The sequence below is a fragment of the Streptomyces sp. ISL-11 genome, from assembly GCF_018614525.1.
GTDB lineage: Bacteria > Actinomycetota > Actinomycetes > Streptomycetales > Streptomycetaceae > Streptomyces.
This window is the reverse complement of record NZ_JAGGOL010000013.1, coordinates 1-85,299: the sequence shown is the minus strand read 5'-3', so window position 1 is coordinate 85,299 and position 85,299 is coordinate 1. Positions and strand designations below refer to the sequence as shown.

At 69.6% G+C, this 85,299-nt stretch carries 87 protein-coding genes, 4 tRNA genes and 1 pseudogene; 74 read left to right on the top strand and 18 right to left on the bottom strand.

What is annotated here, in order from left to right; all coding sequences use genetic code 11:
* From J7E86_RS03185 to htpX, 9 genes and pseudogenes are all read left to right on the top strand, one after another.
* Nucleotides 1-1,192: pseudogene (locus J7E86_RS03185) on the top strand (NADH-quinone oxidoreductase subunit C); the annotation flags it as partial.
* The gene (locus J7E86_RS03180) at nucleotides 1,189-2,154 is read left to right on the top strand and encodes a complex I subunit 1 family protein (RefSeq protein WP_215079509.1); all 966 of its coding nucleotides are present in this window, start codon (nucleotides 1,189-1,191) and stop codon (nucleotides 2,152-2,154) included. The pseudogene J7E86_RS03185 and the gene J7E86_RS03180, both read left to right, overlap by 4 nt.
* Entirely contained in the window at nucleotides 2,154-2,783 is a 630-nt protein-coding gene (locus J7E86_RS03175; RefSeq protein ID WP_251018579.1) for an NADH-quinone oxidoreductase subunit I, read from the top strand. Before J7E86_RS03180 ends, J7E86_RS03175 begins: the two co-directional genes overlap by 1 nt.
* Nucleotides 2,780-3,337 (top strand): NADH-quinone oxidoreductase subunit J, encoded by a 558-nt coding sequence (locus tag J7E86_RS03170; protein WP_215079507.1) that lies wholly within the window; start codon nucleotides 2,780-2,782, stop codon nucleotides 3,335-3,337. Before J7E86_RS03175 ends, J7E86_RS03170 begins: the two co-directional genes overlap by 4 nt.
* Entirely contained in the window at nucleotides 3,337-3,696 is a 360-nt protein-coding gene (gene nuoK / locus J7E86_RS03165) for an NADH-quinone oxidoreductase subunit NuoK (protein ID WP_215079505.1), read from the top strand. The genes J7E86_RS03170 and nuoK overlap by 1 nt, the downstream gene beginning before the upstream one ends.
* A complete protein-coding gene (locus J7E86_RS03160) occupies nucleotides 3,693-5,696 on the top strand; it encodes an NADH-quinone oxidoreductase subunit L (RefSeq protein ID WP_215079503.1) in 2,004 nt (667 codons plus the stop codon). The genes nuoK and J7E86_RS03160 overlap by 4 nt, the downstream gene beginning before the upstream one ends.
* A 17-nt stretch (nucleotides 5,697-5,713) precedes the next feature.
* Nucleotides 5,714-7,282: a NuoM family protein gene (locus J7E86_RS03155; protein WP_215079515.1), complete on the top strand. Its 1,569-nt coding sequence runs from the start codon at nucleotides 5,714-5,716 to the stop codon at nucleotides 7,280-7,282.
* The gene (locus J7E86_RS03150; RefSeq protein WP_215079501.1) at nucleotides 7,282-8,790 is read left to right on the top strand and encodes an NADH-quinone oxidoreductase subunit N; all 1,509 of its coding nucleotides are present in this window, start codon (nucleotides 7,282-7,284) and stop codon (nucleotides 8,788-8,790) included. Before J7E86_RS03155 ends, J7E86_RS03150 begins: the two co-directional genes overlap by 1 nt.
* Nucleotides 8,791-8,951: 161 nt before the next feature.
* Complete coding sequence (htpX, locus tag J7E86_RS03145) at nucleotides 8,952-9,815, top strand: zinc metalloprotease HtpX (RefSeq protein ID WP_215079499.1); 864 nt, start codon at nucleotides 8,952-8,954, stop codon at nucleotides 9,813-9,815.
* Nucleotides 9,816-9,827: 12 nt separating this feature from the next.
* Here htpX and J7E86_RS03140 read toward each other — a convergent pair whose 3' ends face one another.
* The gene (locus J7E86_RS03140; protein ID WP_215079497.1) at nucleotides 9,828-10,256 is read right to left on the bottom strand and encodes an ester cyclase; all 429 of its coding nucleotides are present in this window, start codon (nucleotides 10,254-10,256) and stop codon (nucleotides 9,828-9,830) included.
* A 195-nt stretch (nucleotides 10,257-10,451) separates the two neighbouring features.
* On the opposite strand from J7E86_RS03140, the gene J7E86_RS03135 reads away from it, so the two are divergent.
* Entirely contained in the window at nucleotides 10,452-10,844 is a 393-nt protein-coding gene (locus J7E86_RS03135) for a YccF domain-containing protein (protein ID WP_215079495.1), read from the top strand.
* 152 nt (nucleotides 10,845-10,996) lie between these two features.
* On the opposite strand, the gene J7E86_RS03130 is transcribed toward J7E86_RS03135, so the two are convergent.
* Entirely contained in the window at nucleotides 10,997-11,485 is a 489-nt protein-coding gene (locus J7E86_RS03130) for a YajQ family cyclic di-GMP-binding protein (RefSeq protein WP_215079493.1), read from the bottom strand.
* Nucleotides 11,486-11,671: 186 nt separating this feature from the next.
* On the opposite strand from J7E86_RS03130, the gene J7E86_RS03125 reads away from it, so the two are divergent.
* Nucleotides 11,672-11,753, top strand: a tRNA-Tyr gene (locus tag J7E86_RS03125).
* 126 nt (nucleotides 11,754-11,879) lie between these two features.
* On the opposite strand, the gene J7E86_RS03120 is transcribed toward J7E86_RS03125, so the two are convergent.
* Both J7E86_RS03120 and J7E86_RS03115 read right to left on the bottom strand, forming a co-directional pair.
* Entirely contained in the window at nucleotides 11,880-12,542 is a 663-nt protein-coding gene (locus J7E86_RS03120; protein WP_215079492.1) for an NAD(P)H-binding protein, read from the bottom strand.
* Between the two features lie 42 nt (nucleotides 12,543-12,584).
* Nucleotides 12,585-13,871: an amidohydrolase family protein gene (locus J7E86_RS03115; protein WP_215079490.1), complete on the bottom strand. Its 1,287-nt coding sequence runs from the start codon at nucleotides 13,869-13,871 to the stop codon at nucleotides 12,585-12,587.
* A gap of 194 nt (nucleotides 13,872-14,065) precedes the next feature.
* Here J7E86_RS03115 and J7E86_RS03110 point away from each other — a divergent pair.
* The 6 genes from J7E86_RS03110 to J7E86_RS03085 all read left to right on the top strand — a co-directional run bounded on the left by J7E86_RS03110 (nucleotide 14,066) and on the right by J7E86_RS03085 (nucleotide 16,722).
* Nucleotides 14,066-14,138, top strand: a tRNA-Thr gene (locus tag J7E86_RS03110).
* Nucleotides 14,139-14,187: 49 nt separating this feature from the next.
* Nucleotides 14,188-14,260, top strand: a tRNA-Met gene (locus tag J7E86_RS03105).
* Between the two features lie 86 nt (nucleotides 14,261-14,346).
* Nucleotides 14,347-14,511: a 50S ribosomal protein L33 gene (gene rpmG / locus J7E86_RS03100; RefSeq protein ID WP_030986111.1), complete on the top strand. Its 165-nt coding sequence runs from the start codon at nucleotides 14,347-14,349 to the stop codon at nucleotides 14,509-14,511.
* Between the two features lie 106 nt (nucleotides 14,512-14,617).
* Nucleotides 14,618-15,070 carry a MaoC family dehydratase N-terminal domain-containing protein gene (locus J7E86_RS03095; RefSeq protein WP_215079488.1) on the top strand — a complete coding sequence of 151 codons (453 nt, stop codon included), beginning with the start codon at nucleotides 14,618-14,620 and terminating at the stop codon, nucleotides 15,068-15,070.
* Nucleotides 15,070-15,501 (top strand): MaoC family dehydratase, encoded by a 432-nt coding sequence (locus tag J7E86_RS03090; RefSeq protein ID WP_215079487.1) that lies wholly within the window; start codon nucleotides 15,070-15,072, stop codon nucleotides 15,499-15,501. The genes J7E86_RS03095 and J7E86_RS03090 overlap by 1 nt, the downstream gene beginning before the upstream one ends.
* A 159-nt stretch (nucleotides 15,502-15,660) precedes the next feature.
* Nucleotides 15,661-16,722: a UDP-N-acetylmuramate dehydrogenase gene (locus tag J7E86_RS03085; protein ID WP_308312446.1), complete on the top strand. Its 1,062-nt coding sequence runs from the start codon at nucleotides 15,661-15,663 to the stop codon at nucleotides 16,720-16,722.
* A gap of 87 nt (nucleotides 16,723-16,809) precedes the next feature.
* On the opposite strand, the gene J7E86_RS03080 is transcribed toward J7E86_RS03085, so the two are convergent.
* Nucleotides 16,810-17,865 (bottom strand): adenosine deaminase, encoded by a 1,056-nt coding sequence (locus J7E86_RS03080; RefSeq protein WP_215079483.1) that lies wholly within the window; start codon nucleotides 17,863-17,865, stop codon nucleotides 16,810-16,812.
* Nucleotides 17,866-18,002: 137 nt separating this feature from the next.
* Nucleotides 18,003-19,250 (bottom strand): pyridoxal phosphate-dependent aminotransferase, encoded by a 1,248-nt coding sequence (locus tag J7E86_RS03075; RefSeq protein ID WP_215079481.1) that lies wholly within the window; start codon nucleotides 19,248-19,250, stop codon nucleotides 18,003-18,005.
* 218 nt (nucleotides 19,251-19,468) lie between these two features.
* On the opposite strand from J7E86_RS03075, the gene J7E86_RS03070 reads away from it, so the two are divergent.
* The 13 genes from J7E86_RS03070 to tuf all read left to right on the top strand — a co-directional run bounded on the left by J7E86_RS03070 (nucleotide 19,469) and on the right by tuf (nucleotide 36,774).
* A tRNA-Trp gene (locus J7E86_RS03070) sits at nucleotides 19,469-19,541 on the top strand.
* A gap of 109 nt (nucleotides 19,542-19,650) precedes the next feature.
* A complete protein-coding gene (gene secE / locus J7E86_RS03065; RefSeq protein WP_215079479.1) occupies nucleotides 19,651-19,941 on the top strand; it encodes a preprotein translocase subunit SecE in 291 nt (96 codons plus the stop codon).
* Nucleotides 19,942-20,021: 80 nt separating this feature from the next.
* Nucleotides 20,022-20,921 (top strand): transcription termination/antitermination protein NusG, encoded by a 900-nt coding sequence (nusG, locus tag J7E86_RS03060; protein WP_215079473.1) that lies wholly within the window; start codon nucleotides 20,022-20,024, stop codon nucleotides 20,919-20,921.
* 162 nt (nucleotides 20,922-21,083) lie between these two features.
* Entirely contained in the window at nucleotides 21,084-21,518 is a 435-nt protein-coding gene (gene rplK, locus J7E86_RS03055) for a 50S ribosomal protein L11 (protein ID WP_215079471.1), read from the top strand.
* Between the two features lie 72 nt (nucleotides 21,519-21,590).
* Nucleotides 21,591-22,307: a 50S ribosomal protein L1 gene (gene rplA, locus J7E86_RS03050; RefSeq protein WP_215079469.1), complete on the top strand. Its 717-nt coding sequence runs from the start codon at nucleotides 21,591-21,593 to the stop codon at nucleotides 22,305-22,307.
* Nucleotides 22,308-22,878: 571 nt separating this feature from the next.
* Entirely contained in the window at nucleotides 22,879-23,439 is a 561-nt protein-coding gene (gene rplJ, locus J7E86_RS03045; protein ID WP_215079467.1) for a 50S ribosomal protein L10, read from the top strand.
* 108 nt (nucleotides 23,440-23,547) lie between these two features.
* The gene (rplL, locus tag J7E86_RS03040; RefSeq protein ID WP_215079465.1) at nucleotides 23,548-23,931 is read left to right on the top strand and encodes a 50S ribosomal protein L7/L12; all 384 of its coding nucleotides are present in this window, start codon (nucleotides 23,548-23,550) and stop codon (nucleotides 23,929-23,931) included.
* Nucleotides 23,932-24,471: 540 nt separating this feature from the next.
* Nucleotides 24,472-27,954: a DNA-directed RNA polymerase subunit beta gene (gene rpoB / locus J7E86_RS03035; protein WP_215079463.1), complete on the top strand. Its 3,483-nt coding sequence runs from the start codon at nucleotides 24,472-24,474 to the stop codon at nucleotides 27,952-27,954.
* Nucleotides 27,955-28,048: 94 nt separating this feature from the next.
* Nucleotides 28,049-31,948, top strand: coding sequence for a DNA-directed RNA polymerase subunit beta' (locus J7E86_RS03030; RefSeq protein ID WP_215079461.1), 3,900 nt, complete (start codon nucleotides 28,049-28,051; stop codon nucleotides 31,946-31,948).
* A gap of 449 nt (nucleotides 31,949-32,397) precedes the next feature.
* Nucleotides 32,398-32,769 carry a 30S ribosomal protein S12 gene (rpsL, locus tag J7E86_RS03025; protein ID WP_215079459.1) on the top strand — a complete coding sequence of 124 codons (372 nt, stop codon included), beginning with the start codon at nucleotides 32,398-32,400 and terminating at the stop codon, nucleotides 32,767-32,769.
* A gap of 2 nt (nucleotides 32,770-32,771) precedes the next feature.
* Entirely contained in the window at nucleotides 32,772-33,242 is a 471-nt protein-coding gene (gene rpsG, locus J7E86_RS03020) for a 30S ribosomal protein S7 (protein WP_030368420.1), read from the top strand.
* 38 nt (nucleotides 33,243-33,280) lie between these two features.
* A complete protein-coding gene (gene fusA, locus J7E86_RS03015; protein WP_215079458.1) occupies nucleotides 33,281-35,404 on the top strand; it encodes an elongation factor G in 2,124 nt (707 codons plus the stop codon).
* 176 nt (nucleotides 35,405-35,580) lie between these two features.
* Nucleotides 35,581-36,774 carry an elongation factor Tu gene (gene tuf / locus J7E86_RS03010; protein ID WP_215079456.1) on the top strand — a complete coding sequence of 398 codons (1,194 nt, stop codon included), beginning with the start codon at nucleotides 35,581-35,583 and terminating at the stop codon, nucleotides 36,772-36,774.
* Nucleotides 36,775-36,902: 128 nt separating this feature from the next.
* Here tuf and J7E86_RS03005 read toward each other — a convergent pair whose 3' ends face one another.
* Nucleotides 36,903-39,032, bottom strand: coding sequence for a PIG-L family deacetylase (locus J7E86_RS03005; RefSeq protein WP_308312445.1), 2,130 nt, complete (start codon nucleotides 39,030-39,032; stop codon nucleotides 36,903-36,905).
* A 649-nt stretch (nucleotides 39,033-39,681) separates the two neighbouring features.
* Between J7E86_RS03005 and rpsJ the strand changes: the two genes are divergently transcribed.
* The 31 genes from rpsJ to truA all read left to right on the top strand — a co-directional run bounded on the left by rpsJ (nucleotide 39,682) and on the right by truA (nucleotide 57,134).
* A complete protein-coding gene (gene rpsJ / locus J7E86_RS03000) occupies nucleotides 39,682-39,990 on the top strand; it encodes a 30S ribosomal protein S10 (RefSeq protein ID WP_003948644.1) in 309 nt (102 codons plus the stop codon).
* A gap of 13 nt (nucleotides 39,991-40,003) precedes the next feature.
* Entirely contained in the window at nucleotides 40,004-40,648 is a 645-nt protein-coding gene (gene rplC, locus J7E86_RS02995) for a 50S ribosomal protein L3 (RefSeq protein ID WP_215079454.1), read from the top strand.
* Between the two features lie 7 nt (nucleotides 40,649-40,655).
* A complete protein-coding gene (gene rplD / locus J7E86_RS02990; RefSeq protein ID WP_215079452.1) occupies nucleotides 40,656-41,306 on the top strand; it encodes a 50S ribosomal protein L4 in 651 nt (216 codons plus the stop codon).
* On the top strand, nucleotides 41,306-41,629 hold the full coding sequence (rplW, locus tag J7E86_RS02985; protein ID WP_215079450.1) for a 50S ribosomal protein L23: 324 nt from the start codon (nucleotides 41,306-41,308) through the stop codon (nucleotides 41,627-41,629). The genes rplD and rplW overlap by 1 nt, the downstream gene beginning before the upstream one ends.
* Nucleotides 41,630-41,668: 39 nt before the next feature.
* Nucleotides 41,669-42,505, top strand: a complete 837-nt coding sequence (rplB, locus tag J7E86_RS02980; protein ID WP_215079448.1) for a 50S ribosomal protein L2 — start codon at nucleotides 41,669-41,671, stop codon at nucleotides 42,503-42,505.
* 12 nt (nucleotides 42,506-42,517) lie between these two features.
* Nucleotides 42,518-42,799: a 30S ribosomal protein S19 gene (gene rpsS / locus J7E86_RS02975; protein WP_215079446.1), complete on the top strand. Its 282-nt coding sequence runs from the start codon at nucleotides 42,518-42,520 to the stop codon at nucleotides 42,797-42,799.
* 42 nt (nucleotides 42,800-42,841) lie between these two features.
* Nucleotides 42,842-43,189, top strand: coding sequence for a 50S ribosomal protein L22 (rplV, locus tag J7E86_RS02970; RefSeq protein ID WP_052859704.1), 348 nt, complete (start codon nucleotides 42,842-42,844; stop codon nucleotides 43,187-43,189).
* Nucleotides 43,189-44,016 carry a 30S ribosomal protein S3 gene (gene rpsC, locus J7E86_RS02965; RefSeq protein WP_215079444.1) on the top strand — a complete coding sequence of 276 codons (828 nt, stop codon included), beginning with the start codon at nucleotides 43,189-43,191 and terminating at the stop codon, nucleotides 44,014-44,016. Before rplV ends, rpsC begins: the two co-directional genes overlap by 1 nt.
* 5 nt (nucleotides 44,017-44,021) lie before the next feature.
* Nucleotides 44,022-44,441: a 50S ribosomal protein L16 gene (rplP, locus tag J7E86_RS02960; protein WP_215079442.1), complete on the top strand. Its 420-nt coding sequence runs from the start codon at nucleotides 44,022-44,024 to the stop codon at nucleotides 44,439-44,441.
* On the top strand, nucleotides 44,441-44,665 hold the full coding sequence (rpmC, locus tag J7E86_RS02955; RefSeq protein WP_030368408.1) for a 50S ribosomal protein L29: 225 nt from the start codon (nucleotides 44,441-44,443) through the stop codon (nucleotides 44,663-44,665). The genes rplP and rpmC overlap by 1 nt, the downstream gene beginning before the upstream one ends.
* Nucleotides 44,665-44,946, top strand: coding sequence for a 30S ribosomal protein S17 (gene rpsQ / locus J7E86_RS02950; RefSeq protein WP_087927566.1), 282 nt, complete (start codon nucleotides 44,665-44,667; stop codon nucleotides 44,944-44,946). The genes rpmC and rpsQ overlap by 1 nt, the downstream gene beginning before the upstream one ends.
* 131 nt (nucleotides 44,947-45,077) lie before the next feature.
* Entirely contained in the window at nucleotides 45,078-45,446 is a 369-nt protein-coding gene (rplN, locus tag J7E86_RS02945; RefSeq protein ID WP_176163508.1) for a 50S ribosomal protein L14, read from the top strand.
* 3 nt (nucleotides 45,447-45,449) lie between these two features.
* A complete protein-coding gene (gene rplX, locus J7E86_RS02940) occupies nucleotides 45,450-45,773 on the top strand; it encodes a 50S ribosomal protein L24 (RefSeq protein WP_095580667.1) in 324 nt (107 codons plus the stop codon).
* On the top strand, nucleotides 45,773-46,333 hold the full coding sequence (rplE, locus tag J7E86_RS02935) for a 50S ribosomal protein L5 (protein WP_215079440.1): 561 nt from the start codon (nucleotides 45,773-45,775) through the stop codon (nucleotides 46,331-46,333). The genes rplX and rplE overlap by 1 nt, the downstream gene beginning before the upstream one ends.
* A 5-nt stretch (nucleotides 46,334-46,338) precedes the next feature.
* Complete coding sequence (locus J7E86_RS02930) at nucleotides 46,339-46,524, top strand: type Z 30S ribosomal protein S14 (RefSeq protein ID WP_030368403.1); 186 nt, start codon at nucleotides 46,339-46,341, stop codon at nucleotides 46,522-46,524.
* A gap of 256 nt (nucleotides 46,525-46,780) precedes the next feature.
* Complete coding sequence (gene rpsH / locus J7E86_RS02925; protein ID WP_087927570.1) at nucleotides 46,781-47,179, top strand: 30S ribosomal protein S8; 399 nt, start codon at nucleotides 46,781-46,783, stop codon at nucleotides 47,177-47,179.
* A gap of 21 nt (nucleotides 47,180-47,200) precedes the next feature.
* A complete protein-coding gene (gene rplF / locus J7E86_RS02920) occupies nucleotides 47,201-47,740 on the top strand; it encodes a 50S ribosomal protein L6 (RefSeq protein WP_215079438.1) in 540 nt (179 codons plus the stop codon).
* Nucleotides 47,741-47,743: 3 nt separating this feature from the next.
* Nucleotides 47,744-48,127: a 50S ribosomal protein L18 gene (gene rplR, locus J7E86_RS02915; protein WP_215079436.1), complete on the top strand. Its 384-nt coding sequence runs from the start codon at nucleotides 47,744-47,746 to the stop codon at nucleotides 48,125-48,127.
* Between the two features lie 46 nt (nucleotides 48,128-48,173).
* Nucleotides 48,174-48,776 carry a 30S ribosomal protein S5 gene (gene rpsE / locus J7E86_RS02910; RefSeq protein ID WP_116212431.1) on the top strand — a complete coding sequence of 201 codons (603 nt, stop codon included), beginning with the start codon at nucleotides 48,174-48,176 and terminating at the stop codon, nucleotides 48,774-48,776.
* Nucleotides 48,776-48,958, top strand: coding sequence for a 50S ribosomal protein L30 (gene rpmD / locus J7E86_RS02905; protein WP_215079434.1), 183 nt, complete (start codon nucleotides 48,776-48,778; stop codon nucleotides 48,956-48,958). The genes rpsE and rpmD overlap by 1 nt, the downstream gene beginning before the upstream one ends.
* A 1-nt stretch (nucleotide 48,959) precedes the next feature.
* Entirely contained in the window at nucleotides 48,960-49,415 is a 456-nt protein-coding gene (rplO, locus tag J7E86_RS02900) for a 50S ribosomal protein L15 (protein WP_215079432.1), read from the top strand.
* Between the two features lie 202 nt (nucleotides 49,416-49,617).
* The gene (gene secY / locus J7E86_RS02895) at nucleotides 49,618-50,931 is read left to right on the top strand and encodes a preprotein translocase subunit SecY (protein ID WP_215079430.1); all 1,314 of its coding nucleotides are present in this window, start codon (nucleotides 49,618-49,620) and stop codon (nucleotides 50,929-50,931) included.
* Nucleotides 50,931-51,587: an adenylate kinase gene (locus J7E86_RS02890; protein WP_215079428.1), complete on the top strand. Its 657-nt coding sequence runs from the start codon at nucleotides 50,931-50,933 to the stop codon at nucleotides 51,585-51,587. The genes secY and J7E86_RS02890 overlap by 1 nt, the downstream gene beginning before the upstream one ends.
* Nucleotides 51,588-51,763: 176 nt before the next feature.
* On the top strand, nucleotides 51,764-52,600 hold the full coding sequence (map, locus tag J7E86_RS02885; RefSeq protein ID WP_215079426.1) for a type I methionyl aminopeptidase: 837 nt from the start codon (nucleotides 51,764-51,766) through the stop codon (nucleotides 52,598-52,600).
* Between the two features lie 340 nt (nucleotides 52,601-52,940).
* A complete protein-coding gene (infA, locus tag J7E86_RS02880) occupies nucleotides 52,941-53,162 on the top strand; it encodes a translation initiation factor IF-1 (RefSeq protein WP_003956442.1) in 222 nt (73 codons plus the stop codon).
* Nucleotides 53,163-53,222: 60 nt separating this feature from the next.
* A complete protein-coding gene (gene rpmJ, locus J7E86_RS02875) occupies nucleotides 53,223-53,336 on the top strand; it encodes a 50S ribosomal protein L36 (RefSeq protein ID WP_003956441.1) in 114 nt (37 codons plus the stop codon).
* A 204-nt stretch (nucleotides 53,337-53,540) separates the two neighbouring features.
* On the top strand, nucleotides 53,541-53,921 hold the full coding sequence (gene rpsM, locus J7E86_RS02870) for a 30S ribosomal protein S13 (protein WP_215079424.1): 381 nt from the start codon (nucleotides 53,541-53,543) through the stop codon (nucleotides 53,919-53,921).
* 68 nt (nucleotides 53,922-53,989) lie between these two features.
* Nucleotides 53,990-54,394 carry a 30S ribosomal protein S11 gene (rpsK, locus tag J7E86_RS02865; protein ID WP_003956432.1) on the top strand — a complete coding sequence of 135 codons (405 nt, stop codon included), beginning with the start codon at nucleotides 53,990-53,992 and terminating at the stop codon, nucleotides 54,392-54,394.
* 144 nt (nucleotides 54,395-54,538) lie between these two features.
* Nucleotides 54,539-55,561 carry a DNA-directed RNA polymerase subunit alpha gene (locus tag J7E86_RS02860; RefSeq protein ID WP_004946635.1) on the top strand — a complete coding sequence of 341 codons (1,023 nt, stop codon included), beginning with the start codon at nucleotides 54,539-54,541 and terminating at the stop codon, nucleotides 55,559-55,561.
* A gap of 169 nt (nucleotides 55,562-55,730) precedes the next feature.
* Nucleotides 55,731-56,195, top strand: coding sequence for a 50S ribosomal protein L17 (gene rplQ, locus J7E86_RS02855; RefSeq protein WP_215079422.1), 465 nt, complete (start codon nucleotides 55,731-55,733; stop codon nucleotides 56,193-56,195).
* Between the two features lie 84 nt (nucleotides 56,196-56,279).
* Complete coding sequence (gene truA / locus J7E86_RS02850; protein ID WP_215079420.1) at nucleotides 56,280-57,134, top strand: tRNA pseudouridine(38-40) synthase TruA; 855 nt, start codon at nucleotides 56,280-56,282, stop codon at nucleotides 57,132-57,134.
* A gap of 100 nt (nucleotides 57,135-57,234) precedes the next feature.
* On the opposite strand, the gene J7E86_RS02845 is transcribed toward truA, so the two are convergent.
* Nucleotides 57,235-59,346, bottom strand: coding sequence for a glycosyltransferase family 4 protein (locus J7E86_RS02845; RefSeq protein WP_215079418.1), 2,112 nt, complete (start codon nucleotides 59,344-59,346; stop codon nucleotides 57,235-57,237).
* 225 nt (nucleotides 59,347-59,571) lie between these two features.
* On the opposite strand from J7E86_RS02845, the gene J7E86_RS02840 reads away from it, so the two are divergent.
* Nucleotides 59,572-60,366 carry a hypothetical protein gene (locus J7E86_RS02840; protein ID WP_215079416.1) on the top strand — a complete coding sequence of 265 codons (795 nt, stop codon included), beginning with the start codon at nucleotides 59,572-59,574 and terminating at the stop codon, nucleotides 60,364-60,366.
* A gap of 236 nt (nucleotides 60,367-60,602) precedes the next feature.
* Here J7E86_RS02840 and J7E86_RS02835 read toward each other — a convergent pair whose 3' ends face one another.
* Nucleotides 60,603-61,544, bottom strand: a complete 942-nt coding sequence (locus tag J7E86_RS02835) for a hypothetical protein (RefSeq protein ID WP_374223758.1) — start codon at nucleotides 61,542-61,544, stop codon at nucleotides 60,603-60,605.
* A gap of 56 nt (nucleotides 61,545-61,600) precedes the next feature.
* Here J7E86_RS02835 and J7E86_RS02830 point away from each other — a divergent pair, with 56 nt between their 5' ends.
* The 4 genes from J7E86_RS02830 (at nucleotide 61,601) to glmM (ending at nucleotide 66,608) form a co-directional block, all read left to right on the top strand.
* Nucleotides 61,601-63,247: an ABC-F family ATP-binding cassette domain-containing protein gene (locus J7E86_RS02830; protein ID WP_215079414.1), complete on the top strand. Its 1,647-nt coding sequence runs from the start codon at nucleotides 61,601-61,603 to the stop codon at nucleotides 63,245-63,247.
* Between the two features lie 807 nt (nucleotides 63,248-64,054).
* A complete protein-coding gene (gene rplM, locus J7E86_RS02825) occupies nucleotides 64,055-64,501 on the top strand; it encodes a 50S ribosomal protein L13 (RefSeq protein ID WP_215079412.1) in 447 nt (148 codons plus the stop codon).
* A 44-nt stretch (nucleotides 64,502-64,545) separates the two neighbouring features.
* Nucleotides 64,546-65,061, top strand: a complete 516-nt coding sequence (rpsI, locus tag J7E86_RS02820; RefSeq protein ID WP_215079410.1) for a 30S ribosomal protein S9 — start codon at nucleotides 64,546-64,548, stop codon at nucleotides 65,059-65,061.
* Between the two features lie 188 nt (nucleotides 65,062-65,249).
* Entirely contained in the window at nucleotides 65,250-66,608 is a 1,359-nt protein-coding gene (gene glmM, locus J7E86_RS02815) for a phosphoglucosamine mutase (RefSeq protein WP_215079408.1), read from the top strand.
* Here the strand turns inward: glmM and J7E86_RS02810 are convergent.
* Entirely contained in the window at nucleotides 66,605-67,585 is a 981-nt protein-coding gene (locus tag J7E86_RS02810) for a DUF389 domain-containing protein (protein WP_215079406.1), read from the bottom strand. The two genes, glmM and J7E86_RS02810, sit on opposite strands and share 4 nt — an antisense overlap.
* Nucleotides 67,586-67,612: 27 nt before the next feature.
* Nucleotides 67,613-68,608 (bottom strand): type I pantothenate kinase, encoded by a 996-nt coding sequence (gene coaA, locus J7E86_RS02805; RefSeq protein ID WP_215079404.1) that lies wholly within the window; start codon nucleotides 68,606-68,608, stop codon nucleotides 67,613-67,615.
* A gap of 204 nt (nucleotides 68,609-68,812) precedes the next feature.
* Here coaA and J7E86_RS02800 point away from each other — a divergent pair, with 204 nt between their 5' ends.
* From J7E86_RS02800 to J7E86_RS02790, 3 genes are all read left to right on the top strand, one after another.
* Complete coding sequence (locus J7E86_RS02800; RefSeq protein WP_215079520.1) at nucleotides 68,813-69,133, top strand: hypothetical protein; 321 nt, start codon at nucleotides 68,813-68,815, stop codon at nucleotides 69,131-69,133.
* 86 nt (nucleotides 69,134-69,219) lie between these two features.
* Nucleotides 69,220-71,067, top strand: a complete 1,848-nt coding sequence (gene glmS, locus J7E86_RS02795) for a glutamine--fructose-6-phosphate transaminase (isomerizing) (protein WP_215079403.1) — start codon at nucleotides 69,220-69,222, stop codon at nucleotides 71,065-71,067.
* A complete protein-coding gene (locus tag J7E86_RS02790; protein ID WP_215079401.1) occupies nucleotides 71,064-71,432 on the top strand; it encodes a holo-ACP synthase in 369 nt (122 codons plus the stop codon). The genes glmS and J7E86_RS02790 overlap by 4 nt, the downstream gene beginning before the upstream one ends.
* Before the next feature lie 249 nt (nucleotides 71,433-71,681).
* Here the strand turns inward: J7E86_RS02790 and J7E86_RS02785 are convergent, their stop codons facing one another.
* From J7E86_RS02785 to J7E86_RS02775, 3 genes are read right to left on the bottom strand one after another with little or no spacing between them, the layout of a single operon-like run.
* A complete protein-coding gene (locus J7E86_RS02785; RefSeq protein WP_215079399.1) occupies nucleotides 71,682-72,551 on the bottom strand; it encodes an ABC transporter ATP-binding protein in 870 nt (289 codons plus the stop codon).
* 1 nt (nucleotide 72,552) lies between these two features.
* On the bottom strand, nucleotides 72,553-73,413 hold the full coding sequence (locus J7E86_RS02780) for an ABC transporter ATP-binding protein (RefSeq protein ID WP_215079397.1): 861 nt from the start codon (nucleotides 73,411-73,413) through the stop codon (nucleotides 72,553-72,555).
* Nucleotides 73,410-74,462 (bottom strand): ABC transporter permease, encoded by a 1,053-nt coding sequence (locus J7E86_RS02775; protein ID WP_215079395.1) that lies wholly within the window; start codon nucleotides 74,460-74,462, stop codon nucleotides 73,410-73,412. The genes J7E86_RS02780 and J7E86_RS02775 overlap by 4 nt, the downstream gene beginning before the upstream one ends.
* A 151-nt stretch (nucleotides 74,463-74,613) precedes the next feature.
* On the opposite strand from J7E86_RS02775, the gene J7E86_RS31750 reads away from it, so the two are divergent.
* The 3 genes from J7E86_RS31750 to J7E86_RS02760 all read left to right on the top strand — a co-directional run bounded on the left by J7E86_RS31750 (nucleotide 74,614) and on the right by J7E86_RS02760 (nucleotide 77,546).
* A complete protein-coding gene (locus tag J7E86_RS31750) occupies nucleotides 74,614-75,249 on the top strand; it encodes a TetR family transcriptional regulator (protein WP_215079393.1) in 636 nt (211 codons plus the stop codon).
* A gap of 260 nt (nucleotides 75,250-75,509) precedes the next feature.
* Nucleotides 75,510-76,694: a helix-turn-helix domain-containing protein gene (locus J7E86_RS02765; RefSeq protein ID WP_215079391.1), complete on the top strand. Its 1,185-nt coding sequence runs from the start codon at nucleotides 75,510-75,512 to the stop codon at nucleotides 76,692-76,694.
* A gap of 315 nt (nucleotides 76,695-77,009) precedes the next feature.
* Nucleotides 77,010-77,546 (top strand): ATP-binding protein, encoded by a 537-nt coding sequence (locus tag J7E86_RS02760; protein WP_215079389.1) that lies wholly within the window; start codon nucleotides 77,010-77,012, stop codon nucleotides 77,544-77,546.
* Between the two features lie 40 nt (nucleotides 77,547-77,586).
* On the opposite strand, the gene J7E86_RS02755 is transcribed toward J7E86_RS02760, so the two are convergent.
* Nucleotides 77,587-77,883, bottom strand: coding sequence for a hypothetical protein (locus J7E86_RS02755; RefSeq protein WP_215079387.1), 297 nt, complete (start codon nucleotides 77,881-77,883; stop codon nucleotides 77,587-77,589).
* Between the two features lie 129 nt (nucleotides 77,884-78,012).
* Entirely contained in the window at nucleotides 78,013-79,407 is a 1,395-nt protein-coding gene (locus tag J7E86_RS02750; RefSeq protein WP_215079385.1) for a condensation domain-containing protein, read from the bottom strand.
* A gap of 251 nt (nucleotides 79,408-79,658) precedes the next feature.
* Here J7E86_RS02750 and J7E86_RS02745 point away from each other — a divergent pair, with 251 nt between their 5' ends.
* Together J7E86_RS02745 and J7E86_RS02740 are read left to right on the top strand one after the other, a co-directional pair.
* Nucleotides 79,659-82,937 (top strand): serine protease, encoded by a 3,279-nt coding sequence (locus tag J7E86_RS02745; protein ID WP_215079383.1) that lies wholly within the window; start codon nucleotides 79,659-79,661, stop codon nucleotides 82,935-82,937.
* A 71-nt stretch (nucleotides 82,938-83,008) separates the two neighbouring features.
* The gene (locus J7E86_RS02740; RefSeq protein WP_215079382.1) at nucleotides 83,009-83,866 is read left to right on the top strand and encodes a hypothetical protein; all 858 of its coding nucleotides are present in this window, start codon (nucleotides 83,009-83,011) and stop codon (nucleotides 83,864-83,866) included.
* A gap of 3 nt (nucleotides 83,867-83,869) precedes the next feature.
* Here the strand turns inward: J7E86_RS02740 and J7E86_RS02735 are convergent, their stop codons facing one another.
* A complete protein-coding gene (locus J7E86_RS02735) occupies nucleotides 83,870-84,013 on the bottom strand; it encodes a hypothetical protein (protein ID WP_215079380.1) in 144 nt (47 codons plus the stop codon).
* Between the two features lie 86 nt (nucleotides 84,014-84,099).
* Nucleotides 84,100-85,299: NAD(P)H-hydrate dehydratase (locus tag J7E86_RS02730; protein ID WP_215079378.1), on the bottom strand; the 1,200-nt coding region annotated here is incomplete at its 5' end.

The window sequence follows — 85,299 nt, the reverse complement described above, 5'->3', positions numbered from 1 at the left end:
CGTCCTGGCGGCACGCGTGGCCAAGGCGTGGCCGGGCGCGAAGGAACCGGGCGAATCGGAACACGGCGGCCCGAAACGCCGCCAGATGCTGCCCCCCGGCGTCCCCGACCCCAACGAATGGGGCCCCCTCAAGGGCCAGCTCCCCCCGGCCCCCACCCGCCCCGCCCGAGCGGCCCGCACGGCCCCGGGCGAGCGCCCGGCCCGCCGCGCCCGCAGCGTGAGCGAGGGCTCGGCGAGCCAGGCGCCGACGGCTGCCGAGGGCGCGCCCGAGCAGGGCGCGGTCGCCCCGGGGCGGCGTACGCGCAGCGTGACGGAGGGTTCGGCGAGCCAGGCGCCTGCCGAGGGAGCCACCGAACAGGGCGCGCCCGCCCCGGGTCGGCGTACCCGCAGTGCGTCCGAGGGTTCGGCGAGTCAGGGGATGCCGGCTTCGGAGGGCGCGCCCGAGCAGGGTGCGGTCGCCCCGGCCCGGCGTAGCCGTAGCGCGTCCGACGGCTCGGCGAGCCAGCAGGCCGCCGACCGGCCGACGCGCCCGAGCCCGGCCCCGCGCTCCGCCGACGCCCCATGGCACCACGCCCGCCCGGCCTTCGACGACCAGCCGACCACCGAGCCCGAGCCTCTGCCCGAAGCGGTCGAGCGGGGCACGGACTCGGACCGTACGGCAGACGCCGCGGGTGCCCGGCCCGGCGAGGGGGAGGCCGCGCCCACCCCGACCGCCCCGGCCGACGAGGCCAAGCCGTCAGCCCCTGTCGACCGGGCAGCCGACGCGGCACCCGAGCCGGCGATCCCGACCGTTCCGGACGGCGGTCGGCCCGGTACGCCGGCTGCCGCCGCCCCCGGCACGCCATCCGAACCACGGCCGAAGGCCACGGACGAGACGTCCCAGCAGGTGGCCTCGCCGACCCCGGCCGACGAGGCCACCGCGCCCGAGCCGCCCGCCCCGGGCGTCGGAACCGGCGAGGCCGGCGCCCCTGCCGGCCCACAGTCCGGCACCCCCGGCGGGATGTCCCGGCCGGCCGCCGCGGACGCCTCCGGCGATCAGGCGTCCCCGGCCGACGAGACCACCCCGCCCCCGCCGCCCGCCCCGGGCACCAGCACCGACGAGGCCCCGGCCGACAAGCCCCCGGCCGGCAAGGCCGACCCCCGGCCCGAGGCCGAAGACCACGACACCCCCGCCGGAGGCGACCCCGCATGAGCGACACTCTCGACGTCGTCCTGCGCCTCCTCGCCGTGTTCGTCGCCTTCCTCGTGCTGCCGCTGGTCGTCGGGCAGACCGAGCACAAGGTCATGGCGCACATGCAGGGCCGGCTCGGGCCCATGTACGCCGGTGGGTTCCACGGGTGGGCCCAGCTCGTCGCGGACGGGGTCAAGTTCGCGCAGAAGGAGGACGTCGTCCCCGCGGGTGCGGACCGGCGGATCTTCCAGCTCGCTCCCGCCGTCGCCCTCCTGCCCTACCTGCTCGTGCTCGTGGCCATCCCGGTCGGGCCCGGCAACGCCGTCGGGCAGGTCGTCGACGCCGGCATCTTCTTCGTCCTCGCCGTCATGGGCGTCGGCGTCCTCGGCTCGCTGATGGCCGGCTGGGCGTCGGCCAACAAGTTCTCGCTGCTCGGCGGCCTGCGGACCGCCGCCCAGCTGATGGCGTACGAGCTGCCGATGCTGCTCGCCGCGGCCTCGGTCGCCATGGCCGCGGGCACCGTCTCGCTGCCCGGCATCGTGGACGCGTTCCACTGGTGGTGGGTGCCCTGGCAGATCGTCGGCGGCCTCGTCTTCTTCACCGCCGGCCTCGCCGAACTGCAACGCCCGCCGTTCGACATGCCCGTCGCCGACTCCGAGATCATCTTCGGCGCGTACACCGAGTACACCGGCCTCCGCTTCGCCCTCTTCCTGCTCTCGGAGTACGCCGGCATCGTCGTGCTCTGCGGCCTCACCACCGTCCTCTTCCTCGGCGGCTGGCACGGGCCCTTCGGCGCCGACGGCCTCGGCTGGCTGTGGACCCTGCTCAAGGCGGCCCTGCTCGCCTTCGTGGTCATCTGGCTGCGCGTGACCTACCCGCGGTTGCGCGAGGACCAGCTGCAGAAGCTGGCCTGGACCGTTCTCATTCCGCTCGCCCTCGCGCAGATCGCGCTCACCGGCGTCGTCAAGGTGGTGATCCAATAATGTCCTTCCCCGGTTCCGGCCTGGCCAAGGGGCTCGCCGTCACCCTCCGGACGATGACGAAGCGGACGGTGACCGCCCAGTACCCGGACGTACAGCCCGAACTGCCGCCCCGCACCCGCGGTGTCATCGGCCTGTTCGAGGAGAACTGCACCGTCTGCATGCTGTGCGCCCGCGAGTGCCCGGACTGGTGCATCTACATCGACTCCCACAAGGAGACCGTGCCCCCGGCCGCCCCCGGCGGCCGCGAGCGCAGCCGCAACGTCCTCGACCGCTTCGCGATCGACTTCTCGCTGTGCATGTACTGCGGCATCTGCATCGAGGTGTGCCCCTTCGACGCGCTCTTCTGGTCCCCGGAATTCGAGTACGCCGAGACCGACATCCACGACCTCACCCACGAGCGCGACAAGCTCCGCGACTGGATGTGGACCGTGCCGGAGCCGCCCGCCCTCGACCCCGCGGCCGAGGAGCCGAAGGAGATCGCCGCCGCCCGCAAGACGGCCGAGAAGCTGGCCGCCCAGCAGGCAGCCGAGCAGGCCGCCGCCGAGCAGGCTGTACAGAACGGGCAGGCCGAACAGAACGAGCAGGCCGGACCAGGCGAGCAGGCCGGACAGAAGGAGGACGAGGCATGACCGGCACAGCGGCCCTCGCCGCCCAGACGCACGGCTTCCTCTCCACCTCCGGCGTCGAGATCGCCTTCCTCCTCGTCGGCCTCGCCACCCTCGGCGCGGCCCTCGTCACCGTCACCACCAAGCAGCTCGTGCACGCCGCCCTCTGGCTGGTCGTGACCCTCGGCGGGCTCGCCGTGGAGTACCTCCTGCTCACGGCCGAGTTCATCGCCTGGGTCCAGGTGCTGATCTACGTCGGCTCCGTCGTCGTCCTCCTCCTGTTCGGGCTGATGCTCACCAAGGCCCCCATCGGCCGCTCCCCGGACGCCGACTCGGGCAACCGGTGGGCCGCCCTCGCGGTCGCCGTCGCCGCCGCCGGCGCACTCGTCTGGGTGGTCGTCGACGCCTTCCGTACGACGTGGATCGACCTCGGCGGCGCGCCGCAGGGCTCCACCGAGGTCTCCGGAGAGATCCTCTTCCGGCACTGGGTGCTGCCCTTCGAAGCCCTGTCCGTCCTGCTGCTCGCCGCGCTCGTCGGCGCGATCGTCCTGTCCCGCAGGAAGAACGAGGAGCGCTGATGCATCTCGTCTACCCCGCCGTACTCGCCGCCCTGCTCTTCGCCACCGGCCTCTACGGCGTCCTCGCCCGGCGCAACGCCATCCTCGTCCTGATGTCCGTCGAGCTGATGCTCAACGCCGTCAACCTCAACCTCGTCGCCTTCGACGTATGGCTGCGCGACGCGCTCCACGCCGGCCAGGCACTCACCCTCTTCATCATCGCCATCGCCGCCGCCGAGATCGGCATCGGCCTGGCGATCGTGCTGCTCGTGTACCGCAACCGCGGCACGGCCGACATCGACCGGCTCCGCGACCTCAGCGAGGACGAGCACCCCTCCCGACGCGCTGACCGCGAGGAAACGGCGGAGGCCGCCGCGTGACGACCACGACCACCGCCGTACTCGTCCCCCTGCTGCCCTTCCTCGGTGCCGTCGCCGGCCTGCTGCTCGGCCGCCGCGCGCCCGGGTTCGTCCGGCCGCTCGCCGTGCTGCCGACCGTCGCCGCGGCCGTGCTCGCCGTCGTCGTCGCCTGCCGGCAGGGCGGCGGCACCGGCGCCGGGGAGGCCATCGACGCGGCCACCCGCCTCACCCCGACCGGCTCCGTGCCGATCGACCTGGCCCTGCACCTCGACGGCTTCGCCGTCCTCGTCGCCGTCCTGGTCGGCGTCGTCGCGTCCTGCGTCCAGCTGTACTCGACCGCCTACCTGCGCGACGACCCCCGCTACCCCTCCTACGCGGCCCTCGTCTCCCTCTTCACCTCCGCGATGCTGCTCGTCGTCTACTCCGGCGACCTCATGGTGCTGCTCGTCGGCTGGGAGATCATGGGCATCTGCTCGTACTTCCTGGTCGGCCACTACTGGGAGACCGAGGCCGCCCGCGCCGCCTCGCTCAAGGCGTTCCTGGTCACCAAGCTCGGCGACGTCCCCTTCCTGATCGGCATCCTCGCGCTGGCCGCCGACGCCGGGACGTTCCGGATCAACGGCATCCTCACCGCCGTGACCTCCGGCGACATCGCCCACCCCACGCTGATCGCGCTGCTGCTGCTGGCCGGCGTCGCGGGCAAGTCCGCGCAGTTCCCGCTGCACACCTGGCTGCCCGACGCGATGGCCGGCCCCACGCCCGTCTCCGCGCTCATCCACGCCGCGACGATGGTCGCGGCCGGCGTCTACTTCATCGCCCGGCTCCTCCCCCTCTTCGCCGCGTCCACGGCGGCGCTGGTCGTCCTGGCCGTGATGGCCGCCGTCACGATGGTGGGCTCCGCGCTCGCCGCGCTCGCGCAGGACGACATCAAGCGCGTCCTCGCCTACTCCACCGTCGGGCAGCTCGGCTACATGACCGGCGCCCTCGCCGTCGGCGACCGCGACGCGGCCGTCTTCCACCTCATCACCCACGGCGCGTTCAAGGCCCTCCTCTTCCTCGGGGCGGGCGTGATCATCCACGCCGCCGGTACGAACTCGCTGGCCGCGATGGCCAGGACGGGCGGGCTCGCCAAGCGCATCCCCGACGCCTACTGGACGATGACCGTCGCCCTCCTCGCGCTCGCCGCGATCCCGCCGTTCAGCGGCTTCTTCTCCAAGGAGGCCGTCCTCGGCGCCGCCGAGCACGCGGCCGGCGGCCACGCGGCCGGCATCCCGGGCGCGGCCGGCTGGACCGTCCTCGTCGCAGGGCTCCTCACCGCCCTGCTCACCGCCGGCTACGCCACCCGCCTGTGGCTGCTCGCCTTCCACGGCAAGGGCGCCGAGGCCCCCTCCCACGGCCGGGAACCGGCCGCCATGAACGCCGTTCTCTGGGTTCTCGCGATCCCCGCCCTGGGGCTCGGCCTCGCCGCGTGGAAGCTCCCCGACTGGTTCGACGGGCGCTCCCTCACCCCGACCCTCACCACCTCCGTCCTCGGCACCGGCGCCGCCCTCGTCGGCGCGCTCCTCACCTACGCGGCCTGGCGCCGCACCGCCGCGCTCGCCGCCCGTACGCCCATGGGCGCCGTCGCGGCCGACCCCGACGCGTCCCCGGCGGTCTCCGAGGAGGAAGCCATCGCCAGCCACGAGGCCGTCTACGGACACATCGCCTCCGCCCCCGACCCGGCCGACCCCGGCCGCCTCCTCCTCGGCCCCCTGCACCGTCACGCGGCGGCCGGCTTCCACCTCGACGCCGTCTACCACGTCCTGTTCGTCCGGCCCGTACGCGCCGCCGCCCGGCTCGCGCACTTCCTCGACCGCGAGGTCGTCGACACCTACGTCCGCGGCGCCGCGACCGCGCCCGGCCTGCTCGGCACGGCCGTCCGCCGCGCCCAGACCGGCAACGTGCAGACCTACCTCGGCGCCCTCCTCGCCGGCTCCGTCGTCCTGGCCGTCGCCGCCGTGCTCGTAGCCACCGGAGCCTGACCGTGAATCACACCGCCATGCAGCTCCTCCTCGCGGGCATCGTCGTCCTCCCCCTCGTCGGCGCCGTCGCCGCCCTGCTCCCGGCCCCGCCCGGACTCAAGGGCAGCGGCCCCGACCAGGCCGTGCTCCGCCACGGCGTCACCGTCACCGGCCTGGTCCTGGCCCTGTCCGTCGCCCTCGCCGCCGGCTTCGACCACGACCGCCCGGCGCGGATGCAGGCGACCACCGACATCAGCTGGATCCCCGCCCTCGGCATCCGGATCCACCTCGGCGTGGACGGCGTCTCCCTCCCCCTCCTCGTCCTGACCGCGCTGCTGACCTTCCTCTGCGCGCTCTACAGCTACAAGAAAATGCCGGCGGGCCCGTCTCCCAAGGCATTCGTCGCGCTGATCCTCGTCCTGGAGTCCGGCACCCTCGCGAGCTTCGCCGTCCTCGACCTCGTGCTGTTCTTCCTGGCCTTCGAGATGGTGCTCATCCCGATGTACTTCCTCATCGCCCGCTGGGGCGGTGACGGCCGCGAGCGCGCGGCCTGGCGGTTCATCCTCTACACCCTGCTCGGCTCCGTCGTGATGCTGCTCGGCCTCCTCCTCATCGGCATCAAGGGCGGCACCTTCGACATGGTGGCACTGGCCACTGACAACGGCTCGAAGCTCAGCCACACCACCCAGCTCATCGCGGTCCTGGCCATCGGCGTCGGACTGGCCGTCAAGGCCCCGATGTGGCCCCTGCACAGCTGGCTCCCCGACGCCCACACGGCTGCCCCGACCGTCGGCTCGGTGCTCCTCGCGGGCGTCCTGCTGAAGATGGGCACGTACGGTTTCGTGCGCATCGTCCTGCCCATCGCCCCCGACGGCGCCCACACCTTCGCGCCCTACCTCGCCGCGTTCGCGGTCGTCGGCATCATCTACGGCTCCCTGGTCTGCCTCTCGCTCGCCCGCACCGGCGGCAAGGGCGACCTCAAACGCCTGATCGCCTACTCCTCCGTGGGCCACATGGGCTTCGTCCTCCTCGGCATCGCCACGATGACCCCCACCGGCCTCAACGGCGCGCTGTTCGCCAACATCGCCCACGGCCTCATCACCGGCCTGCTGTTCTTCCTGGTCGGCGCGGTCAAGGACCGCTACGGCACCAGCGACCTCGACACCCTCTCCGGCGCCACCGGCGCCGCCCTCTACGGCCGGGCGCCCCGCCTCGGCGGCCTCCTCGCCTTCGGCGCGGTCGCCTCCCTCGGGCTGCCCGGACTCGCCGGGTTCTGGGGCGAGATGCTCGCGATGTTCGGCTCGTTCCGTCCCGCCGACGGCCTCAGCCGCCCCGCCTTCCTCACCTTCATGGCCCTGGCCGGCTTCGGCACGCTGCTCACCGCCGCGTACATGCTCGTCGTCGTACGCCGCGTCTGCATGGGCGGCGACGGCGGGGAGGAAGGTGCCAGGCCCGCGCACGGACCCGCCCTCGCCGACGTCCAGACGTACGAGTTCGCCGCCTGGACCCCGCTCGTCGCCCTCACCGTCCTCGCCGGACTCTGGCCCGCGGCCCTCCTCGGCCTCACCGACCCGGCCGTTCAGCAGCTCCTCCGAGGAGGCAACTGATGGGCTCCCTGGTCCAGTCCGTCGACTGGCTCGCCATCGCCCCGCCCACCGTCACCGCCGTGGTGGCGCTCGTCGTCCTGGTCGCCGACCTGTTCCTGCCCGAGGAGCGCAAGCCCCTCCTCGGCGGGATCGCGATCGGCGGACTGCTGCTGGCCGGCCTGTCCCTGCTGCCGCTCCTCGACGGCGACCGCTCCACCTTCTGCCTGACGTCGGGCACGCGCGCGTGCAGCTACACCGCCGACCACTTCACGCTCGTCATCCAGTTCCTGGTGCTGGGCGGCGCCCTGCTGACGGCCCTTCTGTCCATCAGTGACCTCACGGACTTCAAACTTCCCGCCGGGGAGTACTGGTTCCTGCTGCTGTCCTCCGCCGCCGGCGCCGCCCTGCTGCCCGCCTCCCGGGACCTCGCCACGCTCGTCGTCGCCCTCGAAGTGGCCTCCCTGCCCGCCTTCGCCCTGGTCGGCCTGCGGCGCGGCGACCGCCGCTCCTCCGAGGCCGCCCTGAAGTTCTTCCTGTCGTCGGTCACCGCGACCGCCGTCATGCTGCTGGGCGTCAGCTTCGTCTACGCGGCCACCGGCACCCTCCACCTCACCCAGGTCGCCGAGGCCCTCACCCACGTCGACCCGCGCCTGGACACCCTCGCGCAGGCGGGCGTGGCCCTCACCCTCGTCGGCTTCGCCTTCAAGACCGCCGCGGTGCCCTTCCACTTCTGGGTCCCCGACACCTACGTGGGCGCGCCGCTGCCCATCGCGGCCTACCTCTCCGTCGTCGGCAAGGCCGTCGGCTTCACCGGCCTGATCCTGGTGACCGTCGTCGGCTTCCCGTCCTACGCCGACGTGTGGGGCCCGGCCCTCGCCGTGCTCGCCGCCCTCACCATGACCGTCGGCAACGTCGGCGCGCTGCGCCAGCGCCCGGAGCGCGCGCACAGCGCCGTACGCCTGCTCGCCTGGTCCTCGGTCGGCCAGGCCGGCTATCTGCTGGTCCCCCTCGCGGCCGCCGGCTACGCCGACGACCCGGCGCACGCCGTCGGCTCCACCATCGCGTACGCCCTGATGTACGCGGCCGTGAACCTCGGCGCCTTCGCCGTCGCCGGGCTCGTCGCCCGGACCAGCCCCGAGCACCGCGTCAGCGACTACCGCGGCCTGTACGCCCGCCGCCCGCTCGCCGCGCTCGCGCTCGGCTTCTTCCTGCTCTGCCTGGCCGGCCTGCCGCCGGGCGTCATCGGCCTGTTCGCCAAGGTCACCGTCTTCACGGCGGCCGTCGACGCGGGGCTGGGCTGGCTGGCGGTGGTCATGGCCGTCAACGTCGTGATCGCCCTGTACTACTACCTCCAGTGGACGGCCGTCCTCTTCCGCCCCGCGGAGGGGGAGACGCCGGAGCCGGCCGGGCGGCACGCGCGCGTGCCCGCGCCGCTGGCCACCGCCGTGGCACTCGCCGCGGTCGCCGGCATCGCCCTGTCGGGCGCCCCGCAGCTCGTCCTGCGCTTCGCCTCGGGCGCGCTGCTGTAGGCGCGGTCACCCGTACGGCCGGTCCGCCCCCACGTGCACAAGGGAACCAGCGGCCTTCACCTGGCGTTGGCCAGTACAGAAGGTTCCACTGGAGCGTGGAAGCGCCGTCATGGCGCCATCAGCAAAAGGGTTCCCCTGCCGCACCGCTTGGAGGGCGTACCGTGCACCGCCGGCACAACGGGCTCAGGACCGCCGTCCTCCTGGGAGGGCTGTCCGCGCTCATCATCGTCATCGGCAGCCTCTTCGGGCGTACGGGCCTGATCGTCGCCGTCCTGGTGGCCCTGGGCACCAACGCCTACGCCTACTGGAACAGCGACAAGCTCGCTCTGCGGGCGATGCGCGCCAGGCCCGTCAGCGAGTTCGAGGCGCCGGAGCTCTACCGCATGGTGCGCGAGCTCTCCACGTCCGCCCGGCGGCCGATGCCCCGGCTGTACATCTCCCCGACCGAGGCGCCCAACGCCTTCGCCACGGGCCGCAATCCCCGCAACGCCGCCGTCTGCTGCACCGACGGCATCCTGCGCCTCCTCGACGAGCGCGAGCTGCGCGGCGTCATCGGCCACGAGCTCAGCCACGTCTACAACCGCGACATCCTCATCTCCTCGGTCGCGGGCGCGCTCGCCTCGGTAGTGATGTTCCTGGTGAACTTCGCCTGGCTGATCCCCATCGGCAGGTCGGACGACGACGAGGGCCCCGGTCTCATCGGCATGATCATGATCATGCTGCTGGGCCCGATCGCCGCCTCGCTCATCCAGCTGGCCGTCAGCCGCTCCCGGGAGTACGAGGCCGACGCCTCCGGCGCCCGCCTCACCGGCGACCCCCTCGCCCTGGCCTCGGCCCTGCGCAAGCTGGAGGCGGGCACCCAGCGGCTCCCGCTGCCCCCTGAGCCCCGCCTGGAGACCGCGAGCCACATGATGATCGCGAACCCGTTCCGCGCGGGCGAGGGCATGTCCAAGCTGTTCTCGACCCACCCGCCCATGGCCGAGCGCATCAGCCGCCTGGAGCGGATGGTGGGCCACGGCTCCTAGCCTGCGGGCCGGCTAGGCGACCTCGGGCGACGGCATGACCCCGAGCTGCTGGAGCAGCCGGAGAAGATCCTTGTCGGACCACTTCTCCACGAGCTTGCCGTTCTCGATCCGGTGGATCACCGTCGCCGTCATCTCGACCGCGTTCCCCGTCGCGGGAATGCCCGGCAGGTCCTTCTCGTGGACGCCCCGGCACAGCAGCCGGGTCACCACCTTGTCGCCCTCGGCGATCTGGTCCTGGATCTCGTGCGTACCTGGAGTCGCCTCCCAGAAGATACGGAACGCCTCCTTCAGCCCTTCCAGGCCGGGCTCCATCCCCGGAAACGGCGGCGGCGAGTGGTCGAGGTAGTCGGGCGAGACGAGCTCGTCCAGGATGGCCAGGTTGCCGGCGTCGATCTGCTCGTAGTAGCGCCGGACGAGATTCTTGTTCTCCTGAGTGGACACGGGCCTGCCTCCGCACTCGATGCGACGATGCCGACAACCTCATCAATCACACAAGAGACCAGATCGTGCCGTCCCGACACCCCGGACGCGCCGATCCGCGCCACCCGCACAGCCCCCGCGTGGCCGGCGCAACCGTCCCGGGGTGCGGAAACGTCCTTCTCGCCGGTAGATGTTCCCCGTGGGAGGCTGGCTCGTATGAAGCTCATTCTGAATGTCGTCTGGCTGGTCCTGTGCGGCTTCTGGATGGCGATCGGCTACGTCGTAGCCGGGTTGATCTGTTGCGTTCTGATCGTCACCATCCCGTTTGGCATCGCCAGCTTCCGCATAGCCAGCTACGCCCTGTGGCCCTTCGGCCGCACGACCGTCGAACGGCGCGACGCCGGCGCGGGCTCCCTGCTCGGCAACATCATCTGGATCGTCTTCGCGGGCTGGTGGCTGGCGCTCGGCCACATCGTCACCGGCATCGCCCTGTGCGTGTCGATCATCGGTATCCCGCTCGGCATCGCCAACTTCAAGCTGATCCCGATTTCGCTGATGCCGCTGGGCCGCGAGATCGTCCCCACGGACCGCCCCTTCGCGACCCGCTGACGGCGGCGCGCCGCTCACCCCACCGGCCTGCGCAACTGACGCCCCGCACACCGCCCATGAGACGCGAAGAGGGCGCTCCACCGGGCAACTCCCCGGTGGAACGCCCTCGCTGTGGCCGGACCGCCCGCACGGAGTGGCGGTCGGCGGCAGTGCTAGCGGTAGTTGACGAACTGGATCGCGAAGTCCAGGTCCTTGCCCTTGAGGAGGGCCTGGACCTCCTGGAGGTCGTCGCGGCTCTTGGAGCTGACGCGCAGCTCGTCACCCTGGACCAGCGCCTTGACGCCCTTGGGGCCCTCGTCGCGAATGATCTTGGCGATCTTCTTCGCGTTCTCCTGCGAGATCCCCTCCTCGATCGAGGCGACGATCTTGCACTCCTTGCCGGACGCCTGCGGCTCGCCGGCGTCCAGGGCCTTCAGCGAGATACCGCGCTTGACCAGCTTGGTCTCGAAGATGTCCAGAACGGCCTTCACGCGCTCCTCGGCGTTGGCACGCATCTCGATCTTCTCGCCGGACCACGCGATCGAGGCGCCGACACCCTTGAAGTCATAGCGCTGCGTAATTTCCTTGGCGGCCTGGTTGAGGGCGTTGGCGACCTCCTGCCGCTCGACCTTCGAGACGATGTCGAAACTGGAGTCGGCCATATTGAGTTGGCTCCTCGTACGTAGATCCATCAGGGCTGAGGTCACAAGACCACTGCGCCAGCCTAGCCACCCGGGGGCCGGGTGCGGGGCGATGAATCGAGTGGCGGACCACCCCTGGTCATCGGGTATGGTTTACGTCGTTGCCACGGAGCACCACCGCAAGGCGGTACCGGGGCGGCAACCCTTGGCGGTGTGCCCGAGTGGCCAAAGGGAGCAGACTGTAAATCTGCCGGCTCAGCCTACCCAGGTTCGAACCCTGGCGCCGCCACATCTGAAGGGCCTCTCCATTACGGAGAGGCCCTTCTGTGTTGTCCGGCCACCCTCGAAAGGCGCCGGCCGCGGTCGAAACCGTGTGATCCGCCGCACTCCCCAGGGCGCGCCGCGGCGCCGGCTCTCAGCCCTTCGCCACGGCCCTGACCGCCTCCTTCACGGGCGTGTCCCCGCCGATCAGCTCCAGGGTGAGCCCCGCCGTGCCCGGCTCGGCCAGGAGCGCCGCCAGGGCCGCCGCGACGTCGTCACGGCTGACCGCGCCGCGGCCCGTCGACTCCGCCAGCGTCACCGTGCCCGTGCCGGGCTCGTCGGTCAGCCGCCCGGGGCGCAGGATCGTCCAGTCCAGGCCGGCCCTGGCCCGTACGTCGTCGTCCGCGGCGCCCTTCGCGCGCAGGTAGGCGGCGAAGACCGGATCGGTGCCCTCCGGGGACTCGCGGTCGGCGCCCATGGACGACACCACGACGAAACGCCGCACCCCGGCCGCCTCCGCCGCGTCGGCGAAGAGGGCTGCCGCGCCCCGGTCCACGCTGTCCTTGCGGTCGATGTCGCTGCCCGGGCCCGCGCCGGCTGCGAACACGGCCGCGTCGGCGGACTCCAGATGCCGGACGATGTCCCCGACGGCCGCCGACTCCAGGTCGCAGACGACCGGTTCGGCACCGGCGGCCAGCAGGTCACCCGCCTGAGCCGGCCTGCGGATGATGCCTGCCACTTCGTCACCGCGCGCGGCGAGCAACCGCTCCAGCCGCAGCGCGATCTGACCATGTCCACCTGCGATGACAATGCGCATGATCCGACCGTACGCCGTGCGGTCGGATCCCACAGCGGGGGCTCAGGACGGCGACTCGCCGCCGCGCGACGACTGGCGGGGCAGCGCCGGTGAGGTCGCCGTCGACGTGTCGCAGTACTCCCGCACCGCGCTCGTCCGTGCCACCACCCGCCCCTGGTGCACCACCAGACGGCTGTACGCGAGCGAGAGCACCCCCTCGATCCGCTCGCCCCGCACGGCCAGCAGCTCGGCCGGGAACCCCGCCTCCACCCGCACCCGCTCCAGCCCCATCGCCTCCCGCGCCCGCCCGCTCACCGCCTCGTACGCCTCCGCCGGGCGCAGCTCACCGCGCGAGGCCAGCAGGAAGGCCGCCTCCAGCGGATCACCGCGGCCCACCGGATTGGCGGCGTCCCGCAGCGCGCCGCTGCCGGCCGTCACCCGCACCCCGGCCGCGCGCAGCAGCCGCACCGGCGCGCAGTGCGAGACACGCGCTCCGCGCTGTTCGAGCGCACCGCAGTCGCCCTGCGGCAGGCACACCACCGTCACCCCCGCGGCCGCGAGCTGCTCGGCGGCCCGTGCGGCCGCTTCGTACGGCAGCCGGGACAGGCCGCCGCAGGGGCCGAGCGTCACCCCCGGGCGCAGCCCCCCGGCCATGGCGGCGAGCCGGGCGAGCCGGGCCGGGTCGTCACCGTCCGTGTGCAGGTCGACGGCGCAGCCGTGCTCGGCGGCGAGGCCGAGGACCGTCTCGGTGTAGCCGGTCGGATCGGGGTCGAGATCGGGGCAGCCGCCCACGGCGGCGCCCATCTTCACGGCGTCGCGCAGCATCGCCAGCCCGTCGGCCCCGGCGATACCGGTCAGCAGCCGGGGCACGGCGACGGCGGTCAGGTCGGTGAGGCCGCGCAGCGCTCGCCGGGCCTGGAACACGGCTTCCAGCGAGCGCAGGCCCTGGACGTCGCCGATCCGCACGTGGCTGCGCAGCGCGGTGGCGCCGTGGCTGAGCTGGAGCAGCGCGGCCTCGGTCGCGCGGCGCTGGACGTCCTCGACGGCGTACGGGACGGGGCCGTCGGCGTCGGCGGTGAGGGCGGTGTCGCCGTGGGCGTGGGGTTCGGCGGGGGCGGGCAGCAGCAGATAGCCGCTGAGGTCGACGCGCGGACCGGGCACGAGGCTGCCGGCCGTGCCGACCGCCTCGATGCGCCCGCCGCTGAGCCGTACGTCCACGGTGCGGCCGTCGGCGAGCCGGGCCCCGCACAGCACCAGGGCACTGTCGCCGGGCAGTGCGCCGGGCGGCACGGCGGGCGGGGTGGCGTCGCCTCCGGGGTCTCTCGGGGGCTGCGGCTGGCTGTCGGGCATCGCGCTCCTCCGGGGGCCGGGGCGTGCATGATCACGCAGCGTCTTCCGAGCGTAGGGCGCGTTCGGATCCGCTTCGAGCAAGCGACGAATAGTCGTACTGGTGTGGTGCGGAAGGGCCGGGAAGAGACCCCGGGGGTGGCGGCCGGATACGGATTTCACCTTCGGCGGCCAACCGTGTAATGTCTTCCTCGCTCGCCCCAATAGCTCAGTCGGCAGAGCGTCTCCATGGTAAGGAGAAGGTCTACGGTTCGATTCCGTATTGGGGCTCTGGTGTGTGAGGTTCCTCGCCTTCGGGCGAGGATCTCTCTCGCATCAAAGCGGTGTAGCTCAGTCGGTAGAGCAAGCGGCTCATAATCGCTGTGTCACCGGTTCAAGTCCGGTCACCGCTACACGTAGTAGCCGATTGTGGGGTCGGTCCTCCCGGTCGGCTACTCTTGTCTGCGTTCATCCGTCCATTCCGTCAAGGAGCACTCCAGTGGCTGCCACCGACGTCCGCCCGAAGATCACGCTGGCCTGCGTGGAGTGCAAGGAGCGGAACTACATCACCAAGAAGAACCGGCGTAACGACCCGGACCGACTTGAGATGAAGAAGCACTGCCCCCGCTGCAAGTCGCACACCGCGCACCGCGAGACGCGATAGCACTCAGGCTCGTTCGTGAGGCCGTCCCCTTTTCGGGGGGCGGCCTCACGGCGTATCCCCACCTGTTCTTCTTGTTCTCATCAGTCCCCTCAGGAGGTGCCGAGCCATGGCGCTCGACCAGTCCTTCGTAGGACGGACCTATCCGGCCACCGACCCGTACGAGGTCGGCCGGGAGAAGATCCGCGAATTCGCCGAGGCCATCGGCGACACCCATCCGGTGTACACCGACCCGGCGGCCGCCAAGGCCCTCGGACACCCGGATGTGATCGCCCCGCCGACTTTTGTGTTCGCTATCACTTTCCGGGCGGCCGGTCAGGTCGTCCAGGACCCGCAGTTGGGGCTGGACTACAGCCGGGTGGTGCACGGCGACCAGAAGTTCGCCTACACCCGCCCCGTCCGTGCGGGCGACCGGCTGTCGGTCACTTCCACGATCGAGTCGGTCAAGTCCATGGCGGGCAATGACGTGATCTCGGTCCGCGGCGACGTCCACGACGAGAACGGCGAGCACGTCGTGACCGCGCACACGATGCTGGTGGCCCGCGCGGCCGAGGAGGCGTGATGGCTGCCCGTATTTCCTACGACGACGTCGAGGTCGGCCAGGAGCTGCCGACGCGGTCCTTCCCCGTCACGCGCGCGGACCTCGTGCGGTACGCGGGTGCCTCGGGCGACTTCAACCCGATCCACTGGAACGAGAAGTTCGCCAAGGAGGTCGGGCTGCCGGACGTCATCGCGCACGGCATGTTCACCATGGCCGAGGCGGCCCGCGTGGTGACGGACTGGGTCGGCGACCCGGGCGCGGTGGTCGAGTACGGCGTCCGCTTCACGAAGCCGGTCATCGTCCCGAACGACGACGAGGGCGCGGTCATCGAGGTCGGCGGCAAGATCGGCGCGAAGGACGACGAGGCCCGCACGGTCCGCGTCGACCTGCTGGTCAAGAGCGCGGGCCAGAAGGTCCTGGGCATGTCCCGCGCGGTGGTCCGGCTCGCCTGAACGGTGTGACGAGCACCGCACGGTGCCATGAGTAAGGGGCGCTGCCAATGGGCGACGCCCCTTACTCATGGACAGTGCGCCCCAGCCGTGGCGCTCCTCACCCGCGGCGGAGGCCCCGGCGCCCGGCTCCCGGCCCGGCGGCAGCGCCCCCGTACGCTTGTGCCCGTGCAGGAACTCCACGACGCCCCCCTCGCCCCCCTGACCACCTTCCGCCTCGGCGGTCCGGCGACCCGCCTGGTCACGGCCACCACCGACGACGAGGTGGTCACGGCCGTCCGCGACGCCGACGCGACCGGCACCCCGCTGCTGATCATCGGCGGCGGCAGCAACCTCGTCATCGCCGACAAGGGCTTCGACGGAACCGCCCTGCGCATCGCCACCAGCGGCTTCGACCTCGACGGCACCCGCCTGGAGCTCGCCGCCGGTGAGAACTGGTCCGAGGCCGTCGCCCGCACCGTCGAGGCCGGCCTCGCCGGCGTCGAGTGCCTCGCCGGCATCCCCGGCTCCGCCGGTGCCACGCCGATCCAGAACGTCGGCGCGTACGGCCAGGAGGTCTCCTCCACCATCACGGAGGTCGTCGCCTACGACCGCCGGGCCGACGAGGTCGTCACCCTCCCCAACGCCGACTGCGCCTTCTCCTACCGGCACAGCCGCTTCAAGGAGGACCCCACGCGCTACGTCGTCCTCCGGGTCCGCTTCCGGCTGGAGGACGCGGGCGGGCTCTCCGCGCCGCTGAAGTACCCCGAGACGGCCCGCACCCTCGGCGTCGGCCCCGGGGAGCGGGTACCGGCCGCCACGGCCCGCGAGACCGTGCTCAAGCTGCGCGCCGGCAAGGGCATGGTGCTCGACGCCGAGGACCACGACACCTGGTCCGCCGGATCCTTCTTCACCAACCCGATCATCACCGAGGCCGAGCACGCGGCGTTCCTCGCCCGCGCGGCCGAGCGGCTCGGCCCGGAGGTCGCCCCGCCGGCGTTCCCGGCGGGGGAGGGGCTGGTCAAGCTGTCGGCGGCGTGGCTGATCGACAAGGGTGGCTTCACGAAGGGGTACGGGGCGGGGCCGGCCCGGATCTCCACGAAGCACACGCTGGCGCTGACGAATCGTGGTGCGGCGACGACGGAGGACCTGCTGGCGCTCGCCAGGGAGGTACGGGACGGTGTTCGCGAGGCGTTCGGGGTGACGCTGGTGAACGAGCCGGTGACGGTCGGGGTCAGCCTCTAGGCGTGGCCGGGCGGTTCCTTTTCCCCGGCCCGCCCCTTCCCGAACCGGGGCTCCGCCCCGGGCCCCGGTGTCCTCAAACTCCCCCAGCTAACGCTGGGAGGTGCCCCCAGACGGGCTGGATGGGGTGCCGCCCAGCCACCCCTCGATCCCCGTCAGCAGCTTCTCGCGGATGTCCGTCGGCGCCGCCGATCCCCGTACCGACTGCCTCGCCAGCTCCGCCAGCTCCGTGTCCGTGAAGCCGTGGTGCTCGCGGGCCAGCTCGTACTGGGCCGCGAGCCGGGAGCCGAACAGCAGGGGGTCGTCCGCGCCCAGCGCCATCGGCACGCCGGCCTCGTACAGGGTGCGCAGCGGGACGTCCCCCGGCTTCTCGTAGACGCCCAGGGCCACGTTCGACGACGGGCAGACCTCGCACGTCACCCCGCGCTCGGCGAGCTTGCGCAGCAGGCGGGGGTCCTCGGCGGCGCGCACGCCGTGCCCCACACGGCCGGCGTGCAGGTCGTCGAGGCAGTCACGGACGCTGCTGGGGCCCGCCAGCTCGCCGCCGTGCGGCGCGGCCAGCAGGCCGCCCTCGCGGGCGATCTCGAAGGCGCGGTCGAAGTCCCGGGCCAGGCCGCGCCGCTCGTCGTTGGAGAGGCCGAAGCCGACCACGCCCCGGTCGGCGTAGCGCACCGCGAGCCGGGCCAGGGTGCGCGCGTCGAGCGGGTGCTTCATGCGGTTGGCGGCGACGAGCACCCGCATCCCCAGCCCGGTCTCCCGCGACGCGCTCTCCACCGCGTCCAGGATGATCTCCAGCGCGGGGATCAGCCCGCCGAGCCGGGGCGCGTACGAGGTGGGGTCGACCTGGATCTCCAGCCACCCGGAACCGTCCCGGACGTCCTCCTCGGCGGCCTCGCGCACCAGCCGCTGGATGTCCTCCGGAGAGCGCAGGCACGAGCGCGCGATGTCGTACAGCCGCTGGAAGCGGAACCAGCCGCGCTCGTCCGTGGCGCGCAGCCGCGGGGGTTCGCCGCCGCTGAGGGCCTCGGGGAGGTGCACCCCGTACTTGTCGGCCAGCTCGATCAGGGTCGAGGGCCGCATCGAACCGGTGAAGTGCAGGTGCAGATGGGCCTTGGGCAGCAGTCGGACGTTGCGAACACTCTCCATCCCAGGATCTTGCCGTACGGGCATCACAACCGGAAGGGACTTTCCCCGAACGGCACCCGGCGGGCACCGCACCGAAAACGCGTACGGGCCCCCGGCAGCAGCCGGAGGCCCGTATGTGCGCAGCACAGCGGCAGGCGTTACGCCTTCGCCTCCGCCAGCAGCTTCTGGATCCGGGAGACGCCCTCGACGAGGTCCTCGTCGCCCAGCGCGTAGGACAGCCGCAGGTAGCCCGGCGTGCCGAACGCCTCACCGGGGACGACCGCGACCTCGACCTCTTCGAGGATGAGCGCGGCGAGCTCCACGGAGGTGGCGGGCCGCTTGCCGCGGATCTCCTTGCCGAGCAGCGCCTTCACGGACGGGTAGGCGTAGAACGCGCCCTCCGGCTCCGGGCAGAGGACGCCGTCGATCTCGTTCAGCATCCGCACGATGGTCTGCCGGCGCCGGTCGAAGGCCACCCGCATCTCCGCGACGGCCTCCAGGTCACCGGAGACGGCGGCCAGCGCGGCCCGCTGTGCGACGTTGGACACGTTGGACGTGGCGTGCGACTGGAGGTTGGTCGCGGCCTTGATCACGTCCTGGGGGGCGATGACCCAGCCCACGCGCCAGCCCGTCATCGCGTACGTCTTGGCGACACCGTTGACCACGATGCACTTGTCGCGCAGCTCCGGCACGACCACCGGCAGGGAGGAGAACTCCGCGTCGCCGTAGACCAGGTGCTCGTAGATCTCGTCGGTCAGCACCCACAGGCCGTGCTCGGCGGCCCAGCGGCCGATCTCCTCGACCTGGGCGCGGGTGTAGACGGCGCCGGTGGGGTTCGAGGGGGAGACGAACAGCAGGACCTTGGTGCGCTCGGTACGGGCGGCCTCCAGCTGCTCGACCGAGACCCGGTAGCCGGTGGTCTCGTCGGCGACGACCTCCACCGGGACGCCGCCCGCGAGGCGGATCGACTCGGGGTAGGTGGTCCAGTACGGCGCCGGGACGATGACCTCGTCGGTCGGGTCGAGGATCGCGGCGAACGCCTCGTAGATGGCCTGCTTGCCGCCGTTGGTGACCAGCACCTGGGAGGCCTCGACCTGGTAGCCGGAGTCGCGCAGCGTCTTCGCGGCGATGGCGGCCTTCAGCTCGGGCAGTCCGCCGGCCGGCGTGTAGCGGTGGTTCTTCGGGTCGCGGCACGCCTCCACCGCGGCGTCGACGATGTAGCCGGGGGTGGGGAAGTCGGGCTCGCCGGCACCGAAGCCGATCACCGGGCGGCCGGCGGCCTTGAGCGCCTTGGCCTTGGCGTCCACGGCGAGCGTCGCCGACTCGGAGATCGACCCGATGCGGGCGGAGACCCGGCGCTCGGTGGGGGACTGAACAGGGGGCTGGGAGGGAGTCGCAGCGGTCATAGAGGCATCGTCGCAGACGTGCGTCGAAGGGGGGACACGAGTTCAGCGGCGGTCCGGTCACGGGTGGGCCGGAGGCGGCGTCACGGCGCCCCCGGGCGGAGCTGTTCGACGACAGGCGCCGAAACACGTACACTCATCCGTCGTTGGCCCCTTACAGGCGATCCGGTCAGGCGCACACCGTGCGTACGGCCGGATGCGGTACGTTGAGGGAACCACAAAGGGTCGTAGCTCAATTGGTAGAGCACTGGTCTCCAAAACCAGCGGTTGGGGGTTCAAGTCCCTTCGGCCCTGCTACACGCATCGTCACCAGGGTGCGTGCATGCGTACGTACTGAAATGCACCGCCGTGCGGCTCAACCGGGCGCGGCACGGCTCACGACCCGGATTCAGGTGAGGACGTAGTGACGGAAGCCCTTGGCTCCACCGCGACGCCTGAGAGCGGTCGTCCCGAGGACGAGGTGGCCGCCAGGAAGGGCCGCCGTGGCGGGAAGCGCGGGAAGAAGGGCCCCTTCGGCCGCCTCGCGCTCTTCTACCGCCAGATCGTCGCCGAACTCCGTAAGGTTGTCTGGCCCAGTCGAGGCCAGCTGTCGACATACACCACCGTGGTGATCGTCTTTGTCGTCATCGTCATTGGCCTGGTCACCGTGATTGACTATGGGTTCTCCAACGCCGTCAAGTACGTCTTCGGCTGAACCCGCGCGTAGGGCGGCTGCTTTTCGGAGAGCCGCCCCTTCGCACGTTCCACCCCTTGAAGCCAGGAAGAAGCAGCCACGTGTCTGACCCGAACCTGAACGACGCCGCAGAGCCTGTCGCGGCCGCAGAGGCCGACGTGGACGCGGCTGTCTCGGCCGAGGTCGAGGGCGACGACACCGCGCAGGAGATCGTCGAGAACGCCGACGGCGCCGACGAGCTCGACGCCGAGGAGTCCGCCGCGGGCGAGCCGGCCGAGGAGGCCGCCGTCCACATCGAGGGCGACGCCGAGTCCGAGGCCGCCGCCGCGGTCGAGGCCGACGAGGAGTCCGCCGACGAGGAGCCCGCCGAGGAGCAGGCCCCGGTCGACCCGGTCGCCGCGCTCCGCGACGAGCTGCGCGGCCTGCCCGGCGAGTGGTACGTCATCCACACCTACGCGGGTTACGAGAACCGCGTGAAGACCAACCTCGAACAGCGCGCCGTCTCGCTGAACGTCGAGGACTTCATCTTCCAGGCCGAGGTGCCGCAGGAAGAGGTCGCGCAGATCAAGAACGGCGAGCGCAAGACCGTCCGCCAGAACAAGCTCCCCGGCTACGTGCTGGTGCGCATGGACCTGACGAACGAGTCCTGGGGCGTCGTCCGCAACACCCCGGGCGTCACCGGCTTCGTGGGCAACGCCTACGACCCGTACCCGCTGACCCTGGACGAGATCGTCAAGATGCTCGCCCCGGAGGCCGAGGAGAAGGCCGCCCGCGAGGCCGCCGAGGCCGAGGGCAAGCCGGCTCCGTCCCGCAAGATCGAGGTCCAGGTGCTGGACTTCGAGGTGGGCGACTCGGTCACCGTCACGGACGGCCCGTTCGCGACGCTGCAGGCCACGATCAACGAGATCAACGCCGACTCGAAGAAGGTCAAGGGCCTCGTCGAGATCTTCGGCCGCGAGACCCCGGTCGAGCTCAGCTTCGACCAGATCCAGAAGAACTAGTCTCTTCCGGACAACACGCCTCCGAACAGGTCAGACAGGCTGCTCGCAGCCGGTCTGACCTGCTCGGTTTTTGGCCGCAGCATGTTACCCGTTATCGTGGTGCGGTATGCCTGCGCGCACTGTGCGCAGGCAAAAAACTCTCACTAGGACCCGGAGAGAGCAATGCCTCCCAAGAAGAAGAAGATCACGGGGCTCATCAAGCTCCAGATCAACGCCGGTGCCGCGAACCCGGCCCCGCCGGTCGGCCCCGCGCTGGGCCAGCACGGCGTCAACATCATGGAGTTCTGCAAGGCCTACAACGCCGCGACCGAGTCGCAGCGTGGCATGGTCGTGCCGGTGGAGATCACGGTCTACGAAGACCGTTCCTTCACCTTCATCACCAAGACCCCGCCGGCCGCGAAGCTGATCCTCAAGGCCGCGGGCGTGGCCAAGGGCTCCGGCGAGCCGCACACCAAGAAGGTCGGGAAGATCACCCGCGACCAGGTGCGCGACATCGCCACGACGAAGATGCCCGACCTGAACGCCAACGACCTGGACGCCGCCGAGAAGATCATCTCCGGCACCGCGCGTTCCATGGGCATCACCGTCGAAGGCTGATCAGCCCCCTTGTACCACCCGTGGAAGGACCAGCGCTGGTCCGCACCACGACTCCAAAACTGAGGAGAAGCAGTGAAGCGCAGCAAGACTCTCCGCGCTGCGGACGCCAAGGTCGAGGCGGAGCGCCTGTACGCCCCCCTCGAGGCCGTCCGTCTCGCGAAGGACACCTCCGCCACCAAGTTCGACGCGACCGTCGAGGTTGCCATGCGTCTGGGTGTCGACCCGCGCAAGGCCGACCAGATGGTCCGTGGCACCGTGAACCTCCCGCACGGCACCGGTAAGACCGCCCGGGTCCTGGTCTTCGCGACCGGTGACCGTGCTGCGGCCGCGGAAGCCGCCGGCGCCGACATCGTCGGCTCCGACGAACTGATCGACGAGGTTGCGAAGGGCCGTCTGGACTTCGACGCCGTCGTCGCCACCCCGGACCTCATGGGCAAGGTCGGCCGCCTCGGCCGCGTGCTCGGTCCGCGTGGTCTGATGCCGAACCCGAAGACCGGTACGGTCACCCCGGACGTGGCGAAGGCTGTCACGGACATCAAGGGCGGCAAGATCGAGTTCCGCGTCGACAAGCACTCGAACCTGCACTTCATCATCGGCAAGGTCTCGTTCGACGAGGCCAAGCTGGTCGAGAACTACGCCGCGGCGCTGGACGAGATCACGCGTCTGAAGCCGTCCGCCGCGAAGGGTCGCTACATCAAGAAGGCGACCATGACCACGACGATGGGCCCCAGCATCCCGCTGGACTCCAACCGCACCCGCAACCTCCTGGTGGAGGACGAGACCGTCTGATCTCCCTGATCGGCGTCTCGTAGCGAGCGATCGTTACGGGCCGGGCCCCGCATCCTCCCGAGGGTGCGGGGCCCGGCCTTTCGCGTATCCGGGGCCCTCCACGGCCCCTCACGCGGCGGACGGCGCCCCGCGGGCGGGAATGGCCCCGGACGGGCCTGCCGCGGCCGCTCAGCGGCACATACGACCCCCAGTGCCCCCTGGCGCCCCACGCGCCCCTGTGGCTCCCGCGGGCCTCCGAGCCCCGCGACCGTACGAACCCCCGCGTCCCCCGAGCCCCGCAACCCCTCCGACCAGGGCCGCGGAGGCGATTTGCGTATCGGCGCACCCTTCCCGTACCTTGATGCCGAAGCCAAAGACCGCTGGTCGTTGCTGTGCCTTCGCAAGAAGGTGTGGTGGCCGAAGGATCCGCTAGCTGCGGGCGACCTGCGCAGGTGATTTGTGGTTGAACTCCCGTGAGGACTTCTGGTCCGAGCGGTGGAGTACACGCCCCGAGCGCCCGCGCCGGGGCGTTTCGTTTTGCCCAGGTCCCTTCACGTAGCGGTCCGAATCACCCGGAAGGAGGCCGAGGCTCATGGCGAGGCCCGACAAGTCTGCCGCGGTTGCCGAGCTGACGGACAAGTTCCGCAGCTCGAACGCCGCCGTGCTGACCGAGTACCGCGGTATCACCGTGGCACAGCTCAGGGAGCTGCGCCGTTCTCTCGGTGAGAACGCCCAGTACGCCGTGGTGAAGAACACGCTGACCAAGATTGCGGCCAACGAGGCCGGGATCACCACGCTGGACGACCACTTCACTGGTCCGACGGCTGTTGCCTTCATCACCGGTGACCCGGTGGAGTCGGCGAAGGGTCTGCGCGACTTCGCCAAGGAGAACCCGAACCTGATCATCAAGGGCGGTGTCCTTGATGGCAAGGCGCTGTCCGCCGATGAGATCAAGAAGCTTGCGGACCTCGAGTCCCGCGAGGTTCTGCTCGCCAAGCTGGCGGGCGCCATGAAGGGCAAGCAGTCCCAGACTGCCGCGCTCTTCCAGGCGCTCCCGTCGAAGTTCGTCCGCACCGCGGAGGCGCTTCGCAGCAAGGTCGAGCAGGGCGGTGCCGGTACGCCGGCTCCCGTCGAGGCCGAGGCCGCCGAGTAATCACGCGCAAGCGTGTGACCTCGCGTCCGTCACGGTCGCAGCGGGCCCGTAGTACGCCCGCCGAAATGTACATCCGGCACCTGCCGAATTAGTGGAAGGACCGCCATCATGGCGAAGCTCACCCAGGACGAGCTGCTTGCTCAGTTCGAGGACATGACCCTCATCGACCTCGCCGCGTTCGTGAAGGCGTTCGAGGAGAAGTTCGACGTCACCGCTGCCGCTCCGGTCGCCGTTGCCGCCGCCGGTGGCGCCGCTGCCGCCGACGAGGCCGTCGAGGAGCAGGACGAGTTCGACGTCATCCTCACCGCCGCGGGCGACAAGAAGATCCAGGTCATCAAGGTCGTGCGCGAGCTGACCTCCCTGGGTCTGAAGGAGGCCAAGGACCTCGTCGACGGCACTCCGAAGCCCGTCCTCGAGAAGGTCGCGAAGGACGCCGCGGAGAAGGCCGCCGAGGCCCTCAAGGGCGCCGGCGCCTCCGTCGAGGTCAAGTGACCTTCGGAGTCTGCTGACTCTCTGTAGTACGTTCCAAGGGCGATCACCCATGCGGGTGGTCGCCCTTGGGCGTTCCCGTGACGGCTGGTTGCCCTGGGGTCAGGGACGAGTATGGTGATCATCGTTGCCTGTCGGGACGACAGTCGCATGGGCGCCACGGGAGGCGTCCGGAGGCCGAGGGGCCTTGACGAACGGCACGCCGCGCGCAATTCTCAGGACGCGTCGCCACATCGATCCTCGGGCCGAGGCATGGATCGAAGGCGAAGAGGGAAGCCTTGCTCCAGGCAATGAGGAACAACAGGATCCCGGAGGGAGAGATTGGTATCGCACCGGTCTCCGGACATCCGCTCTGGACATCAGTGGGCCAAGTGGCTACACTGACCCTTTGCGCTGCCTGTTAGCTGCTCCCTGCCCGTCACCAGGGGCATGCCCACTGTCGAGCACTGCTGATGGAAACCCGCTGACCTGGGATTTCTCTCGTATGCACGGAGTGGGGCCGGTACGCGCGTAGTGAGTCCGAGCCCTCGGAAGGACCCCCTCTTGGCCGCCTCGCGCAACGCCTCGACTGCCAATACGAACAACGGCGCCAGCACCGCCCCGCTGCGCATCTCTTTTGCGAAGATCAAGGAGCCCCTCGAGGTTCCGAACCTCCTTGCGCTGCAGACCGAGAGCTTCGACTGGCTGCTCGGAAACGCCGCCTGGAAGGCTCGCGTCGAGGCTGCGCTGGACAGTGGTCAGGACGTCCCCACGAAGTCCGGTCTGGAGGAGATCTTCGAAGAGATCTCCCCGATCGAGGACTTCTCCGGGTCGATGTCGCTGACCTTCCGCGACCACCGTTTCGAGCCGCCGAAGAACTCCATCGACGAGTGCAAGGAGCGCGACTTCACGTACGCGGCCCCGCTCTTCGTCACGGCTGAGTTCACCAACAACGAGACCGGCGAGATCAAGTCTCAGACGGTCTTCATGGGCGACTTCCCGCTCATGACCAACAAGGGCACCTTCTGCATCAACGGCACCGAGCGTGTCGTCGTCTCGCAGCTGGTCCGCTCGCCCGGTGTCTACTTCGACTCCAACATCGACAAGACGTCCGACAAGGACATCTTCACGGCCAAGATCATCCCGTCCCGGGGTGCCTGGCTGGAGATGGAGGTCGACAAGCGCGACATGGTCGGTGTCCGCATCGACCGCAAGCGCAAGCAGTCCGTGACCGTCCTGCTCAAGGCTCTCGGTTGGACGACCGAGCAGATCCTCGAGGAGTTCGGCGAGTACGAGTCCATGCGCGCCACCCTGGAGAAGGACCACACCCAGGGCCAGGACGACGCGCTGCTCGACATCTACCGCAAGCTGCGTCCGGGCGAGCCGCCGACCCGCGAGGCCGCGCAGACGCTGCTCGAGAACCTCTACTTCAACCCCAAGCGCTACGACCTCGCCAAGGTCGGCCGCTACAAGGTGAACAAGAAGCTCGGCGCGGAGGCCCCCCTCGACGCCGGTGTGCTGACCGTGGACGACGTCATCGCGACGATCAAGTACCTGGTCAAGCTGCACGCCGGTGAGCAGGAGACGGTCGGCGAGAACGGCACGTCGATCGTCGTCGAGACCGACGACATCGACCACTTCGGCAACCGTCGCCTGCGCAACGTCGGCGAGCTCATCCAGAACCAGGTCCGCACGGGTCTGGCTCGTATGGAGCGCGTCGTCCGCGAGCGGATGACCACCCAGGACGTCGAGGCGATCACGCCGCAGACCCTGATCAACATCCGGCCGGTCGTCGCCTCCATCAAGGAGTTCTTCGGCACCAGCCAGCTGTCCCAGTTCATGGACCAGACCAACCCGCTGTCGGGTCTGACCCACAAGCGTCGTCTCTCGGCGCTGGGCCCGGGTGGTCTCTCCCGTGAGCGGGCCGGCTTCGAGGTCCGTGACGTTCACCCGTCGCACTACGGCCGCATGTGCCCGATCGAGACGCCCGAAGGCCCGAACATCGGTCTGATCGGCTCGCTCGCCTCCTACGGCCGCGTCAACGCGTTCGGCTTCGTCGAGACCCCGTACCGCAAGGTCGTGGGCGGCGTCGTCACCGACGACGTCGACTACCTGACTGCCGACGAGGAAGACCGCTTCGTCATCGCGCAGGCGAACGCCCCCCTCACCGAGGACATGCGTTACGCCGAGTCCCGCGTGCTGGTCCGCCGCCGTGGCGGCGAGATCGACTACATCGCCGGCGACGACGTCGACTACATGGACGTCTCCCCGCGCCAGATGGTGTCGGTCGCGACCGCGATGATCCCCTTCCTCGAGCACGACGACGCCAACCGCGCGCTCATGGGATCGAACATGATGCGCCAGGCCGTTCCGCTGATCAAGGCGGAGGCCCCGCTGGTCGGCACCGGCATGGAGTACCGCTGCGCGGTCGACGCCGGCGACGTCATCAAGGCCGAGAAGGACGGTGTGGTCCAGGAGGTCTCCGCGGACTACGTCACGGTCGCCAACGACGACGGCACGTACAACACGTACCGCGTCGCGAAGTTCTCCCGCTCGAACCAGGGCACGTCCTTCAACCAGAAGGTCGTCGTGGACGAGGGCTCCCGCGTGAGCACCGGCCAGGTGCTCGCCGACGGCCCGTCCACGGACGAGGGCGAGATGGCGCTGGGCAAGAACCTGCTCGTGGCGTTCATGCCGTGGGAGGGTCACAACTACGAGGACGCGATCATCCTGTCGCAGCGCCTCGTGCAGGACGACGTCCTCTCCTCGATCCACATCGAGGAGCACGAGGTCGACGCCCGTGACACCAAGCTCGGCCCGGAGGAGATCACCCGGGACATCCCGAACGTCTCCGAGGAGGTCCTCGCCGACCTCGACGAGCGCGGCATCATCCGCATCGGTGCCGAGGTCGTCGCCGGCGACATCCTGGTCGGCAAGGTCACGCCCAAGGGTGAGACCGAGCTGACCCCGGAGGAGCGCCTGCTCCGCGCGATCTTCGGCGAGAAGGCCCGTGAGGTCCGTGACACCTCGCTGAAGGTGCCGCACGGTGAGATCGGCAAGGTCATCGGCGTCCGCGTCTTCGACCGCGAAGAGGGCGACGAGCTGCCGCCGGGCGTGAACCAGCTGGTCCGCGTCTACGTCGCGCAGAAGCGCAAGATCACCGACGGTGACAAGCTCGCCGGCCGTCACGGCAACAAGGGTGTCATCTCCAAGATCCTTCCGGTCGAGGACATGCCGTTCCTCGAGGACGGCACCCCGGTCGACATCATCCTCAACCCGCTCGGCGTCCCGTCCCGAATGAACCCGGGACAGGTCCTCGAGATCCACCTCGGCTGGCTCGCCAGCCGCGGCTGGAAGGTCGAGGGCGACGAGGACTGGATGAAGCGTCTGAAGGCGATCGGCGCCGACGAGGTCGCCGCCGGCACCAACGTCGCGACCCCGGTCTTCGACGGCGCCCGCGAGGACGAGATCGCCGGTCTCTTCGAGTCGACGATCCCCAACCGCGACGGTGACCGGCTGGTCCTGCCCTCGGGCAAGGCCCGGATGTTCGACGGCCGCTCCGGCGAGCCGTTCCCGGACCCGATCTCGGTCGGGTACATGTACATCCTCAAGCTGCACCACCTGGTCGACGACAAGCTGCACGCGCGTTCGACCGGCCCGTACTCGATGATCACCCAGCAGCCGCTGGGTGGTAAGGCTCAGTTCGGTGGCCAGCGCTTCGGTGAGATGGAGGTGTGGGCGCTGGAGGCATACGGCGCCGCGTACGCCCTCCAGGAGCTGCTGACCATCAAGTCCGACGACGTGACCGGCCGCGTGAAGGTCTACGAGGCGATCGTCAAGGGCGAGAACATCCCCGAGCCCGGCATTCCCGAGTCCTTCAAGGTGCTCATCAAGGAAATGCAGTCCCTGTGCCTCAACGTGGAGGTGCTGTCCTCGGACGGCATGTCCATCGAGATGCGCGACACGGACGAGGACGTCTTCCGCGCTGCGGAAGAGCTCGGTATCGACCTGTCCCGGCGCGAGCCGAGCAGCGTCGAAGAGGTCTGACGGGTCTGGCCGGGGCTCTCTAGCAGAGCCCCGGCCTCCCCGGGACCCCCAGACCATGATGAAGACACGACCCTGAAAGAGGGATTGACGAACAGTGCTCGACGTCAACTTCTTCGACGAGCTGCGGATCGGCCTGGCGACCGCGGACGACATCCGAACCTGGTCCCACGGCGAGGTCAAGAAGCCGGAGACCATCAACTACCGCACCCTGAAGCCCGAAAAGGACGGACTCTTCTGCGAGAAGATCTTCGGTCCGACCCGGGACTGGGAGTGCTACTGCGGCAAGTACAAGCGTGTCCGCTTCAAGGGCATCATCTGTGAGCGCTGTGGCGTCGAGGTCACGCGCGCCAAGGTGCGCCGTGAGCGGATGGGCCACATCGAGCTTGCCGCTCCCGTCACCCACATCTGGTACTTCAAGGGCGTTCCGTCGCGGCTGGGCTACCTGCTCGACCTCGCCCCGAAGGACCTCGAGAAGGTCATCTACTTCGCCGCCTACATGATCACGTGGGTGGACGAGGAGCGCCGCACGCGCGACCTGCCCTCGCTGGAGGCGCACGTCTCCGTCGAGCGTCAGCAGATCGAGCAGCGCCGCGACGCCGACCTGGAGGCCCGCGCCAAGAAGCTCGAGGCCGACCTGGCCGAGCTGGAGGCCGAGGGTGCCAAGGCCGACGTGCGCCGCAAGGTGCGCGAGGGCGCCGAGCGTGAGATGAAGCAGCTGCGCGACCGTGCGCAGCGCGAGATCGACCGTCTCGACGAGGTGTGGAGCCGCTTCAAGAACCTCAAGGTCCAGGACCTCGAGGGCGACGAGCTGCTCTACCGCGAGCTGCGCGACCGCTTCGGCACCTACTTCATGGGTGCGATGGGCGCCGCCGCGCTGCAGAAGCGCCTGGAGTCCTTCGACCTCGACGAGGAGGCCGAGCGCCTCCGCGAGATCATCCGGACCGGCAAGGGCCAGAAGAAGACCCGTGCGCTCAAGCGCCTCAAGGTCGTCTCCGCCTTCCTGCAGACCCGCAACAGCCCCAGCGGCATGGTGCTGGACTGCATCCCCGTGATCCCGCCGGACCTGCGTCCGATGGTGCAGCTGGACGGTGGCCGCTTCGCGACCTCCGACCTGAACGACCTGTACCGCCGTGTGATCAACCGCAACAACCGCCTCAAGCGTCTCCTTGACCTCGGTGCCCCCGAGATCATCGTGAACAACGAGAAGCGGATGCTGCAGGAGGCCGTCGACGCGCTGTTCGACAACGGCCGCCGCGGTCGCCCGGTCACCGGTCCCGGTAACCGCCCGCTGAAGTCCCTGAGCGACATGCTCAAGGGCAAGCAGGGTCGATTCCGTCAGAACCTTCTCGGTAAGCGCGTGGACTACTCCGCGCGTTCCGTGATCGTCGTCGGCCCGCAGCTGAAGCTGCACCAGTGCGGTCTGCCCAAGGCCATGGCGCTGGAGCTCTTCAAGCCGTTCGTGATGAAGCGCCTGGTCGACCTGAACCACGCGCAGAACATCAAGTCGGCCAAGCGCATGGTCGAGCGCGGCCGCACCGTCGTGTACGACGTCCTCGAAGAGGTCATCGCCGAGCACCCGGTGCTGCTGAACCGTGCGCCCACGCTGCACCGCCTCGGCATCCAGGCCTTTGAGCCGCAGCTGGTCGAGGGCAAGGCCATCCAGATCCACCCGCTCGTCTGCACCGCGTTCAACGCGGACTTCGACGGTGACCAGATGGCCGTCCACCTGCCGCTCTCCGCGGAGGCGCAGGCCGAGGCCCGCATCCTGATGCTGTCCTCGAACAACATCCTGAAGCCGGCCGACGGTCGTCCCGTCACCATGCCGACCCAGGACATGGTGCTGGGTCTGTTCTTCCTCACCACGGACGAGGCCGAGCGCAAGGTCATCGGCGAGGGCCGGTCCTTCGGCTCCACCGCCGAGGCGATCATGGCGTTCGACGCCCGGGAGCTCTCGCTCCAGGCGAAGGTCGACATCCGCTTCCCGATCGGCACCGTCCCGCCGCGTGGCTGGACCCCGCCGGTCGCCGAAGAGGGCGAGCCGGAGTGGCAGCAGGGTGACACCTTCCGCCTGCGGACGACCCTGGGCCGCGCGCTCTTCAACGAGCTGCTGCCCGAGGACTACCCGTTCGTCGACTACTCGGTCGGCAAGAAGCAGCTCTCCGAGATCGTCAACGACCTCGCCGAGCGCTACCCCAAGGTCATCGTGGCGGCGACGCTCGACAACCTGAAGGCGGCGGGCTTCCACTGGGCGACCCGTTCCGGCGTCACCGTGTCGGTCTCCGACATCGTCGTTCCCGAGGCGAAGAAGGAGATCGTCAAGGGTTACGAGGCGCAGGACGAGAAGGTCCAGAAGCAGTACGAGCGCGGTCTGATCACCAAGGACGAGCGCACGCAGGAGCTCATCGCGATCTGGACCAAGGCGACCAACGAGGTTGCCGAGGCGATGAACGCGAACTTCCCGAAGACGAACCCCATCTTCATGATGGTTGACTCGGGTGCCCGAGGAAACATGATGCAGATGCGTCAGATCGCCGGTATGCGTGGTCTGGTGTCGAACGCGAAGAACGAGACCATCCCGCGACCCATCAAGGCGTCGTTCCGTGAGGGTCTGTCCGTGCTGGAGTACTTCATCTCCACCCACGGTGCCCGTAAGGGTCTCGCGGACACCGCCCTGCGTACCGCCGACTCGGGTTACCTCACCCGTCGTCTGGTGGACGTCTCGCAGGACGTCATCATCCGCGAGGAGGACTGCGGCACCGAGCGCGGCCTCAAGCTGCAGATCGCGGCCAAGGGTGCCGACGGCGTGCTGCGCAAGGCCGACGACGTCGAGACCAGCGTCTACGCCCGCATGCTGGCCGAGGACGTCGTCGTCGACGGCAAGGTCATCGCGCCGGCCAACGTCGACCTCGGTGACGTGCTCATCGACCAGCTCGTCGCCCACGGCGTCGAGACGGTCAAGACCCGCTCGGTCCTCACCTGCGAGTCCGCGGTCGGCACCTGCGCCTTCTGCTACGGCCGCTCGCTGGCGACCGGCAAGCTGGTGGACATCGGTGAGGCGGTCGGCATCATCGCCGCCCAGTCCATCGGTGAGCCCGGTACCCAGCTGACGATGCGTACCTTCCACACCGGTGGTGTGGCCGGTGACGACATCACCCAGGGTCTGCCCCGTGTCGTCGAGCTCTTCGAGGCTCGTACGCCCAAGGGTGTCGCCCCGATCTCGGAGGCGGCCGGCCGCATCCGCATCGAGGAGACCGAGAAGACCAAGAAGCTCGTCGTCACCCCGGACGACGGCAGCGAGGAGACGGCGTTCCCGATCTCCAAGCGCGCCCGTCTCCTGGTCGGCGAGGGCGAGCACGTCGAGGTGGGCCAGAAGCTCACCGTGGGTGCCACCAACCCGCACGACGTGCTGCGCATTCTGGGCCAGCGTGCCGTCCAGGTCCACCTGGTCGGCGAAGTCCAGAAGGTCTACAACTCCCAGGGTGTGTCGATCCACGACAAGCACATCGAGATCATCATCCGGCAGATGCTGCGCCGCGTGACGATCATCGAGTCCGGCGACGCGGAGCTGCTGCCGGGCGAGCTCGTGGAGCGCACGCGCTTCGAGTCGGAGAACCGTCGTGTGGTCACCGAGGGCGGTCACCCCGCCTCCGGCCGTCCGCAGCTGATGGGTATCACCAAGGCATCGCTGGCCACCGAGTCGTGGCTGTCGGCGGCGTCCTTCCAGGAGACGACCAGGGTCCTGACCGACGCGGCGATCAACGCCAAGTCGGACTCCCTGATCGGCCTCAAGGAGAACGTCATCATCGGTAAGCTCATCCCGGCCGGTACGGGTCTGTCCCGCTACCGCAACATCCGGGTGGAGCCCACCGAGGAGGCCAAGGCCGCGATGTACTCGGCCGTCGGCTACGACGACATCGACTACTCGCCGTTCGGCACCGGCTCCGGCCAGGCCGTCCCGCTGGAGGACTACGACTACGGTCCGTACAACCAGTAAGGCGCATGTCGCAACCGCAGGGCGGTCACCCTTTCAGGGGGTGGCCGCCCTGCGGCGTGTCGTCCCTCTCACTCGTTCGGCCGGTAGGGTGATCGTCATCCCCGCCGTCGGGCCGAACGTCCGTGGTGGGCCTGGGAAACCGGCGCCCAGCTGCGACATATGTCGCGCATCGGGGTGTCCTCCGCGTGTGCATTTGTTTTGACCGCAGCCCATGCGCTAGGTACGCTCTGACCTTGTGCCTGGGGTGTCCCTGGGCTCTCGTGCGTGCCTTTAGACCGTACGAGGAGCCCGGAACGTCAGCGGTTGCCGCGGACGGTTCAGGACACCGGAATCTGCATCGTCCCGCCTCTCGGCGGGGGTCTGCAGCCTTCGACACACCCGACCGCGTGGGTCGGTGTTTGCTCCCAGGTTAGTTTTATCGTGATCGGCACACAGAAACCGGAGAAACGGTGCCTACGATCCAGCAGCTGGTCCGGAAGGGCCGGCAGGACAAGGTCGAGAAGAACAAGACGCCCGCGCTCGAGGGTTCGCCCCAGCGTCGTGGCGTCTGCACGCGTGTTTTCACGACCACCCCGAAGAAGCCGAACTCGGCGCTCCGTAAGGTCGCGCGTGTGCGTCTGACCTCCGGCATCGAGGTCACCGCTTACATTCCGGGTGAGGGCCACAACCTGCAGGAGCACTCCATCGTGCTCGTGCGCGGTGGCCGTGTGAAGGACCTGCCGGGCGTTCGCTACAAGGTCATCCGTGGCTCGCTCGACACCCAGGGCGTCAAGAACCGCAAGCAGGCTCGCAGCCGCTACGGCGCCAAGAAGGAGAAGTAAGAATGCCTCGTAAGGGCCCCGCCCCGAAGCGCCCGGTCATCATCGACCCGGTCTACGGTTCTCCTCTTGTCACGTCGCTGATCAACAAGATCCTGCTGCACGGCAAGCGCTCCACCGCCGAGCGCATCGTCTACGGCGCCATGGAAGGCCTGCGCGAGAAGACCGGCAACGACCCGGTCATCACGCTCAAGCGCGCCCTCGAGAACGTCAAGCCGGCGCTCGAGGTCAAGTCCCGCCGTGTCGGTGGCGCCACCTACCAGGTGCCGGTCGAGGTCCGTCCGGGCCGCGCCTCCACCCTCGCGCTCCGCTGGGTCGTCGGCTACTCCCGCGCCCGTCGCGAGAAGACGATGACCGAGCGCCTCATGAACGAGCTCCTGGACGCCTCCAACGGCCTGGGTGCTGCGGTCAAGAAGCGTGAGGACACGCACAAGATGGCCGAGTCCAACAAGGCCTTCGCGCACTACCGCTGGTAGTCGCTACCCACATCGAGACCGAGAGAAGACTGAGCCATATGGCCACCACTTCGCTTGACCTGGCCAAGGTCCGCAACATCGGGATCATGGCCCACATCGACGCGGGCAAGACGACCACCACCGAGCGGATCCTGTTCTACACCGGTGTCTCGTACAAGATCGGTGAAGTCCACGACGGCGCTGCCACGATGGACTGGATGGAGCAGGAGCAGGAGCGCGGCATCACGATCACGTCTGCCGCGACGACCTGCCACTGGCCGCTGAACGACGTCGACCACACCATCAACATCATCGACACCCCGGGCCACGTCGACTTCACCGTCGAGGTGGAGCGTTCGCTGCGCGTCCTCGACGGTGCCGTGACGGTGTTCGACGGCGTCGCCGGTGTGGAGCCGCAGTCCGAGACGGTGTGGCGTCAGGCCGACCGTTACGGCGTGCCGCGCATCTGCTTCGTCAACAAGCTCGACCGCACCGGTGCCGAGTTCCACCGTTGCGTCGACATGATCATCGACCGCCTCGGTGCGGTTCCGCTGGTCATGCAGCTGCCGATCGGTACCGAGGCCGACTTCAAGGGCGTGGTCGACCTCGTCCAGATGAAGGCGCTGGTCTGGTCCGCCGAGGCCGCCAAGGGCGAGATGTACGACGTCGTCGACATCCCGGACACCCACGTCGAGGCTGCCGAGGAATGGCGCGGCAAGCTCCTCGAGGGCGTTGCCGAGCACGACGACGCGATGATGGAGCTGTTCCTGGAGGGCCAGGAGCCCACCGAGGAGCAGCTGATGGCGGCCATCCGCCGCATCACGCTGGCCTCCAAGGGCAGCGCCGACTCCGTCACCGTCACCCCGGTGTTCTGTGGTACCGCGTTCAAGAACAAGGGCGTCCAGCCCCTGCTCGACGCCGTGGTCCGCTACCTGCCGTCGCCGCTGGACATCGAGGCCGTCGAGGGCCACGCGGTGGACAACGCCGACGAGGTCGTGAAGCGCAAGCCGTCCGACGACGAGCCGTTCGCCGGCCTTGCCTTCAAGATCATGAGCGACCCGCACCTGGGCAAGCTCACCTTCGTCCGGGTTTACTCGGGCCGCATGGAGACCGGCACCGCGGTGCAGAACTCCGTGAAGGGCAAGAAGGAGCGCATCGGCAAGATCTACCGGATGCACGCGAACAAGCGTGAGGAGATCGAGTCGGTGGGTGCCGGTGACATCGTCGCCGTCATGGGTCTGAAGCAGACCACCACCGGTGAGACCCTCTGCGACTCCGCGAAGCCGGTCATCCTCGAGTCCATGGACTTCCCGGCCCCGGTGATCCAGGTCGCCATCGAGCCGAAGTCCAAGGGCGACCAGGAGAAGCTGGGTGTCGCCATCCAGCGTCTCGCCGAGGAGGACCCGTCCTTCCAGGTCCACACGGACGAGGAGACGGGCCAGACCATCATCGCGGGTATGGGCGAGCTGCACCTCGACGTGCTGGTCGACCGTATGCGCCGTGAGTTCCGCGTCGAGGCGAACGTCGGCAAGCCGCAGGTCGCGTACCGCGAGACGATCCGCAAGGCCGTCGAGCGTATCGACTACACGCACAAGAAGCAGACTGGTGGTTCCGGCCAGTTCGCCAAGGTGCAGATGGCCATCGAGCCTCTCGAGGGCGATGGCTACGAGTTCGAGAACAAGGTCACCGGTGGCCGTATCCCGCGGGAGTACATCCCGTCCGTGGACGCGGGTTGCCAGGAGGCCATGGAGTTCGGCGTGCTGGCCGGCTACCCGCTGACCGGTGTCAAGGTGACGCTGCTCGACGGCGCCTACCACGACGTCGACTCGTCCGAGCTCGCCTTCAAGATCGCCGGTTCCATGGCGTTCAAGGACGGTGCCCGCAAGGCGTCCCCGGCTCTGCTCGAGCCGATGATGTCCGTCGAGGTCACCACTCCCGAGGACTACATGGGCGATGTGATCGGTGACATCAACTCCCGCCGTGGCCAGATCGAGGCCATGGAGGACCGTCACGGCGCCAAGCTCGTCAAGGGCCTGGTTCCGCTGTCGGAGATGTTCGGCTACGTCGGAGACCTCCGCAGCAAGACCTCGGGTCGCGCAAGCTACTCGATGCAGTTCCACTCCTACGCCGAGGTTCCCCGGAACGTCGCCGAGGAGATCATCGCGAAGGCCAAGGGCGAGTAGTACGCAGGCTCCGTCTCCACAGACGAAGCTCAGGCTTTAGGCTTTTACACCGACTGTCGGGGCATACCGTGGCAATCCGTGAGGATTGTGGCGGATGCCCCGGCGGACGGCACCCCAGCAAAGATCACCTGGCGCCGATGAGTAAGGCGTACAGAACCACTCCGTAGGAGGACCCAGTGGCGAAGGCGAAGTTCGAGCGGACTAAGCCGCACGTCAACATCGGCACCATCGGTCACGTCGACCACGGTAAGACCACTCTTACCGCGGCGATCACCAAGGTGCTGCACGACGCGTACCCGGACCTGAACCCCTTCACGCCGTTCGACGAGATCGACAAGGCGCCGGAAGAGCGTCAGCGCGGTATCACGATCTCGATCGCTCACGTTGAGTACCAGACCGAGTCGCGTCACTACGCCCACGTCGACTGCCCGGGTCACGCGGACTACATCAAGAACATGATCACCGGTGCCGCCCAGATGGACGGCGCGATCCTCGTGGTCGCCGCGACCGACGGTCCGATGCCGCAGACCAAGGAGCACGTGCTCCTGGCCCGCCAGTCCGGCGTTCCGTACATCGTTGTCGCCCTGAACAAGGCCGACATGGTGGACGACGAGGAGATCCTGGAGCTCGTCGAGCTCGAGGTCCGTGAGCTCCTCTCCGAGTACGAGTTCGACGGCGACAACTGCCCCGTCGTCCAGGTCTCGGCTCTCAAGGCGCTCGAGGGCGACAAGGAGTGGGGCGAGAAGCTCCTCGGCCTCATGAAGGCCGTGGACGAGAACATCCCGCAGCCCGAGCGTGACGTCGACAAGCCGTTCCTGATGCCGATCGAGGACGTCTTCACGATCACCGGTCGTGGCACCGTCGTCACCGGTCGTATCGAGCGCGGTGTCCTGAAGGTCAACGAGACCGTCGACATCATCGGCATCAAGACCGAGAAGACCACCACCACGGTCACCGGTATCGAGATGTTCCGCAAGCTGCTCGACGAGGGCCAGGCGGGCGAGAACGTCGGTCTGCTCCTCCGTGGCATCAAGCGCGAGGACGTCGAGCGCGGCCAGTGCATCATCAAGCCGGGTACGGTCACGCCGCACACCGAGTTCGAGGCCACGGCGTACATCCTGTCGAAGGACGAGGGTGGCCGTCACACCCCGTTCTTCAACAACTACCGTCCGCAGTTCTACTTCCGTACGACTGACGTGACCGGTGTCGTGACCCTCAAGGAGGGCACGGAGATGGTCATGCCCGGCGACAACGCCGAGATGACCGTCAACCTGATCCAGCCTGTCGCGATGGAGGAGGGCCTGCGCTTCACCATCCGTGAGGGCGGCCGCACCGTCGGCGCCGGCCAGGTCACCAAGATCAACGCGTAAGTTTCTTACTCGAAGGTCTGAAAGGGCCCGCACATCCTCGGATGTGCGGGCCCTTTCGCTTGCCCTGGAAGGCGCCCGGCGGGTTTCGCCCCGAAGGGTGAACCGCGCACGGGCGGGATGCCGGGTGATCAGGCGTGCGGGAGCTCCGGGCGCCAGATCCACGGCGTGGCGTCGGGGCTCATGCCGACCACGCACACCTGGTGGCCCGCGTCCATGGCGAGCCCGGAGGTGCCCACGGGCACGAGCGGGCCCGACAGGCGCAGCGGTTCGGCGTCGGGGGCCTGTGCGTCCGTGAGCTGCATCTCGCCGTTCACGGCCCGGCCCAGCACCATCACGGTGTCAGGCTCGCCGCGCACGGGCCGGGTGAGGGCGGCCAGCGGCCCGTAGCCGGCGAAATCCGTCAGCTCGGTGGTGCGTACGTCCTCCGAGCCCGGTGTGAAGCCGTACACGACCGGGTTGACGGCCGCGGGCGCACGGTAGACGACCGCCACCGCGCCGTCGGGTCCGAGGGCCGCACCGGGGAGCCCGCCGGGCTGTGGGAGGCCCTTGAGGGGCTGGTGGCGGACCGGCTTGCCGGGCTCGTCCTGCGTCCAGTGGTGGACGGTGTCGCGACCCTCGCCGAAGACGTGGACCCGCTTGTCGTGGTCGAGCAGGACGGTCAGGCCGTCCTGGATCTCCTGACCGCGCAGGCTCTGCCACTTCCCCCACGTGCCGTCGCTCTCGCGCACGCGGCTGGAGACGCCCTTGCCGGCGTTGCGTACGAAGAGGTGGACCCGTCCGTCCGGGGTGGCGACGGCGGCGGGCATGCCCACGCGGCGGCCGCGGTCGGGCCGGTGCTCGGGGTTGCCGAGGCCCTGCCAGTCCTTGAAGGGGCCGCCGGGGGAGGACTCCTCCAGGACCATGATCTCGCGGGTGTCGGGGCGCCCCAGGCCGGCCAGCGCGGAGAACCGCAGGGCGAACAGCAGCCGGCGCCCGGCGGAGTCCCGCACGGCGGTCAGCGCGGGGGCCAGGGGGCCGCCGCCGAGGTTCTGCGGCTCGCCCCAACGGCCGCTGCCGGGGGAGGACTCCACCCAGCGCACGGCCTGGGTACCGAGGACACCGAACGCCTCCAGGCGGCCGGCCTTGTCGGTGCCGGGGGCCATGGTGGCGCCCTTGTAGCGGTAGTGGGTGGAGCGGATCCAGCCCTTGCGGTTCTTCATCGGGCGGTCGCCGCCCTGGCCGTAGTCACCGCAGCCCGCGGGGTTGCCGCAGTCCCAGGAGGGATCGCCGCCGTACGCCTCGACCAGGCGGTGCTTCTGCTCCACGACCTCCGGCGGCAGATTGTGCGGCCAGCGCTGGTTGTAGTAGCCGCGGAAGGACGTGGTCACGAAGCGCGGTGGGTGCCCGTCGCGCTTGGACCTGTCGGCCACCCACTGGGACATCGCCTTCCAGGTGAAGAGGGCGGTCGGGGTGTGGTCGCGGTGGTCGGAGCAGGCCCCGTAGTCGTTGTCCTTGGGGTGGGTGGCGTCGTGGACCTGGTAGTCCGGGTCCGGGTCCATGGTGTGGATCACGGTCGGCTTGAAGCGGTCCATGATGCCGGCGAGCGTGTCCACGAGCGTGTCGTGGTGGTACGTGCTGCTGGTCGTGCACGGGGAGCCGGTGGCCACGAGGCTCTGCATCTCGCCCTCGGGACGCTCCCAGAGCAGCGGCAGGCGCATCTCGTCCGCGGAGAGCATGGCGATGTTGAGGAAGATCAGCTGAGCCCTGCGGTTGCCGTCGGCGAGCTCGTTGGTCTCCGCCTTGATGCCGCCCCCGAGGTCCAGGACGGACTTCTTCCAGGGGGTGAACCGGTCCAGGCCGAGCATCTCCGCGTACGCCTGGCGCAGGCCCTGGTGGCGGGCGGAGGAGTAGGCGGCCTTGTCGGGCTTGCCCTTGGGGGGCATGCCCTCGATCCAGTTCTGCCCGACGGCCTCGCCGGCCGTGACGTAGACCGAGACGACGGGGACCCCGGCGCGCACGATGTGCTCGGCGTCGGGGTTCATGAAGTACAGGTCGTCGTCGGGGTGCGCCATGACCTGCAGGAGCAGGGAGTCCTTGGCGGCGTTGTCGAACGGCTGCGTGGCGTGCGGGTCCACCGCTCTCAGGTGGCTGGGGGAGGGCCCGGGCTTCTTCGGCCTGCTGCCGCCGCCGCTGCAGCCCGCCGCCGCGGCCAGCGAGGTGGCGGCGATGCCGGCGAGCGCGGTCCGGCGGGATATCACCATGCGCTGTGTGATGTTCAACTACATGACTCCGTCCCGTTGTGCAGCACACAGTCCCCCACTGCCCCCGCGTGTCAGGAGACGATCGGGGAGGCGCGTCGGTTGCTCAAGCCCACGGCAAACCACGGCAAAGGCGGAAAGGGCGTCCGGGAGACGGGCGACCCGGGCGGCCCTGGGGGTGCGGTGACGGCCGGGACGCGGGGCCCCTGCCGGTAACATCTGGCAGTTGGTGAGCAGCCTGGACCTTCACGACCATAGTGTCCCGTATGTCGGCGGGGTGGTTTGACAACTGCGCCGCTCGGGGTACCTTCTTCGGCTGCGATTGGCGCCTCTTCCGGACTGTATGGCACACTGTTCAGGTTGCTCGGTTGAGTGCCAATGCTGCGCGCCTCCCGCCGGGAGGACTGGAAGCGAGTCCCGCAGTACTCGTCACCCCTTCTCAGGGGTGGAAGTACGGGAATCTTCCGGGAAGTGTCAGCGTGGCCCCAGCCAGGCACTCGGTGGGTGTCCTTCCCCCACAGCCCCCTTCACCAGGGAATTTCCTCAGGGAAATTTACCGGAAGGGGCGCGACACGCCCGACCGCGTGGGTCGGAGAAGGGCGGCGCTTCCGCAAGAGGCGCAGCACACCGAGTCCCAGAGCGTTACGAGAGACAGGACTACTAGGTAGCCATGGCGGGACAGAAGATCCGCATCCGGCTCAAGGCCTACGACCACGAGGTCATCGACTCTTCTGCCAAGAAGATCGTCGAGACGGTGACGCGCACTGGCGCGTCGGTCGCAGGCCCGGTGCCGCTGCCCACTGAGAAGAACGTGTACTGCGTCATCAAGTCGCCGCACAAGTACAAGGACTCGCGCGAGCACTTCGAGATGCGCACGCACAAGCGCCTCATCGACATCCTCGACCCCACGCCGAAGACGGTTGACTCGCTCATGCGCCTCGACCTGCCGGCGGGCGTCGACATCGAGATCAAGCTCTGAGGTGACGCGCGAGATGGCAAAGAACATTAAGGGCGTCCTGGGCGAGAAGCTCGGCATGACCCAGGTCTGGGACGAGAACAACCGGGTTGTCCCGGTGACCGTCGTCAAGGCCGGGCCCTGCGTCGTCACCCAGGTCCGCACCAACGACCGCGACGGCTACGAGTCGGTCCAGATCGCCTTCGGCGAGATCGACCCGCGCAAGGTGAACAAGCCCCTCAAGGGTCACTTCGCCAAGGCCGACGTCACCCCGCGCCGCCACCTGGTGGAGCTCCGTACCGCTGACGCCGGCGAGTACGTGCTCGGCCAGGAGATCACCGCTGCCGTGTTCGAGTCGGGCGTCAAGGTTGACGTCACCGGCAAGAGCAAGGGCAAGGGCTTCGCCGGTGTCATGAAGCGTCACAACTTCAAGGGCCTCGGCGCCGGTCACGGCACCCAGCGCAAGCACCGCTCGCCCGGTTCCATCGGTGGCTGCGCCACCCCGGGCCGTGTGTTCAAGGGCATGCGCATGGCGGGCCGTATGGGCAACGAGCGGGTCACCACCCAGAACCTGACCGTCCACGCCGTTGACGCGGAGAAGGGCCTGCTCCTGATCAAGGGCGCGGTTCCTGGTCCGAATGGCGGCCTCGTCCTGGTCCGTACCGCGGCCAAGGGGGCCTGAGGTAACGATGAGCACCATTGACATCCTTTCGCCGGCAGGCGACAAGGCCGGGACCGTCGAGCTCCCCACGGAGATCTTCGACGCGAAGGTCAGCATTCCGCTGATCCACCAGGTCGTCGTCGCGCAGCTGGCCGCTGCCCGTCAGGGCACGCACAAGACCAAGACTCGCGGAGAGGTCCGCGGCGGTGGCCGCAAGCCTTACCGCCAGAAGGGCACCGGCCGCGCCCGTCAGGGCTCGACCCGCGCGCCGCAGTTCGCCGGCGGTGGCGTCGTCCACGGCCCGCAGCCGCGTGACTACTCGCAGCGCACCCCCAAGAAGATGAAGGCCGCCGCCCTGCGCGGTGCCCTCACCGACCGGGCGCGCAACTCCCGCATCCACGTCGTCACCGGCGTGGTCGAGGGCGAGGTCTCCACCAAGGCCGCCAAGACGCTGTTCGGCAAGATCTCGGAGCGCAAGAACGTGCTCCTGGTCGTCGACCGCGCCGACGAGGCCGCGTGGCTGTCCGCTCGTAACCTGCCCCAGGTCCACATCCTGGAGCCGGGCCAGCTGAACACGTACGACGTGCTCGTCTCGGACGACGTGGTCTTCACCAAGACCGCCTTCGAGTCCTTCGTGTCTGGCCCCAAGGCCGTTGAGACCGAAGGGAGCGACGCCTGATGACTGAGGCCGTCGTCACCAGCAAGACCTTCACGGACCCGCGCGACCTCCTGGTCAAGCCGGTTGTCTCGGAGAAGAGCTACGCGCTGCTGGACGAGAACAAGTACACGTTCATCGTCGACCCGCGCGCCAACAAGACCCAGATCAAGCAGGCCGTCGAGGCGGTCTTCTCGGTCAAGGTCACCGGGGTCAACACGATCAACCGTCAGGGTAAGCGCAAGCGCACCAAGACCGGTTTCGGCAAGCGCGCCAACACCAAGCGCGCCATCGTGACCCTCGCAGAGGGCGACCGAATCGACATCTTCGGCGGCCCGGTCTCCTAACGGAGTCCGAGTCGTCCGATATCGGACGAGGACTGAGAAATGGGTATCCGCAAGTACAAGCCGACGACCCCGGGCCGTCGTGGCTCCAGCGTCGCCGACTTTGTCGAGATCACGCGGTCCACGCCGGAGAAGTCGCTGGTCCGCCCCCTGCACAGCAAGGGCGGCCGTAACAACACCGGTCGTGTGACCGTTCGCCACCAGGGCGGTGGCCACAAGCGCGCCTACCGAGTGATCGACTTCCGTCGTCACGACAAGGACGGCGTGCCGGCCAAGGTCGCGCACATCGAGTACGACCCCAACCGCACCGCGCGCATCGCGCTTCTGCACTACGCAGACGGCGAGAAGCGCTACATCATCGCCCCGGCCAAGCTGCAGCAGGGTGACCGGATTGAGAACGGCGCTGGCGCCGACATCAAGCCGGGCAACAACCTCCCGCTGCGCAACATCCCGGTCGGTACCACCATCCACGCCATCGAGCTGCGGCCCGGCGGCGGCGCGAAGTTCGCTCGCTCTGCCGGTTCGTCCGTGCAGCTGCTGGCGAAGGAGGGGCAGTACGCCCACCTTCGTATGCCGTCCGGTGAGGTCCGCCTGGTCGACGTCCGCTGCCGCGCCACCGTTGGCGAGGTCGGCAACGCCGAGCAGTCGAACATCAACTGGGGCAAGGCCGGCCGTATGCGCTGGAAGGGCGTTCGCCCGACCGTCCGCGGTGTCGCGATGAACCCGGTTGACCACCCGCACGGTGGTGGTGAAGGCAAGACTTCCGGTGGTCGCCACCCGGTCTCGCCGTGGGGTCAGAAGGAGGGTCGTACTCGGTCGCCGAAGAAGGCGTCCAGCAAGTACATCGTCCGCCGCCGCAAGACGAACAAGAAGCGCTAGGAGCGGGTTTAGATGCCGCGTAGTCTCAAGAAGGGGCCCTTCGTCGACGACCACCTGATCAAGAAGGTGGATGTCCAGAACGAAGCAGGCACCAAAAACGTCATCAAGACCTGGTCCCGTCGCTCCATGATCGTGCCGGCCATGCTCGGCCACACGCTCGCGGTGCACAACGGCAAGACGCATGTCCCGGTGTTCGTCACCGAGTCCATGGTCGGCCACAAGCTCGGCGAGTTTGCGCCGACCCGCACCTTCCGCGGCCACGTCAAGGACGACCGCAAGTCGAAGCGCCGCTAAAGGCGGGGTGCGAAGACTATGAACGACACCGAAGGGACAACCATGGAAGCCAGGGCCCAGGCGCGGTACATCCGCGTCACGCCCATGAAGGCCCGCCGAGTGGTGGACCTTATCCGTGGCATGGATGCCACGGAGGCTCAGGCGGTCCTGCGTTTCGCCCCGCAGGCCGCGAGCGTGCCGGTTGGCAAGGTGCTTGACAGCGCCATTGCCAACGCTGCGCACAACTACGACCACACCGACGCCGGCAGCCTCGTCATCACTGAGGCGTACGTCGACGAGGGCCCGACCCTGAAGCGGTTCCGTCCGCGTGCCCAGGGCCGCGCCTACCGGATCCGCAAGCGGACCAGCCACATCACCGTGGTCGTCAGCAGCAAGGAAGGAACCCGGTAATGGGCCAGAAGGTTAACCCGCACGGGTTCCGGCTCGGCATTACCACCGACTTCAAGTCGCGTTGGTACGCCGACAAGCTGTACAAGGACTACGTCAAGGAAGACGTTGCCATTCGTCGCATGATGACGAAGGGCATGGAGCGCGCCGGTATCTCGAAGGTTGAGATCGAGCGCACCCGCGACCGCGTCCGCGTCGACATCCACACCGCTCGTCCGGGCATCGTCATCGGTCGCCGCGGCGCCGAGGCCGACCGCATCCGCGGCGAGCTGGAGAAGCTGACCGGCAAGCAGGTCCAGCTGAACATCCTCGAGGTCAAGAACCCCGAGGTGGACGCTCAGCTGGTGGCCCAGGCCGTCGCCGAGCAGCTGTCCTCCCGCGTCTCCTTCCGTCGCGCCATGCGTAAGAGCATGCAGTCGACGATGAAGGCCGGCGCCAAGGGCATCAAGATCCAGTGTGGTGGCCGTCTCGGCGGCGCCGAGATGTCCCGCTCGGAGTTCTACCGCGAGGGCCGTGTGCCCCTGCACACGCTCCGCGCGAACGTGGACTACGGCTTCTTCGAGGCCAAGACGACCTTCGGTCGTATTGGCGTCAAGGTCTGGATCTACAAGGGCGACGTCAAGAACATCGCCGAGGTCCGCGCCGAGAACGCCGCCGCCCGTGCGGGCAACCGCCCGTCGCGCGGTGGCGCCCAGGACCGTCCGGCCCGTGGTGGCCGTGGCGGCGAGCGTGGCGGCCGCGGCCGCAAGCCGCAGCAGAACGCCGCCGAGGCCCCCAAGGCCGACGCGACCGCCGCTGCTCCGGCCGAGTCCACCGGAACGGAGGCCTGACCGACATGCTGATCCCTCGCAGGGTCAAGCACCGCAAGCAGCACCACCCGAAGCGCTCGGGCATGGCCAAGGGTGGCACCGAGCTCGCGTTCGGTGAGTACGGCATCCAGGCCCTGACCCCGGCCTACGTGACGAACCGTCAGATCGAGTCCGCTCGTATCGCCATGACGCGTCACATCAAGCGTGGCGGCAAGGTGTGGATCAACATCTACCCCGACCGTCCGCTGACGAAGAAGCCCGCCGAGACCCGCATGGGTTCCGGTAAGGGTTCCCCGGAGTGGTGGATCGCGAACGTCAAGCCCGGTCGGGTGATGTTCGAGCTGTCCTTCCCGAATGAAAAGGTTGCTAAGGAGGCGCTGACCCGCGCCGCCCACAAGCTTCCGATGAAGTGCCGCATTGTTCGGCGCGAGGCAGGTGAGTCGTGATGGCCGCTGGTATCAAGGCGACCGAGCTGCGTGAGCTCAACGACGAGGACCTCGTCGCGAAGCTCCGTGAGGCCAAGGAAGAGCTGTTCAACCTCCGCTTCCAGGCGGCGACCGGGCAGCTCGAGAACCACGGTCGGCTCAAGTCCGTCCGTAAGGACATCGCCCGGATCTACACCCTGATGCGCGAGCGCGAGCTGGGCATCGAGACGGTGGAGAGCGCCTGATGAGCGAGAAGAATGTGACTGAGACGAACGAGCGCGGCTTCCGCAAGACCCGTGAGGGTCTCGTCGTCAGCGACAAGATGGACAAGACCGTCGTCGTCGCTGTCGAGGACCGCGTCAAGCACGCGCTGTACGGCAAGGTCATCCGCCGTACGAACAAGCTCAAGGCGCACGACGAGCAGAACGCTGCCGGCGTCGGCGACCGTGTCCTCATCATGGAGACGCGTCCGCTGTCGTCCAGCAAGCGCTGGCGCATCGTCGAGATCCTCGAGAAGGCCAAGTAGGTAATTCCCGCAAGGGAATTCCTCAGTAAACGGCCTGAGGGCATTAGCCCCCAGGCAAGTTCCGCCAGGCTCGGTGAGGGGCTTCGCAAGGAGCCCCTCACCGGGAACCGGCAGACGATCAGGAGATAGACGTGATCCAGCAGGAGTCGCGACTTCGCGTCGCCGACAACACTGGTGCCAAGGAGATCCTTTGCATCCGTGTTCTCGGTGGCTCGGGTCGCCGCTACGCGGGCATCGGTGACGTCATCGTCGCCACCGTCAAGGATGCGATCCCCGGTGGCAACGTGAAGAAGGGTGACGTCATCAAGGCGGTCATCGTTCGCACCGTCAAGGAGCGCCGCCGTCCGGACGGCTCGTACATTCGTTTCGACGAGAACGCCGCCGTCATCCTCAAGAACGACGGTGACCCCCGCGGCACCCGTATCTTCGGCCCGGTGGGCCGAGAGCTGCGCGAGAAGAAGTTCATGAAGATCGTCTCGCTCGCGCCGGAGGTGCTGTAACCGATGAAGATCAAGAAGGGCGACCTGGTTCAGGTCATCACCGGTAAGGACAAGGGCAAGCAGGGCAAGGTCATCGTGGCCTACCCCGCTCAGGACCGCGTCCTCGTCGAGGGTGTCAACCGGGTCAAGAAGCACACCAAGGCCGGCCAGACCGCTCGTGGTTCCAAGACCGGCGGCATCGTGACGACCGAGGCCCCGATCCACGTGAGCAACGTTCAGCTCGTGGTGGAGAAGGACGGCAACAAGGTCGTCACCCGCGTCGGATACCGCTTCGACGACGAGGGCAACAAGATCCGCGTTGCCAAGCGGACCGGTGAGGACATCTGATGACTGCCACCACCAACGCGCCGCGCCTCAAGCAGCGCTACCGCGAAGAGATCGTCGGCAAGCTGCGTGAGGAGTTCTCCTTCGAGAACATCATGCAGGTTCCGGGTCTGACCAAGATCGTGGTCAACATGGGTGTGGGCGACGCCGCCCGCGACTCCAAGCTGATCGAGGGCGCCATCCGCGACCTCACCACGATCACCGGTCAGAAGCCCGCGGTCACCAAGGCTCGCAAGTCCATCGCGCAGTTCAAGCTGCGTGAGGGCCAGCCGATCGGTGCCCACGTCACCCTCCGTGGTGACCGCATGTGGGAGTTCCTGGACCGCACCCTGTCGCTCGCGCTCCCGCGCATCCGCGACTTCCGTGGTCTGTCCCCCAAGCAGTTCGACGGCCGGGGCAACTACACCTTCGGTCTCACGGAGCAGGTCATGTTCCACGAGATCGACCAGGACAAGATCGACCGCGTCCGGGGTATGGACATCACCGTGGTCACCACGGCGACCAACGACGACGAGGGCCGCGCCCTCCTTCGTCACCTCGGCTTCCCGTTCAAGGAGGCGTAAGCGAGATGGCGAAGAAGTCCCTCATCGCGAAGGCTGCTCGTAAGCCCAAGTTCGGTGTGCGTGCCTACACCCGCTGCCAGCGCTGTGGCCGCCCGCACTCCGTCTACCGCAAGTTCGGCCTGTGCCGCGTGTGCCTTCGTGAGATGGCTCACCGTGGCGAGCTGCCGGGCGTGACCAAGAGCTCCTGGTAACAACCCACTTGGGTTGACCAGGGCTCTCGGTAAGCATCCTGGACGGTGGTCGCCCGACCCGATCTTCTCCGGTGAGCTTCGCGCTCACGTAGAGTGGAAGGGTTGGGCGCCCGCCGCCCATGACCGCCCGCGGGCGCAAGCCCGCTTAAAGTCGCTTACTACGCCGTAGGTCCCCGCACCGCACCCGCTCCGACTCTGCTCGGGGAGAGGGATGGCGCAGATAGGAAACCACGGCGAGAGAGGCCGAAGGCCAAACATGACCATGACCGATCCGATCGCAGACATGCTGACGCGTCTGCGAAACGCTAACTCGGCATACCACGACTCCGTGTCGATGCCGCACAGCAAGATCAAGTCGCACATCGCGGAGATCCTCCAGCAGGAGGGCTACATCACCGGCTGGAAGGTCGAGGACGCCGAGGTCGGCAAGTCCCTGACCCTCGAGCTGAAGTTCGGCCCGAACCGCGAGCGCTCGATCGCCGGCATCAAGCGCATCTCGAAGCCGGGCCTGCGGGTCTACGCAAAGTCCACCAACCTGCCGAAGGTCCTCGGCGGCCTGGGCGTGGCGATCATCTCCACGTCCCACGGTCTCCTGACCGGCCAGCAGGCCAGCAAGAAGGGCGTGGGTGGGGAAGTCCTCGCCTACGTCTGGTAATCGGGAACGGAGGAATAGCCAATGTCGCGTATTGGACGGCTGCCCATCCAGGTTCCCGCTGGTGTGGACGTCACCATCGATGGCCGCACGGTGCACGTGAAGGGTCCCAAGGGCTCCCTCACGCACGCTGTCGCCGCGCCCATCGAGATCGCTAAGGACGAGGACGGCACTCTTGTCGTCTCGCGTCCGAACGACGAGCGTCAGAACAAGGCCCTGCACGGCCTGTCCCGCACGCTGGTGGCGAACATGATCACCGGCGTGACCGCGGGCTACAGCAAGGCTCTTGAGATCAGCGGTGTCGGTTACCGCGTCCAGGCGAAGGGCTCCAACCTGGAGTTCGCCCTGGGCTACAGCCACCCGATCCTGGTCGAGGCCCCCGAGGGCATCACCTTCAAGGTGGAGTCCCCGACCAAGCTCAGCGTCGAGGGCATCGACAAGCAGAAGGTCGGCGAGGTCGCCGCCAACATCCGCAAGCTTCGCAAGCCCGACCCCTACAAGGCCAAGGGCGTGAAGTATGCGGGTGAGGTCATCCGCCGCAAGGTCGGAAAGGCGGGTAAGTAAGCCATGGCATACGGTGTAAAGATCGCCAAGGGTGACGCGTACAAGCGCGCCGCCAAGAAGCGTCGTCACATCCGCATCCGTAAGAACGTGTCGGGTACGGCGGAGCGTCCGCGCCTCGTCGTGACGCGCTCGAACCGGAACATCGTTGCTCAGGTCATCGACGACCTCAAGGGTCACACCCTTGCGTCGGCGTCGACCCTGGACACCTCGATCCGCGGTGGCGAGGGCGACAAGTCCGCGCAGGCCAAGCAGGTCGGCGCGCTTGTCGCCGAGCGTGCTAAGGCTGCCGGCGTCGAGACCGTCGTGTTCGACCGCGGTGGCAACCAGTACGCCGGGCGCATTGCCGCTCTGGCGGACGCCGCCCGCGAAGCCGGGCTGAAGTTCTAAGCCCCGGTTCCGGAGCTAGCGGACGTAACAGAGAGAGGTAAATCCAATGGCTGGACCCCAGCGCCGCGGAAGCGGTGCCGGTGGCGGCGAGCGGCGGGACCGGAAGGGTCGCGACGGTGGCGCTGCCGCCGAGAAGACCGCGTACGTTGAGCGCGTTGTCGCGATCAACCGCGTCGCCAAGGTTGTCAAGGGTGGTCGCCGCTTCAGCTTCACCGCGCTGGTCGTGGTGGGCGACGGTGACGGCACCGTAGGTGTCGGATACGGCAAGGCCAAGGAAGTTCCCGCGGCCATCGCCAAGGGCGTGGAAGAGGCCAAGAAGAACTTCTTCAAGGTCCCGCGCATCCAGGGCACCATCCCGCACCCCATCCAGGGCGAGAAGGCCGCGGGCGTCGTCCTGCTCAAGCCTGCTTCCCCCGGTACCGGCGTTATCGCCGGTGGCCCGGTGCGTGCGGTGCTCGAGTGCGCCGGCGTCCACGACATCCTGTCGAAGTCGCTCGGTTCGTCGAACCCGATCAACATCGTGCACGCCACGGTGACGGCCCTCCAGGGACTTCAGCGTCCCGAGGAGATCGCCGCCCGTCGTGGCCTGCCGCTGGAGGACGTCGCCCCCGCCGCACTGCTGCGGGCGCGTGCAGGGGCGGGTGCGTAATGGCTCGCCTCAAGGTCACGCAGGTCAAGTCCTACATCGGTAGCAAGCAGAACCACCGCGACACCCTGCGTTCGCTCGGGCTCAAGCGCCTGAACGACGTGGTTGTCAAGGAGGACCGTCCCGAGTTCCGCGGCATGGTGCACACCGTCCGCCACCTCGTGACGGTTGAGGAGGTCGACTGACATGGCGGAGCAGAACCCGCTGAAGGTCCACAACCTCCGGCCCGCCCCGGGCGCCAAGACCGCCAAGACCCGTGTGGGTCGAGGCGAGGCGTCCAAGGGTAAGACCGCAGGTCGTGGCACGAAGGGCCAGAAGGCCCGTTACCAGGTTCCGGAGCGCTTCGAGGGCGGGCAGATGCCCCTCCACATGCGTCTCCCGAAGCTCAAGGGCTTCAAGAACCCGTTCCGCGTCGAGTTCCAGGTCGTGAACCTGGACAAGCTGGCCGCGCTCTACCCGCAGGGTGGCGAGGTCACGGTGGCCGATCTGGTCGCCAAGGGCGCGGTTCGTAAGAACCAGCTCGTCAAGGTGCTCGGCACCGGCGAGATCACCGTGGCGCTGCAGGTGACGGTTGACGCCGTCTCCGGCTCCGCCAAGGAGAAGATCGCCGCCGCTGGTGGCACCGTCACCGAGCTCGTCTGAGCTCGTTGATCTGACAACCGGGGATGTCCCAAAAGGGGCATCCCCGGTTGGTCGTTCCTAGGGGGGCACGGTCGCCGGTAAGGTGGCGTGCAACTGTTATCTTCCGCGCGGCCTGGGTCGTGCGGATTTTGACTGATATGTATTCGTCGATCCTCAAGACCGTCACCTCTCACGTGGCTGCGTGAGAGGCGCAGGAGGCACCGTGCTCACCGCGTTCGCCCGGGCGTTCAAGACGCCCGACCTGCGCAAGAAGCTGCTGTTCACGTTGGGCATCATGGTGCTCTTCCGGCTCGGCGCGCATGTGCCGGTGCCGGGCGTCGACTACCAGAACGTCCAGACGTGTATGGACCAGGCCCAGCGTGGTCAGGGCCTGTTCGGCCTCGTGAACATGTTCAGCGGTGGCGCGCTGCTGCAGATCACGATCTTCGCGCTCGGGATCATGCCGTACATCACGGCGAGCATCATTCTTCAGTTGCTCACCGTCGTCATCCCTCGACTGGAAGCCCTCAAGAAGGAGGGACAGTCGGGGCAGGCCAAGATCACGCAGTACACGCGTTATCTGACCGTGGCACTCGCGGTGCTCCAGGGCACCGGCCTGGTGGCCACCGCGCGCAGCGGTGCCCTCTTCGGTAACTGCACGGTGGGCAACCAGATCGTGCCCAACCAGTCGATCTTCACCACGGTCACCATGGTCATCACCATGACCGCGGGCACCGCGCTGATCATGTGGCTCGGTGAGCTCGTCACCGACCGCGGCATCGGCAACGGCATGTCGATCCTGATGTTCACGTCCATCGCCGCCGGCTTCCCCAGCGGCCTGTGGGGCATCAAGCTCCAGGGCAAGCTGATGGGCGGCTGGCTGGAGTTCGCGCTGGTCATCATCTGCGGCCTGGCCATGGTCGCGCTGGTGGTCTTCGTGGAGCAGGCCCAGCGCCGGATCCCGGTCCAGTACGCCAAGCGCATGATCGGCCGCCGGTCCTACGGCGGCACGTCCACCTACATCCCGCTCAAGGTGAACCAGGCGGGCGTGATCCCGGTCATCTTCGCCTCGTCGCTGCTCTACATCCCGGCGCTGCTCGTGCAGTTCACCGGCTCCAAGGCCGGCTGGGCGAACTGGGTCAACGCCAACCTGGTCAAGGGTGACCACCCGATCTACATGGTCACCTACTTCCTGCTGATCGTCTTCTTCGCCTTCTTCTACGTCGCCATCTCCTTCAACCCCGAAGAAGTTGCCGACAACATGAAGAAGTATGGTGGGTTCATTCCGGGCATCCGGGCTGGTCGTCCCACCGCGGAGTACCTGAGCTACGTGCTGAACCGCATCACGTGGCCGGGCTCGCTCTATCTGGGGCTGATCGCCCTGGTGCCCACGGTGGCACTGGTCACACTCAACGCGAACCAGAACTTCCCGTTCGGGGGAACCAGCATCCTGATCATCGTGGGTGTCGGTCTGGAGACTGTGAAGCAGATCGAGAGCCAGCTTCAGCAGCGCAACTACGAAGGGTTCCTCCGCTGATGCGAATCGTCCTCGTCGGGCCGCCCGGCGCCGGCAAGGGTACGCAGGCCGCGTACCTCGCCAAGAACCTCGCGATCCCGCACATCTCGACGGGTGACCTTTTCCGGGCGAACATCAGCCAGGGCACGCCGCTCGGCCAGAAGGCCCAGGAGTACATGCGGGCCGGCCAGCTGGTGCCGGACGAGGTCACCATCGGGATGGCCAAGGACCGCATGCAGCAGTCGGACGCCGTCGGCGGTTTCCTGCTGGACGGCTTCCCGCGCAACCTGGCCCAGGCCGAGGCGCTGGACGGGATCCTCAAGGCCGACGACCTCAAGCTGGACGCCGTCCTGGACCTGGAGGTCCCGGAGGACGAGGTCGTCAAGCGGATCGCCGGTCGCCGGATGTGCCGCAAGGACAGCAGCCACATCTTCCACGTGATCTACAACCCGCCGGCGGCCGAGGGTGTCTGTGACGCCTGCGGCGGCGAGCTGTACCAGCGCGAGGACGACAGTGAGGACACCGTCCGCAAGCGGCTGGAGGTCTACCACAGCGAGACCGAGCCGATCATCGACTACTACAAGGCCCAGGGCCTGGTGGTGACGATCTCGGCGCTCGGCAAGGTCGCCGAGGTCACGCAGCGGGCGATGGCCGCCCTGGAGCGCGACAACGCCTGAACAGCGAGCTGATTACGGCCGCGGTGCCCCTCGGGGCGCCGCGGCCGTAGTGTTGTGCTGTGCGCCCTGCGCGGGCCGGCGGAGCCCGGAGCGCCCGGCCGGGCAGCTACCCGGGCCGCACGAGAAGCACCGTAGACGTCACGTGGAAGCCACGTGCAGCCGAGAAAGGCACCCCCATGGTCGAGATCAAGACCCCGGACCAGATCGCGAAGATGCGCGAGGCGGGGCTGGTCGTCGCCGCCATCCACGCGGCCACCCGGGCGGCGGCCGTGCCGGGTGCCACCACCAAGGATCTGGACGACGTCGCCCGCAAGGTGCTGGCCGAGCACGGCGCCAAGTCGAACTTCCTCGGCTACGGCGGCTTCCCCGCCACGATCTGCACCTCGGTGAACGAGGTCGTCGTGCACGGCATCCCGGACACGAAGACCGTCCTGAAGGACGGCGACATCATCTCCATCGACGCGGGCGCGATCGTGGACGGCTGGCACGGCGACGCCGCCTTCACGGCCTTCGTGGGCACCGGTCACGCTCCGGAGCTGCTGGAGCTCTCCCGGGTGACCGAGGAGTCGATGTGGGCCGGCATCGCCGCCGTGAAGAACGGCAACCGCCTGGTGGACATCTCCAAGGCCATCGAGGGCTACATCCGCCGCCAGCCCCGCCCGGCCACCGGGAAGTACGGGATCATCGAGGACTACGGCGGGCACGGCATCGGCTCCGAGATGCACATGGACCCGCACCTGCTGAACTACGTCTCGCGCAAGCGCGGCAAGGGCCCCAAGCTCGTCCCCGGCTTCTGCATCGCGATCGAGCCCATGGTGAGCCTGGGCACCGCCCGGACCCACGTCCTGGAGGACGACTGGACGGTCCTCACGGACGACCTGACCTGGTCCTCCCACTGGGAGCACTCCGTCGCCCTGACGGAGCAGGGCCCGCTGGTGCTCACGGCGGTGGACGGCGGCAAGGCCAAGCTGGCGGAGTACGGGGTGACGGCGGCGCCGGATCCGCTGGCGTAGGCACCGGCTCTTTTCGGCATCGGCCACCGCCTCGCCGGACGGCGTCCGGCGCAGCCGCTCGAAGCTTGTGAGGCGCCTTGGCGCCGAGCCCGCGAGAGGGGCGTGTGGAGGATTCCACGGCGGCAAGGCCAAGCTGGCGGAGTACGGGGTGACGGCGGCGCCGGATCCGCTGGCGTAACTGCCGCTTAAGGATCAACGCGGCTGGGCAATGACCCTGGATTAGTCTTTCGGGTTGCCCTGACGTAGACTGACGCGTCGGCTCTCGTGTATCCGCATGCCTGCGTTCGTATGGCACGTGTATACGAGAGTTGATCAAGGTAGCCGATTCGAAAGGCGAAGCGTGGCCAAGAAGCAAGGTGCCATCGAGATCGAGGGCACCGTGATCGAGTCTCTGCCGAACGCGATGTTCAAGGTAGAACTCCAGAACGGTCACAAAGTCCTCGCGCACATCAGCGGCAAGATGCGGATGCACTACATCCGCATCCTCCCGGATGACCGGGTCGTCGTGGAGCTCTCTCCCTACGACCTGACGCGTGGCCGGATCGTCTACCGCTACAAGTAGATCTTGTCGATGCCCCGCTACCGCGGGGTGACGGCACTGACCCGGAGAACCTGACATCCCATGAAGGTCAAGCCGAGCGTCAAGAAGATCTGCGACAAGTGCAAGGTGATCCGCCGTCACGGCCGGGTCATGGTCATCTGCGACAACCTGCGCCACAAGCAGCGCCAGGGCTGACGCAGAACCTGCACTCCGCAGTTACTTCGCGCGACGCATAGCAACGTACATAAGCAGAGCCCGTCAGCCACGGCTGGCGACACCTCCGGCGGGGGCCGGGGACTCGGGACGTACCACCCCTCTTGTTCAAGTCTTGATCAAGGGCGGTCGGCGGTCGGGAGTGGCGCTGTGGAAGACCCCCGAATATCAAACTGGAGCCAGTAAATGGCACGCGTTTCCGGTGTTGACATCCCGCGCGACAAGCGCGTGGAGGTCGCACTCACCTACGTCTTCGGTATCGGCCGCACCCAGTCGCAGGCGACTCTCGCCGCGACCGGTGTGAACCCGAACAGCCGCGTTCGTGACCTTCCCGAAGAGGACCTGGTCAAGATCCGCGAGTACGTGGACGCCAACCTCAAGACCGAGGGTGACCTCCGCCGCGAGATCCAGGCCGACATCCGCCGCAAGGTAGAGATCGGCTGCTACCAGGGTCTGCGTCACCGTCGTGGCCTGCCGGTCCACGGTCAGCGCACCAGCACGAACGCTCGTACCCGCAAGGGCCCGCGTCGCGCGATCGCCGGCAAGAAGAAGCCGGGCAAGAAGTAGTCCTCAGCGGACGCTCACCAGCGGTCTTCGCTGTAGGACCGATCACCTCCACTCCACAGGAGTAAGACATGCCCCCCAAGGGTCGTCAGGGCGCAGCCAAGAAGGTGCGTCGCAAGGAAAAGAAGAACGTCGCTCACGGCCACGCGCACATCAAGAGCACGTTCAACAACACCATCGTGTCGATCACGGACCCTTCGGGCAACGTGATCTCCTGGGCCTCCGCCGGCCACGTCGGCTTCAAGGGCTCCCGCAAGTCCACTCCGTTCGCCGCGCAGATGGCCGCCGAGTCGGCTGCCCGTCGCGCGCAGGAGCACGGCATGCGCAAGGTCGACGTCTTCGTCAAGGGCCCGGGTTCCGGTCGTGAGACCGCCATCCGCTCGCTCCAGGCGACCGGCCTCGAGGTTGGCTCCATCCAGGACGTCACCCCGACCCCGCACAACGGCTGCCGTCCCCCGAAGCGCCGCCGCGTCTGATCCATCGGGCCGCGAGGCCCGCTGATCATCGCGCCGCTTCGTACGGCACACGGGCGGTACGGCTCTTCGGGGCCGTATCGCCCGTACCCTTGTAGTACCTCAGGACATCAAATAGTGGGTGTCCATGACTGAAGGATTCATCGCATGCTGATCGCTCAGCGCCCCTCGCTGACCGAAGAGGTCGTCGACGAGTTCCGCTCCCGGTTCGTGATCGAGCCGCTGGAGCCGGGCTTCGGCTACACCCTCGGCAACTCCCTGCGTCGTACGCTCCTCTCCTCGATCCCGGGTGCGGCGGTCACGTCCATCCGCATCGACGGTGTCCTGCACGAGTTCACCACCGTGCCGGGCGTCAAGGAGGACGTCACCGACCTCATCCTGAACATCAAGCAGCTGGTCGTCTCCTCGGAGCACGACGAGCCGGTCGTGATGTACCTGCGCAAGCAGGGTCCGGGTCTGGTCACCGCCGCCGACATCGCCCCGCCGGCCGGCGTCGAGGTTCACAACCCCGACCTGGTCCTGGCGACCCTGAACGCCAAGGGCAAGCTGGAGATGGAGCTGACCGTCGAGCGCGGTCGCGGCTACGTCTCCGCCGTCCAGAACAAGCAGGTGGGCCAGGAGATCGGCCGTATCCCGGTCGACTCCATCTACTCGCCGGTTCTCAAGGTCACCTACAAGGTCGAGGCGACCCGTGTCGAGCAGCGCACCGACTTCGACAAGCTGATCGTCGACGTCGAGACCAAGCAGGCCATGCGCCCGCGCGACGCCATGGCGTCCGCCGGTAAGACCCTGGTCGAGCTGTTCGGTCTTGCCCGCGAGCTCAACATCGACGCCGAGGGCATCGACATGGGCCCGTCCCCGACGGACGCCGCCCTTGCCGCCGACCTGGCGCTGCCGATCGAGGAGCTCGAGCTCACGGTCCGCTCGTACAACTGCCTCAAGCGCGAGGGCATCCACTCCGTGGGTGAGCTCGTCGCCCGCTCCGAGGCCGACCTGCTCGACATCCGCAACTTCGGTGCGAAGTCGATCGACGAGGTCAAGGCGAAGCTGGCCGGCATGGGCCTGGCCCTCAAGGACAGCCCGCCCGGATTCGACCCGACCGCCGCCGCGGACGCGTTTGGCGCCGACGACGACGCGGACGCGGGTTTCGTGGAGACCGAGCAGTACTGAGTCCCGTCGCACGGGGCTGAGGCTTTGTCCTCAATCGCCGGACGGGCTGAATTGGGCCCTGCCTGATGCAGCCCGCCCGGCCGCTTCACAGACTTCTGGTGGGCAACCGCCCGCTGGGACCTGACACCGGTACCTGATACGGCCGGTGCAGAGAACAAGGAGAAACACCATGCCGCGTCCCACCAAGGGTGCCCGTCTGGGCGGCGGTGCCGCGCACGAGAAGCTGCTGCTGGCGAACCTCGCCAAGGCGCTCTTCGAGCACGGCCGCATCACCACCACCGAGGCCAAGGCTCGCCGCCTGCGCCCGGTCGCCGAGCGTCTGATCACCAAGGCGAAGAAGGGCGACATCCACAACCGTCGCCAGGTGCTGCAGACGATCACGGACAAGAGCATCGTGCACACGCTGTTCACCGAGATCGGTCCGGGCTTCGCCGAGCGTCCGGGTGGTTACACCCGCATCACGAAGATCGGCAACCGTCGTGGCGACAACGCCCCGATGGCCGTGATCGAGCTCGTCGAGCGCGAGATCGCCAAGAAGGCGACCGTCGCCGAGGCCGAGGCCGCCACCAAGCGTGCGGTCAAGGAGTCCGAGGCTGCTGCCGAGGCTCCGGCCGAGGAGTCCAAGGACGCCTGACGCACGTCATGTGTGTGTGGACGCGGGTCCGCTCCCTTTTGGGGGAGCGGGCCCGTTCCGCGTAAGTGGGAGAGGGAACTTTCGGTGAGTGACGAGGTGGCGCCCGGCTTTGTGCGGGTGCGGCTGGACCTGTCGTACGACGGCAAGGATTTTTCCGGCTGGGCCAAGCAGCGTTCGGGTCTGCGTACCGTGCAGGGCGAGATCGAGGACGCGCTCCGGACGGTGACCCGGTCGTCCGAGACCCATGAGCTGACGGTCGCGGGCCGTACGGACTCGGGCGTGCACGCGCGCGGGCAGGTCGCGCACGTCGACCTGCCGGCGGAGGTGTGGGCCGAGCACGAGGAGAAGCTGCTGCGGCGGCTCGCCGGCCGGCTGTCGCACGACGTGCGGGTGTGGAAGGTCGCGGAGGCGCCGGCCGGATTCAACGCGCGCTTCTCGGCGATCTGGCGCCGGTACGCCTACCGGGTCACCGACCACATCGGCGGTGTCGACCCGCTGCTGCGCGGTCATGTCCTGTGGCACGACTGGCCGTTGGACGTCGACGCGATGAACGCCGCCTCGCGCGCGCTGGTCGGGGAGCACGACTTCGCCGCGTACTGCAAGAAGCGCGAGGGTGCGACGACCATCCGTACGCTCCAGCAGCTGAGTTGGGAGCGGGACGCCTCCGGCGTCATCACCGCGACCGTACGGGCGGACGCCTTCTGCCACAACATGGTGCGCTCGCTGGTGGGCGCGCTGCTGTTCGTCGGTGACGGGCACCGGCCGGTCGACTGGCCGGGCAAGGTGCTGGGCGCGCGGGTGCGGGATTCGGCTGTGCACGTGGTGCGGCCGCACGGGTTGACGCTTGAAGAGGTCGGGTATCCGGCCGACTCCGAGCTGGCCGCGCGGAATCTCGCGGCGCGTAACAAGCGCACTCTTCCCGGTGCGGGGTGCTGTTAGAAATCGGGGCGCTGCCCCGGACCCGGTCCTCGATCGCCGGACGGGCCGGAAGGGCCGGGGCGGGCTGTCGTGGTGACGGCCCGCCCCGGCTGATGTTCCGTCAGACCCCGTCCGGCACCGGGCAGCTGACCGCCAGGTCGCTGTTGACCGTGAAGTACGGCTTGATGCCGTCGACCTTCGGGTAGAGGTCCGTCTTGTTCCGGTCGACGATGTCGCCGACGAGCCTGGCGATCTTGATCGGCTCGGCGTCCGGGGTCGGCCGCAGGGTCAGGTCCCAGACGGTGTTCTCCTCGCCGGCGCGGGCGGCGCGCAGCTCCGCGTACGGCAGGGTCACGCTGAAGGATCCCGCGTCCACGACGGTGACCTGCGCCGTCACCTTCTCGGCGCCCTCGACGCGCGGGGTGCAGACCACGATCGGGTTGCTCTCGGAGGTGAACTCCGTGCCGTGCAGGGTGCCTTCGACGGTCAGCGTCGTCTCGTTCTGGCGTACCGCGCGGGCCTCGGCGTGCGCGGGGCGGTGCCAGGCGCGCAGGGCGAGGAAGCCGTCGACCGTCGGGTAGGGCACCCACCAGGTGAAGGGGGCGTCGGACAGCGGCTCCAGCTCGACCAGGCCGCGGCCCTCGGCGAGGTGCGAGACCACGCGGCGGCGGGCGCCGTCGTCGCCGCGGACGACGTGGAGGTCCCAGCGGCCCTCGCCGAGCCGCAGCTCGCGGCGGTCGAGGACGGCGGTCCAAGGGCCCTTGGGGGTGGCCGGTGCCTGGAGGGGCACGCTGACGGGCTTGCCCTCCTTGCGCCGGGTGACCGTCAGGGAGAGCTTCTCGCCGGAGAGGCCCTTGCGGTCGACCGAGACGATGATGTCGCCGTTCGCGTCGACGCGGCAGGAGGCCGTGCAGCGCAGCGGCTTGCGGACGATGTCCTTGATGGCGGCCTTGACCGGCGGGGTGGCGGGCCTGGCCACGCCGCGCCGCAGCGGCCGCAGCAGCTTGCCGGCGGTGCGGCGGAGCACCTTCGACAGCGGCAGGGGCGCGGGCTCGCGCTCTCCCGCGGTGCTCTCGGTGGTGCCGGTGTCGCCGCCGAGGCTCGCGATGAGGTCCTCGTACTGGCGGGCGATGGAGTCCGGGTGGTAGCGCTCGGCGGAGATCCGGGCCGCCTGGCCCATGGTCCGCCGCAGCTCGTCGTCCTCGATGAGCTTGAGCAGGCCCTTGGCGATGCCGTCGGTGTCGCCGACGGGGACGAGCAGGCCGTCGTGGCCGTCGCTGATGATCTCGCCGGGCCCGTGCGGGCAGTCGGTGGCGACGACGGGGACGCCACAGTGCATGGCCTCGACGATGGTCATGCCGAAGGATTCGTAGGAGGAGGTCACGGCGGCGACGGCGCCCTTGGCCCACTCGGTCTCGATGGGGGAGTGGGCGCCCATGAGCGCGATGTGCTCGCTCAGCCCGAGGGCGTCGATCCGGTCGCGCAGGGCGGCGCGCTCGGGGCCGCGGCCGTAGATGCGCAGCTTCCAGTCGGGGCGTTCGGCGACGACCTTGGCGAAGGCGTCGACGAGCAGGTCGTAGCGCTTGACGGAGATCAGCCGGCCCGCGGCGACGATCAGTTTCGACGTGCCGTCGGACGGCTCGACGGCGGGCGCGGGGACGGCGTTGGGCAGCGCGACGATACGGGCGCGGGCCTCGGGCAGCCGCTCGCGGTGCACGGCGGCGTCGGCCTCGGAGACGGTGGTGTGGGCGTCCAGGAGCGCTATCGCGGTGTCCTGCGCGGCGCGCAGGTCCGGGGCGTGGGCGCCGTGGATGAGGTGCTCCTGGCCGATGCGGAGGTAGCGGCGCTCGGTGGCGAGGCGGGTCAGGTAGACCAGCAGGCCGGGCCGGGTGGCGACCACGACGTCGGCGTCGGTGGCCGCGAGGTACTGCGCGACGCGCAGGTCGGCGAGGCGGGTGAACGCGGTGAGCCCGCTTTCGGGGGCCGGTAAGAGTGCGCTGGGCTGCTGCTGGAGCTCGTTGTCCGCCTCGGACCCCGGGGCGTCCTTGCGGATGTCGATCAGAGAGGTGAGCGTGACCCGGCCGGTCGCGGGCAGTTTCGGCGCGTCCGCGGAGCGGTAGACCGAGGCGATCTCCACGTCGTGGCGGGCGGCGAGCGCGCCGGCGAGGTTGGCCGTGGCGCGGATGGTGCCGCCGATGCCGTAGGCGTTGTGGATGAGAAACGCGATCTTCATGAGCGTCCCGGCGCGCGCACCCCCCCCGGGACGCCACGTCGGCCCCTCCCTGCCGCAGTGAATGAACCACGCGGGCGGAATGGGCCCGCTTGTTCGGGTGAGCGAACTGTAGGCGGAGCCACAAAGGATCTGTCAAGCGGACGGATCGGACAGCAGTTCAGAGGGTAACCGTCCATCCGGGCGTGGCGAAGAGACGCACCCCATGGGCGCTGGGAGGGTGGGCACGTGAAGGCGATGGTGGCGGTCTCCGCGGTCGTGGCCCTCGGGCTGGCCGCCGGGTGCAGTGGCAGTGACGACGCCGGGCGGCCCGGCCGGGCGGCGGGCGGCCGGGGCGAGGGCAAGGACACCCGCGACGCCGTGCGGGTGCTGAGCCCGGCGCAGCTCCAGCACGTCGAGCTCGGCCCGCACGAGGTCCCCGGCTTCCAGATCGAGAAGGCGTCCACGGGGGCGGCCGGCCACGGCAGGCCCGGCACGGACCGCGCGGCGTGCCGGCCGCTCGTCGACGCCCTGGGCTCGCAGCCCCGGCCCCAGCCCGTCGCGTCCGTCGTGAACACCTTCGCCAAGGCGGGCGAGGGCATGGACTTCGAGGGCCTGATGGGCATGATCCGCGTCTCGGCGTACGGGCGCGACGGCGCGGCCACCACGCTGCGGGACCTGCGGTCGGCCGCCACCGAGTGCGCGGACGGCTTCGGGATGCGTACGGGCGAGGGCGAGCCGCAGGAGTTCTCGTCGGTACGGACGCTGGGGGCGCCGGAGGTGGGCGACGAGGCGGTGGCGTACCGCCTGGAGAACGCGGCGGAACGGGCGCCGAGCCTGATCACGGTGGTGCGCTCGGGCAGCACGCTGGCGATGTTCTTCGCGACGAGCCTGTCGGATCCGGGGGACGTGGAGATCCCGCGGGAGCTGGTGCGGGCGCAGGTGGAGAAGGTGGAAGTGGCGGAACGGAAGGCCCCGACGGTGCCGCCGCCGCCGGCTTCGGGGGCGGGGGAGGGGGGTGAGGCGGGGGACAGTGCGGGCTGAATGTGGCGGGGTGTTTGCCCTCAAGCGCCGGGCAGGCTCTTTGTCCTCAGGCGCCGGACGGGCTGGGGGTGCGGTTGGCGGCCGCGGCCGGCGGTCAAAGATCGTCCTCAAGCGCCGGACGGGCTGGATGGGTGCGCCCGGTGGTTATCCGGCGGTCAAAGACTGTCCTCAAGCGCCGGACGGGCTTGATTGTGCCCGGCGAGCGCCAAATCCAGCCCGTCCGGCTGGGACAACGTCTATGCCTGCTTGCCCGGCCCCGTGCCCGCCCCGCTCGGGGACGCCGACTTCACCGACGCCGCCGCCTGCGCGTTCGCCCGCGCCATGATGCGGCGGAACGTGTACCCCGCCACATCCCGGCCCGCCGTCAGCGCGGCCTTGTCGTCCTCGGCGACCGCCTTGCCGTTCGCGTAGCCCGCGACCGTGAAGTACGCGTAGCGACCCTCCGCGTTGGCCGTCAGCCGGCAGGCGGTCGCGCGGCAGAACGCGGGGTCGTCGTCCCCGGACAGGGACGCGATGTTCCCCGCGGCCTGCTCCTTCGCCTTGTCCGCCGCCGCCTTCGTGTCGAAGATCGCGACGCCGACCGTCACGGCCACCCCGTCGCGTACGTACGTCGCCCGCAGCACCTTGCGGCAGCCGTTGTCCGTGAGGACCGAGCCGAGGGCGCCCTGCGTGGCGGAGGCGCAGTCCGAGGTCGTGGCGGTGGCCGTGCGCGTGTACTTGCGTTTGTCGAGGACCGGCTTGGTGTGCGGGAACAGCGTCTTCGTGCTCAGCGGCGCCTTGTCCTTCTCCGCGCTGGATATGAACTCGCGCGGGTTGGGCGGGGGCGGCGGCGCGACCTGCGAGAAGGACGGCTGAGGGGTCCCCGAGGAACCGGGCAGCTTCTCCGGCGAGGGCAGGCCGGACGCCTTCGCGCCGCCCTTGCCCGAGCCGACGACGGCGAACGCCACGACCGCGGCCACCGCGCCGGCGGCCAGCACACCGCCACCGCCGAGCAGCAGCCATTTGCGGCGCCGGCCGCGGGCCGCGGTGTTGTCGGCGAGGGCCGCCCAGTCCGGGGTCTGCTGCGCGCCGGGCCCCCAGGGGGCAGACGGCTGCGGCGGCGGGGGCGGACCCCACTGCGGTATCGGCTGATGGGGGTCCTCTGGGGCCCCATGCGGCCCTGCCTGCCCAAAGCTCATGGCGTGCATCGTAAACCGGTTGGTCGCACCCCTCGTCGCCGGAGACAATCGCTGCCATGGGACATGTCGACGCAGCACACCTGGAGTACTACCTTCCGGACGGGAGAGTGCTGCTCGGCGACGTTTCGTTCCGGGTCGGGGAAGGCGCGGCGGTCGCTCTCGTCGGCGCCAACGGCGCGGGCAAGACGACGCTGCTCCGGCTGATCTCCGGCGAGCTCCAGCCGCACGGCGGATCCGTCTCGGTCACGGGCGGGCTCGGCGTGATGCCGCAGTTCGTGGGGTCCGTACGGGACGACCGTACGGTGCGTGACCTGTTGGTCTCCGTGGCCCAGCCGCGCATCAGGGAGGCCGCGCGGGCCGTCGACGAGGCCGAGCACGCGATCATGGTGGGGGCACCTCCCAGCGGTAGCTGGGGGAGGGACGACGAGGCCGCGCAGATGGACTACGCGCAGGCCCTCTCCGACTGGGCCGAGGCCCGCGGCTACGAGGCCGAGACGGTCTGGGACATGTGCACGATGGCCGCGCTCGGCGTCCCGTACGACAAGGCGCAGTTCCGCGAGGTCCGCACGCTCTCCGGCGGTGAGCAGAAGCGACTGGTCCTGGAGTCGCTGCTGCGCGGCACGGACGAGGTGCTGCTCCTGGACGAGCCCGACAACTACCTCGACGTCCCCGGCAAGCGCTGGCTGGAGGAGCGGCTGCGCGAGACGAAGAAGACGGTCCTCTTCGTCTCCCACGACCGTGAGCTGCTCGCCCACTCCGCCGAGAAGATCATCAGCGTGGAACCGGGCCCGGCCGGATCGGACGTCTGGGTGCACGGCGGTGGATTCGGTACGTACCACGAGGCCCGCAAGGAGCGCTTCGCCCGCTTCGAGGAGCTGCGCCGCCGCTGGGACGAGAAGCACGCCCAGCTGAAGAAGCTCGTGATCAACCTGCGCCAGGCCGCCTCGGTCAGCCACGAGATGGCCTCCCGCTACGCGGCCGCGCAGACCCGGCTGCGGAAGTTCGAGGAGGCGGGGCCCCCGCCGGAGCCGCCGCGCGAGCAGGACATCCGGATGCGGCTGCGCGGCGGGCGTACGGGCGTCCGCGCCGTGACCTGCGAGGGCCTGGAGCTCACCGGCCTGATGAAACCGTTCGACCTGGAGATCTTCTACGGCGAGCGGGTCGCGGTCCTGGGCTCGAACGGCTCCGGCAAGTCGCACTTCCTGCGGCTGCTCGCCGGGGACGACGTCGCCCACACGGGCACGTGGAAGCTGGGCGCGCGGGTCGTGGCCGGCCACTTCGCCCAGACCCACGCCCACCCCGAGCTGATGGGCCGCACGCTCGTCGACATCCTGTGGACCGAGCACGCGAAGGACCGGGGCGCGGCGATGTCCGTCCTGCGCCGGTACGAGCTGGAGAAGCAGGGCGACCAGCGCTTCGAGAGATTGTCGGGCGGCCAGCAGGCGCGCTTCCAGATCCTGCTGCTGGAGCTGGCCGGTACGACGGCGCTGCTGCTGGACGAGCCGACGGACAACCTGGACTTGGAGAGTGCGGAGGCTCTGCAGGAGGGGCTGGAGGCGTACGAGGGGACGGTGGTGGCCGTCACGCACGATCGGTGGTTCGCGCGGGCGTTTGATCGTTTCGTGGTCTTCGGCTCGGACGGGCTCGTCCGCGAGGTCCCGGAGCCGGTGTGGGACGAGGCGCGGGTGGTTCGGGCGCGGTAGTTGGGTGCCGGGTGACCGCCCGGCGGGCGGTGTCCTCAAGCGCCGGACGGGCTTGGTGGGGGTGCGCGCGTCAGTCGTCCGGCCGTCACGGATTGTCCTCAAGCGCCGGACGGGCTTGATGGAGTGTGTGCCGTCAGTCGTCCGGCCGTCACGGATTGTCCTCAAACGCCGGACGGGCTGGATGGAGTGCGGCCGGGTGGTTCGGCCTGAGGCCAAGGAATGTCCTCAAGCGCCGGACGGGCTTGATTGGCGTGCCGACAGTCGTCCGGCCGTCACGGATTGTCCTCAAGCGCCGGACGGGCTGGAGATGGCCGGTCTCGCAGTCGTCCACGGCCTGCACATGACCACGCACGGTCCGCACGAACAAGCCCGTCCGGCGATTGAGGACGCCTGAACCGGCAGGGACCCACCGCGAGAGCCCTTGACCGAGCCCGTCCGGCGGTTGAGGACGCCAGTACGGGCCGGGCCCGCCGGGAGAGCCCGCGACCGAGCCCGTCCGGCGCTTGAGGACAAGGCCCCGCAGGGCCGTGCGGACCGCCGCCCCCGGCGAACCGGTAGGACCATGTGTTTTGACCCTGCCGGTAGGCGACGGGTACTCTACGAGTTCGTTATGCGTATTGGCTTGGTCGTTCTCACGCGAGGGGCCCTTACGCTTGTCCACCGGGCCGATGACCAGCGGCTGACGATCGGGTTGCGTCCCCGAGCGTCGCCAAGGCTGTCGTGATCGTCCAGGTGGCCTTGTCAGGACCCGTCCCCTCGGCCCTAGGGCTCGGGGAGACCCCACTCGAAGAAGCGAAGGCTACGACCGTGCGTACGTTCAGCCCCAAGCCCGGCGATGTCCAGCGCCAGTGGCACATCATTGACGCGCAGGACGTTGTCCTGGGCCGTCTGGCCTCTCAGGCCGCCAACCTCCTGCGCGGCAAGCACAAGCCCGTGTATGCGCCGCACATGGACATGGGTGACTTCGTCATCATCATCAACGCCGACAAGGTGCACCTGTCCGGTAACAAGAAGACCCAGAAGCTGGCGTACCGCCACTCCGGCTTCCCGGGTGGTCTGCGCTCCGTCCGTTACGACGAGCTGCTGGACAAGAACCCGGAGAAGGCCGTCGAGAAGGCCATCAAGGGCATGGTTCCCAAGAACTCTCTCGGCCGCCAGATGCTCTCGAAGCTGAAGGTCTACTCGGGCAGCGAGCACCCGCACGCCGCCCAGCAGCCGGTTCCGTTCGAGATCACCCAGGTCAAGCAGGGCTAGTCCCGGCCACCGCCGAACCAGACAGAAAGTATCTGAGGAGAATCGTGGCTGAGACCACCGCCGAGACCCCCGTCGTCGAAGATGAGGCTGGCGTCGAGGAGTACACCACCGAGACCGAGGTCGTCGAGTCGGAGTACACCTCCGAGTCGCTCGCGTCCCGTTTCGGTGACCCCCAGCCGGCCGCCGGCCTGGGTCGTCGCAAGAACGCCATTGCCCGCGTCCGGATCGTTCCCGGCACCGGCCAGTGGAAGATCAACGGTCGCACCCTTGAGGAGTACTTCCCCAACAAGGTGCACCAGCAGGAAGTCAACGAGCCCTTCAAGGTGCTCGAGCTCGACAACCGCTACGACGTCATCGCCCGCATCGCGGGTGGCGGCGTGTCCGGCCAGGCCGGCGCCCTGCGCCTCGGCGTGGCCCGTGCGCTGAACGAGGCGGACGAGGACAACAACCGCGGCCCGCTGAAGAAGGCCGGCTTCCTGAGCCGCGACGACCGTGCGGTCGAGCGCAAGAAGGCCGGTCTCAAGAAGGCCCGCAAGGCCCCGCAGTACAGCAAGCGCTAAGCCTCGGCTTCGCTGCTTCTGCTCGAACGCCCCGGCGGCACGATCCGTGCCCGCCGGGGCGTTCGGCTATCGGCGGCACGGGGCGTATACCTGGACGTACCTGGATTCAACGCTCCGGTCCCGGACTCGACACCTTGATGTGCGGGGGCCGCTCACGGGCCCCGTACCGCGTTTTTCGGAGGACACCAGTGGGACGACTCTTCGGTACGGACGGCGTGCGCGGTGTCGCCAACGCCGATCTGACGGCTGAGCTGGCGCTCGGCCTGTCGGTCGCCGCGGCGCACGTACTCGCCGAGGCGGGTACGTTCGAGGGCCACCGCCCCGTGGCCGTGGTCGGCCGAGATCCGCGCGCGTCCGGGGAGTTCCTGGAGGCCGCCGTGGTGGCCGGGCTCGCCAGCGCGGGCGTGGACGTGCTGCGGGTGGGCGTGCTGCCCACGCCGGCCGTCGCCTACCTGACCGGTGCGCTCGGCGCGGACCTCGGCGTGATGCTCTCCGCCAGCCACAACGCCATGCCGGACAACGGTGTCAAGTTCTTCGCCCGCGGCGGCCACAAGCTCGCCGACGAGCTGGAGGACCGGATCGAGCGCACCTACCGGTCCCACGCCTCCGGTGAGCCCTGGGACCGTCCCACCGGCGCCGGCGTCGGCCGCGTCCGCGAGTACGACCAGGGCTTCGACAACTACGTCGCGCACCTGATCGGCGTCCTGCCCAACCGCCTCGACGGCCTCAAGGTCGTCATCGACGGCGCCCACGGCGCCGCCGCCCGCGTCTCCCCCGAGGCGTTCGCCCGCGCCGGCGCCGAGGTCATCACCATCGGCACCGAGCCCGACGGCCTCAACATCAACCACGAGTGCGGCTCCACCCACCTGGACAAGCTGCGCGCCGCCGTCGTCGAGCACGGCGCCGACCTCGGTGTCGCCCACGACGGCGACGCCGACCGCTGCCTGGCCGTGGACGCCAAGGGCGAGGAGGTCGACGGCGACCAGATCCTGGCCGTCCTCGCGCTCGCGATGCGCGAGGCCGGCTCGCTGCGCAAGAACACCGTCGTCGCCACCGTGATGTCCAACCTGGGCTTCAAGCTGGCCATGGAGCGCGAGGGCGTCGAGCTGGTCCAGACCGCGGTCGGCGACCGCTATGTGCTGGAGGAGATGAAGGCGCACGGCTTCGCCCTGGGCGGCGAGCAGTCGGGCCACGTCATCGTCCTCGACCACGCCACCACCGGCGACGGCACCCTGACCGGCCTGATGCTGGCCGCGCGCGTCGCCGCCACGGGCCGGCCCCTGGCCGACCTGGTGGGCGTCATGGAGCGCCTGCCGCAGGTCCTCATCAACGTCCGCGACGTCGACAAGTCCCGGGTGACGTCCTCGCCCGAGCTCACCGCCGCCGTCACGGCCGCGGAGAGCGAGCTGGGCTCCACGGGGCGGGTGCTGCTGCGGTCGTCCGGTACGGAGCCGCTGGTGCGCGTCATGGTCGAGGCCGCGGACATCGAGCAGGCTCGGGCGGTCGCGCAGCGGCTGGCCGACGTGGTGAAGTCGGCACTGGGTTAAGGGTTTCCGGGGCTCAGCCCCGGGCCCCGGTCCTCCATCGCCGGACGGGCTGTCAAGCGTCGCTGCCTGGCCCAGAACCACTTCTGGGCCAGGAGCGTCACCGTTCCCGCCACGACGATGCCCAGCAGGTTCAGGGCCAGCTGCACCGCCGACCCGCGGGTCTCCGACCAGTTGCCGTAGGACAAGGCGACAGCCGCGTTCGCCGCCGCCGGTACCGTCGTCACCGAGATCGCGACGCCGATCAGGGCCCCCGACTTCGCCGAGGTCAGGGAGAGGATCCCGGCGACGCCCGCGAGGAACGCCACGATGAACGAGAAGGCGTCCGGCTGCCAGATGAACGCCGTCTGCGGCCGCGGCGCGAGGAACCTCGCCTCGTGGAAGAGGCCCAGCCAGTCCATCAGCAGGCTGAAGCCGCCGGTCAGGGCCATCGCCACGGGGAAGCCCACCAGCAGCGCGACCGTCGAGCGCCACGCCAGCCGGGGCGCGCGCCGCACGATCGCCGTGCAGAGCCCGGCCAACGGGCCGAACTCCGGGCCCACCGCCATCGCGCCCACGATGAGGATGGCGCTGTCGATGATCACGCCGCACGCGGCGAGCATCGTCGCGACCGTCAGGAACGCCATGAACGTGACGGTCAGTGTCGACTCCTCGTGCGTCTCCCCGACCAGCGACTCCCAGACGATCGCGTCCGCGCCCTCGCCCGGAGCGTCGTTCTCGGCGATGTCCGCCCGCCGCGACAGCGTCAGGTCCACGTCGTCGACGGAGACCGCGCCCCACTCCGGCACGCCCACCGCCCTCAGCCGCTCCAGCAGCTCGTCGGCGGCCTCGCGCGCCACGTCGCACAGCACGATGTCGCCCTGCGGGCTGCGCGCGGCTCCGGTGAGTACGGCCAGGTGCGTGGCGCCCACCGTGCTCTCCACGAGGGCGACGACCTCGTCGGTGCGGTCGGCGGGAGTGATCATCCGCAGATGGAGCATGGGCGGTGTATCCGTCCTGACGGCGTATCAGAGCTTGCGCAGCGACAGGCGCTGCACCTTGTGGTCGGACCCCTTGCGCAGGATCAGGTTCGACCGGCCGCGCGTGGGGGCCACATTCTCCAGCAGATTGGGCTTGTTGATGGTGCGCCAGTTCCGGCGGGCGTAGTCCAGCGACTCGTCCTCGGAGACCTGGGTGTAGCGGCGGAAGAACGAGTGCGGGTCCTGGAAGGCGGTCAGGCGCAGCTTCTTGAACCGCTCGTAGTACCAGCGCTCGATGTCCTCGGTGCGCGCGTCCACGTAGACGCTGAAGTCGAAGAAGTCGGCGAGCCCGAGGCGGGTGCGGCCGTCGCTGCCGGGGAGGGCCGGCTGGAGGACGTTCAGGCCCTCGATGATCAGGATGTCCGGGCGGTGCACGGTCAGTCGCTCGCCGGGCACGATGTCGTAGATCAGGTGGGAGTAGACGGGCGCGGAGACCTCGTCCTTGCCGGCCTTCACGTCGGCGACGAAGCGGGTCAGGGCGCGCCGGTCGTAGGACTCGGGGAAACCTTTCCGCGACATCAGTCCCCGGCGGTGGAGCTCGGCGTTGGGCAGCAGGAAGCCGTCCGTGGTGACCAGCTCGACGCGCGGGTGCTCGGGCCAGCGGGCCAGCAGCGCCTGGAGCAGGCGGGCCGTGGTCGACTTGCCGACCGCGACGCTGCCGGCCACGCCTATGACGAACGGTGTGCCCGGCTGCGATCCGTGGCCGCGGTCGCCGGCCTCGCCGAGGAAGGTGTTCAGGGTGCCGCGCAGCCGGCTGGTCGCGCCGACGTAGAGGTTGAGCAGGCGGGAGAGCGGCAGATAGACGTCCCGTACCTCGTCCAGGTCGATCACGTCGCCGAGCCCGCGCAGACGCTCGACCTCCTCGGCCGTCAGTGGCAGCGGGGTGTTCTCCCGCAGGGCGCTCCACTCCGCGCGGGTGAGATCCACGAAGGGGGAGGAGTCTGCGCGGCGGCGGTGCTGCGGCTGCTCTGAGGTGGTCGGCACGGGCCCATTGTGCGCGGGTGGCGTGCGCGGCTCACTTCCGGGTGCCGGATGAGGGTGTTCTCATGGGGTTTGTGTGACTCGTGCGGTTCCAGAGTGTGGCCCTCGCGGCTCCGGACGGTGAAGTTCGGCGGTGACTCTGTACCTACTGGCCGGTCAGTACTACCGTCCCTGCCTCCAGACCACCGCACCACGCTAGGGACCGCCGTGTTGGTCATCCACTCCGTACGGGCCGCCGTACGCAGGCTCGTCTGTCATGACCCCCGTGATCGCCGCACGGGCCCCGCCGGGCCCGCCGACCGCGTCGGCGCCGTCCGCGGCCGGGTCCGCGGCCGTACCGCCGTGCCACCGGACTTCGCCGCGCAGGTGTGCGGCGAGCTGAGCGCCGAGCTGCCCGACGAGGACCTCGGCCAGGACCTCGACGACTGCCTGGACCGCTACGAGCTCGGCAGCAAGCCGCGCTGCGAGGAGGTCGAGTACCTCGAACTCGTCCAGGAGGCGATCGACCGCATCGAACGCGGCCGCTAGGCGTTCGGCGCGGCCGGCGAATCCGGTCGGGGGCGTTGCGCCATTGGTGGCACCTTCGCACGGGCCCGAGCCGTACGCTGCTGCGCATGTGCGGAATCGTTGGCTATGTGGGAGGGCAGTGCGCCCTCGACGTCGTATTGGCAGGGCTCCGGCGCCTGGAGTACCGCGGCTATGACTCGGCCGGGGTCGCGGTGCTGGCCGACGGCGGTCTGGCCGCCGCCAGGAAGGCGGGCAAGCTCGCCAACCTGGAGAAAGAGCTCTCCGACCGGCCGCTGCCGTCCGGCCCCACGGGCATCGGCCACACCCGCTGGGCCACCCACGGCGGTCCGACGGACGCCAACGCCCACCCCCACCTCGACAACGCCGGCCGCGTCGCGGTGGTCCACAACGGCATCATCGAGAACTTCGCGCTGCTGCGCGCGGAGCTGGCGGAACGCGGCCACCTCCTCGGCTCGGAGACCGACACCGAGGTCGTCGCCCACCTGCTGGCCGAGTCCTTCTCCTCCTGCGGCGACCTCGCCGAGTCCATGCGCCAGGTGTGCCGCCGCCTGGAGGGCGCGTTCACGCTGGTCGCCGTCCACGCCGACGAGCCCGACGTCGTCGTCGGCGCCCGCCGCAACTCCCCGCTCGTCGTCGGCGTCGGGGACGGCGAGTCCTTCCTCGCCTCCGACGTCGCCGCGTTCATCGCCCACACCCGCGACGCCATCGAGCTCGGCCAGGACCAGGTCGTCGAGCTGCGCCGCGACGGCGTGACCGTCACGGACTTCGACGGCGCGCCCGCGGAGGTACGGGCGTACCACGTCGACTGGGACGCGTCGGCGGCGGAGAAGGGCGGCTACGACTACTTCATGCTCAAGGAGATCGCCGAGCAGCCGAAGGCCGTCGCGGACACGCTCCTGGGCCGCATCGACGTGGCGGGCGCGCTCTCCCTGGACGAGGTGCGGATCCCCGCCTCCGTGCTCCGCGAGGTCGACAAGGTCGTCATCGTGGCCTGCGGCACGGCGTACCACGCCGGCATGATCGCCAAGTACGCGATCGAGCACTGGACCCGCATCCCCTGCGAGACCGAGCTGGCCAGCGAGTTCCGCTACCGCGACCCGATCCTCGACCAGCGCACGCTGGTGATCGCCATCAGTCAGTCCGGCGAGACCATGGACACGCTGATGGCACTGCGGCACGCGCGCGAGCAGGGCGCGAAGGTCCTGGCCATCTGCAATACGAACGGCTCGACGATCCCCCGCGAGTCCGACGCCGTGCTCTACACGCACGCCGGCCCGGAGGTCGCCGTCGCCTCGACCAAGGCGTTCCTGACCCAGCTCGTGGCCTGCTACCTGGTCGCCCTCTACCTCGGCCAGGTGCGCGGCACCAAGTGGGGCGACGAGGTCGTCTCGGTCATCCACGAGCTGTCCGAGATCGCCACGCAGGTGGAGGAGGTGCTGGAAACCATGGAGCCGGTGCGCGAGCTGGCCCGGTCCCTCGCCGACAAGAACACCGTGCTCTTCCTGGGCCGGCACGTGGGCTACCCGGTGGCCCTGGAGGGCGCCCTCAAGCTCAAGGAGCTCGCCTACATGCACGCCGAGGGCTTCGCCGCCGGCGAGCTCAAGCACGGGCCGATCGCGCTGATCGAGCAGGACCTGCCGGTCGTGGTGGTCGTGCCGTCCCCGCGCGGCCGGTCCGTGCTCCACGACAAGATCGTCTCCAACATCCAGGAGATCCGGGCCCGGGGCGCGCGCACCATCGTGATCGCCGAGCGCGGCGACGAGGCGGTACGCCCGTACGCCGACCACCTCATCGAGATCCCGGCGACCCCGGTGCTCCTGCAACCCCTGGTGGCCACCGTGCCGTTGCAGGTCTTCGCCTGCGAGCTGGCGACCGCCCGCGGCAACGAGGTCGACCAGCCGCGCAACCTCGCCAAGTCGGTGACCGTCGAATGATCGTCGGAGTGGGTATCGACGTGGCCGAGATCGACCGTTTCGACGCGGCGCTTCGGCGGACGCCGGGCATGGCGGACCGCTTGTTCGTCTCGCGCGAGCTGTATTTGCCGAACGGCGAGCGGCGCGGGATCGCGTCCCTGGCGGCCCGCTTCGCCGCGAAGGAGGCTCTCGCCAAGGCCCTGGGGGCACCGGCCGGCTTGCTGTGGACGGACGCGGAGGTCACGACGGAGGACAGCGGCCAGCCGCGGCTGGTGGTCACCGGCACGGTGGCCGCTCGCGCGGAGGCGCTGGGGGTGACGTCGTGGCACATCTCGCTGAGCCATGACGCGGGGGTCGCGTCCGCGGTGGTGATCGCGGAGAAGTAGTGACGGGGCGGGAAGTGCGGCCCTGTCGTGAGGGGCCGCGCGGGCCCGGGAGGCGGGAGGCCGGGAACCGACGCGTCCTGGGTCTTCGGGACGGCATCGCATCCGATGGGTCTACGGCGCGATGGGCTCGGCGCCGAGGCCGCAGCCGGCTGCCGGCGTACATCTCGACGTGATCGATCATCCACCGGGTGGTGTCGTCCATCTGCTGTAGCCAACGCTCCCGCTGTCCTGGCCTGTTGGCGGTGTGGCTCAGCCGGGTGTGGGCCGGCGGTCGATGACGGTCATCTTCTCTTCGAGGGTGGCGGGGACTTCGTGGACCTCGGCGGTGATGCCGGCGGTGGTCAGGGCGGTGCGGACGGTGTCGGGCGGGGTGTCGGCGAGTCGGACGCGGCGGCCGTTGAGGGTGACGGGGAGTCCGGCGGCGTCGAGGGCGGCGAAGGCGTCGGCCCAGTGGGGGGTTTCGACTTCGCAGGCGGTGGTGCCGCCGATGATGTCGGCTTCGGTTCCGGCGGCGACGGCGTGTCCGTGGGACATGAGGACGAGCCGGTCGCACTGTTGGGCTTCTTGCATGTAGTGGGTGGTGACCAGGACGCCGGTACCGTGCTCGGCCTGGTCGTGGACGGCGTCCCACAGGCGGGCTCGGGAGAGGGGGTCGACGCCGGAGGTGGGTTCGTCCAGGACGAGGAGTTCGGGGTGGTGGGCGAGGGCGATGGTGAAGGCGAGCCGGCGTTGCAGGCCGAGGCCGATCTCGCCGACGAAGCGGTGCTCGACCGCCGCCAGAGCGGGTTCGAGGACGGGAGGCCCGGCCTCGAAGGCGGCGGAGGCGAAGGAGATGTTCTCCGCGACGGTGAGGGTCTGCCACAGCCCCAGCCCCTGGGGGACGTAGCCGAGGCGGCCGCGGGTGGTGCGGTCGGGGGTGCGGCCGAAAGCTGCGACAGCGCCTTCGGTGGGGACGGTCAGGCCCAGGAGGATGCGGATGAGGGTGGTCTTGCCGGCGCCGTTGGCGCCGAGCAGGCCGACGATCTCTCCCGGGCGCACAGCCATGGAGACGGTGTCGACGGCCGAGAAGGCGCCGTAGCGCTTGGTGACACGGTCGGCGCTGATGAGAACGTCACTCATGTCAGGACTCCTGCTGCTGGGCGGCGAGGGTGAGGGTGATGACGGTGTCCTCCATGTCCGCGCGGATCGGCTCCTCGCCGGGCCGGGCGGGGCCGGGGTGCCAGGAGCGGGTGGCCCGGCCGCGCCGCCAGGACAGCTCGCGTGGGCCGGCGGGGCCGTCGCCGGTGGTCAGGGTGCCGGGGGCGTGGGCGAGGACGTCGGCGGGGGTGCCGGAGGCGAGGGCGCGGCCGCGGTCCAGGACCAGGCAGGTGGAGGCGCGTTCGGCTTCGTCGAGATAGGTGGTGGCCATGACGACGGCGGCGCCGTCGGCGGCGGCCCGGGAGATCAGCCGCCATAGGTCGACGCGGGAGACGGGGTCGACGCCGGTGCTGGGCTCGTCCAGGACGAGCAGGCGGGGGCGGTGGAGGATGGCCAGGCAGAAGGCGAGTTTCTGCCGCATGCCGCCGGACAGGGCGCCGGCGAGCCGGTCGGTGGCCCGGTCCAGTCCCGCCGCGGTGAGAAGCCGGTCGCGGCGCTGGACGAGGTCCGGGCCGGTCAGGTGGTGGGCGGCGGCGACGAAGGAGAGGTTCTCGGCGACGGTGAGGTCCTGCCAGACGCCGGAGGCGCCGGTGGGCATGAAACCGCAGTCGACGGGGGCGGGCGCGCTGACGTTTCCGGTGGCAGGGCGGACCCGGCCGACGAGGGCCCGCAGCAAGGTGGTCTTGCCTGCGCCGTCTCCACCGACGACGGCGGCGACCTGCCCGGGGACCGTGGCCAAGGTGACGTGGTCCAGGGCGGTGGTGGCGCCGTAGGCGACGGTGACGCCGAAAGCGCCCCAGCCCTGCCCATCGGAGGCGGGAGTGCTGGTGGGAGCGGTGTTCATCGGGCGCTCCCGGTGGGGACGGCCTTGCGGCCGGGGGTCTTGGGGGCGGTGGGGGCCAGATCGCGGCGGAAGCGCAGCACGGCGGCGGAGAACACCAGGACCGACATGCCGGCCAGGACGCCGAGCGGCAGGGTCAGAGAGCTCAGGGGTGCGTCACGGAGCATGACACCCTTGGAGATCATGTTGAAGTACGTCAGCGGGAACAGGTAGCCGATCCACCGCACCCCGGCCGCCATCGAGGCCAGCGGGAAGATCATCCCGGACAGCAGGATCTGCGGCATCAGCGTCAGCAGCGCCATCTGCATGGCCTGACCCTGGTTCTGGGACACCGAGGAGATCAGCACGCCGATCCCCAGCACGGTGAACAGGAACAGCACGGCCCCCAGCGCCAGCACGGCCACGTTCCCGGCGAACGGCACCCCGAACAGCAGGCAGCCCAGCACCGTCACCAGCAGCATGTCCACGGCCGCGAGCACGAAGTACGGGGCGATCTTGCCCACGATCACGTCGGACGCCTTGAACGGCATCACCGCCAGCTGCTCCAGCGTCCCGGCCTGGCGTTCGCGGACCAGCCCGATCGCGGTGATGATCGTCCCGATGAACGCCATGATCATCCCGACCAGGGCGGGCACCATCACCCACGACGTCTTCAGCTCAGGGTTGAACAGCACCTCCGGCTCGAGCGCGCCCCCGGAGGCCAGGGACGCGGAGGCGGCGGCCTGGGCGGCGAACTGGTCCGACCCGTCGATCAGCACCGTCGACGTCCTGCCCGTGGCGTCGGTGAGCACCACCGCCCCCGCGTCCTGCGCACGCAGCGCGTCACGTGCCTGGTCCCGCGTGCCCTTCGGATCGACCTTTGCCACGTCGAACGGCGCCTTCAACTGCGCGGCCACCGTCTTCGCCCGAGGTCCGTAGACGCGAGTGGGCACGTCGTCGCCCCGGAAGTTCGCCGCGTACCCGAAGACCACCAGCAGCGCCAGCGGCAGCACGATGATCATCGCCATCGTCCGCCTGTCGCGCCGCAGCTCCAGGAACTCTTTGAGGATCATTGCCCACATCGGGCCCACCGCCTTGTCCGGGGCGCCCGCGCACGGGCGCCGCTCCGCCACGCCCCCCACCAGGGCGGCGACGGGGCGGGATCAGCGTAGGAACGGCGGTCATCGAAATGCAACGCGTGTTTAATTTCGATAGGCTCGACGGGTGAGCGATCCCATCCCCCCAGCCCCGCAACCGCGACGCCCGGGCCGGCCGGCGGGAAGCCGTACCGGGCAGAGCCCCGCCCGCGACCGCATCCTTGAGGCCGCCCGACGGCAGTTCGCCCAGGGCACCTACGCCTCCACCACCGTGCGCGCCATCGCCGCCGAAGCGGGGGTCAACCCGGCCCTGGTGATTCATCACTTCGGCAGCAAGCGCAACCTGTTCGCCGCCACCCTGCGACTGCCGCTGCACGTACGCGACAAGATCGCCGCCTTGGTGCGCACCGACTCCGCCGACCTGGGCGAACATCTGGTGCGCCTGTTCCTGGGCCTGTGGCAGGACCCCGTATTCCGCGCCCCACTCGCGGCCATGATCCGCTCGGTCTTCAGCGACAGCGAGGCCTCCGACGCCCTCGGTGACTTCTTCACCGCGGAGATGATCGGGCCCATCGTCGCCGCCTCCGGCCACGACCAGCCCCACCTGCGCGTCTCCCTGGTGGCCAGCCACCTCCTCGGACTGGCCAGCGCCCGCCACATCCTGGGCATCGCCCCCTTGGTCAGAGCCGACACCGAACACCTCGTCGCCTGCGTCGGACCCGTGGTCCAGCACTACCTCACCGGTGACCTCCCTCGCCGCTGACGGGGCTTAGGAGTGGCGCCGGTGCGCGTGGCTCCTCTGAATGATCACGGATCACGGATCACGGATCACGGATCACGGATCACGGATCGCGGATCGCGGATCACGGTGTCGGCGGTGGTGATCGCGGAGAGGCCCGCGGGGTGACCTGCTCCGGTCCTGGCCGACAGGAGAACGGCCCCCAACTCCACGGGGACCGTTCGTCGTTCCCCTGTCAGAGGGCAGGGGTACCGTTCTGGTGTCGAGTCAGAACGGAGCACAGTATGCCCCCGTATTTCGGCGAACACACCGGCGCGCGGGTCGCGCACGCGCGCAAGGCGCGCCGGCTGACACAGCGCGAATTGGCCGACCTGTCGCATGTCTCGTACAGCACGCTGACGAAGATGGAGCAGGGCATTCTGCCGGCGAGCCCGTCGGTGATCGGAGCGCTGGCGCGTGCGCTCTCCGTGCCCGTTACCGAGTTGACCGGGCAGCCGTACCTCGACGAGCTGCGCCATGACCAACTGGACGGGCTGATCCAGCCGATCCGCGAGGCGCTGAACATCTACGACCTGGGCCCCGACCCGGACGTGGTGCCGCGCCCGGTCGACGAGTTGGAGGCGCACGCCGAGAGGCTGTGCGCCCTGGTGCGCGCGACGAACATCAAGCAGGTCGCCGCCGGTCTGCCCGGTCTGATCCACGAGGCGACGACGGCTGCCCACCTCGCCGCCGACGGACGCCACTGGCGCCTGCTGGCCAGCACGTATCGCACCGCCTACGACGTGACGACCAAGCTCGGCTTCTTCGACCTCTGCACGGTCGCGCTGGACCGGCTGGACTGGGCAGCCCAGCGCGCCTCGGACCCGCTGCTGGCGGGAATGCGGCAGTACCTGCGGGCCCTGGCCTATCTGCGCGCCGGTGACTACCGGACGGGCGAGCGGCTCGTACGGCTGGGGATGTCCACTCTGGAGCAGGCGGACGCGGGCCGGGTGCGCGACGTGGTCACCGGGCAGCTCCACCTGGGTGCCGCAGTGCTGGCGGGCCGTGACAAGGACGAGGACACCGCCGAGGGCCACCTCGACGAGGCGCGGCGGCTGGCGGAGCGGACGGGACCGGCGGAGAAGGTGCACTGGCTCTCGTTCGGGCCGACCAACGTCGGCGTCCACCGCGTGAGCGTCCTCGCCGAGCTGGACCGGTATCCGGAGGCCCTGAGGGTCGCGGACGAGACGCCGATCCCCGAGAGCTGGCCCCCGTCGCGGCTGGCGCATCACTGCTCCGAGGTGGCCCGCGCCCAGATGTGGACCGGCCGCACGGACGCCGCGTTCCAGAGTTTGCGGAAGGCACGCAAGCTGGCACCGCAGCAGACGCGCTACCACCCGACGGTACGGGAGACGTATGCGGGGCTGGAGTCGGCGCGGCGCCGGATGCCGGATTCGTTTGCCAACTTCGGGTCCTGGCTGCGGATATGACGCCCGGTGCACCTCGGGCCACGGGTATCAGCGACGTCTGATAGTTCCGGCCTTGAGGTGTCGGCACCCTGTGATGGTCAGTGAGGACCCCCGCGACCGCGTGAACGGCCCGGGGGCGTGGCCAACGCTTCAGAGGAGCGCCGACATGCGAGACCCTATCCGCCGCCTGACCGTCCGGGCGAGAGCTCTTTTCCGCCGCTGGGACGCGGGGCCGGAGGCCGCGACACCGCCTCCGGCGGAGCCGAGCCCGTACCGCCTCGTCGCAGGGGCGCACGGGATCAACCTGATCGCTCGCGGGGCACGGGCGGCGGGCCGATGACCGCGATCAGCTGCGCGACCGTCGCGCCGCCCCGTCCCGAGACCTACCGCCTGGTCGCCCCGACAGCGCCCACCACGGCCCGGCTCGCCCGCGACTTCGTCACCGCCGCACTCGCCGCCGCGAACCGCCGCGTGCTGATCGAGGAGGCCCGGATCTGTGTGTCCGACGCCGTGGCCAACGTCGTGCGGCAGGCGCGGGTGCCGGAGCTCACCGTCGAGCTGACCGTCCTGCCGGGGAGCGTGACCGTCGCCGTACGCGACGACGACCCGACCCGCCCGCCGTGGCCCCGCAGAGCCGGAGCGGGGGAGGGGGACGGCCGCGGCCTGTCGCTCGTACGCCGCATCGCGCACGCGTCGGGCGTGACGTGGGTGTGGGACGGCCTGGACCTGGTCGGCAAGCAGATCTGGTTCGAGCTGCGGGAGGGCGGAACAGCGCCCTTCCCGGCCGCAGACAGCGGAAGAGGCGCGGCCGGACTTCCGGGCACGGTCGCCATCGTGGATCTGCTGCAGAGCGGAGTGGGTCGGCATGCCTGACGTTCGATGACCCACCCGCGCCGGCCGAGTCGTTCGCTCGCTACTCGGTCACGACATTGAAGGCCGGGTACACCCTGGGCGTGAACTCCGGAATTCCGGCCTCTTGGGCGTACGGGAGCATGATTTCCGCGAATCGCTGCCATGCTTCCTCGGACTCCCAGACATCCACGACGAACCAGCCGTTCTCTCCCTGTCCGGCAACGTGTGCGATGACACCAGGCACTGGCCAGTCCGAGCGGTTCTTGACCAGGCCACGCCCGTTGCTCACCTTGTTCGCGACCTGCTCGTACTGGGCCTGAGTGGCTCCGGTCATGTTCAGCTCGACGATGATCGCCATAGCAGCTCCGTCCGCGGTGGGCATCGGTGTCCACCCAGTCGATCAGCGGTCGGTGCCTTCCGCACGGGGGCACCGGCCGCACGGGTGACGGGCGCGACAGCAGGAGAGACCTTTCGGAAACGTCCGTGACTACGCGCGCACGGCCGCGCCGCGCGTCACCGAGACGATGAGTTCCCGCAGATGCTCGACGTACAGCCGCATGTTCTTGTACGCGGCCTCGGTGTCCGGATAGCGGGCGGCGAACTGCAGGCCGTCGGGGAGCCGGGTGACCCACGCGCACACCTGGTCGCCGTAGGAGACCCGGATCAGCGCGTACGCCTTCAGGTCCTGCCACCGCTCCGATCCGGGGACGTCTCGCGCGTCGATGAACGAGACGATCGAGTACAGGTCCGGGGACGTGGGCCGGAAGTCGGAGCCCAGCAGGCGCAGGACCCGGGCGATGGGCATCCGTGACAGCGGCTTGTTCTTCCGCACGGCGGCACGGACCAGTTCCAGCGCACTGTCGAAGTCCGTCGCCCGGTCCACCGGGATCTCGATCGGCGCGCCGCCCACGTACCAGCCCACCGAGTCCGACCACTGGGACTTCACCCGGGTGTGGAACGGCACGACGGTGCGGTACACCCGCTGCCCGCCGATCTCGCGGACGATGAGGGCGGTGGCCGCGAGGACGCCGATCAGGCTCCCGCCGTACGGGCGGCAGTGCGCCTCGAAGGCTGCCGCGTCCGTGTCGTCCACGAGCATCTCCCGCATGAACTTCTGCGTGGGCAGCGGCGCTTCGGGGTCGAGGCCCAGATCGACGGGGAAGTTCGGCAGCTTTCCGTCGCAGCGGGTGACGAACTCCCGCCAGCGCCCGACGATCGCGTGCGTGTCGTCGATCTGATCGGCGTTCGTGCGCTCGATCGCACAGAAGTCGACGTAGCTGGCGACCGGCGGCGCCTCCACGGCACGGCCTTCGAGGGCGGACGCGTAGAGTCCGTGGATCTCGGCGGCGATGCGGTAGAGCGAGTACGCGTCGACATTGCTGTGGTCGAAGACCATGTAGACACTCGCGCCGTCCGCCCTGACGACCGCGCTGAAGACGAAGTTCGGCCAGGTGAGCGCGTCCGCCGCGACGTCGAAGCGGTCCTGCAAGTACCGGGTGAGCACCGCCGCGTCGGAGAATTCGCCCACGTCCTCGCGGTGCAGCGCGACGGCGTCGGCGTCCAGCGTGAAGCGCCGCATCTCGTCGCCGACCCAGCGGAAGCCGCTGCGCAGCGTCTCGTGCCGGAGCGTCCAGGCGTGCAGCGCGCCCTGGAGGGCATCGAGATCGACCTGCCCCGGGATGTCGAACGCCGTGCCGGTCCAGGTCGGTACGGACAGACCGTCCTCGCGTACCGAACGAGCCGTTCGGATGTGGGCCTCCTGTACGTACGCGGGCGGCCGGGGATCCTCCGGCAGACCGGTCGCCGCCTCGACGGTCGCCGGATGCAGCGTCCATTCCACGAGACGGCCGGGCCGGACCTCGCAACGCTGGATGTCAGTCATTCGCACGGGGGCTCTCCGTTCACGCGCCCTCGGGGCGCAGACAGGGCAGGGAGGGAGCTGATGAACCGAGCGCGGGTGACGGTCGCCGGCCGCGCCATGGGGCATCGCCACCACCCGGCTGTCGATCCTCCCCATGGGGCATCGCTCAATGACACGCCCGGATCAACGAATCGGATGATCCGAAAGAAACGCGGTGGCGGCGGCCTGTGGCGTGCTCCGCCCCTCGCGTCACCGGGCGATCGACGCCCAGGGTGACCACCGCGGCGAGGGCGGCGGGGATCGACCCCGGCTCGCCGACGGCGCGGCCCGTCGTCGACGAGCTGGTGGAGCGGTGCGCCGAGCGGCCCATCCTCCGGACGCCCCGTCCCATCTGTCGTATCGTCAATTACGCGCCACAGCAGGGCGGAAAGAGGCGAAGGGGGCGGGTCGTGCACCCGGCTAAGGAACGCATTGCGGCCGTATTCGGGCGGAGTCAGGGAAGCGGCTACCTCCTCGCACCGAATCTCGTTCTGACCGCCGCGCACGTGATCGGCGACTGCGACACCCCCCGGGTGATCGTGCCAGGTGGCGTCGGGCAGGTGCGCTGCCGGGTGGTGTGGGCGCGGGACGACAACCGGCGGTGCGACGCGGCGCTGCTCGTCGCCGAGCGGGACCTCGTCGACGAGGAGACGGCGGCCGCCTTCGAGCCGGTGGTCTGGGGCCGCGCGTACGACCTGCGGGTCTGGCCCGGCGCGCAGGCCATCGGCTACCCGCACGTCCAGCGCGACGCCGCCGGCGAGCTCGACACCGAGCAGGTGACGGGCTCCCTCAAGCCGGGCAGCAATCTGCTCAGCGGCCGGCACGTCCTCGACAGCGACTGCGGCGCGCCCGCACCGCCTTCCGGCGGGGGCTCGCCGTGGGCGGGCATGTCCGGTGCGGCCGTCTTCGTGGACGGTCTCCTCGCGGGCGTGGTCTGTGCCGACCCGAACGGGTGGCGGCACGGGCGGCTCACGGTGACGCCCTCGGCGACGCTCTGGTCGGACTTCACCTTCCTCAGCGACTGCCTGCTGGCGGGCCACAAACCGGAGTCCCGGTCGCTCGCCTCGCCCCGGCAGCTGGAGATCGAGGCGTTCGAGCGCAGGCTGCGCGACTACATCGTCGAGAAGTCCGGCGAACTGACGATCATCGGCCTGACGCTCTCCGACGGCGAGGGCGAGACCTGGCCGCTCGACGCCGCCTACCTCAGCCTGGAGCTGACCGGCGCGGAGGCCGCGCGGCGGATGTCCGCGGACACCTTCGGGCTCCCTTCCGGCGAGGGGTCCGGCGGCTCCGTGGCGTCACCGAAGCGCGCGGAGGAGGCACTCGCCGGGCAGCGCCGCGTCCTGCTGCGCGGGGCGGCCGGCTCGGGCAAGACCACGCTGCTGCAATGGCTCGCCACGATCACCGCGCGCGGCGACCTGCCGCCCGGCCTCGGCCACCTGAGCGGCTGCATGCCGCTGACGCTGCCGTTGCGGACGCTCATCCGGCGGGGTGAGCTCCCGCAGCCGGAGGAATTCCTGGCCGCCGCCGCGGGCCCGCTCTCCGGCCTGCCCGCCGCCCAGGGCTGGGCCACCCGCAGGCTGACCGAGGGCACGGCGCTGCTGCTGATCGACGGTGTGGACGAGGTTCCCGAGGCCGACCGGCGCCGGACCCTGACCTGGGTCAAGGACCTGCTCGCCGCCTATCCGGAGGCCCGGTACGTCATCACCACCCGCCCCTCCGCCGTACGGGAGGGCTGGCTGGCCGACTCCGACTTCACCGAGCTGGAACTGCTCCCCATGAGCCGCGGTGACGTCACGGCCTTCATCGACCGCTGGCACACGGCGGCCGGGCAGCGCGAGAACGAGCGGCTGCGCGCCTTCCGCGACTCCCTCACCACCGCCGTCGTCACCAAGCGCGACCTCGGCATGCTGGCCACCAACCCGCTGATGTGCGCGCTGATCTGCGCCCTCAACCGCTCCCGGCACGGCTACCTGCCGCACGGGCGGATGGAGCTCTACCGCGCCGCGCTCGAACTGCTGCTCGTACGACGTGACCGCGAGCGCGAGATCGTCATGGGCCAGGACGGGCCGGAGCTCGAACAGGCCCAGCAGATCGCGTTGTTGCAGAAGATCGCCTACTGGCTGATCCGCAACGGCCGCTCCGTGATCGAGTGGCACAAGGCCGTCGAGATCCTCGAACGGGCCCTGCCCGCCATGCCGTCCGTCGCGGCGCGCGGCAGCGCGGAGGAGATCCTCCGCCACCTCGTCCTGCGCAGCGGCCTGCTGCGCCGGCCGACCAGCGAGACCCTCGATTTCATCCACCGCACCTTCCAGGACTACCTGGGCGCACAGGCCGCCGTGGAGGACTGGGACTTCGACGTCCTGGTCGCCCACGCCCATGACGACCAGTGGGACGACGTCCTGCGCATGGCGGTCGGCCACGCCCCGCCGCGGGCCCGCGCGGAACTGCTGCGCCTGCTGCTGGCGCGCGGCGACCGGGAGGAGACCCACCGGGCCCGCCTGCACCTGCTGGCCGCGGCCTGCCTCGAACACGCCACGGAGGTCGACTGGGAGGTACGCACCCGGGTCGAGAAGGCCGCGGGCGAACTCGTACCGCCGCGCGACCTCGAAGCGGCGAAGGAGCTGGCGGCGGCGGGCCACGTGGTCCTGGACCTGCTCCCGGGCCCGGAGGGGCTGCCGGAGGAGGTGGCGCACGCGGTGGTCGTCGCGGCGACGACGGTGGCGGACGAGAAGGCGATCCCGCTGCTGTCGCGGTACGTCGCCCATCCCTCCCTGCGGGTGCGGGCGCAGCTGGCGTGGGCGTGGGACCGGTTCGATACGAAGCGGTACGCGGAGGCGGTGATCGGCCGGCTTGCCTACGAGGACGTGGGGGAGGGGACGCTGGACTTCGTACTGAAGTCACGGGAGCACGTCACCGCGCTCAAGGAGATGGGCGGGCGGCCGCGGGTGCGGATTCAGGGCGCGTTCGAGGCGGGTGATCTGGCGGATCTGGACACGCCCGCACTGAAGGCGCTGCTCATCACCTCGGTCGACCGGCCGTGGGAGGTGCCGTTGCCGCAGGGGATCACCCATCTGAACCTGGGCGGCGATCTGAACGCCCGTTGGCTTCCGAGGATGAACCATCACCCGTGCCTCGAAAGCGTCTATCTCAACTGCCTCGGCTTCGATTTCCGGGACCTCGCCCTGGAGACCGTTCCCCGGCTCAGAGAACTGGCCACCCGCATGGAGAACCTCGCGGCGCTGAAATTCGCGCGGCCGATGCCCCGGGTGGAGCGGCTGATGCTGAGCAGGCCGGCGAATCTCGACGGACTGCCGTACGTGCCGAAGGTCTATCCCGGCCTCCGGGAGTTCCTTTTCGCCGGCCATACCGAGCTGACGGAACCTCTGGACCTGGCGCACTTGCGCCCCCTCGGGCCGATCAGAATCGATGTCGTCCACGCCGGCCCGGTCCTGCACGGCGAAGCGCTCCCCGAGGGCACCCACCTGACCATCCGCCCCCCGGATGCATAATTCCCCTCTCTGATCGAGAGCGGCACAAAGGGACGACCTTCCACGGCCGCGCCGTCCCGAAGGTCCGCACCATGCCTGAGCAGCCCGAACGCCCTGCCGTCCCCGACGACGTCTGGGAGCGGTTCGTCCGCGACAACACTCCGCAGCCCGCTGCCGCGCCGGAGCCCCGTCAGGTTCAGCCGTCGGCCAACCGCAAGAACTACCTGCGCACAGCCATAGCCGTCCCCGCCCTGGCCGCCGCCGTGACCGCCGTGCTCGTCCTCCTGCCGATCGGCGGCAAGGCCCACGACAGGGACCAGGCCAAGGACGCCAAGGACGCGGCCCCCGCCGCCGCCCACCCGAGCGACGCGGCCCCCGCCATCACCGCCTCCCTCCCGCCGGACGCCCCGGCCGCGCTCCCCTCGCTGCTCGCCCGCCCGGTGATTACAGGAGAACGAGCGTTCCCCGACGCTGTGGTGAAGGGCCGCTCCGGCCAGGAGTACCGCCGGGTGGACACGGCCACCACGACGGACTGCTCGCGCGTCGTCAGCGAGGAGCTCGCCGCGCTGCTCGACCAGTCGCGGGGCTGCCTGCGTTCCACGGCGGCGCTCTACGTGGACTCCGCGAAGAAGGCCAGGATCAGTGTCACCGTCATGAGCTTCCGGAAGGTCGAGGACGCGGCCACGGTGATGGGTATGGCGACGATGTCGCCGGTCCGGTACCAGGTCGTCTCCCTGGACCCGCCGCCCGGCTCGGACCTTCCCCCGCTGCGGCCGGGCGGGGCCGGGGTGCTCCGGCGCGTCATGACCGTACGGTCGGTCGTGTTCGCCAACGCCGAATGGGCGGACGGCCGCACGACAGGGGAAGCCGAGCTCACGGCGATGGACAGCGAGCTCCTCGACCTCGCCCGGATGAAGGTCGCCGCCTACGAGCAGGGCAAGGCAGGCTGAGGCTCAGCGCGTTGCTTCGGCCAGGCGTCGGTCCAGCTCGGCATCCAGACGCGCCTCCTCCTCCGGCGTGGGGTCGTAGCCGTTCCACTCACGCAGCAGCAGGCTTACCCGCTCCGCCTGTTCGGCACGGTCGTCGGTGTCGGTCATCGCGTCGGCCCTCCTCCGCTCGTCCCGTCGACAGCATGACGGGCCCACACCCGCGCCCGCTGTGGTTTCCCTCCGTCGGACGCCGATCACCTGGCCCCCACCTCCCCCCAGACCCCCCGCAGCGCATCCGCCACCCCCATCGCCGTCAGGGGTGCCGCTCCCAGGGACCGGGCCGCCAGGCCGTGCAGGTACGCGCCCACCGATGCCGCGTCGCGGCCCGTCAGGCCCGCTGCCAGCAGTGAGCCCGTCAGGCCCGACAGGACGTCGCCGCTGCCCGCCGTCGCCAGCCACGGTGTTCCCGTCGGGTTGACGCGCACCGCGCGGTGGCCGGAGGCGACGACCGTCGTGGAGCCCTTCAGCAGGGCCGTCACGCCGTACCGTTCCGCCAGTTCGCGCGCCGATGTCAGGCGGGTCGCCTCCACGTGGGCGCGGGAGGCACCCAGCAGTGCGGCGGCCTCGCCGGCGTGCGGGGTCAGGACGGTCTCGGCGTCGCGGGCCCGTAGCGTCTCGGCCGTCAGCAGGCGCAGGCCGTCCGCGTCGACCAGGACCGGTACGTCGGAGGCCAGGACGTCGTCCAGGGCCCGCCGGGCCGCCGCGTCGTCGCCGACGCCCGGGCCCACGACCCACGCCTGTACCCGCCCGGCCTTCGCCGGCGGGCCCGTGGTGACCAGGGTCTCGGGGAAGCGGGAGACGACCGCGTCCGCCGCGGGGCCGGCGTAGCGGACCGCGCCCGCGCCGCCGTGCAGGGCGCCCGCCACGGCCAGGAGCGCCGCGCCGGGGTAGCGGGCCGAACCGGCCACCACGCCCACCACACCGCGCCGGTACTTGTCGCTCTCCGCCTGCGGCCGCGGCAGCAGCGCGCCGACGTCCGCGTGCTGGAGCGCCTCCGCGTCGGGGCGGCGCGGCAGGAAGGGCTCCAGCCCGATGTCGATCAGGCGCAGCGCGCCCGTGTGCTCGCGCGCCGGGTCGATGAGCAGGCCGGGTTTGTACGCGCCGAAGGTGACCGTCGCGTCCGCCCGCACCGCCGTCCCCCGCACCTCGCCGCTGTTCGCGTCGACGCCGCTGGGCAGGTCCACGGAGACGATCAGGGCCCGCCCGGACCTCGCGGCCTTCACCAGCGCCTCCGCGTCCGGGCGCAGGCCGCCCTTGCCGCCGATGCCGACGATGCCGTCGACGACCAGGGCGGCGCCGCGTACGGTCCGGTCGCCGGCCTCCGCCGAGGCGATGCGCCCGCCGGCGGCCCGCAGCGCGGCCAGGCCGCCCGCGTGGGCCCGGTCCGGGCTGAG

What these genes read in the sequence shown, in the direction of transcription:
- J7E86_RS03180 (WP_215079509.1), top strand. Translation starts at nt 1,189, where the DNA reads ATGAGCGACACTCTCGACGTCGTCCTGCGCCTCCTCGCCGTGTTCGTC.
- J7E86_RS03175 (WP_251018579.1), top strand. Translation starts at nt 2,154, where the DNA reads ATGTCCTTCCCCGGTTCCGGCCTGGCCAAGGGGCTCGCCGTCACCCTC.
- J7E86_RS03170 (WP_215079507.1), top strand. Translation starts at nt 2,780, where the DNA reads ATGACCGGCACAGCGGCCCTCGCCGCCCAGACGCACGGCTTCCTCTCC.
- nuoK (WP_215079505.1), top strand. Translation starts at nt 3,337, where the DNA reads ATGCATCTCGTCTACCCCGCCGTACTCGCCGCCCTGCTCTTCGCCACC.
- J7E86_RS03155 (WP_215079515.1), top strand. Translation starts at nt 5,714, where the DNA reads ATGCAGCTCCTCCTCGCGGGCATCGTCGTCCTCCCCCTCGTCGGCGCC.
- J7E86_RS03150 (WP_215079501.1), top strand. Translation starts at nt 7,282, where the DNA reads ATGGGCTCCCTGGTCCAGTCCGTCGACTGGCTCGCCATCGCCCCGCCC.
- J7E86_RS03135 (WP_215079495.1), top strand. Translation starts at nt 10,452, where the DNA reads ATGAAGCTCATTCTGAATGTCGTCTGGCTGGTCCTGTGCGGCTTCTGG.
- J7E86_RS03130 (WP_215079493.1), bottom strand. Translation starts at nt 11,485, where the DNA reads ATGGCCGACTCCAGTTTCGACATCGTCTCGAAGGTCGAGCGGCAGGAG.
- J7E86_RS03120 (WP_215079492.1), bottom strand. Translation starts at nt 12,542, where the DNA reads ATGCGCATTGTCATCGCAGGTGGACATGGTCAGATCGCGCTGCGGCTG.
- J7E86_RS03115 (WP_215079490.1), bottom strand. Translation starts at nt 13,871, where the DNA reads ATGCCCGACAGCCAGCCGCAGCCCCCGAGAGACCCCGGAGGCGACGCC.
- J7E86_RS03095 (WP_215079488.1), top strand. Translation starts at nt 14,618, where the DNA reads ATGGCGCTCGACCAGTCCTTCGTAGGACGGACCTATCCGGCCACCGAC.
- J7E86_RS03090 (WP_215079487.1), top strand. Translation starts at nt 15,070, where the DNA reads ATGGCTGCCCGTATTTCCTACGACGACGTCGAGGTCGGCCAGGAGCTG.
- J7E86_RS03080 (WP_215079483.1), bottom strand. Translation starts at nt 17,865, where the DNA reads ATGGAGAGTGTTCGCAACGTCCGACTGCTGCCCAAGGCCCATCTGCAC.
- J7E86_RS03075 (WP_215079481.1), bottom strand. Translation starts at nt 19,250, where the DNA reads ATGACCGCTGCGACTCCCTCCCAGCCCCCTGTTCAGTCCCCCACCGAG.
- rplK (WP_215079471.1), top strand. Translation starts at nt 21,084, where the DNA reads ATGCCTCCCAAGAAGAAGAAGATCACGGGGCTCATCAAGCTCCAGATC.
- rplJ (WP_215079467.1), top strand. Translation starts at nt 22,879, where the DNA reads ATGGCGAGGCCCGACAAGTCTGCCGCGGTTGCCGAGCTGACGGACAAG.
- rplL (WP_215079465.1), top strand. Translation starts at nt 23,548, where the DNA reads ATGGCGAAGCTCACCCAGGACGAGCTGCTTGCTCAGTTCGAGGACATG.
- rpsG (WP_030368420.1), top strand. Translation starts at nt 32,772, where the DNA reads ATGCCTCGTAAGGGCCCCGCCCCGAAGCGCCCGGTCATCATCGACCCG.
- fusA (WP_215079458.1), top strand. Translation starts at nt 33,281, where the DNA reads ATGGCCACCACTTCGCTTGACCTGGCCAAGGTCCGCAACATCGGGATC.
- rpsJ (WP_003948644.1), top strand. Translation starts at nt 39,682, where the DNA reads ATGGCGGGACAGAAGATCCGCATCCGGCTCAAGGCCTACGACCACGAG.
- rplC (WP_215079454.1), top strand. Translation starts at nt 40,004, where the DNA reads ATGGCAAAGAACATTAAGGGCGTCCTGGGCGAGAAGCTCGGCATGACC.
- rplD (WP_215079452.1), top strand. Translation starts at nt 40,656, where the DNA reads ATGAGCACCATTGACATCCTTTCGCCGGCAGGCGACAAGGCCGGGACC.
- rplW (WP_215079450.1), top strand. Translation starts at nt 41,306, where the DNA reads ATGACTGAGGCCGTCGTCACCAGCAAGACCTTCACGGACCCGCGCGAC.
- rplB (WP_215079448.1), top strand. Translation starts at nt 41,669, where the DNA reads ATGGGTATCCGCAAGTACAAGCCGACGACCCCGGGCCGTCGTGGCTCC.
- rpsS (WP_215079446.1), top strand. Translation starts at nt 42,518, where the DNA reads ATGCCGCGTAGTCTCAAGAAGGGGCCCTTCGTCGACGACCACCTGATC.
- rplV (WP_052859704.1), top strand. Translation starts at nt 42,842, where the DNA reads ATGGAAGCCAGGGCCCAGGCGCGGTACATCCGCGTCACGCCCATGAAG.
- rpsC (WP_215079444.1), top strand. Translation starts at nt 43,189, where the DNA reads ATGGGCCAGAAGGTTAACCCGCACGGGTTCCGGCTCGGCATTACCACC.
- rplP (WP_215079442.1), top strand. Translation starts at nt 44,022, where the DNA reads ATGCTGATCCCTCGCAGGGTCAAGCACCGCAAGCAGCACCACCCGAAG.
- rpmC (WP_030368408.1), top strand. Translation starts at nt 44,441, where the DNA reads ATGGCCGCTGGTATCAAGGCGACCGAGCTGCGTGAGCTCAACGACGAG.
- rpsQ (WP_087927566.1), top strand. Translation starts at nt 44,665, where the DNA reads ATGAGCGAGAAGAATGTGACTGAGACGAACGAGCGCGGCTTCCGCAAG.
- rplX (WP_095580667.1), top strand. Translation starts at nt 45,450, where the DNA reads ATGAAGATCAAGAAGGGCGACCTGGTTCAGGTCATCACCGGTAAGGAC.
- rplE (WP_215079440.1), top strand. Translation starts at nt 45,773, where the DNA reads ATGACTGCCACCACCAACGCGCCGCGCCTCAAGCAGCGCTACCGCGAA.
- J7E86_RS02930 (WP_030368403.1), top strand. Translation starts at nt 46,339, where the DNA reads ATGGCGAAGAAGTCCCTCATCGCGAAGGCTGCTCGTAAGCCCAAGTTC.
- rpsH (WP_087927570.1), top strand. Translation starts at nt 46,781, where the DNA reads ATGACCATGACCGATCCGATCGCAGACATGCTGACGCGTCTGCGAAAC.
- rplF (WP_215079438.1), top strand. Translation starts at nt 47,201, where the DNA reads ATGTCGCGTATTGGACGGCTGCCCATCCAGGTTCCCGCTGGTGTGGAC.
- rplR (WP_215079436.1), top strand. Translation starts at nt 47,744, where the DNA reads ATGGCATACGGTGTAAAGATCGCCAAGGGTGACGCGTACAAGCGCGCC.
- rpsE (WP_116212431.1), top strand. Translation starts at nt 48,174, where the DNA reads ATGGCTGGACCCCAGCGCCGCGGAAGCGGTGCCGGTGGCGGCGAGCGG.
- rpmD (WP_215079434.1), top strand. Translation starts at nt 48,776, where the DNA reads ATGGCTCGCCTCAAGGTCACGCAGGTCAAGTCCTACATCGGTAGCAAG.
- rplO (WP_215079432.1), top strand. Translation starts at nt 48,960, where the DNA reads ATGGCGGAGCAGAACCCGCTGAAGGTCCACAACCTCCGGCCCGCCCCG.
- J7E86_RS02890 (WP_215079428.1), top strand. Translation starts at nt 50,931, where the DNA reads ATGCGAATCGTCCTCGTCGGGCCGCCCGGCGCCGGCAAGGGTACGCAG.
- map (WP_215079426.1), top strand. Translation starts at nt 51,764, where the DNA reads ATGGTCGAGATCAAGACCCCGGACCAGATCGCGAAGATGCGCGAGGCG.
- rpmJ (WP_003956441.1), top strand. Translation starts at nt 53,223, where the DNA reads ATGAAGGTCAAGCCGAGCGTCAAGAAGATCTGCGACAAGTGCAAGGTG.
- rpsM (WP_215079424.1), top strand. Translation starts at nt 53,541, where the DNA reads ATGGCACGCGTTTCCGGTGTTGACATCCCGCGCGACAAGCGCGTGGAG.
- rpsK (WP_003956432.1), top strand. Translation starts at nt 53,990, where the DNA reads ATGCCCCCCAAGGGTCGTCAGGGCGCAGCCAAGAAGGTGCGTCGCAAG.
- J7E86_RS02860 (WP_004946635.1), top strand. Translation starts at nt 54,539, where the DNA reads ATGCTGATCGCTCAGCGCCCCTCGCTGACCGAAGAGGTCGTCGACGAG.
- rplQ (WP_215079422.1), top strand. Translation starts at nt 55,731, where the DNA reads ATGCCGCGTCCCACCAAGGGTGCCCGTCTGGGCGGCGGTGCCGCGCAC.
- J7E86_RS02845 (WP_215079418.1), bottom strand. Translation starts at nt 59,346, where the DNA reads ATGAAGATCGCGTTTCTCATCCACAACGCCTACGGCATCGGCGGCACC.
- J7E86_RS02835 (WP_374223758.1), bottom strand. Translation starts at nt 61,544, where the DNA reads ATGAGCTTTGGGCAGGCAGGGCCGCATGGGGCCCCAGAGGACCCCCAT.
- J7E86_RS02830 (WP_215079414.1), top strand. Translation starts at nt 61,601, where the DNA reads ATGGGACATGTCGACGCAGCACACCTGGAGTACTACCTTCCGGACGGG.
- J7E86_RS02810 (WP_215079406.1), bottom strand. Translation starts at nt 67,585, where the DNA reads ATGCTCCATCTGCGGATGATCACTCCCGCCGACCGCACCGACGAGGTC.
- glmS (WP_215079403.1), top strand. Translation starts at nt 69,220, where the DNA reads ATGTGCGGAATCGTTGGCTATGTGGGAGGGCAGTGCGCCCTCGACGTC.
- J7E86_RS02790 (WP_215079401.1), top strand. Translation starts at nt 71,064, where the DNA reads ATGATCGTCGGAGTGGGTATCGACGTGGCCGAGATCGACCGTTTCGAC.
- J7E86_RS02785 (WP_215079399.1), bottom strand. Translation starts at nt 72,551, where the DNA reads ATGAGTGACGTTCTCATCAGCGCCGACCGTGTCACCAAGCGCTACGGC.
- J7E86_RS02780 (WP_215079397.1), bottom strand. Translation starts at nt 73,413, where the DNA reads ATGAACACCGCTCCCACCAGCACTCCCGCCTCCGATGGGCAGGGCTGG.
- J7E86_RS02775 (WP_215079395.1), bottom strand. Translation starts at nt 74,462, where the DNA reads ATGATCCTCAAAGAGTTCCTGGAGCTGCGGCGCGACAGGCGGACGATG.
- J7E86_RS02765 (WP_215079391.1), top strand. Translation starts at nt 75,510, where the DNA reads ATGCCCCCGTATTTCGGCGAACACACCGGCGCGCGGGTCGCGCACGCG.
- J7E86_RS02760 (WP_215079389.1), top strand. Translation starts at nt 77,010, where the DNA reads ATGACCGCGATCAGCTGCGCGACCGTCGCGCCGCCCCGTCCCGAGACC.
- J7E86_RS02755 (WP_215079387.1), bottom strand. Translation starts at nt 77,883, where the DNA reads ATGGCGATCATCGTCGAGCTGAACATGACCGGAGCCACTCAGGCCCAG.
- J7E86_RS02750 (WP_215079385.1), bottom strand. Translation starts at nt 79,407, where the DNA reads ATGACTGACATCCAGCGTTGCGAGGTCCGGCCCGGCCGTCTCGTGGAA.
- J7E86_RS02740 (WP_215079382.1), top strand. Translation starts at nt 83,009, where the DNA reads ATGCCTGAGCAGCCCGAACGCCCTGCCGTCCCCGACGACGTCTGGGAG.
- J7E86_RS02735 (WP_215079380.1), bottom strand. Translation starts at nt 84,013, where the DNA reads ATGACCGACACCGACGACCGTGCCGAACAGGCGGAGCGGGTAAGCCTG.